The 85,304-nt window shown below is 55.6% G+C and carries 92 protein-coding genes, 2 pseudogenes and 1 other annotated feature; of the genes and pseudogenes, 45 read left to right on the top strand and 49 right to left on the bottom strand.

The annotated features are described in order from the left end of the window. Positions 1-312 precede the first annotated feature (312 nt). The 6 genes from hemP to ACOTZP_RS18115 all read left to right on the top strand — a co-directional run bounded on the left by hemP (position 313) and on the right by ACOTZP_RS18115 (position 6,203). A complete protein-coding gene (gene hemP, locus ACOTZP_RS18140) occupies positions 313-501 on the top strand; it encodes a hemin uptake protein HemP (RefSeq protein WP_022647850.1) in 189 nt (62 codons plus the stop codon). A gap of 76 nt (positions 502-577) precedes the next feature. Further along, a complete protein-coding gene (locus ACOTZP_RS18135; protein ID WP_271074616.1) occupies positions 578-2,560 on the top strand; it encodes a TonB-dependent hemoglobin/transferrin/lactoferrin family receptor in 1,983 nt (660 codons plus the stop codon). A gap of 35 nt (positions 2,561-2,595) precedes the next feature. Continuing rightward, complete coding sequence (gene chuS, locus ACOTZP_RS18130) at positions 2,596-3,624, top strand: hematinate-forming heme oxygenase ChuS (protein ID WP_038417025.1); 1,029 nt, start codon at positions 2,596-2,598, stop codon at positions 3,622-3,624. Continuing rightward, a complete protein-coding gene (locus ACOTZP_RS18125) occupies positions 3,621-4,439 on the top strand; it encodes a heme/hemin ABC transporter substrate-binding protein (protein WP_032624390.1) in 819 nt (272 codons plus the stop codon). Before chuS ends, ACOTZP_RS18125 begins: the two co-directional genes overlap by 4 nt. Then, positions 4,439-5,431 (top strand): FecCD family ABC transporter permease, encoded by a 993-nt coding sequence (locus ACOTZP_RS18120; RefSeq protein WP_023299913.1) that lies wholly within the window; start codon positions 4,439-4,441, stop codon positions 5,429-5,431. Before ACOTZP_RS18125 ends, ACOTZP_RS18120 begins: the two co-directional genes overlap by 1 nt. Next, positions 5,424-6,203 carry a heme ABC transporter ATP-binding protein gene (locus ACOTZP_RS18115; RefSeq protein WP_271074615.1) on the top strand — a complete coding sequence of 260 codons (780 nt, stop codon included), beginning with the start codon at positions 5,424-5,426 and terminating at the stop codon, positions 6,201-6,203. Before ACOTZP_RS18120 ends, ACOTZP_RS18115 begins: the two co-directional genes overlap by 8 nt. Here ACOTZP_RS18115 and selO read toward each other — a convergent pair. From selO to thrS, 14 genes are all read right to left on the bottom strand, one after another. Continuing rightward, the gene (selO, locus tag ACOTZP_RS18110; protein WP_271074614.1) at positions 6,200-7,642 is read right to left on the bottom strand and encodes a protein adenylyltransferase SelO; all 1,443 of its coding nucleotides are present in this window, start codon (positions 7,640-7,642) and stop codon (positions 6,200-6,202) included. The two genes, ACOTZP_RS18115 and selO, sit on opposite strands and share 4 nt — an antisense overlap. Before the next feature lie 61 nt (positions 7,643-7,703). Further along, a complete protein-coding gene (locus ACOTZP_RS18105) occupies positions 7,704-8,417 on the bottom strand; it encodes an EAL domain-containing protein (protein WP_421633762.1) in 714 nt (237 codons plus the stop codon). A gap of 292 nt (positions 8,418-8,709) precedes the next feature. Then, complete coding sequence (locus ACOTZP_RS18100; protein WP_015570730.1) at positions 8,710-9,174, bottom strand: NlpC/P60 family protein; 465 nt, start codon at positions 9,172-9,174, stop codon at positions 8,710-8,712. A 72-nt stretch (positions 9,175-9,246) separates the two neighbouring features. After that, on the bottom strand, positions 9,247-10,002 hold the full coding sequence (gene btuD / locus ACOTZP_RS18095; RefSeq protein ID WP_271074613.1) for a vitamin B12 ABC transporter ATP-binding protein BtuD: 756 nt from the start codon (positions 10,000-10,002) through the stop codon (positions 9,247-9,249). Beyond that, complete coding sequence (locus ACOTZP_RS18090; RefSeq protein ID WP_421633761.1) at positions 10,002-10,553, bottom strand: glutathione peroxidase; 552 nt, start codon at positions 10,551-10,553, stop codon at positions 10,002-10,004. The genes btuD and ACOTZP_RS18090 overlap by 1 nt, the downstream gene beginning before the upstream one ends. A 33-nt stretch (positions 10,554-10,586) precedes the next feature. Continuing rightward, complete coding sequence (gene btuC / locus ACOTZP_RS18085) at positions 10,587-11,567, bottom strand: vitamin B12 ABC transporter permease BtuC (protein ID WP_023305965.1); 981 nt, start codon at positions 11,565-11,567, stop codon at positions 10,587-10,589. Between the two features lie 103 nt (positions 11,568-11,670). After that, a complete protein-coding gene (gene ihfA, locus ACOTZP_RS18080) occupies positions 11,671-11,970 on the bottom strand; it encodes an integration host factor subunit alpha (protein ID WP_003857805.1) in 300 nt (99 codons plus the stop codon). A gap of 4 nt (positions 11,971-11,974) precedes the next feature. After that, positions 11,975-14,362 carry a phenylalanine--tRNA ligase subunit beta gene (gene pheT / locus ACOTZP_RS18075; RefSeq protein ID WP_271074612.1) on the bottom strand — a complete coding sequence of 796 codons (2,388 nt, stop codon included), beginning with the start codon at positions 14,360-14,362 and terminating at the stop codon, positions 11,975-11,977. Positions 14,363-14,377: 15 nt separating this feature from the next. After that, complete coding sequence (gene pheS, locus ACOTZP_RS18070) at positions 14,378-15,361, bottom strand: phenylalanine--tRNA ligase subunit alpha (protein ID WP_022647837.1); 984 nt, start codon at positions 15,359-15,361, stop codon at positions 14,378-14,380. A 62-nt stretch (positions 15,362-15,423) separates the two neighbouring features. Then, positions 15,424-15,548, bottom strand: a sequence feature (Phe leader region). Continuing rightward, positions 15,499-15,543 (bottom strand): pheST operon leader peptide PheM, encoded by a 45-nt coding sequence (gene pheM, locus ACOTZP_RS18065; protein WP_001386830.1) that lies wholly within the window; start codon positions 15,541-15,543, stop codon positions 15,499-15,501. (Overlaps the previous feature by 45 nt.) Positions 15,549-15,665: 117 nt before the next feature. After that, positions 15,666-16,022, bottom strand: a complete 357-nt coding sequence (gene rplT / locus ACOTZP_RS18060; RefSeq protein ID WP_000124850.1) for a 50S ribosomal protein L20 — start codon at positions 16,020-16,022, stop codon at positions 15,666-15,668. A gap of 50 nt (positions 16,023-16,072) precedes the next feature. Further along, complete coding sequence (rpmI, locus tag ACOTZP_RS18055) at positions 16,073-16,270, bottom strand: 50S ribosomal protein L35 (protein WP_001124225.1); 198 nt, start codon at positions 16,268-16,270, stop codon at positions 16,073-16,075. A gap of 97 nt (positions 16,271-16,367) precedes the next feature. Further along, on the bottom strand, positions 16,368-16,910 hold the full coding sequence (gene infC, locus ACOTZP_RS18050) for a translation initiation factor IF-3 (RefSeq protein WP_059443439.1): 543 nt from the start codon (positions 16,908-16,910) through the stop codon (positions 16,368-16,370). 3 nt (positions 16,911-16,913) lie between these two features. Further along, complete coding sequence (gene thrS, locus ACOTZP_RS18045) at positions 16,914-18,842, bottom strand: threonine--tRNA ligase (protein ID WP_006809077.1); 1,929 nt, start codon at positions 18,840-18,842, stop codon at positions 16,914-16,916. Between the two features lie 323 nt (positions 18,843-19,165). Here thrS and yncL (ACOTZP_RS18040) point away from each other — a divergent pair, with 323 nt between their 5' ends. Continuing rightward, positions 19,166-19,258, top strand: coding sequence for a stress response membrane protein YncL (gene yncL, locus ACOTZP_RS18040; RefSeq protein ID WP_071785204.1), 93 nt, complete (start codon positions 19,166-19,168; stop codon positions 19,256-19,258). A 98-nt stretch (positions 19,259-19,356) separates the two neighbouring features. Continuing rightward, positions 19,357-19,464, top strand: a complete 108-nt coding sequence (gene yniD / locus ACOTZP_RS18035; protein ID WP_003857815.1) for a small membrane protein YniD — start codon at positions 19,357-19,359, stop codon at positions 19,462-19,464. A gap of 149 nt (positions 19,465-19,613) precedes the next feature. Here yniD and ACOTZP_RS18030 read toward each other — a convergent pair whose 3' ends face one another. From ACOTZP_RS18030 to ACOTZP_RS18020, 3 genes are all read right to left on the bottom strand, one after another. Further along, the gene (locus tag ACOTZP_RS18030) at positions 19,614-19,847 is read right to left on the bottom strand and encodes a hypothetical protein (RefSeq protein WP_063854332.1); all 234 of its coding nucleotides are present in this window, start codon (positions 19,845-19,847) and stop codon (positions 19,614-19,616) included. A 264-nt stretch (positions 19,848-20,111) separates the two neighbouring features. Beyond that, positions 20,112-20,870, bottom strand: coding sequence for a DUF481 domain-containing protein (locus ACOTZP_RS18025; protein WP_022647833.1), 759 nt, complete (start codon positions 20,868-20,870; stop codon positions 20,112-20,114). Between the two features lie 5 nt (positions 20,871-20,875). Then, entirely contained in the window at positions 20,876-21,148 is a 273-nt protein-coding gene (locus ACOTZP_RS18020) for a hypothetical protein (RefSeq protein ID WP_022647832.1), read from the bottom strand. Between the two features lie 17 nt (positions 21,149-21,165). On the opposite strand from ACOTZP_RS18020, the gene pfkB reads away from it, so the two are divergent. The 3 genes from pfkB (at position 21,166) to ACOTZP_RS18005 (ending at position 23,446) form a co-directional block, all read left to right on the top strand. Further along, the gene (gene pfkB, locus ACOTZP_RS18015; RefSeq protein ID WP_022647831.1) at positions 21,166-22,098 is read left to right on the top strand and encodes a 6-phosphofructokinase II; all 933 of its coding nucleotides are present in this window, start codon (positions 21,166-21,168) and stop codon (positions 22,096-22,098) included. Between the two features lie 91 nt (positions 22,099-22,189). After that, positions 22,190-22,480: a type V toxin-antitoxin system endoribonuclease antitoxin GhoS gene (ghoS, locus tag ACOTZP_RS18010; protein ID WP_003857822.1), complete on the top strand. Its 291-nt coding sequence runs from the start codon at positions 22,190-22,192 to the stop codon at positions 22,478-22,480. A gap of 105 nt (positions 22,481-22,585) precedes the next feature. Next, positions 22,586-23,446, top strand: a complete 861-nt coding sequence (locus ACOTZP_RS18005; protein WP_271074611.1) for a fructosamine kinase family protein — start codon at positions 22,586-22,588, stop codon at positions 23,444-23,446. A gap of 32 nt (positions 23,447-23,478) precedes the next feature. On the opposite strand, the gene ACOTZP_RS18000 is transcribed toward ACOTZP_RS18005, so the two are convergent. Continuing rightward, positions 23,479-24,015: a YniB family protein gene (locus ACOTZP_RS18000; RefSeq protein WP_015570741.1), complete on the bottom strand. Its 537-nt coding sequence runs from the start codon at positions 24,013-24,015 to the stop codon at positions 23,479-23,481. 141 nt (positions 24,016-24,156) lie between these two features. On the opposite strand from ACOTZP_RS18000, the gene hxpB reads away from it, so the two are divergent. The 4 genes from hxpB (at position 24,157) to tcyP (ending at position 27,923) form a co-directional block, all read left to right on the top strand. Continuing rightward, entirely contained in the window at positions 24,157-24,828 is a 672-nt protein-coding gene (hxpB, locus tag ACOTZP_RS17995) for a hexitol phosphatase HxpB (protein WP_022647828.1), read from the top strand. Between the two features lie 128 nt (positions 24,829-24,956). Next, the gene (gene kduD / locus ACOTZP_RS17990; RefSeq protein ID WP_023299906.1) at positions 24,957-25,718 is read left to right on the top strand and encodes a 2-dehydro-3-deoxy-D-gluconate 5-dehydrogenase KduD; all 762 of its coding nucleotides are present in this window, start codon (positions 24,957-24,959) and stop codon (positions 25,716-25,718) included. A gap of 95 nt (positions 25,719-25,813) precedes the next feature. Further along, entirely contained in the window at positions 25,814-26,404 is a 591-nt protein-coding gene (locus tag ACOTZP_RS17985; protein ID WP_015570742.1) for a metal-dependent hydrolase, read from the top strand. Between the two features lie 127 nt (positions 26,405-26,531). After that, a complete protein-coding gene (tcyP, locus tag ACOTZP_RS17980; protein WP_022647826.1) occupies positions 26,532-27,923 on the top strand; it encodes a cystine/sulfocysteine:cation symporter in 1,392 nt (463 codons plus the stop codon). A gap of 48 nt (positions 27,924-27,971) precedes the next feature. Here tcyP and cedA read toward each other — a convergent pair whose 3' ends face one another. Beyond that, positions 27,972-28,211, bottom strand: coding sequence for a cell division activator CedA (gene cedA / locus ACOTZP_RS17975; RefSeq protein ID WP_022647825.1), 240 nt, complete (start codon positions 28,209-28,211; stop codon positions 27,972-27,974). 201 nt (positions 28,212-28,412) lie between these two features. Here cedA and katE point away from each other — a divergent pair, with 201 nt between their 5' ends. Next, complete coding sequence (gene katE, locus ACOTZP_RS17970; RefSeq protein ID WP_023299905.1) at positions 28,413-30,662, top strand: catalase HPII; 2,250 nt, start codon at positions 28,413-28,415, stop codon at positions 30,660-30,662. A gap of 92 nt (positions 30,663-30,754) precedes the next feature. Here the strand turns inward: katE and chbG are convergent, their stop codons facing one another. The 7 genes and pseudogenes from chbG to osmE form a co-directional block, all read right to left on the bottom strand. Then, positions 30,755-31,504 (bottom strand): chitin disaccharide deacetylase, encoded by a 750-nt coding sequence (gene chbG, locus ACOTZP_RS17965; RefSeq protein WP_058647213.1) that lies wholly within the window; start codon positions 31,502-31,504, stop codon positions 30,755-30,757. An 11-nt stretch (positions 31,505-31,515) separates the two neighbouring features. Then, positions 31,516-32,871 carry a 6-phospho-beta-glucosidase gene (locus ACOTZP_RS17960; RefSeq protein ID WP_022647822.1) on the bottom strand — a complete coding sequence of 452 codons (1,356 nt, stop codon included), beginning with the start codon at positions 32,869-32,871 and terminating at the stop codon, positions 31,516-31,518. A gap of 109 nt (positions 32,872-32,980) precedes the next feature. Then, positions 32,981-33,826, bottom strand: a complete 846-nt coding sequence (chbR, locus tag ACOTZP_RS17955; protein ID WP_255248587.1) for a transcriptional regulator ChbR — start codon at positions 33,824-33,826, stop codon at positions 32,981-32,983. Positions 33,827-33,828: 2 nt separating this feature from the next. Next, entirely contained in the window at positions 33,829-34,176 is a 348-nt protein-coding gene (chbA, locus tag ACOTZP_RS17950) for a PTS N,N'-diacetylchitobiose transporter subunit IIA (protein WP_421633760.1), read from the bottom strand. Positions 34,177-34,223: 47 nt separating this feature from the next. Further along, positions 34,224-35,582, bottom strand: a complete 1,359-nt coding sequence (gene chbC / locus ACOTZP_RS17945; protein WP_017384664.1) for a PTS N,N'-diacetylchitobiose transporter subunit IIC — start codon at positions 35,580-35,582, stop codon at positions 34,224-34,226. Between the two features lie 80 nt (positions 35,583-35,662). After that, positions 35,663-35,992, bottom strand: a pseudogene (locus ACOTZP_RS17940) (PTS sugar transporter subunit IIB); the annotation flags it as partial. A gap of 269 nt (positions 35,993-36,261) precedes the next feature. After that, positions 36,262-36,606 (bottom strand): osmotically-inducible lipoprotein OsmE, encoded by a 345-nt coding sequence (gene osmE, locus ACOTZP_RS17935; RefSeq protein WP_022647818.1) that lies wholly within the window; start codon positions 36,604-36,606, stop codon positions 36,262-36,264. A 231-nt stretch (positions 36,607-36,837) separates the two neighbouring features. Between osmE and nadE the strand changes: the two genes are divergently transcribed. Both nadE and cho read left to right on the top strand, forming a co-directional pair. Then, entirely contained in the window at positions 36,838-37,665 is an 828-nt protein-coding gene (nadE, locus tag ACOTZP_RS17930; RefSeq protein WP_022647817.1) for an ammonia-dependent NAD(+) synthetase, read from the top strand. A gap of 115 nt (positions 37,666-37,780) precedes the next feature. Next, positions 37,781-38,659 carry an excinuclease Cho gene (cho, locus tag ACOTZP_RS17925; RefSeq protein ID WP_032624399.1) on the top strand — a complete coding sequence of 293 codons (879 nt, stop codon included), beginning with the start codon at positions 37,781-37,783 and terminating at the stop codon, positions 38,657-38,659. On the opposite strand, the gene ves is transcribed toward cho, so the two are convergent. The 7 genes from ves to astC form a co-directional block, all read right to left on the bottom strand. Then, positions 38,637-39,194, bottom strand: coding sequence for an environmental stress-induced protein Ves (gene ves, locus ACOTZP_RS17920; protein WP_022647815.1), 558 nt, complete (start codon positions 39,192-39,194; stop codon positions 38,637-38,639). The two genes, cho and ves, sit on opposite strands and share 23 nt — an antisense overlap. A 167-nt stretch (positions 39,195-39,361) precedes the next feature. After that, complete coding sequence (gene spy, locus ACOTZP_RS17915) at positions 39,362-39,856, bottom strand: ATP-independent periplasmic protein-refolding chaperone Spy (RefSeq protein ID WP_022647814.1); 495 nt, start codon at positions 39,854-39,856, stop codon at positions 39,362-39,364. 337 nt (positions 39,857-40,193) lie between these two features. After that, a complete protein-coding gene (gene astE, locus ACOTZP_RS17910; protein WP_058647215.1) occupies positions 40,194-41,159 on the bottom strand; it encodes a succinylglutamate desuccinylase in 966 nt (321 codons plus the stop codon). Between the two features lie 9 nt (positions 41,160-41,168). Continuing rightward, positions 41,169-42,494 carry an N-succinylarginine dihydrolase gene (astB, locus tag ACOTZP_RS17905; RefSeq protein ID WP_180242937.1) on the bottom strand — a complete coding sequence of 442 codons (1,326 nt, stop codon included), beginning with the start codon at positions 42,492-42,494 and terminating at the stop codon, positions 41,169-41,171. Further along, a complete protein-coding gene (astD, locus tag ACOTZP_RS17900) occupies positions 42,481-43,968 on the bottom strand; it encodes a succinylglutamate-semialdehyde dehydrogenase (RefSeq protein WP_271074610.1) in 1,488 nt (495 codons plus the stop codon). Before astD ends, astB begins: the two co-directional genes overlap by 14 nt. Next, positions 43,965-44,999: an arginine N-succinyltransferase gene (gene astA / locus ACOTZP_RS17895; protein ID WP_022647810.1), complete on the bottom strand. Its 1,035-nt coding sequence runs from the start codon at positions 44,997-44,999 to the stop codon at positions 43,965-43,967. The genes astD and astA overlap by 4 nt, the downstream gene beginning before the upstream one ends. Then, complete coding sequence (astC, locus tag ACOTZP_RS17890) at positions 44,996-46,216, bottom strand: succinylornithine/acetylornithine transaminase (RefSeq protein WP_271074609.1); 1,221 nt, start codon at positions 46,214-46,216, stop codon at positions 44,996-44,998. Before astC ends, astA begins: the two co-directional genes overlap by 4 nt. 433 nt (positions 46,217-46,649) lie before the next feature. Between astC and xthA the strand changes: the two genes are divergently transcribed. The 6 genes from xthA (at position 46,650) to ACOTZP_RS17860 (ending at position 52,825) form a co-directional block, all read left to right on the top strand. Beyond that, positions 46,650-47,456, top strand: coding sequence for an exodeoxyribonuclease III (gene xthA / locus ACOTZP_RS17885; RefSeq protein WP_271074608.1), 807 nt, complete (start codon positions 46,650-46,652; stop codon positions 47,454-47,456). Positions 47,457-47,462: 6 nt separating this feature from the next. After that, on the top strand, positions 47,463-48,146 hold the full coding sequence (locus tag ACOTZP_RS17880; RefSeq protein WP_271074607.1) for a TVP38/TMEM64 family protein: 684 nt from the start codon (positions 47,463-47,465) through the stop codon (positions 48,144-48,146). A 6-nt stretch (positions 48,147-48,152) separates the two neighbouring features. Then, positions 48,153-49,322, top strand: coding sequence for an ABC transporter substrate-binding protein (locus ACOTZP_RS17875; RefSeq protein ID WP_410028704.1), 1,170 nt, complete (start codon positions 48,153-48,155; stop codon positions 49,320-49,322). Beyond that, on the top strand, positions 49,295-50,824 hold the full coding sequence (locus tag ACOTZP_RS17870) for a thiamine ABC transporter permease (RefSeq protein WP_165715762.1): 1,530 nt from the start codon (positions 49,295-49,297) through the stop codon (positions 50,822-50,824). The genes ACOTZP_RS17875 and ACOTZP_RS17870 overlap by 28 nt, the downstream gene beginning before the upstream one ends. Next, positions 50,824-51,444, top strand: coding sequence for an ATP-binding cassette domain-containing protein (locus ACOTZP_RS17865; RefSeq protein WP_108367701.1), 621 nt, complete (start codon positions 50,824-50,826; stop codon positions 51,442-51,444). Before ACOTZP_RS17870 ends, ACOTZP_RS17865 begins: the two co-directional genes overlap by 1 nt. Before the next feature lie 73 nt (positions 51,445-51,517). Then, complete coding sequence (locus ACOTZP_RS17860) at positions 51,518-52,825, top strand: sulfurtransferase (RefSeq protein WP_271074605.1); 1,308 nt, start codon at positions 51,518-51,520, stop codon at positions 52,823-52,825. On the opposite strand, the gene ACOTZP_RS17855 is transcribed toward ACOTZP_RS17860, so the two are convergent. Both ACOTZP_RS17855 and ACOTZP_RS17850 read right to left on the bottom strand, forming a co-directional pair. Continuing rightward, positions 52,822-53,439 (bottom strand): CDP-alcohol phosphatidyltransferase family protein, encoded by a 618-nt coding sequence (locus ACOTZP_RS17855; RefSeq protein WP_022647802.1) that lies wholly within the window; start codon positions 53,437-53,439, stop codon positions 52,822-52,824. The two genes, ACOTZP_RS17860 and ACOTZP_RS17855, sit on opposite strands and share 4 nt — an antisense overlap. Beyond that, entirely contained in the window at positions 53,429-54,001 is a 573-nt protein-coding gene (locus ACOTZP_RS17850; protein WP_063841193.1) for a carboxymuconolactone decarboxylase family protein, read from the bottom strand. Before ACOTZP_RS17850 ends, ACOTZP_RS17855 begins: the two co-directional genes overlap by 11 nt. Before the next feature lie 75 nt (positions 54,002-54,076). Between ACOTZP_RS17850 and ACOTZP_RS17845 the strand changes: the two genes are divergently transcribed. Next, on the top strand, positions 54,077-54,493 hold the full coding sequence (locus tag ACOTZP_RS17845; RefSeq protein ID WP_271074604.1) for a pyrimidine (deoxy)nucleoside triphosphate diphosphatase: 417 nt from the start codon (positions 54,077-54,079) through the stop codon (positions 54,491-54,493). Here the strand turns inward: ACOTZP_RS17845 and ACOTZP_RS17840 are convergent. Further along, positions 54,453-54,725, bottom strand: a complete 273-nt coding sequence (locus ACOTZP_RS17840) for a YnjH family protein (RefSeq protein WP_022647799.1) — start codon at positions 54,723-54,725, stop codon at positions 54,453-54,455. The two genes, ACOTZP_RS17845 and ACOTZP_RS17840, sit on opposite strands and share 41 nt — an antisense overlap. Before the next feature lie 225 nt (positions 54,726-54,950). Between ACOTZP_RS17840 and gdhA the strand changes: the two genes are divergently transcribed. Further along, on the top strand, positions 54,951-56,294 hold the full coding sequence (gene gdhA, locus ACOTZP_RS17835; protein WP_022647798.1) for an NADP-specific glutamate dehydrogenase: 1,344 nt from the start codon (positions 54,951-54,953) through the stop codon (positions 56,292-56,294). 114 nt (positions 56,295-56,408) lie between these two features. Here gdhA and ACOTZP_RS17830 read toward each other — a convergent pair whose 3' ends face one another. From ACOTZP_RS17830 to ACOTZP_RS17820, 3 genes are all read right to left on the bottom strand, one after another. Further along, on the bottom strand, positions 56,409-58,331 hold the full coding sequence (locus ACOTZP_RS17830; RefSeq protein WP_271074603.1) for a DNA topoisomerase III: 1,923 nt from the start codon (positions 58,329-58,331) through the stop codon (positions 56,409-56,411). A gap of 4 nt (positions 58,332-58,335) precedes the next feature. Continuing rightward, positions 58,336-59,379 (bottom strand): selenide, water dikinase SelD, encoded by a 1,044-nt coding sequence (gene selD, locus ACOTZP_RS17825; RefSeq protein ID WP_022647796.1) that lies wholly within the window; start codon positions 59,377-59,379, stop codon positions 58,336-58,338. Positions 59,380-59,495: 116 nt separating this feature from the next. Further along, entirely contained in the window at positions 59,496-60,047 is a 552-nt protein-coding gene (locus ACOTZP_RS17820; RefSeq protein WP_022647795.1) for an NAD(P)H nitroreductase, read from the bottom strand. 167 nt (positions 60,048-60,214) lie between these two features. Here ACOTZP_RS17820 and sppA point away from each other — a divergent pair, with 167 nt between their 5' ends. The 4 genes from sppA (at position 60,215) to ACOTZP_RS17800 (ending at position 65,268) form a co-directional block, all read left to right on the top strand. After that, the gene (gene sppA / locus ACOTZP_RS17815; RefSeq protein ID WP_271074602.1) at positions 60,215-62,071 is read left to right on the top strand and encodes a signal peptide peptidase SppA; all 1,857 of its coding nucleotides are present in this window, start codon (positions 60,215-60,217) and stop codon (positions 62,069-62,071) included. 62 nt (positions 62,072-62,133) lie between these two features. Continuing rightward, complete coding sequence (gene ansA / locus ACOTZP_RS17810) at positions 62,134-63,150, top strand: asparaginase (RefSeq protein WP_023305945.1); 1,017 nt, start codon at positions 62,134-62,136, stop codon at positions 63,148-63,150. A 9-nt stretch (positions 63,151-63,159) separates the two neighbouring features. Next, a complete protein-coding gene (gene pncA, locus ACOTZP_RS17805) occupies positions 63,160-63,801 on the top strand; it encodes a bifunctional nicotinamidase/pyrazinamidase (RefSeq protein ID WP_271074601.1) in 642 nt (213 codons plus the stop codon). 213 nt (positions 63,802-64,014) lie between these two features. Continuing rightward, positions 64,015-65,268 (top strand): glycoside hydrolase family 18 protein, encoded by a 1,254-nt coding sequence (locus ACOTZP_RS17800; RefSeq protein WP_271074599.1) that lies wholly within the window; start codon positions 64,015-64,017, stop codon positions 65,266-65,268. Between the two features lie 51 nt (positions 65,269-65,319). On the opposite strand, the gene ACOTZP_RS17795 is transcribed toward ACOTZP_RS17800, so the two are convergent. Both ACOTZP_RS17795 and msrB read right to left on the bottom strand, forming a co-directional pair. Continuing rightward, entirely contained in the window at positions 65,320-65,592 is a 273-nt protein-coding gene (locus ACOTZP_RS17795; protein WP_271074598.1) for a YeaC family protein, read from the bottom strand. A 41-nt stretch (positions 65,593-65,633) separates the two neighbouring features. Continuing rightward, entirely contained in the window at positions 65,634-66,047 is a 414-nt protein-coding gene (gene msrB, locus ACOTZP_RS17790) for a peptide-methionine (R)-S-oxide reductase MsrB (RefSeq protein ID WP_022647790.1), read from the bottom strand. Positions 66,048-66,388: 341 nt separating this feature from the next. On the opposite strand from msrB, the gene gapA reads away from it, so the two are divergent. Together gapA and ACOTZP_RS17780 are read left to right on the top strand one after the other, a co-directional pair. After that, the gene (gene gapA, locus ACOTZP_RS17785) at positions 66,389-67,384 is read left to right on the top strand and encodes a glyceraldehyde-3-phosphate dehydrogenase (RefSeq protein WP_271074597.1); all 996 of its coding nucleotides are present in this window, start codon (positions 66,389-66,391) and stop codon (positions 67,382-67,384) included. A gap of 74 nt (positions 67,385-67,458) precedes the next feature. Beyond that, positions 67,459-68,343: a D-hexose-6-phosphate mutarotase gene (locus ACOTZP_RS17780; protein ID WP_063137554.1), complete on the top strand. Its 885-nt coding sequence runs from the start codon at positions 67,459-67,461 to the stop codon at positions 68,341-68,343. A gap of 66 nt (positions 68,344-68,409) precedes the next feature. On the opposite strand, the gene ACOTZP_RS17775 is transcribed toward ACOTZP_RS17780, so the two are convergent. Further along, on the bottom strand, positions 68,410-69,156 hold the full coding sequence (locus ACOTZP_RS17775) for a MipA/OmpV family protein (protein ID WP_023299885.1): 747 nt from the start codon (positions 69,154-69,156) through the stop codon (positions 68,410-68,412). Positions 69,157-69,588: 432 nt separating this feature from the next. Here ACOTZP_RS17775 and yeaG point away from each other — a divergent pair, with 432 nt between their 5' ends. The 3 genes from yeaG to ACOTZP_RS17760 all read left to right on the top strand — a co-directional run bounded on the left by yeaG (position 69,589) and on the right by ACOTZP_RS17760 (position 73,496). Next, positions 69,589-71,523, top strand: a complete 1,935-nt coding sequence (gene yeaG / locus ACOTZP_RS17770) for a protein kinase YeaG (RefSeq protein WP_006809140.1) — start codon at positions 69,589-69,591, stop codon at positions 71,521-71,523. 89 nt (positions 71,524-71,612) lie between these two features. Next, positions 71,613-72,896 (top strand): YeaH/YhbH family protein, encoded by a 1,284-nt coding sequence (locus tag ACOTZP_RS17765; protein WP_271074596.1) that lies wholly within the window; start codon positions 71,613-71,615, stop codon positions 72,894-72,896. Between the two features lie 99 nt (positions 72,897-72,995). Beyond that, a complete protein-coding gene (locus ACOTZP_RS17760; protein ID WP_023299826.1) occupies positions 72,996-73,496 on the top strand; it encodes a YbaK/prolyl-tRNA synthetase associated domain-containing protein in 501 nt (166 codons plus the stop codon). 20 nt (positions 73,497-73,516) lie between these two features. Here the strand turns inward: ACOTZP_RS17760 and yoaI are convergent, their stop codons facing one another. Continuing rightward, positions 73,517-73,618, bottom strand: a complete 102-nt coding sequence (yoaI, locus tag ACOTZP_RS17755) for a small membrane protein YoaI (RefSeq protein ID WP_237764893.1) — start codon at positions 73,616-73,618, stop codon at positions 73,517-73,519. Between the two features lie 285 nt (positions 73,619-73,903). Between yoaI and ACOTZP_RS17750 the strand changes: the two genes are divergently transcribed. The 3 genes from ACOTZP_RS17750 to ACOTZP_RS17740 all read left to right on the top strand — a co-directional run bounded on the left by ACOTZP_RS17750 (position 73,904) and on the right by ACOTZP_RS17740 (position 77,840). Then, positions 73,904-75,235 (top strand): glycoside-pentoside-hexuronide (GPH):cation symporter, encoded by a 1,332-nt coding sequence (locus ACOTZP_RS17750; protein ID WP_023305891.1) that lies wholly within the window; start codon positions 73,904-73,906, stop codon positions 75,233-75,235. A gap of 15 nt (positions 75,236-75,250) precedes the next feature. Beyond that, a complete protein-coding gene (locus ACOTZP_RS17745; protein WP_271074595.1) occupies positions 75,251-77,287 on the top strand; it encodes a TIM-barrel domain-containing protein in 2,037 nt (678 codons plus the stop codon). Positions 77,288-77,393: 106 nt separating this feature from the next. After that, on the top strand, positions 77,394-77,840 hold the full coding sequence (locus tag ACOTZP_RS17740; protein WP_003857881.1) for a DUF441 domain-containing protein: 447 nt from the start codon (positions 77,394-77,396) through the stop codon (positions 77,838-77,840). Here ACOTZP_RS17740 and ACOTZP_RS17735 read toward each other — a convergent pair. Then, a complete protein-coding gene (locus ACOTZP_RS17735; protein WP_023305889.1) occupies positions 77,824-78,615 on the bottom strand; it encodes an AraC family transcriptional regulator in 792 nt (263 codons plus the stop codon). The two genes, ACOTZP_RS17740 and ACOTZP_RS17735, sit on opposite strands and share 17 nt — an antisense overlap. 99 nt (positions 78,616-78,714) lie before the next feature. Between ACOTZP_RS17735 and ACOTZP_RS17730 the strand changes: the two genes are divergently transcribed. Then, positions 78,715-79,902, top strand: coding sequence for a CynX/NimT family MFS transporter (locus ACOTZP_RS17730; protein ID WP_063152010.1), 1,188 nt, complete (start codon positions 78,715-78,717; stop codon positions 79,900-79,902). A gap of 31 nt (positions 79,903-79,933) precedes the next feature. On the opposite strand, the gene ACOTZP_RS17725 is transcribed toward ACOTZP_RS17730, so the two are convergent. Then, positions 79,934-80,641: a CTP synthase C-terminal region-related (seleno)protein gene (locus ACOTZP_RS17725; RefSeq protein ID WP_022647780.1), complete on the bottom strand. Its 708-nt coding sequence runs from the start codon at positions 80,639-80,641 to the stop codon at positions 79,934-79,936. 150 nt (positions 80,642-80,791) lie between these two features. Here ACOTZP_RS17725 and ACOTZP_RS17720 point away from each other — a divergent pair, with 150 nt between their 5' ends. Next, on the top strand, positions 80,792-81,136 hold the full coding sequence (locus ACOTZP_RS17720; RefSeq protein WP_022647779.1) for a DUF488 domain-containing protein: 345 nt from the start codon (positions 80,792-80,794) through the stop codon (positions 81,134-81,136). On the opposite strand, the gene ACOTZP_RS17715 is transcribed toward ACOTZP_RS17720, so the two are convergent. Both ACOTZP_RS17715 and ACOTZP_RS17710 read right to left on the bottom strand, forming a co-directional pair. Continuing rightward, a complete protein-coding gene (locus ACOTZP_RS17715) occupies positions 81,137-81,442 on the bottom strand; it encodes a hypothetical protein (protein ID WP_022647778.1) in 306 nt (101 codons plus the stop codon). Between the two features lie 80 nt (positions 81,443-81,522). Further along, a complete protein-coding gene (locus ACOTZP_RS17710) occupies positions 81,523-81,777 on the bottom strand; it encodes a DUF333 domain-containing protein (protein ID WP_022647777.1) in 255 nt (84 codons plus the stop codon). A 313-nt stretch (positions 81,778-82,090) separates the two neighbouring features. Here ACOTZP_RS17710 and ACOTZP_RS17705 point away from each other — a divergent pair, with 313 nt between their 5' ends. Genes ACOTZP_RS17705 through yoaJ form a run of 3 tightly spaced genes read left to right on the top strand, consistent with a single transcriptional unit; the run spans position 82,091 to position 83,338 of the window. Then, entirely contained in the window at positions 82,091-83,119 is a 1,029-nt protein-coding gene (locus tag ACOTZP_RS17705; protein WP_022647776.1) for a sensor domain-containing diguanylate cyclase, read from the top strand. A gap of 45 nt (positions 83,120-83,164) precedes the next feature. Beyond that, entirely contained in the window at positions 83,165-83,263 is a 99-nt protein-coding gene (locus ACOTZP_RS17700) for a YoaK family small membrane protein (RefSeq protein WP_015570793.1), read from the top strand. Next, positions 83,264-83,338: a protein YoaJ gene (gene yoaJ, locus ACOTZP_RS17695; RefSeq protein WP_071841870.1), complete on the top strand. Its 75-nt coding sequence runs from the start codon at positions 83,264-83,266 to the stop codon at positions 83,336-83,338. Positions 83,339-83,391: 53 nt separating this feature from the next. Here yoaJ and ACOTZP_RS17690 read toward each other — a convergent pair whose 3' ends face one another. Further along, positions 83,392-83,640 (bottom strand): GlsB/YeaQ/YmgE family stress response membrane protein, encoded by a 249-nt coding sequence (locus ACOTZP_RS17690; RefSeq protein WP_022647775.1) that lies wholly within the window; start codon positions 83,638-83,640, stop codon positions 83,392-83,394. A gap of 369 nt (positions 83,641-84,009) precedes the next feature. Here ACOTZP_RS17690 and yncL (ACOTZP_RS17685) point away from each other — a divergent pair, with 369 nt between their 5' ends. Next, positions 84,010-84,102 (top strand): stress response membrane protein YncL, encoded by a 93-nt coding sequence (gene yncL / locus ACOTZP_RS17685; protein WP_071524166.1) that lies wholly within the window; start codon positions 84,010-84,012, stop codon positions 84,100-84,102. 123 nt (positions 84,103-84,225) lie between these two features. Continuing rightward, a pseudogene (locus tag ACOTZP_RS17680) lies at positions 84,226-84,639 on the top strand (CSS-motif domain-containing protein); the annotation flags it as partial. A gap of 11 nt (positions 84,640-84,650) precedes the next feature. Here ACOTZP_RS17680 and ACOTZP_RS17675 read toward each other — a convergent pair. Beyond that, positions 84,651-85,304, bottom strand: a 654-nt coding sequence (locus ACOTZP_RS17675; RefSeq protein WP_421633759.1) for an IS3 family transposase, incomplete at its 5' end; no start/stop codon positions are given.

Below are 85,304 nucleotides of genomic sequence, written 5' to 3'. Positions count from 1 at the left end.
GCCACCCTGGCACGTTCACCGGTCATGTCGTTACAGAGTAGCAAGGAACATAAAGTGAACGGAATGACCACCACCGCCGTATGTTCCCCTCACCCTAACCCTCTCCCGGAGGGGCGAGGGGATTGCTCAGTGCTCGCATTAATTTGTGGGGAACCCTCAGCCCCATGGGAGAAGGTCGGGGTGAGGGCATCAGACCGCACCTCTCCCCCAAATTTGATCCCGTCACACAATTTTCATAAAAACGCTTGCCGTGAATTTGCAGTTTATTGATAATGATTATCATTGTTACATTGATTGTTATTTATAAACATTATGTCACCGACCGATAACAGCGCGGCAACGCCAGTAAAAACACACACAGCGCCGTCCCCCGCTCCCACCGATCGCCGAATCGACAGCAAAAGCCTGTTGGGTGAGGAGGGACGGGTCATTATCGAGCATGACGGCCAGCACTACCTGCTGCGCCAGACCAATGCCGGAAAACTGATCCTGACTAAATAATCCAGACAACACATTCGCCAGCCACCCAGGTGATCCCCAGGCAGCCAGCGCTTTTCAATTCTTATGGAGAGTTGCTATGCCACACCTGCAATCCGCGTCTTTACGCCCGTCTCTTCTGGCGCTGGCAATTGTCAGCACCCTGCCGGGCGTTGCGTTTGCCGCCACAGACGATATCACCGTTACCGCCACCGGCAACGCCCGCAGCGCCTTCGAAGCCCCCATGATGGTAAGCGTGATTGACGCCACCGCGCCGGAAAACCAGACCGCCAGCTCCGCCGCCGACCTGCTGCGCAAGGTGCCCGGCCTGACGCTGGACGGCACCGGGCGCACCAACGGTCAGGACGTTAACCTGCGCGGTTACGACCGACGTGGCGTGCTGGTGCTGGTGGATGGCGTACGCCAGGGCACCGATACCGGACACCTGAACAGCACGTTCCTCGATCCGGCGCTGATCAAACGTATCGAAGTGGTACGTGGCCCTTCCGCCTTGCTGTACGGCAGCGGCGCGCTGGGCGGCGTAATTTCATATGACACCGTCGACGCCAGCGATCTGCTGGACGCAGGTAAAAATAGCGGCTATCGCGTATTTGCTACCGGTGCAACAGGCGATCACAGCATCGGGATGGGCGCCAGCGCCTATGGCCGCACCGATACCCTGGACGGTGTGGTCTCCTGGTCCAGTCGCGATCGCGGCGACATTCGCCAGAGTGACGGCGCGAGGGCGCCAAACGACGAATCCATCAACAATATGCTGGCGAAAGGCAGCTGGAAAATTGATCCGGCTCAGACGCTGAGCGGCTCCCTGCGCTACTACAACAACGACGCGCAGGAGCCGAAAAATCCGCAGACCACGGATGCCAGCAGCAGTAACCCGATGACCGACCGTTCCACCATTCAGCGCGATGCTCAGCTTGGCTACCGCATAGCGCCCGCCGGAAACGACTGGCTGAACGCCGATGCGAAAATCTACTGGTCCGAAGCACGGATCAACGCCCAGAACATTGACGCCAGCGGCGAGTTCCGTAAGCAGACCACCAAAGGCGGCAAAGTGGAAAACCGCACCCGCCTGTTCAGCGACTCTTTTGCCTCGCACCTGCTGACCTACGGCGGGGAATACTATCGTCAGGAGCAACACCCTGGCGGCGCGACCACCGGCTTCCCGGACGCGAAGATCGACTTTAGCTCCGGCTGGTTGCAGGATGAGATCACCCTGCGCGACCTGCCGGTAACGCTTCTCGGCGGGACGCGTTACGACAACTACCGCGGCAGCAGCAGCGGTTACGACGACGTGGATGCGGATAAGTGGTCATCACGCGCCGGGTTAACCGTGAGTCCAGCCGACTGGCTGATGCTGTTCGGCTCTTACGCTCAGGCCTTCCGCGCGCCAACGATGGGCGAGATGTATAACGACTCGAAGCACTTCTCCATCGGCAGTTTCTACACCAACTACTGGGTGCCGAACCCGAACCTGCGTCCGGAAACTAACGAAACCCAGGAGTTCGGTTTTGGGCTGCGTTTTGACGATCTGCTACTCGCCAACGACGCGCTGGAGTTCAAAGCCAGCTACTTCGACACCAAAGCGAAAGATTACATCTCTACCACCGTCGATTTTGCGGCGGCCACCACCATGTCCTATAACGTACCAAATGCCAAAATCTGGGGCTGGGACATGATGGCGACCTACTCGACCAGCCTGTTCAACCTCGACGTGGCCTACAACCGCACGCGCGGGAAAGATACCGACACGGGTGAATATATCTCCAGCATCAACCCGGACACCGTCACCAGCAAGCTGGATATCCCGGTGGCGCAAAGCGGCTTCTCCGTGGGCTGGATCGGCACCTTCGTCGAACGTTCAACGCACATCAGCAGCAGCTACAGCGAGCAGCCTGGCTACGCAGTAAATGATTTCTACGTCAGTTATAAAGGCCAGCAGCAGTTCAAAGGCATCACCACCACCCTCGTGCTGGGGAACGCCTTCGACAAAGCCTACTGGTCACCGCAGGGCATCCCGCAGGATGGCCGCAACGGCAAGATATTCGTCAGTTATCAATGGTAATTCCCTTCGGGGCAACGATTCAGAAGGATAAGATTATGGGTCACTACACACGCTGGCTTGAGCTTAAAGAAGAACATCCGGGTAAGTACGCCCGTGATATCGCCGGATTAATGCACATCAGCGAAGCAGAGCTGGCATTTGCGCGCGTTGGACACGACGCCTGGCGGCTGCGCGGTGAAATCCGCGAGATTCTGGCAGCGCTGGAGTCCGTGGGGGAAACCAAATGCATCTGCCGTAACGAATACGCCGTTCACGAACAGGTTGGAGCGTTTACTCACCAGCACCTCGGCGGTCATGCCGGGCTGGTGCTGAATCCGCGCGCGCTGGATCTGCGTTTGTTCCTCAACCAGTGGGCGAGCGCGTTTCACATTAGCGAAACGACCTCCCGCGGCGAACGTCAGAGCATTCAGTTCTTCGATCATCAGGGCGACGCTTTACTGAAGGTCTACACCACGGATCACACCGACGTTGCCGCCTGGGGCGACGTCCTGACCCGTTTTATCATTGCCGATAACCCCGCTCTGGCGCTGAAGGCTGTCGAAGCCCCCGCGCATTCCGACGGTGCAGATGCAGGCTCGGTGGAGAAAGAGTGGCGCGCTATGACCGACGTGCATCAATTCTTTAGCTTATTGAAGCGCCATAACCTGAGCCGCCAGCAGGCGTTTCGTCTGGTGAGTGACGATCTGGCCTGTAAGGTGGATAACAGCGCGCTGGCACAACTGCTGGAGAGGGCGCAACAGGACGGAAACGAAATCATGATCTTCGTCGGCAACCGCGGTTGCGTGCAGATCTTCACCGGTGTGGTGGAAAAACTGACGCCCATGAAGGGCTGGCTGAACATCTTCAACCCAACCTTTACCCTTCATCTGCTGGAGGAGACTATCGCGGAGACGTGGGTTACGCGTAAGCCCACGGCAGACGGACACGTTACCAGCCTGGAGCTGTTTGCTGCGGATGGAACTCAGATCGCCCAGCTCTACGGGCAGCGTACCGAAGGCGAGCCGGAGCAGAGCCAGTGGCGCCGCCAGATTGACGCTCTGACGCCAGAAGGGCTGGCCGCATGAAAAACTGGTTTGCCCTGCTCTGCGCCCTGCCGCTGGTCGCCGTCGCCGCGCCGGAGAGAATTGTCGCCCTCGGCGGCGACGTGACGGAGATCGTCTACGCCCTCGGCGCGGAGTCTTCTCTGGTTGCGCGCGACAGTACCAGCCAGTGGCCGCAGGCGACAAACGCGCTGCCTGACGTGGGGTATCTCCGCCAGCTGAATGCGGAGGGAATTCTGTCCGTACGCCCGACGTTAGTGCTGGCAAGCGACCAGGCGCAACCCTCTCTGGCGCTGAAACAGGTTGAACAGAGCCACGTCCGGGTGGTTACCGTTCCCGGCACGCCTGACCTGCGCACGATTGACGAAAAAGTGCGGGTGATAGCCCAGGCGACGCATCATGAGGTGCAAGGGGAAACCCTGCGCAACTCGCTGCGTCAGGCGCTGGCGGCTCTGCCCTCAACACCGCTCAACAAGCGGGTGCTGTTTATCCTCAGCCACGGCGGAATGACCGCAATGGCGGCCGGGCAACAGACCGGCGCGGATGCGGCAATACGCGCCGCCGGGTTGCAGAACGCCATGCAGGGCTTTACCCGCTATCAGCCGCTCTCCCAGGAGGGGGTAATGGCCAGCCAGCCGGATCTGGTGGTGATTTCGCAGGACGGCCTTAACGCGCTGGGCGGCGAACAAAATCTGTGGAAACTGCCCGGTCTGGCGCAAACGCCAGCGGGACGAAGCAAGCAAGTGCTGGCTATTGATGACATGGCCCTGCTGGGCTTCAGCGTCCGCACGCCGAAAGCCATACAACAGCTGCGTGCCAGAGCGGAGCAACTGCCCTGATGTCCCGGCGCATCACGTTATCGTTATGGCTTCTGGCGGGGTTGCTTACCGTCATGACGTTCATGGCTACCGGTTTTGGGGCGTTACGCCTGCCGGTGAACGTGCTGTGGAGCGGCAGCGATGAGACGCTACGCCAGATCTGGCTCACCATCCGTCTGCCCCGCGTGCTGCTGGCGCTGGTGATTGGCGGGTCGCTGGCGCTCGCCGGCTGCGTCATGCAGGGGCTGTTCCGCAATCCGCTGGCCGACCCGGGTCTGCTCGGGATCAGCAGCGGTGCGGCGCTGGCCGTCGCCCTGTGGGTGGTGCTCCCGCTCTCGCTGCCCGCGCTGGTGATGCTTTATGCCCCGATGCTGGCGGCATTTTTTGGGGCGCTGGCAGCCACAGGCGTGATCTTCCTGCTCAGCAAGCAGCGTGACACCTCTCTGTCACGTCTGTTGCTGGTGGGTATCGCCATCAATGCCCTGTGCGGTGCGGCAGTGGGTGTGCTTTCGTGGGTCAGCAATGACGCCCAGTTGCGTCAGCTTTCACTCTGGGGAATGGGAAGTCTCGGTCAGGCGCAGTGGTCAACGCTGCTCGCCGTGATCTCGCTGATGGTGCCTGCCGCTCTGGCGATCTGGCGTTGTGCCAGCGCGTTAAATTTACTGCAACTGGGTGAAGAGGAAGCGCATTACCTCGGCGTGGACGTTGCCCTTGTACAGCGAATATTACTGTTATGCAGCGCTCTGCTGGTCGCTGCGGCTGTCGCCGTCAGCGGCGTGATTGGCTTTGTCGGACTTGTGGTGCCGCACCTGATGCGCATGTGGCTGGGCGCCGATCACCGGGCAACCCTCCCCGGCACGGTTCTCGCGGGCGCTTTTCTGCTGCTGGTGGCGGATACGGTAGCCCGCACTCTGGTCGCCCCGGCAGAAATGCCGGTCGGGTTGCTCACCAGCATCCTTGGCGCCCCCTGGTTCTTATGGCTCATTTTTCGTCGTGGAGAACAGCATGGCTGAACGTTATACGGCTGAAAATCTGACTTTTACCCGGTCTGGCCGCACGCTGACAGATAACGTTTCGCTGTCACTGTCGAAGGGAGAGCTGGTTACATTGATCGGTCCCAACGGCGCGGGGAAATCCACGCTGCTGCGACTGCTGACCGGCTACCTGAAACCCGACAGCGGCGGCTGTTCGCTGGCGGGGAAAGCGCTGGATGAATGGCACCCGGAGACGCTGTCCCGCTATCGGGCAGTGATGCGTCAGCATACTCAGCCTGGATTTGACTGGCTGGGGGAGGAGATCGTTGGAATGGGGCGTGCGCCCTGGTCGCGTCAACCTGAACCGTCGATTGTGCGTGAGGTGATGCAGCTGGCCGGTTGCCTGCCGCTGGCTGGCAGACGTTATCATTCCCTCTCGGGCGGCGAGCAGCAGCGCATCCAGCTCGCCCGCGCGCTGGCGCAGCTGTGGCGTGAGGGAACGCCGCGCGGCTGGCTGTTTCTCGACGAACCCACTTCAGCGCTGGATCTCTACCACCAGCAGCATTTGCTGCGCCTGTTGAAATCGCTGACCCGGCTGGGTCATCTTCACGTCTGCGTGGTGCTGCACGATCTTAATCTCGCCGCGTTATGGTCGGACCGGATCCTGCTGTTACACAACGGCAGGATTGTTTCTCAGGGCATACCGGAGACGGTATTGCAGGCCGACGCGCTGGCGCGCTGGTACGGTGCGCAGGTGCACGTCGGCAGACATCCGGCGCACGCCGCGCCGCAGGTTTTTCTCGCCCCTTAGCTTGAGCAGCTCACTTCCAGTCGCTTGCCCCAGTCCGGCGGGCGGCTGACATAGTCATCCTCCCGGTCAGCAAACGGCGTGCGCAGGGCGATATGCAGCCGATGCAGCTCGGCATAATCCCCCTGCTCTGCCTGCTCAATAGCCCGCTGCGCCAGCCAGTTGCGCAACACCATCGCCGGGTTAACCGCCTTCATCCGCGCCTGGCGGGTATCGTCATCAATCTGTTCCTGCTGTAAACGCGCCCGGTAAGCGGCAAACCAGTCATCAAACGCCTGTCGATCGATGAACTCGTCACGCAGCGGTGAAGCGGCGCTCTGCTGCGCAGTCTGGCTCAGCATACGGAAGGTTCGGGTATAGTCGCTGCCTTCACGCGCCATGATGGCAAACAGCCCATTCAGCAGCGCGTTATCGCCTTTTTCCTGCGTCATCAGCCCCAGCTTGTTGCGCATTAACACACCATATTCCCGCAGCAAAACCTCCTGATAGGTATCGAGCGCATCGTTCAGGGCATCGACGTCGATAAACGGCGACAGGCTTTGCGCAAGCCGCTGAAGGTTCCACAGCCCCACCGCAGGCTGGTTGTCGAAACGGTAACGCCCCTGATAGTCCGAATGGTTACAGATGTAACCCGGTTGATAGTCATCAAGGAAGCCGTACGGACCGTAGTCAAACGTCAGCCCTAACAGGGACATGTTGTCGGTATTCATCACCCCGTGGGCAAAGCCAACGGCCTGCCAGCGGGCAATCATTGAGGCGGTGCGCGCGACAATATCACGGAACCAGAGAACATAGCAGTCCGGTTCGTCTTGCAGGTGCGGCCAGTGACGTCGAAGGGCGTAGTCGGCAAGCTGGCGGACTTTATCCGGCTCGCGGCGATAGTAGAAGTGTTCAAAATGGCCGAAACGCAGATGGCTTTCCGCCACGCGGATCAGCATCGCCCCCTGCTCTATCGTCTCACGGGCCACCGGCGTGTCGCTGGTGACAATGGACAGCGCGCGTGAGGTGGGGATCCCCAGGGCATGCATCGCCTCGGAAGCCAGACTTTCACGAATGGTTGAACGCAGCACCGCGCGGCCATCCCCCATGCGTGAGTACGGTGTTAACCCTGCCCCTTTCAGGTGCCAGTCGAGCGTTTCGCCATTCGGCAGAACCTGTTCACCCAGCAGGATGCCGCGACCATCGCCGAGCTGTCCCGCCCAGACGCCAAACTGATGTCCGCTGTAGACCTGAGCCAGAGGCTTCATGCCCGGAAGCAGCGTTTCGCCGCCCCAGACACCGGCGCCCTTTTCTGGCTGAAAAAATGTCGAAGGGATGCCAAGCGAATCCGCTAATGCATCGTTATGCCAGATAAGACGCGCGTTCTGTAAAGGCGTGGGCTTAAGCGCGGTGTAAAAGCCGGGTAATTCATCGTGCCAGTGAGCAGTAAAAGACAGGTTCATAAGTCCTCCTGCTTTAAGTGTAGAGGGTTTCCCTTGACGTAAACACGGGCGAAGAAAGGGGTTATTGCTGAACGAGGGTCGTTACGCGTTCTGCCGGGACGGCAGGCCGCAGGGTTCCCTGCATTGCGCCAAAATTGAAGGGCAGCACGCGTTGTAAGATGCCGTGATCGTCAATTCCCGAGACCATGACCGACTGACAATGCGGCGCGATCTGCCAGAGGATGGCGCGCATAAATGGCTCGAAAGAGAGCGCCGAGACGCGCTGATGAATAAAGTTTTTATCCAGAATCACCCGTTTGAACAGACCATCATACACCGGTTTAAGGGATGCAGCCCCTGCACCAAAGTTAGCCAGCACTAAGGGGAAATGGATCGCCATTCTTGCAAGCGTAAGATCGTCTTTCCCGTTATTTAAACCTGGATAGTTCTCATTAACAGTAAACTCAAGAAACGGATAACGATCAAGGATTGAAACAGCGTTCTCATTAGTTAATAAAAACTCAACAATTGCAGGTGTAATATTGATCCATGCAATTAACTGATGCTGAATAAAAAATAGCTTACAGGTATCGAGTAATTGCAGTTTTTCCTGAAACAGCACTAATTCATCTTCCTGAGAAAGATGAGGGATAACCAGTTCAGTCGGGATTCGTACGTCCGTACCCACGCCAGTAAAGTTAACCAAAATCTCTAAACCTTTAAGCAAACCTGCACTATCACGCGCCGGAAGGAGTAAAAGTTCAGACTGGTAAGCATTATCTAGCGTAATAATCATCGCCCTTGTCCTGCATTAAAGATGAGAGAGAACATCCTGGAGCAATTGCAGGCACAATTCCACTGTCTTGATTTTAATAAGATTAATTTCATTCTTTCCGTATTAATTTTCAGATTTTTCCCTGAATCTAAAATAATCTTATCCTGGTTATTGAATAATAGCCAGTTTTAGATAAAACAGGCACATGCTGACAAAAATAAGTGGGCAAAAATTTTACTTTAATCCACCCGCAAGAAAAGCCTGACGTCTATTTTCACCGCCAGGCCCTCCGCACTGCATCTTTATGCAGCGGTTAAATACGCCTGGCCTGCCAGAAATTTTTACGCCAGTAAACATTATCGAGAGAGGAGCGCATCACGCCGCGGCTGGTCGAGGCATGAATGAACTGATTATCGGTGTCATAAATGCCGACATGAAGGCCGCTTTCACCGGAACCTGTTTTAAAAAAGACCAGATCGCCGGGCAGGAGCTCGTCTTTATCAATTTCAGTGCCGATTTTCGCCTGCATACGCGTTTCACGCGGAAGCTGTAGGTCAAATTTATCGCGGAAAGTCATCAGCACAAATCCCGAGCAATCCACCCCGCCCCGGCTCATCCCGCCGTAGCGATAAGGGGTGCCGCGCCAGTTGCTGAGCTGATCGTTCAGGCTGGCAATGACCGTAATGGAATCGGAAAGCCGTGGGTTAGGCGGAGGTGCACGATGGCTGCTGCATCCTGCAAGAAATAGCGCCGCAACAAGGAGAAACCAGAATCGCATTTCAGACGAATCCTCTGCTTTTTTTGTTCTTTCGGTAATTTAGCGTGCATCTATGCGGCTGTGCAAGAAAGGTTACTCCTGCGTCGTGGAAATGAGCATCTTGTGGCCTTCAATATCCAGCCTCCGGAACGACATGTGGTAAGCACTCGCAAGATTGGGGGCCGTCAGCACGCTGTCGCGCGTTCCGCTGGCAATCAGTTTGCCACGCGCCAGCAACCACACCCGATGCGCGTGGCGCAACGTATGGTTTAAATCATGGCTGCTCATCACAATGGCGATGCCCTTGCGACACAGCGCGCTGAGCAGAGTATCCAGCGCTGCCTGCTGGGCAACGTCCAGCCCGCTCATCGGCTCGTCCAGCAGCAGCAACCGCCCGTGAGGATTTCCCACCGGATGAACCTGAAGGATGACGGCGGCCAGACGCACGCGCTGCCATTCGCCACCGGAAAGCTGGCTGGCCTGTCGGGTGAGCTTATCGTCTAACCCGAGCGCCGCAGCAACGTCATGGAGCAATGCTACCTGATTTTTATCAGGCAGGTGCAGCGTCAGGTAGTGCCAGACGGGCATTGCAAAGGGCGGAATCTGCTGCTGAACCAGATAGCTTCGACGGGAGGCGAGTGTAGAGGGTAGCCAGTTGACGAGCGATTGCCCGAGAAAGGTAATCTCCCCTTCCCCGCGGGTCAGCCCCGCCATGCGCGCCAGCAGCGTGCTTTTTCCGGCGCCGTTAGGCCCAACCAGGTGAAGGATTTCACCTGCGTTGACTGCGGCGGTAACAGGCTCAAGACGTCCCTTCCCGGCAACGCCTGTGAGCTGCATCAGCAGCGTCATTATTTCGCCAGCGCCAGCTTGATTGATTCCATCACGATAGGATCTTCAGGCGTCATGTCAGGCGAGAAACGCTGCACGACCTGACCGTCACGGCCAATCAGGAATTTTTCGAAGTTCCACAGAATATCGTCCGGATAGAGCGGCGCGCGACCTTTGCTCGCCATACGCTCATAGAAACCACTCTCTTCAGGCGCAACGGCGGTCGGCGCCGCAGCCACCAGTTTGGCATACAGCGGATGACGATTTTCCCCGTTCACATCAATTTTGCTGAACATCGGGAACGTCACACCATAGGTTGTGCTGCAAAAGGTCTTAATCTCCTCTTCGCTGCCCGGCTCCTGGCCCAGGAACTGGTTGCACGGGAAGCCGAGTACGGTAAAGCCGTCTTTTTCCCAGGCTTTATGAATGTTTTCCAGCTGTTCATACTGCGGCGTAAGGCCACATTTCGATGCCACGTTCACGATGAGCAGTACCTCGCCCTTGTAGCCTTCCAGCGTGGTTTTCTCGCCGTCAATGGTAGTCACTTCGGTATTCAGAATATCAGACTGCATAGCATTCCCTCAGGTTGACTTACAGGTTGTGTTTTAACGTCCAGCCTTTAATAGTAGCCAGATAAAGACCGGTGCGCCCAGCGTTGCGGTCACCACGCCTATCGGCAACTCAGCGGCCGTCAGCGCAAGCCGGGCGATAATATCGGCAATCAGCAGCGTTGCCGCCCCGGCAACCGCCGAGGCAGGAAGCAGGGTTCGGTGGTCCGTAATACCGCACAGGCGCAGCATATGCGGGATCACCAGCCCAATAAAGCCAATCGCCCCCGCCAGCGCCACGCTTACGCCCACCATCCAGCCGATGGCGATAACCAGCACGTTGCGCCAGAAGCCAATCGGCATCCCGAGCTGGCGAGCAGACGTTTCGCCCAGCGCGAGAATATTAAGCGGCTGCGCCTGGAACGCCGTCCACAGGATGACCGGGATCAGGAGCACCATCAGCCACCCCTGACGCCAGTCAACGCCACCAAATCCCCCCATCATCCAGTACATTAACTGGCGCAGATCGAAAGAGGTGGAGAAGTAGACGGCCCATGTCATCAGCGCGCTACAGATGATCCCCAACGCTACCCCGGCAAGCAGCAGCCGGCTGGTGGATAAATGGCGACGAGCAAAGCGCAGAAGGATAAGGGTTATCAACAGCGCGCCAAGGATGGCGCTGAGGCTAATCCCCCAGGCGGAGAGCTCGCCTCCCCCCAGCATCACGGCGGCGATAAGCCCGACGCCTGCGCCATTCGACACCCCGAGAAGTCCGGGTTCCGCCAGAGGGTTTTCAAATAATGCCTGCATGATCGTGCCGCACAGCGCCAGCGCAGCGCCGACTAAAAGCACAGCCAGCGTCCGTGGCAGGCGGATCTGCCAGACAAAGAGCTGTCCCTCAGGCGTAAACCAGCTTTCCGGTCCCAGCCACCGATCGCCCGCACACAGGCTGACGGTGGTGGCGACAATCATCAGCACCCCGAGCAGACACAGGCGGCGGAGATCGGAGCGGTGCTGAAGACGGGCAAGATCAAGCATAGACGATAGGTTATCCGGTTGAGATATCATTGATTTTACGGCGGGTTTAGCAAATAGCGCAAAGAAAAAAGGCCGCGTGAGCGGCCTTTTTAGTTAGTTCATATTACTCTGCTTTGGGCGTTGCGTTTTCGACACGGCTTTTTAACTTCTGTCCGGGTCTGAAGGTCACCACGCGGCGGGCTGTAATGGGAATATCTTCCCCCGTCTTCGGGTTACGGCCCGGACGTTGGTTTTTGTCTCGCAAATCAAAATTGCCAAAGCCGGAGAGTTTAACCTGCTCACCATTTTCCAGAGCACGACGGATCTCTTCGAAAAACAGCTCTACCAGCTCTTTGGCATCCCGTTTGCTAAGCCCAAGCTTATCAAACAGATATTCTGACATTTCAGCTTTTGTAAGCGCCATAGGTTCAATCCCTCAATGATGCCTGGAATCGCTCTTTTAATGCCTCTACACATTTGGCGACGGTAGCGGCAATCTCCTCTTCTTCGAGTGTACGGCTGGTATCCTGAAGGATAAGGCTAATAGCGAGGCTCTTGAAACCTTCTGCTACGCCCTTGCCGCGGTACACGTCAAATAAGTTTACGCCAACTACCTGATTTACGCCAACTTTCTTACATTCGGCCAAAATATCTGCTGCGGGCACATTTTCAGCGACCACAACCGCGATATCACGGCGGTTTGCCGGGAAGCGTGAGACGTCCTTTGCCTGAGGAATGACGCGGTCTGCAACCGGGTTCCACTCCAGCTCGAATACGATGGTACGGCCATTCAGATCCAGCTTACGTTCCAGCTCCGGGTGAACAACCCCAATAAAACCAACACGTTTGCCGTCTAAATAGATCGCCGCACTCTGGCCCGGATGCAGGGCTGGAATCGCTTCTGCGCGGAATTCAATTTCGGATAATTTACCGGTCAGATCGAGAATCGCTTCCAGATCGCCCTTCATATCGTAGAAATCAACCGTCCCTTTTGCCAGGTCCCAGTGCTCTTCATAGCGGTTACCGCTGATGGCGCCGGCCAGCATGAGATCCTGACGGATGCCTAAATTGGCCTGAGTATCCGGTACAAAGCGCAAACCGCTTTCGAAAATACGCACGCGGTTCTGCTGACGGTTCTGGTTATAAACGATAGTACCCAGCAGTCCCGTCCACAGGGACAGACGCATCGCTGACATCTCGCTGGAGATCGGGCTTGGCAGGATCAGCGCTTCCTGACCCGGGTGGATCAGCTGTTGCAGCTTAGGATCAACGAAGCTGTAGGTGATCACTTCCTGGTAGCCTTTGTCGTTCAGCATGGTTTTCACACGCTTCAGTGACAGATCGGCTTCGCGATGGCTGCCCATCACCAGACCCGCCTGCACCGGCTCGTCAGGGATATTGTTGTAGCCGTACACGCGGGCCACTTCTTCCACCAGATCTTCTTCGATCTCCATGTCGAAACGCCAGGATGGCGCAACGGCTTTCCACTCATCCTGACCTTCAGTCACTTCGCAGCCCAGACGCGCCAGAATGTCGGTCACCTGCGCATCGGCAACGTGGTGACCAATCAAACGATCCAGCTTGCTGCGGCGCAGAGTAATGGTCGCACGCTTCGGCAGCGCCGCTTGGTTGGTCACATCGATAACCGGACCCGCTTCGCCGCCGCAGATGTCGATCAGCAGGCGAGTCGCACGCTCCATCGCTTTGTATTGCAGCGCAGGATCCACGCCACGCTCATAGCGGTGAGAAGCGTCAGTGTGCAGACCGTGACGGCGTGCGCGGCCGGTGATGGAGAGCGGGCTGAAGAACGCGCATTCCAGCAGGACGTTTTGCGTCTCGTCGTTAACGCCAGAGTGCTCGCCGCCGAAGATACCGCCCATCGCCAGCGCTTTGTTGTGATCGGCAATCACCAGGGTGTCGGCGTTCAGTTTCGCTTCGCTGCCGTCCAGCAGAACCAGGGTTTCGCCCTCTTTCGCCATGCGCACGACGATCCCACCTTCGATACGATCTTTATCAAAGGCGTGCATTGGCTGGCCCAGCTCCAGCAGAACATAGTTGGTGACGTCAACCACGGCGTCGATAGAACGGATACCGCAGCGACGCAGTTTCTCTTTCATCCACAGCGGGGTTGGCGCTTTAACGTTAATACCTTTCACCACACGACCGAGGTAGCGTGGGCAGGCCTCAGGCGCGTCTACCTGAATCGGCAGCACGTCACTGATGGCTGCCTCAACCGGAGCGATCTCCGGCTCGTTCAGTTCGGTCTGGTTCAGAACGGCCACGTCGCGGGCTACACCGATGATACCTAAGCAGTCGGCACGGTTTGGCGTCACGCCGATTTCGATGGTGTTGTCATCAAGCTTCAGGTATTCGCGGATATCGGTACCCACTGGTGCATCCTGCGGCAGCTCGATAATCCCGGAGTGATCGTCGGAAATGCCCAGCTCGGAGAAGGAGCACAGCATGCCTTCAGACGGCTCACCGCGCAGCTTAGCCGCTTTGATTTTGAAATCGCCCGGCAGTACCGCGCCGACGGTCGCCACGGCTACCTTCAGGCCCTGTCGGCAGTTTGGCGCACCGCAGACGATATCCAGCAGACGGTCACCGCCCACATTGACTTTTGTTACGCGCAGTTTGTCGGCGTTAGGGTGCTGGCCACACTCAACCACTTCACCTACCACGACGCCGGTAAAGGCGCCAGAAACAGGATCCACGCCATCAACTTCCAGACCCGCCATGGTGATCTGGTTAGAAAGCGCGTCGCTGTCCAGCGTGGTGTTAACCCATTCGCGTAACCACAGTTCACTGAATTTCATTGTTCTTTCCTGCCCTTATTTAAACTGTTTGAGGAAACGCAGATCGTTTTCGAAGAACGCACGTAAGTCGGTTACGCCGTAGCGCAGCATGGTAAGACGCTCCATGCCCATACCGAACGCAAAGCCGGAGTATACTTCCGGATCGATACCTACGTTGCGCAGTACGTTTGGATGCACCATGCCGCAGCCCAGCACTTCCAGCCATTTACCGTTTTTACCCATCACGTCAACTTCCGCAGAAGGTTCAGTGAACGGGAAGTAGGACGGACGGAAACGAACCTGCAAATCTTCCTCAAAGAAGTTATTCAGGAAATCGTGCAGTGTGCCTTTCAGGTTGGTGAAGCTGATGTTTTTATCAACAATCAGACCTTCCATCTGGTGGAACATTGGGGTGTGGGTCTGATCGTAGTCGTTACGGTATACGCGACCCGGCGCGATGATGCGGATCGGTGGAGCCTGCTCCTTCATGGTACGGATCTGAACGCCAGAAGTCTGAGTACGCAGCAGACGGGTGGCGTCAAACCAGAAAGTGTCGTGGTCAGCGCGTGCCGGATGATGGCCAGGAATGTTAAGGGCATCGAAGTTGTGGTAGTCATCTTCAATTTCCGGGCCAGTCGCCACGGTAAAGCCGAGCTCACCGAAGAAACTTTCAATACGATCGATAGTACGGGTAACCGGATGCAGACCGCCGTTTTCGATACGGCGACCCGGCAGAGAAACGTCAATCGTTTCTGCCGCCAGACGCGCATTCAGTACTGCACTTTCCAGCTCGGCTTTACGTGCGTTCAGCGCCTGTTGTACCTGCTCTTTGGCTTCGTTAATCACTGCACCTGCTGCCGGGCGCTCCTCTGCTGGCAGTTCACGCAGGGTAGTCATCTGAAGGGTCAGATGCCCTTTCTTGCCCAGATATTCGACGCGGACATTGTCTAACGCGGCAACATCTGAGGCCTGGTTAATGGCGGCCGTTGCACTGGCAACCAGCTCTGCGAGATGTGACATGGTTTTCCTCATTATGTCGGTGCAGACACCGAATTGTTGGACGTAATCTCTCAAATTCAGGCACAAAAAAAGCCTCCATCGGGAGGCTTATCTGGCGCTGTTTTTCGTTTCATCTTTCACGCGCTAGCCTCCTGAAGTCAGGTGCTAAAGTAAAAGAAGAAGCGGAAAATAGCAGCATTCATGCTTGCGTTACCTTGTAGGGTAAAAACCGTTAAGACCTTATTGAAAAGCCTGGACGGGTAAATGTCAATCTTCTGATAAGGCGATATGAAAAGAGGGAGCAAAGCCCCCTCTTTCAACTGGCTTATGCCAGTGCTGCTTTCGCTTTTTCGACCAGAGCGGTGAACGCTACTTTGTCGAATACTGCGATGTCAGCCAGGATCTTACGGTCGATTTCAACAGAGGCTTTTTTCAGGCCGTTGATGAATTTGCTGTAAGAAATACCGTTCTGACGTGCTGCTGCGTTGATACGCGCAATCCACAGTTGACGGAACTGACGCTTACGCTGACGACGGTCACGGTAAGCGTACTGACCTGCTTTGATAACAGCCTGGAAGGCAACGCGGTATACGCGTGAACGCGCACCGTAGTAGCCTTTAGCTTGTTTCAAAATTTTCTTGTGACGTGCACGTGCAATTACACCACGTTTTACGCGAGCCATGTGTGCTCTCCTGTATCTATTCTAAGTTAAAAAAGTTAAACGTTAACGACTTATGCGTACGGCAGGCACGCGATGACCAGGCCCAGATCGCCTTTAGAAACCATGGCTTTTGGACGCAGGTGACGTTTACGCTTGGTAGCTTTCTTAGTCAGAATGTGACGCAGGTTAGCGTGCTTGTGCTTAAAACCACCTTTACCGGTTTTTTTGAAGCGCTTAGCAGCACCGCGTACGGTCTTAATTTTTGGCATTTTAATAACTTCCACTTCGCATTGTTAAATAAACGAAACATAGGCGAACAAAACCTATGGGGCCCGAAGGCTCCACAGATTTTGCTGCTTGAAGGCCTTACTGTTTCTTCTTAGGAGCGAGCACCATGATCATCTGGCGGCCTTCGATCTTCGTTGGGAAGGATTCGACTACTGCCAGTTCACTCAGATCTTCACGGACGCGGTTAAGCACTTCCATACCAATCTGTTGGTGGGCCATCTCACGACCGCGGAAACGCAGCGTGATCTTGGCCTTATCGCCATCTTCCAGAAAGCGAATCAGGCTGCGGAGTTTTACCTGATAATCGCCATCGTCGGTACCAGGACGGAATTTGATTTCCTTAACCTGGATAACTTTTTGCTTCTTCTTCTGTTCCTTAGAAGATTTACTCTTTTCATAAAGGAACTTGCCGTAGTCCATAATACGACAAACTGGCGGTTCGGCGTTAGGGCTGATTTCAACTAAATCTACTCCAGCTTCTTCAGCTTTTTCGATCGCTTCTCTCAGACTCACAATCCCCAGTGGTTCACCTTCAAGATCTGTTAAGCGAACTTCCTGGGCGCGAATCTCGCCATTGATACGATTCGGACGTGCCGTTTGAACTCGTTTTCCGCCTTTAATACCTTATTCCTCCAGTTGTTGAAGACTGCGGCTGCGAATCTCTTGTTGCAGCTTCTCAATCACTTCACTTACGTCCAGGCTCCCCAGGTCTTTACCACGGCGGGTGCGAACGGCAACTTTGCCTGCTTCCACCTCTTTATCACCACAGACCAACATATACGGGACACGACGTAAAGTGTGCTCGCGGATTTTAAAGCCAATCTTCTCATTTCTCAAGTCTGCTTTTACGCGAATGCCCGCATTTTGTAGTTTCTGCGTCAATTCTTTAACGTAATCCGCCTGAGAATCGGTAATGTTCATCACAACTACCTGCACTGGCGCAAGCCAGGTTGGGAAGAAGCCCGCGAACTCTTCAGTCAGGATGCCGATGAAGCGCTCCAGTGAACCGAGAATCGCACGGTGAATCATAACCGGCACCTGACGCTCGTTGTCTTCGCCAACATAAGAGGCGCTTAAACGCTGCGGCAGGGAGAAGTCCAGCTGTACCGTTCCGCACTGCCATGCGCGATCGAGGCAGTCATACAGGGTAAATTCAATTTTTGGACCGTAGAATGCGCCCTCGCCCAGCTGGTATTCGAACGGAATACCGTTCTCTTCCAGCGCCACGGCGAGATCCGCCTCTGCGCGATCCCATGTCTCATCGCTACCGATACGTTTTTCCGGACGCGTTGAGAGTTTGACCACGATCTTCTCGAAGCCAAAGGTGCTGTACATATCGTAGACCATACGAATACAGGCGTTAACTTCATCACGTACCTGATCTTCAGTACAGAAGATATGCGCATCATCCTGAGTAAAGCCACGAACACGCATCAGACCGTGCAGCGCACCTGATGGCTCGTTACGGTGGCAGCTACCGAACTCCGCCATACGCAGCGGCAGATCGCGGTAGGATTTCAGACCCTGGTTGAAGATCTGAACGTGGCCCGGACAGTTCATTGGCTTGATGCAGTATTCACGGTTCTCAGACGAAGTGGTGAACATCGCATCTTTGTAGTTGTCCCAGTGGCCGGTTTTTTCCCACAGCACACGGTCCATCATGAACGGGCCTTTCACTTCCTGATACTGGTACTCTTTCAGCTTGGAGCGCACGAACGTTTCCAGTTCACGGAAGATTGTCCAGCCGTCGTTATGCCAGAACACCATCCCCGGCGCTTCTTCCTGCATATGATACAGGTCAAGCTGCTTACCGATTTTACGGTGGTCACGCTTAGCCGCCTCTTCCAGGCGTTGCAGGTACGCGTTCAGGGCTTTCTTATCGGCCCATGCGGTACCATAGATACGCTGCAACATTTTATTGTTGCTGTCGCCACGCCAGTAGGCGCCTGCGATTTTCATCAGTTTGAAGTGATGACAGAAGCGCATATTCGGCACGTGCGGTCCACGGCACATGTCGACATATTCTTCGTGATGGTACAAGCCAGGCTTGTCATCATGAGCGATGTTTTCATCAAGAATCGAGACTTTATAGCTCTCGCCGCGCTTCACGAAGGTTTCACGCGCTTCATGCCAGCTGACTTTCTTCTTGATGACGTCATAGTTCGTTTCGGCGAGCTCATGCATACGTTTTTCGAGCGCGTCGATATCTTCCTGTGTCAGTGTGTGGTCAAGGTCAACGTCGTAGTAGAAGCCGTTGTCGATAACCGGGCCGATCGCCATTTTGGTGTTGGGCCACAGCTGCTTAATAGCATGACCTAACAGGTGCGCACAGGAGTGACGAATGATCTCCAGACCTTCTTCGTCTTTCGCGGTGATGATCGCAAGCGTTGCATCGCTTTCAATCAGATCGGACGCGTCTACCAGTTCACCGTTTACGCGGCCTGCAATGGTTGCTTTTGCGAGTCCAGGACCGATATCCAGGGCAACATCCATTGGGCTTACAGCGTGGTCGAAATGGCGTTGGCTGCCATCAGGAAGAGTAATTACAGGCATTTTATATCCTTATTTGCAGTGATGCCCCACACATAAGAGCATATACAAAGAAAATAATCGTGATTAAACAGTAGATTACGAAACCATCTGACCAACAATCGTCAAATTGGTTCGTCATCATGCACCTGCCGATTCAGATAAATGCGGATTTACGGCAAGCAGCGTAATGGTAACACTATTAACAGGGCGAATGCACCTTCCCGCGACCGATTTGAACCGCTCATCCTTATGTCTGCGTTCATGAACTTTTGTTGACGGGGGCTCGCAATCCGAAAGTGCTGAGCTATTCTTGATCTGGTCCTTAAACATCGAAGGGGTATCACATGAATGTATCGAGCAGAACCGTTGTGATATTGAATCTACTTTCCGCTGCTGGTCTGGTATTGATACTGGCCGACAGATTCCACTGGTTTTGAGCCGAACCGCTGTTCTGGCATAACCTGTTGTCCCGGGTAAAGCGCTTTCTGGCGCAGACTTTGGTAGACTAAGGGTATCAACTGACAAGGATTGGGTTATGCCAACAAAAAGATTTGCCGTTAAGCACTGGAAAATGGTCGTGGTGTTAATCGCTATTTGCGGCGCGATGTTGCTGCTGCGTTGGGCCGCGATGATCTGGGGCTAATATTATGTCAGCGACAACGTGCCGTGAATTTACTGAATAAATCTTAACTATCTTTACGATAATTTATGGTCCAAAACCGGTACGTCATAATCCGGTTTTCGCCAGGCTGGGACAGCGTATATATTCCATCACATGTGGCAGTTGAAATATCAGGACCACTCACCCGCCACCAGCTTGTGTACATCAAATGCATCATTCATTGACTGGCCGGTAGACTGGGAGCCAGGGGCAATGTTGGAGCCTGCTTCAACATCAGAGGCTTTAGCGATCCCGACTGGGCTGTTAACGTCACTGGCAGGTTGCGTCATATTATCAGCAGCAAATACGCCAAATGAAAGTGCGGAAAGCACCATCGCTACTGTAGCGGTTTTGATTTTTTTCATAATTCTGTTCTCATACTTAATTAATGCAGAAATGCCTGAGGCGAGTTTTTTGCCTGTGCCGTAAGTGTAGATCTGGATCACACTTTTGCCTAGTCAAATTATTTATCAAATCGTGTCAAATAAACTGAATAAGGCCTGGTCGCCTAATTATGGAGAAATTATGAAGACGAAAGCATGCCTATTATTTCAAAACGCCGTTTAATATAAATAAGCACAGTTTCAAAAAATAAAAAACAGGCCGAGAATAGTCCCGGCCCGAAGAAATTACATTTTATAACCTAAAGAAATCGTGGTTCGGCGATCGGTATGTTCCGGCGCGGAATCAGGCGGTGATGAGTTCCAGGTTACGTTGTACGCCACCTTGAGTCCAAAGTGTTCGTTGATAGCCACGTTCAACGCACTTTCAGAATTCAGCGTTGTATCTTCAGCACCAAACACCGACACACCCTGGGTGAATTTCGCGTTGTCAGTCATTTGCCATGCGTAGGTGCCCGATGCATAACCCAGCGGCTGGGTTTCATCTTCGCCGTTGGTGTACTCGTCGTAACGGACACCCGGACCGAATTCAAAACGGAGGCTGTGCACCGGTCCATTCAGGAACTGACGACCATAACCCGCAGTCATGACATCGCGCTGGCGATAGCCGTTGTAGCGGTCAGTAAGCCAACTCGCCTGCCCAAACAGGTAGTCATAATCTGTCATGTTGTAACGGCTACGCCCACCTACCGCGTATTTCTCAGAGGAGCGTTCATCGTTAGCAGACGTGTTGCTGGCATTGCCCCACAGCGACCAGGCCGTGGTGTTGCCGTACCAGGTCAGGGTGCTGTCTGCGGTCATGGAGGAGCTTTTCGTGTTACCGGATTGCGCCAGATACCCGGCATTCACGTTACCTTCAAAGGGTTTTTTGGCAGTGGAGGGATCGTCCATGACAGTAAAAACGGTATCATCGGCGGTTGCATTCAGTGACGCAAATACGCCACCCGCCAGCATCAGTGCTGCGGGTACTGTCTTCAAAAGCTTCATTTATTTTAGGAGTCCGTACAACATAAAAAGAGACCGTCACGGTCTCGGAAACTTTCTTGCGGATCAATGACAAGGCGACCATAGAAAGGTAACAAATTATAAAAAGCCGCAAATAACATAGCAATAATTTCTTCTTTCATTTTTTGAATAAGAACGATCCCAAAACGCGATTTAATGTATATACCCGGCCAAGGTTTTTTGTCAGCATTCATTTTTAAAATCATACTGTTATTTACGTTGCCTTCCTGCCAAACGGTGCCAGGCTTAAAATAACCCATGATAAAAGGAGGTCATGATGGCTTCGATTTACACGCTGACACTCTCCCCTTCCCTCGACTCTGCGACCATGACGCCGCAAATCTATCCGGAAGGTAAGCTGCGCTGTAGCGCGCCGGTGTTTGAGCCGGGCGGCGGCGGCATTAACGTGGCGCGCGCCATTACCCATCTCGGCGGAAAAGCAACCGCCATCTTCCCCGCTGGCGGCGCCACAGGTGAGCATCTGGTTGCGTTGCTGGCAGATGAACAGGTTGCCGTAGATACCGTTGACGCCAGAGACTGGACCCGGCAAAACCTGCATGTCCATGTTGAATCCAGCGGCGAGCAATATCGTTTTGTGATGCCAGGGGCGAAGTTGAGCGATGATGAGTTTCGTCAACTGGAAGAGAAAGTGCTGACCATTGAAAGCGGCTCATTGCTGGTGATCAGCGGTAGCCTGCCGCCGGGCGTCAAAACAGAAAAGCTGACGGCACTGGTTCAGGCGGTGCTCCAGCGCGGCATCCGCTGCATTGTCGATAGCTCAGGCGATGCCCTGAAGGCGGCGTTAGAGCCCGGACAACTTGAACTTGTCAAACCTAACCAGAAAGAGCTCAGTGCGCTTGTCAATCGCGAGCTCAACCAGCCTGATGACGTGCGTACTGCCGCAGAAGAGCTGGTACGCACGGGCAAAGCGCATCGCGTTGTAGTCTCTCTCGGTCCTCAGGGTGCGCTGGCCGTCGACAAGACGGGCTGCGTGCAGGTTGTTCCACCGCCGATGAAAAGTCAGAGTACCGTGGGTGCCGGTGACAGTATGGTTGGCGCGATGGTGCTGAAGCTGGCGCAGGGCGCTTCGCTTCTGGAGATGGCACGCTATGGCGTCGCGGCAGGGAGCGCTGCCACCATCAATCAGGGAACCCGTCTGTGTTCGCTTGCGGATACCCAGAAAATTGTCGATTACCTGGCGAGAAGCTGAACGTGCTTCCCCTTCCCGTGGAGGGGGAAGTCGCCAAATATGGCTTATCGACTATGCTAAGAAAACTTTCAGGATAACAACGAGGTGAATTATGAGCAGTGGTGATATCACCCGCTACGTCGTAACCGTCAATATTCATGAAGCATCGCTGACCGAACTGAATGAACTCAACAACGCTTTCACGCGGGCGAATTTTCTGCTCACGCTGACGGACGATGAGGGCAATATTCACGATCTCGGCTCGCTGGCCTTTGGCCTGATAAGCCCGCTGAGTCAGGAGGAGGTGAAGGCGCTGGCCAGTAGCCTGGTGGAAAGCGTGACTGACAAAGCCACGGAAATTGATGTGGATAGCTGGGAAAACTGGCATAAAAAAGAACAATAAGTGCCCTGTACAAAATTAAACCGCTCAGTTGTGCGTTAGTTCCTGTTTTTTTATAGCCGTTTTGCGCTAACTTTATGATCTGGCAGACAACATGGGAGAGACATCATGTGGCAGGCTATCAGTCATCTTTTAAGTGAGCAGCTGGGTGAAGGTGAAATTGAACTGCGTAACGAACTGCCAGGCGGAGAGATCCATGCCGCATGGCATTTACGTTACGCCGGGCGCGATCTCTTCGTGAAATGTGATGAGCGCGAATTGCTCCCCATTTTTACGGCCGAAGCCGATCAGCTTGAGTTGTTATCGCGCAGTAAAACAGTCAACGTTCCACAGGTTTTAGCCGTTGGCAGCGATCGTGACTACAGCTTTCTGGTGATGAACTATCTTCCGGCGCGCCCTCTGGATGCGCACAACGCCTTTATTCTCGGCCAACAGATCGCCCGTTTGCACCAGTGGAGCGATCAACCTCAGTTTGGGCTCGATTTCGATAACGACCTCTCTACCACCCCACAGCCAAACGCGTGGCAACGCCGCTGGTCGACTTTTTTCGCCGAGCAGCGCATAGGCTGGCAGCTGGAGCTGGCCGCTGAAAAGGGACTAGCGTTCGGCAACATCGACGCGATTGTTGAACACATTCAGCAGCGTCTGGCTTCGCATCACCCACAGGCTTCCCTTCTGCACGGTGATTTATGGTCGAACAACTGCGCGCTTGGGCCTGATGGTCCCTATATATTTGACCCGGCCTGCTACTGGGGCGACAGAGAATGTGACCTCGCGATGCTGCCGTTGCACCCTGAACAGCCGCCGCAAATTTATGATGGCTATCAGTCTGTCTCGCCGTTACCTGCGGGTTTCCTTGAACGTCAGCCGGTTTATCAGCTGTACACCTTGCTAAACCGGGCGATTTTGTTTGGCGGGAGTCATCTGGTGAATGCCCAGCGAGCGCTGGATCGTATCCTGGCGGCATAGCGGGAGGGGGCGGCAATACGCCCCCTTTGACATTACAGGAAGCCGAGCAGCGTAAAGAAGAAATACCCGGCCACAATGATAATAACCGGCAGGATATAGAGCGGGAAAAACTGCACAAAAATGGTATGACGCGGAACGACAATGCGCGATTCGATCTGCTCGCGGCTCATCCCGTCAGGGCCTTTCGCCTTCTCAAGTATCAGCTGATCTTCCACCCCTTCGCGTAAAAAGCGGGTCTGGCGGCTCATGCGTGCGCCGGAGGCCTGCAACGCCATCGCGATAAAGATCAACGCATAGATTATCCAGAACCCGACATTCAGCTGGTGGTGAAAATCCGGGGTGGGCGAGTTGAACCAGAAGACGTTCAGGAATGGGGTGTTAAACCGCATCATCTCAATCATGACGTGGGCAAAATCAAGCATGACGGCATTAATGCCCGGCTGTTTTTCGCTGTGATCGTACATAAATTTAAGTACGGAGATCAGCGTTGAAATCAGGGCGGGAATGAAAATAACCCAACCAGCAATACGTTTTAAGACTGCGATGCGTCCAGCTTGTTGATACGTCATTAGTTCCTCTTCATAAAGACGCGTTATTTGTGCCTAAGTCTACCTGCTGTCGGTCATTTTCGCCCGATCTTTGAATGCAATATGCTAAATTGCTTGTGCTTAGCACCGTTCGTCTTACCCCCAAGATAAGGAGATGTTGTAATGTCGACACCGCGCCAGATACTTGCCGCTATTTTTGACATGGATGGATTGTTGATTGATTCCGAACCCCTGTGGGATCGGGCTGAACTGGACGTGATGGCCAGCCTCGGCGTCGATATCAGTCGTCGTAATGAGCTTCCCGATACCCTGGGGCTGCGCATCGATATGGTGGTTGACCTTTGGTATGCCCACCAGCCATGGGTTGGCCCGGATCGCGACGAAGTTACGGCGCGCATTATCAACCGTGCTATCTCCCTTGTAGAAGAGAATAAGCCTCTGTTACCGGGCGTACGCGACGCTATCGCCCTGTGCAAGGCGCAAGGGCTGAAAGTGGGGCTTGCCTCTGCCTCACCTCTGCATATGCTGGAAAAAGTGCTGACGATGTTCGGGCTGCGCGACAGCTTCGACGCGCTGGCCTCGGCCGAAAAGCTTCCTTACAGCAAGCCACATCCGCAGGTGTATATGGACTGCGCCGCGAAACTGGGGCTGGATCCGCTTACCTGTGTGGCGCTGGAAGATTCGGTTAACGGCATGGTGGCGTCCAAAGCCGCACGTATGCGCTCCATCGTTGTGCCGGCTGAAGAAGGCCGACACGATCCCCGCTTTGCCCTCGCGGATGTCAGGCTGACGTCTCTTGAAGAATTGACTGCCCGCCATCTGCGCGGAGAGTAACGCTCTTTCAGGCAGCTTCGGCTGCCTGTATCACAAAATCAAAACAACGTTTTACTTTATTTGCTTTTCTCATTCCAGACTCCTATCCTTACGTGCAGAATGACAATAACCTGACTTCTGAGGCGCGTATGATACTGGATGCTTTTACTCTGGCAGGAAAAGTGGCGATGGTGACCGGGTGCGATACCGGTCTGGGGCAAGGCATGGCCATTGCCCTCGCCCAGGCAGGATGCGATATCGTGGGGGTAAACCGCAAGGTTCCTGACGAAACGGCAGCGCGCGTCACGGCGCTGGGACGGCGCTTTATCGCAATTCGCGCCGATCTCGGCAAGCATGAGAGTATTCAGAGCGTCGTGGATACCGCCGTCACAGAGATGGGCCGCATCGATATTCTGGTTAATAATGCCGGCACCATTCGTCGGTGCGATGCGCTGGAATTTAGCGAGAAGGACTGGGACGAGGTCATCGATCTCAATCTGAAATCGGTCTTTTTCCTCTCTCAGGCAGTAGCGAAACAGTTTATCGTGCAGGGTCAGGGCGGCAAGATTATTAACATTGCCTCCATGCTCTCCTTCCAGGGCGGCATTCGGGTGCCGTCCTATACGGCTTCGAAAAGCGGCGTCCTCGGGCTCACCCGCCTGCTGGCAAACGAATGGGCGCCGCTAGGTATTAACGTGAACGCTATCGCGCCGGGTTATATGGCGACAAATAACACCCAACAACTTCGCGATGATGAGCAGCGCAGCCAGGCGATCCTCGACCGTATTCCGGCGGGCCGCTGGGGACTTCCGGAGGATTTACAGGGTCCGGTGGTGTTTCTGGCCTCGGCGGCGTCGGATTACGTTAACGGCCATACCCTTGCCGTAGACGGTGGCTGGCTGGCGCGCTAACCGCCGGTTTGTGACAAAGAGTTACACCGTCACCTCTTTCACACACTGTATAAAAACCCTATACTGTATGGATTGACAGTTTACCGGGTTTTATCATGACGGCGGAAGGCCACCTGCTTTTTTCACTTGCCTGTGCAGTGTTTGCTAAAAACGCTGAACTGACCCCTGTGCTGGCCCAGGGGGACTGGTGGCATATTGTCCCTTCTGCCGTGCTGACCTGCCTGCTGCCGGACATCGACCATCCAAAATCATTCCTTGGTCAGCGGCTGAAGTGGATTTCAAAACCCATCGCCAGAGCCTTTGGTCATCGCGGGTTTACCCACAGCCTGCTGGCCGTATTTGGCCTGCTTACACTCTTCTATTTGAAGGTTCCCGAGAGTTGGATAGTCCCGGCGGATGCCATTCAGGGCATGGTGCTCGGCTACTTAAGCCATATCCTCGCCGATATGCTGACGCCAGCGGGCGTTCCGCTGCTCTGGCCCTGCCGCTGGCGTTTCCGCCTGCCAATCCTCGTGCCGCAAAAAGGCAACCAGCTGGAGCGCGTTCTGTGCATGGCGCTGTTTGCCTATGCCGTCTGGATGCCGCAGACATTGCCCGAAAATGGTGCAGTGCGCTGGTCATCGCAGATGATCAACTCGCTGCAATTTCAGTTCAATCGTTTTATTAATCACCAGATTGAACATTAAACCGACAATATAATCACTTTTGTCATAAACCATTCCATATGGATATAAGCGCTACATCACACTTCTGATAACCTTGCGCCAACAGGTTCGGTAAAAACCGACCGTATAATAAATCAGGAGAACGGGGATGAATTTTCCACTCATCGCGAACATTGTTGTGTTCGTCGTATTGCTATTGCTTCTCGCCCAGGCTCGCCACAAACAGTGGAGCCTGGCGAAAAAGGTACTGGTTGGTCTTGTCATGGGCGTGGTGTTTGGCCTGGCCTTACACGCTATTTACGGCTCCGACAGCCCGGTACTGAAAGATTCCATTCAGTGGTTCAACATTGTCGGTAACGGCTATGTACAGCTGCTGCAAATGATCGTTATGCCGCTGGTATTCGCCTCAATTCTGAGCGCCGTAGCCCGCCTGCATAATGCTTCTCAACTGGGTAAAATCAGTTTCCTGACCATTGGCACCCTGCTCTTCACAACGCTGATTGCGGCGCTGGTGGGTGTGCTGGTTACCAATCTGTTTGGCCTGACTGCTGAAGGTCTGGTGCAGGGTAGCGCTGAAACCGCGCGTCTGACGGCGATTGAGACCAACTACGTGGGTAAAGTGGCCGATCTGACCGTTCCGCAGATGGTGCTCTCCTTCATTCCGAAAAACCCGTTTGCTGACCTGACCGGTGCAAGCCCAACCTCCATTATCAGCGTAGTGATCTTCGCTGCGTTCCTGGGCGTGGCTGCGCTGAAGCTGCTGAAGGACGATGCGCCGAAAGGCGAGCGGGTTCTGACTGCCATCGATACCCTGCAAAGCTGGGTAATGAAGCTGGTGCGTCTGGTCATGCAGCTGACGCCGTACGGTGTCCTGGCGCTGATGACCAAAGTCGTGGCAGGTTCTAACCTGCAAGACATCATCAAGCTTGGCAGCTTTGTGATTGCCTCGTACCTCGGTCTGGGCATCATGTTTGTTGTGCACGGCATCCTGCTGGCGGTGAACGGCGTTGGCCCGCTGAAATATTTCCGCAAAGTCTGGCCGGTGCTGACCTTCGCCTTCACCAGCCGTTCCAGCGCGGCATCGATTCCGCTGAACGTGGAAGCACAGACACGTCGTCTGGGCGTACCCGAGTCTATCGCCAGCTTCTCGGCCTCCTTTGGCGCCACCATCGGGCAGAACGGCTGTGCGGGTCTCTACCCGGCGATGCTGGCCGTGATGGTTGCCCCAACCGTGGGTATTAACCCGCTGGATCCGGTCTGGATTGCGACGCTGGTCGGTATCGTGACCATTAGCTCCGCCGGTGTTGCGGGCGTGGGCGGCGGCGCGACCTTCGCTGCGCTGATCGTTCTGCCTGCGCTGGGGCTGCCGGTAACGCTGGTTGCCCTGCTGATCTCTGTTGAACCACTGATCGATATGGGTCGTACCGCGTTGAACGTGAGTGGTTCAATGACCGCCGGTACCCTGACCAGCCAGTGGCTGAAGCAGACCGACAAAACGATTCTCGACAGTGAAGATGATGCCGAACTGGCACATCGTTAATAACTGCTGAAATAAAAAAACCGCCATCGGGCGGTTTTTTTATGGCTGTTATTCTTCAACCTCTTCATCCTGGCGGGTCTGCATTGCCCATCGCTGCGCCGATTCCGGCACCGTAAACGCAGGGGAGCGACGGAAGTGCTCGCCAATCAGCACGAAGGCAACGTATTTACCCCGCAGCATCCAGACATCGCGAAAACCATCCACCTTCAGGGCATGGTCTGGCGGCGCGGGCTCAACGCGGGGTACATAGCTAATAACCTGGCGGTTTTGTTGACGAAGAGGTTTCATAAGCGACGGGTTCACTAAAGCAAATTCTTAAAGCAGGAAATTTCTATCATAGCCGATTCTCCCCCCGCCCGTCGCGCCTGACGTATCGCAGATGGCTCCTTTCGCTAATCAATATCTGAAAACGCTTCGTTCGCCTGCTAATTCTTAACATTGTTCTATCCTTAATAGGGTTTTTAGGAATGAACAAAGGAGAAGCGTGCAATGTCGAACAATGATAAACCACATCAGTCACCCATTCATGGGACTGAAGAATCTCAACCGGGAATGGACTCACTTGCCCCAGCCGACGGCTCACACAAACCATCACCGGGTCCTTCCGCACCGGGTGAACAGCCTACCGCCCCGGGCAGCATGAAAGCCCCGGAAACGGAAAACGAAAAGCTGAAATCGCTCGATCCTCACCGCAAGGGCGGTGAAGGCCATGCGCTGACCACGAACCAGGGCGTTCGCATTGCCGATGATCAGAACTCCCTGCGCGCCGGAACGCGCGGCCCGACGCTGCTGGAAGATTTCATCCTGCGCGAAAAAATCACCCATTTCGACCATGAGCGTATCCCTGAGCGTATCGTCCACGCTCGCGGCTCCGCGGCGCACGGCTATTTCCAGCCGTACAAGAGCCTGAAGGAGATCACCAAAGCAGATTTCCTTTCCGATCCGAACAAAATCACACCGGTGTTTGTGCGTTTCTCTACCGTACAGGGCGGCGCGGGTTCGGCCGACACGGTGCGTGATATCCGCGGCTTCGCCACCAAATTCTATACCGAAGAGGGCATTTTCGACCTCGTCGGGAATAACACCCCGGTTTTCTTCATACAGGACGCGCATAAGTTCCCTGACTTTGTCCATGCGGTAAAACCAGAACCACACTGGGCCATACCGCAGGGACAAAGTGCGCATGACACATTCTGGGACTACGTCTCCCTGCAACCGGAAACCCTTCACAACGTGATGTGGGCGATGTCTGACCGGGGGATCCCGCGCAGCTATCGCACCATGGAAGGCTTTGGTATTCATACCTTCCGTCTGATTAACGCTGAAGGTAAAGCGACGTTTGTGCGTTTCCACTGGAAACCGGTCGCGGGGAAAGCGTCGCTGGTGTGGGATGAAGCGCAGAAGCTGACCGGACGCGATCCGGACTTCCACCGTCGCGAACTGTGGGAATCCATTGAAGCCGGTGATTTCCCGGAATACGAGCTGGGGTTACAGCTGATCCCGGAAGAAGACGAGTTCAAATTCGACTTCGACCTGCTCGACCCGACCAAGCTTATTCCTGAAGAGTTGGTGCCGGTTCAGCTGGTGGGTAAAATGGTGCTTAACCGCAACCCGGATAACTTCTTCGCGGAAAATGAGCAGGCAGCGTTCCACCCGGGCCATATTGTGCCGGGGCTGGACTTCACCAACGATCCGCTGCTGCAGGGTCGTCTGTTCTCTTACACCGATACGCAGATCAGCCGTCTTGGTGGACCTAACTTCCATGAGCTCCCAATCAACCGTCCGACCTGTCCGTACCATAACTTCCAGCGTGACGGGATGCATCGCCAGGATATCGATACCAACCCGGCGAACTACGAGCCGAACTCCATTAACGATAACTGGCCGCGTGAAACCCCGCCGGGGCCAAAACGTGGCGGATTCGAGTCGTATCAGGAGCGCGTGGACGGAACAAAAATTCGCGAGCGCAGCCCGTCATTCGGCGAATATTACGCTCAGCCTCGCCTGTTCTGGAACAGCCAGACCCCGATCGAACAGCAGCACATTATCGGCGGCTTCAGCTTCGAGCTGAGCAAAGTGGTGCGTACCTACATTCGCGAGCGCGTGGTCGACCATCTGGCGCATATTGATATCCAGCTTGCTCAGGGCGTGGCGAATAATCTCGGCATTACGCTGACTGACGAGCAATGCCATGCTGCACCGCCTAAAGACGTGAACGGGCTTAAGAAGGATCCGTCCCTGAGCCTGTACGCGGTACCTGGCGGGACGATCAAAGGCCGCGTAGTGGCTATCCTGCTGAACGATAAACCGCGCGCCAGCGACGTGCTGGGGATCATGAGGGCGCTCAAGACTCAGGGCGTACATGCCAAACTGCTTTACTCACGCATGGGTGAAGTGACGGCCGATGATGGCTCCGTCCTGCCGATTGCCGCGACCTTCGCCGGGGCACCGTCCCTGACGGTTGATGCGGTGATTATGCCGTGCGGCGACGTTGAGAGTCTGCTCGGTAACGGTGATGCCGCCTATTATCTGCTGGAAGCCTATAAGCACCTGAAGCCAATCGCCCTCGCAGGCGATGCGCGGAAGTTTAAATCGCTGCTGAAGGTACCGGATCAAGGGGAAGAAGGCATTGTCGAAGGTGATAACATTGACGATGCGTTTATGACCCGGCTGTTTGACCTGCTCGCCGCGCACCGCGTGTGGTCGCGCAGCAGCAAGATTGACCAGATACCGGCGTAAAAAAAACCGGGTGGCGCTACGCTTACCCGGCCTATATTTCGACTGATGTTGTAGGCCCGGTAAGGCGAAGCCGTCCCCGGGCTTTATTTTGCTCACAAATCCCTGAACGTCCCCAGACGATACCCACGCTCGGCAATCGCATACTTCAACGACGCCGACGTTAGCACGTCCAGTTCCGCCAGACGCGGCCAGCAGTAGGCGCTCTTACGTACGATGTTATCGACAAACGCCGGATGCGCCATTACCTCAAGCGAGCGCTCCCCTTTTGCGGCGGAGGCATCCAGCACCTTCAGGAACAGCGCTTCGTCGATATCGTCGCCATAAAATGCGCTGCTGAACCCCTCCGTTGACGTCACCGCAACGTCCGGCAGTCCGCGCACCTCCCGATCCACGCGCATCGCCACGCCTTTACGTTTGGCAAATTCTGCCACAAGCGGGAAAATCGCCGGGATCATATGCACATGATGATGACTGTCGATATGGGTGGGCTCGCGGCCAAACACATCCACAAAGCGGTTAAACTGGCAGTCCAGCTCGCGGACAATCTCATCAAGCGGCAAAGCGTCCTGCTCCGCCATTTCCCAAATCCATTTACCCAGTTGCCCGTCGCGCGTCAGCCCCGGCATCGGTGAAAGGGGCAACCCAAGCGTCAGCACAAAGTGCATGCCCACGCCCAGTTCGGGCAGCTCACGGCTTAACTGCGCCGCATGTTCCACCGCCTCACCGTTGATGAGCGCTGTTGTAGAGGTCACGACGCCCCGGCGACAGGCTTCGATAATGCCGTAGTTCTGCCCTTTTGACAGGCCGAAATCATCGGCATTGACGATCAGCAGGTTTTCCATCGCGCCTCCTCTTAACGGTGTGTGAGTTTCAGTTTCTCAACCGTTGCAGCAAAGTTTGGCAGCCATTTCTCATGCGCCAGGATCATCTCACTCGCGAGTTTTTCAGCGTCACGGTCAGAATGCACCAGCGGGCTCAGGTTCAGCGCCAGCAGCACGTCATTCAGCTCGCCGCTCAGGGCCGCATTGCTCGCCGCCACTTCAAAGCCTTTGATGGTGTGAATCAGGCCCATCACCTTATCGTCGAAGTGGGTAATGCGGGGATGCGGTTTTGCACCCTCGCGCCCAAGGATGCAGGTCATCTCCACGGCCCAGTCTGCCGGGATATTGTCGATGTGCCCATGATGCGGAACGTTCACATAGTGCTCGGCCTGCTTGTCATTGTAAATGGCGTTGATCACTTCACACGCGGCATCTGAATAGTATGCCCCACCGCGCTGCTCAAGCTCTTTCGGTTTGACGTTCAGGTTCGGATCTTTATACAAATCAAAAAGCTGCTTCTCTACTTTCTGCACAACCTGAGCGCGTGCGCCACCTTTGTAGTATTCGCCCATTTCAATCGCCAGCATCTCTTTCTGCTTGAAGTAGTAAAGCAGATACGAGCACGGCAGCAGATTCAGGGAGCGGATCAGCCCTTCGCTGAACGGCAGATCGAAGATGTTTTTCACCGAGGCCGCGGTCAGGCGACCAGAGGCAACGCCATCAAGCAGTTCCGCAAAGCGCGATTGCCCGTTCACAATCACATCTTTGATAAAGACCATGTGGTTCAGGCCGAACAGGTCAATGGACAATTCATCGTTATCGGTTAGCGCCAGCACATCGCGGATGAACATCTTCATGCCGATCGGAATATTGCAGACGCCGATAAAGCGTTTGAAACCGGTGTGACGATAGACTGCCTCGGTGACCATCCCGGCCGGGTTGGTAAAGTTAATCACCCACGCGTTCGGGCAGATCTCCTCCACGTCTTTAATGATGTCAAAAATGACCGGAATAGTACGCAGACCTTTAAACAGGCCACCTGCCCCGTTGGTTTCCTGGCCCAGATAACCGTGGCTCAGCGGAATACGCTCGTCCAGCTCACGCGCCTTCAGCTGGCCGACGCGCAGCTGGGTGGTCACGAAGTCAGCATCTTTCAGCGCCAGGCGGCGATCCAGCGTTTTATGCACGGTTAAAGGCACGCCCGCTTTTTCAACCATGCGTTTGCACAGTTCAAAAATAATATTTAGCTTCTCCTGACCTTCTTCAACATCCACCAGCCATAATTCGCTGACCGGTAATTCATGATAACGTTTCAGGAAACCTTCAAGTAATTCCGGGGTATAGCTGCTTCCGCCACCAATGGTTACGACTTTTAATTTCTTTTGCATAAACTCTCCCTTAGCTTATCAGGGTAATCGCCTGCAAGGTATAGCGTACTCTTCCCGCTATTTGGGCAAGCCATTACGTCAATATTCCTGGCGGATAAACCGCCGAAAGTTAATTAATTACCGTTAAATTTTTGCGGTAACTGTTCGGTGTGAATGAAGTCATTTTCTTAAAGGTTTTAATAAACAGGCTGGGGCTGCTGTAACCCGATTCGTAAGCGATATCGGTGACAGAGTAGTTAGTAATTTCCAGCTGTTTTTTGGCAAAATTGATGCGGATTTCATTAATAATTTGAACAGGCGTTTTACGGTAATAGCGCTGCGTGGCGCGCGTTAAATATTCCTGCGATTTACCCGACAGCGCCACCATGTTTTCCAGGGCGTTATCGCTGAACTGTCCTTTGTCGTGCATCAGCTCCACGGTACTGCGCAGCCACTGAGGAATATCATCCACCACCTGCTGTTCTTCACGGTGATGGCGAAGACGGTTCATGACGTAGAACGTCACGGTTTCAATAAATTCATCAAATTCATTGTCGCGGAAATTCAGCGAGGCGATAACCGTTTCAATCCAGGTCATAAACTCATTTTTAACGCGATACACCTGTGACGCCACAAAGCAGAACGGAACCAGCGGCAGATAGTGCTTCTCGAAGAAACGTCTGCTCACCCCTACGTTAAGAATGCGCGTCGCACCAAACTCATAAAAGCTCTGGTGATAGGACCCCATCGGCAGGAAGACGAAATCGCCACGCTCAAGCAGGACGCGCTTACCGTTAATCTCCTGATAGTAGCGGCCGGTCAGAACAATCGTGAACTCGTAGTAGTCATGCTGGTGCAGACCGCTGGCGCTCTCCGTTTTGTTGTAAATCACCACGTGAAAATTCTTGCCATTAAACAGCTGCTGCTCATGTGCGGTTTTGATTTCCATCGTGCTGACCTCCTGGTGCCTGTTCAGACTTACTGCATCTTCTCGTGAAGCTCGATGAGCTCCGCTACCATCTCGCGCGCCAGCATGGAGGTCATCAGGTGATCCTGCGCATGTACCAGCACCAGACTCACTTTCATCTTTCCTTCGCCCTGGTCGCTTTCGATGAGTTTCGTCTGCACCAGATGCGCTTCGTTTAACGCCGTACGGGACTGCTCCATCATGGTTTTCGCGGCAACAAAATCGCCCTGCTTAGCCTGCTTAAGCGCCGCATACGCCAGGCTTCGCGCCTGCCCGGAATTGATGATGAGCCCCTTCACCACCTCTTCCAGATCGTTCACTGCGGTTTCTTCGGCAACGATACTCTCTAAATCTAACATCTTTAAGCTCCTTTACGCTGGCGCGGGTTGCCCCGCGCCGTGCAATTTTAGAATTTCAGTGCGAGGGCGATATCCTCCTCGCTCTCTTCTTCATCGATAACCGTTGCAGCCTTGTTCGCAATCGCCACGAACGGCATGTAGAGCAGGGTTGCAATCCCGAGGTTGAATATCGCAAGCAGGAAGGCGGCCACGCTACCGTTGGTGTTGAAGAACGCGCCCAGACCAGCTGGCATCGTCCACGGCGCAATGTTGGTCACCGGCGGGATAATGCCCAGGTAGTATGCCGTCAGCGTAATCGCGGCCAGCAGCGGCTGAACCAGGATGAATGGAATGAACATCACCGGGTTCATGATAATTGGCAGACCAAACAGGATCGGCTCGTTAATCTGGAAGATGCCTGACGGCAGGGCCAGCTTCGCAACCTGACGATGGTCGGCGCGGCGAGAGACAATAAAGACCGCGATGATCAGACCCAGCGTCGCCCCGGTACCGCCCAGGAAGATATAGGAGTCAAGCATCGGCTTCGCCCACACATGGAAGGTTTTACCGGCCGCGAGCGCCGCATCGACGGAGCCGTACTGCTGGTAAAGCGCGACGTTTTCCAGTGCCCACGGGGTCATAATACCGCTGTCCAGCGCCGCCAGTGCCAGTGAACCATGCACGCCGAAGAACCACAGCAGGGAGGTAAAGATGACATACGCCCAACCGACCACGCTACCCATCGACGCCAGCGGCGTTGAGATAGAGTCCATAATGATCTGGTGGAAGTTAGTCCCCCAGTGAGAGAGCGCCCAGGCAATAATCCCCATGATGGAGAGAATAATGAAGCCCGGTATCAACGCGGAAAATGAACGAGAAACGGAGGCCGGAACGCTATCCGGCAAGCGGATAACCCAGTTGCGGCGAATGATAAAGGTGAACATTTCGGCCACCACCAGTCCGATAATAATACCGGAAATGATGTTTGCCCCACCCAGCCAGTTGGCGCCCACGGCGTAAGCGTCGCCCACGCTGTACGGCGTGACGGTCATAAACGCGGCAATGGACAGTAAGCCCGCCGCCAGCGGATCCACCTTACGCTCTTCCGCCAGGGCCATTCCAATAAAGAAAGGCGCCATTAGCGACATAATACCCAACGTACCGTTGTATACGTTGCCGCCAATGGCTTTTAAACCATTAAGGGTTTCAATAGTGGAAGCATCTAACCTAATTCCTAATGAATAAAAAAAGGAACCTTCTCCAAAGCTGAGAAAAACGTTGTTAATTAAAACGAACATTGCCCCGGCTAATGTCAACGGCATTAATTTAATAAAGCCGTTCTTAATGGCATTAACGTGAGGCTGCTTTCCTATTTTAACAGCAAAAGGAAGGAGTACCTTTTCAAGTGAAGCGATGACTTTACTCATAGGAAAATACCCTTAAATGCCGCAACGACCGTTACGGCGTATTGTGTGTGAAATAACTCTTTGACGGGAAAAATAAAAAATTAATTAGCAGCTTTTTTAATCGCCGCAACAGCAGCTTTTAATACACCTAAACCATCAATCTTGCCGTATAAAACGGAATCGATCACTTCGACCGGCTTATTAGGGAGCAAACGTTGAATTTCTGGCAGCATATAAGCGATTTGCGGCCCGAGTAAAATTACATCTGCTGTCTGGCCCTTTTCGCCCGCCAGCGTTTCCGGAAACGCCTCAATCACCACAGGGACTTCATATTTTTCGGCCTGCGCGCGCATTTTTGAAACCAGCAGCGAAGTGGACATGCCCGCAGAGCAGAACAAGTAGATATGTTTCTTTTCCATGATAATTTCCCTCTTATTGGACTGACCGCCGTCGCGCTATCAATCGACTCGCTATCCTGGCTGACGGGCAGTGTGCTGAACATTGTTTGTCGTTGAAGTGAGTATACGCAATGGTACAGGGAGGGGATAATTCTGGATAGACTCAAATTGTCTCTCATTGACCTGGCTTGTTGACTACCTTCACATTTCAGGCAAATATTTCGCGCTAAGAAATAAGATTTACGTATGCATAAAAAAACCGGCCATCAGGCCGGTTTGTTAACACTTTCAGGCAAGCGCGGTTACTGCGCCTTAGGTGCCTGTGGATCGGTGTCATATTCAGCGCAGGTCTGGTAGCCCGAATTGATCACGTGACCGGTATCATCCAGGGCGACAAAGTAGGTTTCTGCCTTACCATTACGTTGACCCAGAATATAGGTCTGGCAGGTGCCACGCGCGTGGATCATAGTGACTTCTGAAGAAGGTTTACCGGCAATGGCTGCAACCTGGGAACGCGTCATGCCTTTTTTGACGTCTTTTACCACTGGCTGTGTGAACTGATCTGTGGTGCGATCGTAAGCTGTACACCCAGCCAGCATAGTCAGTACCGCCGCTGCGCTTAAAATTCCTGCTACGTTCTTGTTCATATTCCGTCCTCTTGTTTATCAGCGTGTTAACTAAGCATGGGATAAAAATTACTATTGTTCAACTTTGCGAGTTACGCCAGACGAATTTCGGAAAATTCTAATAAAACAACGATAAGCTGCTAAATCGCTGTAAAACAGTACACTCAAAACTGTGATCCTTGTCGTTTCCCCGACAAAGGGTTAGTTTTAACAGATCACACTTTCTGTTTGGTTCTGCATAGGGAGGGCGTAATGGCTCTGCAACAAGAAATTATTCAGGCGCTGGGCGCGAAACCTGCGATTAATGCCAATGAAGAGATCCGTCGTAGCGTTGATTTTTTGAAAGCTTACCTGTCCGCACACCCTTTCCTGAAGACGCTGGTACTGGGTATCAGCGGCGGTCAGGACTCCACTCTGGCCGGTAAACTAAGCCAGATGGCCATCACCGAGCTTCGTGACGAGACCGGTGACACCGCACTGCAATTTATTGCCGTACGTCTGCCGTATGGCGTGCAGGCCGACGAGCAGGACTGTCAGGATGCGATCGCCTTTATTCAGCCGGACCGAGTTCTAACCGTGAATATTAAAGGTTCGGTGCTGGCAAGCGAGCAGGCCTTGCGTGAAGCCGGTATTGAACTGAGCGATTTTGTTCGTGGCAACGAGAAAGCCCGTGAGCGCATGAAAGCGCAGTACAGTATCGCAGGGATGACCAAAGGGGTCGTCGTCGGCACCGACCACGCCGCGGAAGCCATCACCGGTTTCTTCACCAAATACGGCGATGGCGGCACGGACATCAACCCCCTCTTCCGCCTGAACAAGCGTCAGGGTAAGCAACTGCTGGCGGCGTTGGGCTGCCCGGAGCACCTGTATAAGAAGGCGCCAACGGCAGACCTGGAAGACGATCGCCCTTCCCTGCCGGATGAAGCCGCGCTGGGTGTGACCTATGACAACATCGATGATTATCTGGAAGGCAAAACGCTCGACGAAGGTACCGCAAAAATTATTGAAGGCTGGTATCTGAAAACCGAGCACAAACGCCGTCCACCCATTACGGTGTTTGATGATTTCTGGAAAAAGTAAAAGCAAAACGGTAACTCAGTTTTGCAGGCCGGGTAAGGCGTAGCCGCCACCCGGCTCTTTTTTAACCACCAAACACCTGCTACACTGTATGCCTGAACAGTATATGGAGCAGTATGTGAGCAGGCGTCAATCCGCCCCGCGTCTTGAGTTTGAAGCGGCGGCTATCTACGAATATCCCGAGCATCTTCGCCCCTGGCTTGAGGCGCTGCCTAAACAGCCTGGCGTCTATTTCTTCCACGGCGACAGCGACACCATGCCGCTCTATATCGGCAAAAGCGTAAATATCCGCAGTCGGGTGATGTCGCACCTGCGTACGCCGGACGAAGCGTCGATGCTCAGACAGTCCCGGCGGATCACCTGGATCGAGACGGCAGGTGAACTGGGCGCGCTTCTGCTCGAAGCCCGGCTCATCAAGGAACAGCAGCCGCTGTTTAACAAACGCCTGCGCCGCAACCGCCAGCTGTGTTCCTTGCAGGTTAATGCGGGAAAACCGCAGGTCGTTTATGCCCGGGAAGTGGATTTTTCGCATGAACCGAATCTTTACGGTCTGTTTGCCAACAAACGTGCCGCACTGCAAACTCTGCAATCCCTTGCTGATGAATTACAGCTTTGTTACGGCCTGTTAGGACTGGAAGCGACTACCCGCGGTCGCGCCTGTTTCCGCTCCGCGTTGAAACGCTGCGCCGGGGCGTGCTGTGGAAAAGAGAGCGTTGAAGAACATCATGCCCGGTTTATGGCTGGCCTGGCCTCAATCAGCGTCAACTGCTGGCCGTGGGAAGGCGCGGTGGCGTTGAAAGAGACCCGCGATGCGATGACGCACTATCACGTCATCCGCAACTGGCTCTGGCTTGGCGCGGTTGAAAGTCTGGATGACGCTGCCGCCCTGCTGCGCACACCTGCCGGGTTCGATCAGGATGGCTACAAAATTCTCTGTAAGCCGCTGTTAACCGGTAAATATGAGATAGTCATGCTCAATGACCCGGCAGCCAGGTAATTTCACTGAACAGCAGCGACCCCTTCGTTTCCAGTAGACGGAGGGTATGGCTGCCCTCTTGCCAGCTGGCGCCCTGATCGGCGGTCAGTAATTTATCGCCCAGTTGCCAGGCGCCGCTTAATACGAACGCCACGCCACCGCGTGATGCGAAGGTAGTGAACGTCCGGGTAGCAACGCGCACCTTTGCCTGGCAGTGCTCCCGTCGGGTCATGACATTGAAATCCATCGACATCTGCCCCTCCGTGAGCACGGCTTTCACCGTCAAATCGCCCGCAAAGCCGTAAGGCTGATGGTGTTTCAGGGTATGGCAAAACGCCCTCCCCGCATCCAGCGTCACCTCGCCGCCTTCCAGCAGCGTAATCACCCGGTCAACGCCCGGAAACGCGGAGAATTCGCCGTTACTGGCGATGGAGGCGATGCTGGCCCGCCAGGAAAAATCCCGCGTCGCGGGAGGGAAACAGCAAATCTCACGCGTCTCGCCCGCGCCGTTACGCCAGAGACTGACGGGTATTTTACGGATATCAAAGAATTCCATGACCACTCCTGAAGGACGCACCGTGCGCCAGGGCATTTTCACAGACGTATTATCGGCAACGGTAAGGCCAGACCTTAGGCATGGGGCAAAAGAAAAACCGCCGGTCCTGTCCACAGCGTTTTCGCTTGTGTAGACAGGAGCCCGGCGGTCTTAAGAGAGTGAACCGATTATTCGGCTGGTGCAGGCATTTTACCTTCCGGCGCTGCACGTTCTGTCAGACGCTTCTCAAAATTGGCATTAAATTGCTTTTTCTGTTCCGGCGTCAGAATGTTGTAAATCTTGTTCTGGGTTTCCATGTGGGCCAGCATGCGCGCTTTATGCTGCTCGGCCATTTTGTCGATCTGCGCTTCTGCTTTTGCTTTGTCGAAGCTGTCGCTGGCAATGATGTCATGCATCGCGCGGCGCTCTTCCAGCGGAGGACGTTTCATCTGGTCACGCTGACTTTTCCTGATGTCGCGGATCTGCTGCTTCTGCGCATCGGTCAGGTTCAGATCTTTAAACATCATCATCTCATGATGCATACCCGGCTTGCCTTTATGATGCATCATCATTTTGCCTTCTGCCGGCGCGGCGGTAGTGGTCGCGGTATCGGCGGCGAACGCCATGCTGGTAGCGCCCAGAGCCAGGGTAGAGGCAACAAACAGTGCAGTTAATTTACGCATAATGTCTTTCCTTACTTTCAGTTATTCTTCGGCGCTATGCCGTGTTGACGAGATTAACTTTACGGGGTTTATCGTCAATTAGTCAGAGCAACGGTAAAACAATGAAAGTATAAAAAACACGTTTTCGCCAATTATGGAGAAATTAAGGAAAAAGCGTGGAGAGATGAAACAAAAATATTCAACAGGATGATTTTAAAGAGATTGTGGAGGAGTATAGCGAAGTGCCGTTTAATAATAAAGCAATTCTCCAGGAATATTCCGCAAACACTTCCAGAGCGCTTTTAACGTTAAGAAATTAATTCTTCGTTTCCCCTCCGGTCTGCGCGAGGGGAGACGATCAGGGCATTTTTTCCAGCATCAACCCGGCTCGTAAACCAAACGCGACTGACGGGTTAGGAAATAAAACATATTCCGTGGGGTTCTGTACCGCATAGCGCGTCTCACCATCTTCCGCCAGCAGGACGCCCTGGCGAAACGGCGTGAAGTTCAGCGTATGGGGCGCCATATGAAGCTGGAAAGCTTCACTTTGACGCGTGATCTGCTGTACGACCCGATAGCGCACGACGGGTTCCCGGGTGGGTTCCGGCGCAACCCCTGCGAGCAACGCCCGAAGCGCCTGATGCGTAGGGGCAAAACGCGTCAGGTCGTTTTGCCCGAACGGCAGCGCTTTTCCCAGCTCCAGCGTGCAGGACAGCGCGCCGAAATTCTCGCAGGTGAAGTGGGTAAACGTGCCGCCCGGCGTCTGGTGGAAAACCAGCGCTTCCAGTCCCGCGTCGCCAAGCCAGGTCAGAAACGCCTCATCCCACGGCTGATGGCGCTGCGGTAACACGCCAAAACGTACGTGGTACGAGGCGCGGATGGCGGTATGCAGATCGAGGTGCCAGCGCGTCTCCCCCGCCCCGGCAAAAAACGCCGTGACCACCTTCTCCAGCCATTGCGCACGTGTCGTTTCATCACTCTGTGGAAATTGCGCCCAGCGGGCACCAAACATTCGGTTGATGTCGCTCACGAGATACCGTTTGTTTTGCGCCAGCGCAGGCGGATTTCCCAGTACCACCAGCAGACGGCAGTGCAGCGTGATCTCTGCGCGATACAGCGCGCGCAGCAACAGATCGACAATCTCCACGGGCGCGGTTTCATTCCCGTGAATGCCGGTAGAAAGCAGCAGCGACAGGTTATATTGCCCCGTCGGCATCAGTTCAAGCACGCCCGGCCCCAGCCATCGCCAGTGGAACGAGGGGCCTTCCCCCTCGTGCCGCTCCGGTGTCTCTTCAGCCAGCGTCAGCGCCAGAAAGTTTTCCATATCGTCTCCTTAGCGCTGGAACGGATAAACCGATCCCAGTTGCAGGATGGTTGATAATGCATCCAGCGCCTCGCGGCCTTCGCGCAGCAGCTGCGGATCAACCAGATCGGCCTGAACCAGACGGTCACGATAGTAGCGGTCCACCCAGTCATTGAGGGTATTGAACAGCGTGTCGTTCATCATCACCGACGGATTCACGGCCTGCATTTCCTCCGGCGTTAACACCACGCGCAGTCGCAGGCACGCCGGTCCCCCGCCGTTGGCCATACTTTCCCGCAGATCAAACACGCGCAGTTCATCAATCGGGTTATCCGCCTGTACCAGTTCGCTGAGATAGCGCCAGACACCCTGATGGTTGCGGGACTCCTGCGGCAGCACCAGCATCATGCTGCCGTCATCCCGGCTCAGCAGCTGGCTGTTGAACAGATACGTTTCGACCGCATCCTGCACGCTTACCGCCTGCGTGGGCACCTGAATCGGCATAAATCCCGGTACGCGTTCGCGCAGCGTGGCCAGCAACTTTTCCTGATGGGCAAACGCCTGCTCGTGGCAGAACAGCACCTGACGGTTGGAAACGGCAATCACATCGTTATGAAACACGCCCTGGTCGATCACCTGCGGATTTTGCTGGGCAAAAATCACCTGAGTAGGATTAACCTGGTTCAGCCGTGCAACCGCCTGGCTTGCGGCTAAGGTTTGTCTCGCCGGATAACGAACCGGCGCGGCGTGGCCGCCCTCTTCCCGTCCATAGATAAACAGCTGCAAGCCTGGATCGCCGTAATCGCCACCCAGACGGTTGTGGTTTGCCGCCCCTTCGTCGCCAAACATCGCGACCTGCGGCAGCGCTGAATGCACCTCAAAATGCGCATCATGATTAAAAATGGCGCGCAGCACACGCCCGGTGGTCTCCGCTTCGCTGGCGCGGTGGAATTTGTTGTTCAGGTTAGCGACGGTCAGATGCACTTTGCCGTCCAGCGTATCCGCCGACGGCGCGACGGTGGCGGCATTCGCTACCCACATTGAAGAGGCTGAACTGGCCGCGGAAAGCAGCTGTGGGGACTGCGTACCGGCTTTTTCAACCACCTGTTCATCCGTACCGCTGAAGCCCAGCTGGCGCAGCACGGCCACGTTCGGCCGCTCCTGCGGCGGGATTACCGCCTGCGGGAAACCGGCATCGGACAGCGCCTTCATTTTCAATAGCCCCTGCCTGGCCGCCAGCTTCGGGTTCGAGACCTGGAAACGGTGCTTCGTCGAAGCTTCATTGCCGAACGACAGCCCGGCATAGTGGTGCGTCAGCCCCACCAGTCCGTCAAAGTTAACCTCACGCGCTTTCATGGGCGTCACCCTCTGTAAAATCCAGCCCCGGATTCAACGTCTCCGGCAGCGTCAGCGCCGGGGTTTCCAGGCTTGCCATCGGCCACGCGCAGTAATCGGCGGCATACCAGGCGCTGGCGCGATGGTTGCCCGATGCCCCTACGCCACCAAACGGCGCGGTGCTCGCCGCGCCGGTCAGCGGTTTGTTCCAGTTCACGATCCCGGCGCGCGCTTCCAGCAGCAGCTGGTCGAATTTCTCGCGATGCGGGGATATCAGGCCGCTCGACAGGCCGTAGCGGGTGTTGTTGGCCATCTCGATCGCCGATGCAAAATCGTCATAGCGCCAGACGCACAGCAGCGGGCCAAAGACCTCTTCATCCGGCACGTTGCTCGTCGCACTCATCTCAATAATCCCCGGCGTCAGCAGCGATGTGCCCGGCAGAACCAGCTTCGGCTCCAGCAGGGTTTTCGCCCCGCGCTGAACGTGCTCCTGCCACGCTTTCAGCACGTTCAGCGCCGCCTGCTCGGAGATCAGCCCGCCGATAAACGGCTGCGGCTCGGTATCCCATTTCGCGGGAACCAGACGCCCGCTCACCTCCACCAGACGCTTAAGAAACGCATCCCCCTGCGCGCCGCGTTTAACCAGCAGGCGGCGGGCGCAGGTGCAGCGCTGTCCGGCGGTAATGAATGCCGACTGAATGGTCAGGTGGACCGCAGCATCGATATCATCCGGATCTTCCACAATCAGCGGGTTGTTGCCACCCATCTCCAGCGCCAGAATTTTTTCCGGCTGCCCCGCCAGCTGACGATGCAGCTGATAACCCGTTCCGGCACTGCCGGTAAACAGCAGACCGTCAATGTCGCTCAGCGCACTCAGCGCCTGACCGGTTTCACGCCCGCCCTGCACCAGATTCAGCACGCCCGGTGGCAGCCCCGCCTGCTCCCAGAGTTTTACTACTGCTTCTCCGGTTAAGGGGGTTAACTCACTCGGCTTGAAGATGACGGTATTTCCCGCCAGCAGCGCAGGCACAATATGCCCGTTCGGCAGATGCCCGGGGAAGTTGTACGGGCCAAACACCGCCAACACCCCGTGCGGACGGTGGCGCAGCGTGGCGGCGCCGTCCGGCATCCCGGTATGCTGCTCACCGGTGCGGGCGTGGTACGCCTTCACCGATATACCGATTTTATTGATCATCGCCGTCACTTCGGTTGTTGCCTCCCAGCGCGGCTTGCTGGTTTCGCAGGCAATGATGCGGGTCAGCTCTGCTTTATTGGCCTCCAGCAGCGCAGCAAATTTCTCAACCAGCGCCTGGCGCTCGGAGAATGGCCGTTTCGCCCATGCCGGAAACGCGCGGCGTGCAGCCTGGCAGGCCTGCTCAACCTGCCCGGCGCTGGCGTCGCTCCCCGACCAGAGCACCTCCTGGCCGACCGGGTTAGTTTTTGTCCGCGCATCACCTTCGCCCGTTACCCAGTCACCGTTAATCCATAGAGTCATGCTGTTTTCTCCTCAGGGCAGAGCCGCACCAGGCGAACCGTGTCGCCAGCGTTACATTTCAGGGCATCCAGTTGCGCAGCCGTCAGTACCAGACGCTCGCATGTTGGGTTGGTTCGCACCAGCATGGCGCGGAAGTTGGCGTAATTCTCGTTCGAGACCAGACAGGCTGGCCACTCGCCCGGCGCGGGCTGGCCTTCTGAAACCTCAACCAGGCGGCTTTTACGGATGGCGCGAACGCGGTCAATATCGCATTCCAGCGTCGGGCCGCCGTCGAAGATGTCGACGTAGTTACGGTAGCGAAATCCCTCTTTCTCCAGCACTGCACGGGCCGGAGCGGTTTGCGGGTGAACTTCGCCGATCACCGCCTGCGCTTCCGGCGTTAAGAAATGGGTATAAATAGGATGCTTCGGCATTAACTCGGCGATAAACGCCTTCTGACCGGTACCGCACAGGTAATCCGCCCGGCTGAATTCCATGGAGAAGAAGCGTTCGCCCAGGCTCTCCCAGAACGGCGAGTAGCCCGTCTCATCAATTACGCCGCGCATCTCCGCGACCACTTTTTCGTTGAAGCGGTCGCGAAAGGCGGCCATAAACATGAAGCGCGATTTGGAGAGCAGATAACCGTTACCCTCTTTGCGCCAGTCCGGATCGAGAAACAGGGTGCAGAGTTCGCTGGCGCCGGTATGGTCATTACAGAGAAAGAGCGTCGGCAGCGCGTTGTAGACGTTCAGCTCTTTCGAGGCGTGGACCATCGTGCCGACGCGGTAGTTGTACCACGGATCGTTGAGCCCGACGGCCACTTCGATAGCGCAAATCCCCGCCACGGTTCCCGTGTCGGTCTCTTCCAGCACGAACACATAGCCCTGTTCGCTTTTTGGCAACGTCCCCTGCCAGGTTTGCAGGGCGCGCTCAATGCGCGCCGACAGCGTTTTTTCATCGGCAGGCAGCGAGGTCAGCCCGCCCCCTGTCTTACCGGCAAGCTGCATAAGCCCGGCGAGATCGCCGTGCGCAACGGGACGGATGACCATCATGGTGACACCCCGGACTTCACCTGTTCGCAGGCCAGCGCAAAACGATCTAACCCGGTTCTGACCTCTTCCTCACTGACGATCAGCGCAGGGGCAAACCGCACCACGTTAGCGCCGGCAATCAACACCATCACGCCCTGCTTTGCCGCTTCCTGTGAAATCAGCTTCGCTTTGCCAGCAAACTCAGGGGCAAGCTCACAACCTATCAACAGCCCCAGACCGCGGATCTCTTTGAACATGCCGGTCTGGTTATTGATGGCGGTAAGACGCTCAACAAACCACTGGTGACGCTGCTTCACGCCGCTAAGCACCTCAGGAGTGTTGATGATATCCAGCACCTGTCCGGCGACAGCGGTTGCCAGCGGGTTACCGCCGTAAGTGGTGCCATGGGTGCCCACGGTCATCACGCTGGCGAATGTATCGGTGGTCAGCATCGCCCCCACCGGGAAGCCGCCGCCGAGCGCTTTGGCTGTTGAAAGCACATCCGGGGTCACGCCATAGTGCATGTAGGCGTACAGCTCACCCGTGCGGCCCACGCCGGTCTGGACTTCGTCAAAAATCAGGACCGCGTTATGCCGATCGCACAGCTCGCGCAGCCCTTGCAGGAACGCTTTCTGGGCGGGCATGACGCCGCCTTCCCCCTGCATGGGCTCGACAATCACCGCACAGGTGGTGTCGTCAATCAGCTCGCTGGCAGAGTGTAAATCGTTATACGCCGCATGACGGATATCCGGCGGCAGCGGCGCAAAATCCTGAGAATATGAGGGCTGACCACCCGCACTGACGGTAAACAGCGTGCGGCCATGGAAGGCATTTTTAAAGGCTACGATGCCGCTCTTGTGCGGGCCGAATTTATCGTGCGCATATTTGCGCGCCAGCTTCAGCGCTGCTTCGTTCGCTTCCGCGCCGGAGTTACAGAAAAAGACTTTTTCTGCGAAAGTGGCGTCGATCAGCTTCTTCGCCAGACGTAACGCCGGTTCGTTGGTATAACCGTTGCCGGTATGCCAGAATTTCGCCGCCTGATCATTCAGCGCCTGCCGCAGCGCCGGGTTTGCATGCCCCAGCGCATTCACCGCAATCCCACCCGCAAAGTCGATATACTCTTTGCCCTGCTGATCCCACAGGCGAGAGCCCTCCCCACGTACCGGAATAAAAGCCGCCGGAGCGTATACCGGCATCATCCATTCATCAAAATTTTCACGCGTAACTGACAGAGACATAGCGACCTCATCTGGTAAATAAAAGGTTGTTTAAATGTTAAATAATTGAGTGTTTGCACTGTGAATGTAGATTGCAGCGTTCGTGCCAGCCAGCGATAAAAATGCATAAACGGATTTGGGTAACAGAATATCAATGAGTTACAATATGGAGTTATTCACTATTAATGCATAAATAGTGAATATTTTTACAGCAAGCGGCGCTTTGCCGCACGAAAACAAGAAAGAGTATGCACATGCCAAATATAATTCTGGAATTGTGATCGCTCGCGAAATTTATCGGTCCTTTACGCCCTGTTCGAGGGCAAAACGCGTCGAAATGGTGCAAATATTGCACCGTCGGCATTATCTGTCGCAGTAATTGGGCGAAGCGGATAACAGACGACGTAAATTCTGCTACCATCCTTGCACTATTCACCTTGCATTGGCAGCGACTATGAAATTTGTCTCTTTTAATATCAACGGCCTGCGTGCCCGCCCTCACCAGCTCGAAGCGATTATTGAGCAACATCAGCCAGATGTGATCGGCTTGCAGGAGACAAAAGTTCACGACGATATGTTCCCGCTCGAAGAGGTAGCGAAGCTGGGCTATAACGTTTTTTACCACGGTCAGAAAGGCCACTACGGCGTTGCGCTGCTGACCAAAGATACGCCGGTGTCGGTGCGTCGTGGCTTTCCGGGTGACGGTGAAGAAGCACAGCGTCGTCTCATCATGGCTGAGCTGCCTTCCCCGCTGGGTAACATCACAGTGATTAATGGTTACTTCCCGCAGGGTGAAAGCCGCGACCACCCGACCAAATTCCCGGCCAAAGCCAAATTTTATCAGGATCTGCAAAACTACCTTACGACCGAACTCAACAAAGATAATCCGGTGCTGATCATGGGGGATGTGAATATCAGCCCGACTGATCTGGACATTGGCATTGGCGAAGACAGCCGCAAGCGCTGGCTGCGCACCGGGAAATGTTCCTTCCTGCCGGAAGAGCGCGAGTGGATGCAGCGCTTGCTTGACTGGGGGCTGGTGGATACCTTCCGCACCGCTAACCCGGAGACGCAGGATCGCTTCTCGTGGTTTGACTACCGCTCTAAAGGCTTCGATGACAACCGGGGCCTGCGTATTGATCTGCTGCTGGCGAGCGCCCCCCTGGCCGAACGCTGCATCGAAACCGGTATCGACTATGATATTCGCAGCATGGAAAAACCGTCCGACCATGCGCCGGTATGGGCAACGTTCAAGCTGTAATCCTCAGTGAATATTAAAAAAATCAGTCTCCTGTGCGCCCTTCTGGGCGCATTTGTTTTAATCGTTGTTTTGCTTCCTCCGGGCATGCTCTCCCTCGACACGCTAAAAATACACCAGCAAACGTTGCTCGATCGTGTGGAGCAGGCGCCCCTTCAGAGCGCACTGATCTATTTTGCGGTTTACGTTCTCGTCTCTGCGCTGTCGATACCCGGGGCTGCGCTTCTGACGCTGCTCGGCGGGGCGATTTTCAGCCTGTGGGAGGCGACGCTGTTGGTGTCATTGGCCTCGACGCTCGGCGCCACGCTTGCCATGCTCGTCAGCCGTTATCTGCTGCGTGAATGGGTGCAACGGCGCTTTGCCGCACAGATGAACACGATCGATGTGGGGATGGTTCGCGATGGCGCGCGCTACCTTTTTGCCCTGCGCCTGATGCCGTTGTTTCCGTTCTTTCTGGTCAATTTGCTGATGGGGCTAACCCGTATCCAGGTGCGTCACTACTGGTGGGTCAGCCAGCTTGCGATGCTACCTGCCACCGTCATTTATCTGAACGCCGGACGCGAGCTGGGAAAACTCACCACGCTGCGCGATATTGTGTCGCCGGGACTGCTGTTCGCCTTTACACTATTAGGGTTATTACCGCTGGTCACTCGCTGGCTGTTTTCCCGTTACATCCCTTCGATTAAAAAGTGAGGCATTATGCGCCGGGTGCGTTTTTGCGCGTTTCTGACGAGTCTGCTGCTGGCAACCTCTGCCTTCGCCGCAGAAAGCTGGCAATCCATTCAGCAACAGGCCACCGGGCAGACCGTCTGGTTTAACGCCTGGGGCGGTGACGAGGCCGTTAACCGCTACCTCGACTGGGTGAGCGGCGAGATGAAAACGCACTATGCCATTAACCTGAAGATCGTTCATCTGGCCGATGCCGCCGATGCGGTGAAGCGGATCCAGACGGAACAGGCCGCAGGACGTAGCAGTAACGGGTCGGTGGATCTACTCTGGGTAAACGGGGAAAACTTCCGCACGCTGAAGGAGGCAAACCTGCTGCTCACCGGCTGGGCGCAAACCCTGCCCAACTGGCGTTACGTCGATACCCGTAAACCGGTCACGGAAGATTTTGCCATCCCGACCGATGGGGCGGAATCCCCATGGGGCGGCGCGCAGTTAACCTTCATCGCCCGTAAAGCGAGTATGCCGATGCCTCCGGCAGATCCCCACGCGCTGCTGGCTTACGCTCAGCAGCACCCTGGCAAGGTGAGCTATCCGCGACCGCCGGATTTTACCGGCACGGCGTTTCTTGAACAGCTTCTGCTGGCATTGACCGCACATCCGGAGGCGTTAAAAAACGCGCCGGACGGCACCTTTGCAGAGATCACCGCGCCGCTGTGGGACTATCTTGATACGCTGCATCCCCTGCTGTGGCGCGAAGGGAACGATTTTCCTCCGTCGCCTGCGCGCATGGATACGCTGCTGGCCAGCGGCAGCCTGAACCTGTCGCTCACCTTTAACCCCGCCCATGCGATGCAAAAGGTGGCGAGCGGTGAACTGCCTGCCGATAGCTACAGTTTCGGCTTTCTCAAAGGCATGATCGGCAACGTCCATTTTGTCGCTATCCCGGCAAATGCCAGTGCGAGCGCAGGGGCGAAAGTGGTGGCAAATTTCCTGCTGTCACCGCAGGCGCAAATCCGCAAAGCCGATCCTGCCGTCTGGGGTGACCCGAGCGTGCTGGATGGTGCCAAACTACCTGCGAAAGCGGCAAAACAGCTTCATGCCTTTACCCCTTCAGGCACGCCTGATGTACTTCCCGAACCGCACGCCGCCTGGGTTAACGCCCTGGAGCAGGAATGGCTTCGCCGCTACGGAACCCGCTAAGCGGGCTGGTATGGGCGGCAATGGCGGTCATCTATCTGCCACTGCTTCCCGCCAGCGGCATGCTGCTGGCCCCGGCGTTTTCTCTCAGTAACTGGGCGGCGCTGTTTGCCGACCCGCAGCTGCCGCAGGCGCTGGCCGCTACGCTGGTGTCAACCCTCATCGCGACGCTGGGTTCACTGTTTATCGCCCTGAGCCTGCTTGCGCTTCTCTGGCCGGGTGATGGCTGGCAGCGCCTGAGCACCCGTCTGCCGTGGCTGTTAGCCGTGCCGCACGTCGCCTTCGCCACCAGCGCGCTGCTGCTGTTTGCGGAAGGCGGTCAGTTTTACCGGATCTGTACGGTCTGTTCGCCGCAGCTTGACCGCTACGGTATCGGGCTTGGCCTGACGCTTGCGGTCAAAGAGAGCGCGTTCGTTCTGTGGGCAATCTACGCCGCGCTGCCTGAAAAGCGCCTCGCACAGCAGAAAATTGTCCTGCATACCTTCGGCTACGGACGAATGCAGGCGCTCAACTGGCTCGTCCTCCCGGCTATCGCCCCCGCGCTGGGCGCCGTGATGCTGGCGGTGCTCGCCTGGTCGCTTTCCGTGGTGGATGTGGCGATCGTGCTCGGGCCGGGCAACCCACCTACGCTGGCGGTGCTGGCCTGGCAGTGGCTTACCCAGGGCGATGCGCAGCAGCAGACAAAGGGAACGTTGCTGTGTCTGGTGTTGCTCCTGCTGCTGGCCGCACTTGCCGCGGTGGGATACAGCCTCTGGACGGCATGGCGGCGCGCCCAGCCTGACCCCTCCGGGGTACGTCGCGCTTCGCATACGGCGCTGCCCGCACGGACGCTGGGCGGGTTACTGCCGTTGTGCGGCGTGCTCTGTGCGCTGGTTCTGCTGATGCTGGCACGCCGGGACGACATCGGCCCCGTCAGCGACAGCCTTTCACTGGGACTGCTGTCCAGCCTGACAGCGCTGGCCATCCTCATGATCTGGCTTGAGTGGGGACCCCAGCGTGGCGCGGTGTGGATCTGGCTGCCGCTTGCCCTCCCGGCGCTGCCCCTCGTGTCCGGGCAGTATGCCGTGGCGCTGTGGCTGGGCATCGACGGCCAGTACGCTGCGGTGCTCTGGAGCCATATGCTCTGGGTTCTCCCGTGGATGCTCCTGGTGCTGCAACCGGCCTGGCGCAGGCTCGATCCCCGGCTTATCCTCACCGCCAGAACGCTGGGCTGGCGACAGGCGAAAATTTTCTGGTTAGTGAAATGTCCCCTGATGGTTCGTCCGGCCCTGCTGGCCTTTGCGACCGGCTTTTCCGTGAGCATGGCCCAGTACATGCCCACCCTCTGGCTGGGAGCGGGTCGTTTTACTACTCTGACGACGGAGGCGGTCGCCCTCAGCAGCGGCGGCAGCGTTCCGATCCTCGCCAGCCGGGCGCTGGGTCTGTTGCTGTTAACCAGCAGCGTATTTGCCCTTGCCGCGCTGCTCGCCCGGTTCGTGGGCCGTCACAGACAAGGATTACGTTAATGCTGAACGTGAAAAATCTCACCATTGCGCCACTCTTACGTGAGGTCAACTTCCGCGTCCCGGCAGGGGAGATTCTCACGCTGATGGGACCCTCCGGGAGCGGGAAATCGACCCTTTTCGCCTGGATGGTGGGGGCGCTATCCACTGATTTTAAGGCGCACGGCGAGCTGTGGCTGAACGATCGTCGCTGCGATATGCTCCCCGTGGAAACGCGCGGGATCGGCATTCTGTTTCAGGATGCCCTGCTGTTTGACGCCTTCAGCGTGGGGCAAAACCTGATGCTGGCGTTGCCGGCGCACATTGCCGGACGCGCGCGGCGCGACGCGGTAGAGCAGGCTCTTGAATCTGCCGGGCTGGCAAACCACTATGTCAGCGATCCGGCGACCCTTTCCGGCGGCGAGCGCGCCCGGGTCAGCCTGCTGCGCGCCCTTCTCGCCCAGCCGCAGGCATTGCTGCTTGACGAACCGTTCAGCCGACTGGATAAAACGCTCCGCGCCTCATTCCGGGCGTGGGTATTCGAAACCACTCGCCAGCGCAAGATCCCGATGGTGCTGGTCACGCATGATGAGGAAGATATCCCGCCCGGCGGAGAGGTGATTGAGATTTCTCGCTGGCAATAATGTGCTAACGCAATGTTTTTGGCTTCAGGAGAGACGACAATGCCATCCTCTTTTAATGACGTCAGGTTTTTCGATGAAACGTGTTTCTCAACTGACCGCGCTGGCTCTGATCTGCGGCCTCGCCTCACTCTCCTCCATGGCGGCTGATATGCCCCACTCCCTCACGCTGGACCAGCTCCAGGCGCAAAACGGCGCGGTAATTGATACGCGCGTCAGTGCGTTCTTTAACGGCTGGCCGCAGACGCTGCGCGGAACGTCCGGGCATGAACCCGCCGCGCTTAATCTCTCTGCAGGCTGGCTTGGGGCAATGAGCGATGAACAGCTCAGCGGCTGGGCAAAACAGCATCGGATTACGCCCGACATGCCGGTTGCGCTCTATGGCAATGATGATGACAACCAGACCGTCAAAACGCGGCTGGAAAAAGCGGGTTTTACCCACGTTTCCATCCTGAGCGATGCCCTGCAACAATCCGACCGTCTGCAACGTCTGGCGCATTTCGAACAGCTGGTTTATCCGCAGTGGATCCACCAGTTGCAGCAGGGCAAACCCGTTACCGCCGCACCAGCCGGAGAGTGGAAGGTGATCGAGGCTGGCTGGGGTGCGCCGAAGCTTTATCTCCTGAGCCATATTCCCGGCGCGGGCTATATCGACACCAATGAAGTGGAAAGCGAACCGCTGTGGAATAAGGTCTCTGACGAAGAGCTGAAAGCGATGCTGGCGAAGCACGGGATCCGTCACGATACCACCGTCATTCTGTACGGTCGCGACGTGTATGCCGCCGCGCGCGTGGCGCAGATCATGCTCTACGCGGGCGTGAAGGATGTGCGGATTCTGGATGGCGGCTGGAAGGCGTGGTCCGACGCCAGCCTGCCCGTTGAGCGCGGAACGCCTGCAAACGTGAAGCCAGCCCCTGATTTTGGCGCGCCGATCCCGGGCCAGCCCCGGCTGATGGTGGATATGGAGCAGGCCCGGGGAATGCTGCACCGTCAGGACGCGTCGCTGGTGAGCATTCGTTCCTGGCCAGAGTTTATCGGTGAAACCAGCGGCTACAGCTATATCAAGCCAAAAGGTGAAATTGCCGGTGCGCGTTGGGGCCATGCGGGCAACGACGCGACCCACATGGAAGATTTCCACAATCCGGATGGCACCATGCGCAGCGCCGATGATATTGCCGCCATGTGGAAGACGTGGAATATCCTGCCGGAGCAGCACGTTGCGTTCTACTGTGGTACCGGCTGGCGCGCGTCTGAAGCCTTTATGTACGCCCGCGCCATGGGCTGGCAAAACGTTGCCGTCTACGACGGCGGCTGGTACGAATGGAGCAGCCATCCGCAAAACCCGGTCTCCACCGGGGAGCGTGGACCGGAGAGCGCACGCTAGCGGGGGAGTGACTTCAGCGTCACGTAACCGCTCCAGATGCGCGTTGTGGTGGTCAGCCAGCACAACGCGCCAAACGCCCAGGCAAACAGCGTGAAGTGTGCCGGAAACAGGCAGCACAGCACAAACAGCGCGATGGTCTCCGTTCCTTCCGTTAATCCTCCAATGTAATAAAGCGACTTGTGCGCGTAGCCGGGGTTGTCGATATTATGCTTCCCCGCCAGCGCGGCAAAGGCCAGGAAACTGCTGCCCGTCCCCATAAACGCGAACAGCAGCCAGGCGGCGGCGATCGCATTGTCAGCCGGAGCGGCCAGCGCGAAGCCAAACGGTACCAGCGCGTAAAACAGGAAGTCGAGGGCGATATCAAGAAATCCTCCCGCGTCCGTCAGGCCACGGCGACGCGCCAGCGCACCGTCCAGACCATCCAGCAGCCGGTTCAGCACAATGGCGACCAGCGCCGCCAGATACCAGCCCAGCGCCAGAAACGGTAACGCCAGTACGCCAATCGCAAACCCGGCGAGCGTTAACCCATCAGGCGTAATAAACGGTTTATCCAGCGCGGCGGCCAGCTGATTTAACCCGGGCTTCAGCCGTGGATGCAGATGTTTATCCAGCATGCGGTTCACCTTTAAACGTGGCACACAGGCCCTGATCCGGGATATCCAGCGCGGCGTTAAAGCGGGCGGAAAGGTTCTGAAAGGCAATCAGAGCCGTCATTTCGGTGATAGTCTCTTCGCTAAAGTGGCGCTTCAGCTGGTTTTTGATATTTTCATCCACCTGAGGCGGCGTGGCGGTGACCGCTTCCGCATAGGCCAGCGCCGCGCGCTCCTCTTCGCTGAACAGGGTGGAATTTTGCCAGTCGTTGACGGCCTGCACTTTATCCAGCGCCCCGCTCCGCTCGGCCAGACGCAGGCTGTTGGCATCAATACAAAATGCGCAGTGGCAGATCTGCGAGACCCGCGTCATTAGTAACGAACGCAGAACCGGCGTCAAACGCGCCTTGCGCCGCTCCAGATAGCCGACAAATAGCGCTACCAGCCAGAAAAGACGCGGCATACGCCCCCACCAGCGCGTGGGGTTCAGCACCGCGCCGAAGTGTTTTTTCTGCATGGCAGCAATGGGCTTGAGGCTGACGGGAAGGGTTTCCATGGGCGCAACCCAGGCGGCTGTCTCTTTCACCTGATTCTCCTGATGACTGGACTCTTTGGCAGGGCACGATAATATGTCGTTTTTCGCTATTAATTATTGACGAACATGCTGAAAACACTCGATGTTGTTGCGGCCATCCTCGAACAAGAGGGCAAGATCTTGCTGGCGCAGCGTCCCGAACATGCCGATCAGCCAGGAATGTGGGAATTTGCGGGCGGAAAGGTTGAAGCCGGTGAGACCCAGCAGGAAGCGCTGATCCGCGAACTACGCGAAGAGCTCGGCATTGAAGCCGTGCCCGCGCGGTATGTGGCAAGCCACCAGCGGGAAGTGTCGCAGCGGCTGATCCACCTCCACGCCTGGCACGTGCCGGAATTTAGCGGCGAGCTGAAGGCGCACTACCACTCGGCGCTGGTGTGGTGCACGCCAGAAGACGCGTTCACGTATGATTTAGCCCCGGCGGATATACCGCTCCTGGAAGCGTTTATTCTTTTACGCGACGCCAGACCAGCGGGTTTGTACTGAGGGTGCGCTCATCACGCTGGCACTGCAACAGCACGCCATCCGCCCTGACCACTGCGCCTTCGGAATAGTTTTGATCCTGATAGATACAGCACTGATTACACGGCTGCGCACGCTGGCCGCCAGCGCTAAAAACCTCTGGCGGTACGTTAACTTCGACATCCGGGCGAATACGATCAGCCTGTGCCCCGGCGGACACCATCAAACATAACGCGGCCATTGCGAAACGGTTCATAGACTTAATTTCCTTTGCATCGTTTATATCTATAACGGTAGATCCTGACGGGATCTTTAATTTATCTCGTCATCGCTTTTGGTTATGACGCGCGGCTTGTCATTAATTTCCCTTTCGGCCTAAATTTCTGCTTGCCTCTCAAAGCGGTGCGGGTGGTATAGTCAAAAAAACGACACAAAACATCTCCGCCACACGCTTAAATTATTATAAGAGGTTCTTATATCTATGGATCAGACACGCTCTCTGGAAAGCTTTCTTGCCCATGTTCAGCAGCGCGACCCGCACCAAAGCGAGTTTGCCCAGGCCGTTCGTGAAGTCATGACCACCCTGTGGCCCTTCCTTGAGGAAAATCCGCGCTACCGCCAGATGGCGCTGCTTGAACGTCTGGTGGAGCCGGAGCGCGTCATCCAGTTCCGCGTGGCGTGGGTGGACGATCGCAATCAGGTACAGGTCAACCGCGCGTGGCGCGTGCAGTTTAACTCCGCCATTGGGCCGTTTAAGGGCGGGATGCGCTTCCATCCCTCGGTGAACCTGTCGATTCTGAAATTCCTCGGCTTCGAGCAGACCTTTAAAAATGCGCTCACTACCCTGCCGATGGGCGGCGGTAAAGGCGGGAGTGATTTCGATCCGAAAGGCAAGAGCGAAGGCGAAGTGATGCGCTTCTGCCAGGCGCTGGTCACTGAGCTCTATCGCCACCTTGGGCCGGACACCGACGTTCCTGCCGGGGATATCGGCGTGGGTGGTCGTGAAGTGGGCTTTATGGCCGGGATGATGAAAAAGCTCTCCAACAACAGCGCCTGCGTCTTTACCGGCAAAGGTCTGTCGTTTGGCGGCAGCCTGATTCGTCCGGAAGCGACGGGTTACGGTCTGGTCTATTTCACTGAAGCGATGCTTAAGCGTCACGGGCTGAGCTTCGAGGGGATGCGCGTGGCGGTCTCCGGCTCCGGCAACGTGGCGCAGTACGCTATCGAGAAAGCGATGGAGTTTGGCGCGCGCGTAGTGACCGCCTCCGACTCCAGCGGCACCGTGGTGGATGAAGCTGGCTTCACAGCAGAAAAACTGGCGCGTCTGTGCGAAATCAAAGCCAGCCGTGACGGCCGCGTGGCGGATTATGCCCGAGAGTTTGGCCTGACCTATCTGGAAGGTAAACAGCCGTGGGGTGTGCCGGTGGATATCGCCCTGCCGTGCGCGACGCAAAACGAGCTGGACGTGGATGCCGCCCGGACGCTGATTAGCAATGGCGTGAAGGCGGTAGCGGAAGGGGCAAATATGCCCACCACCATTGAAGCGACCGATTTGTTCCTGGACGCGGGCGTACTCTTTGCGCCAGGCAAGGCGGCGAACGCGGGCGGGGTGGCAACATCCGGTCTGGAAATGGCACAAAACGCCGCGAGAATGGGCTGGAAGGCGGAGAAAGTGGATGCCCGTCTGCACCACATTATGCTTGATATTCACCATGCCTGCGTGGAGTACGGCGGTGAGGCTTCACAGACCAACTACGTGCGCGGCGCCAACATCGCCGGGTTCGTGAAGGTGGCCGATGCGATGATCGGGCAGGGTGTGATTTAGTTTCGCTGCATTCTCGCCCTTGCAGGCCCGGTAAGCGTTAGCGCCACCGGGCTTTTTTCAGGCCGCAGAGCTGCTTTTTGCCGGGTGGCGGCTTCGCCTTACCCGGCCTACGGTTTAAGCGGTGGTATTTTTGGCTGCGCTTTTTTTCTTTTTGAACGGTTTCTTCGCCCCGCCACCCGGGGCAACCATCCCCCGGAATCGCTTCACTGGCGTGCTGCGCGCCTGATCAATCAGCTGATAAAGCGTCCCCACCAGCGGCTGCATAAAGTCCCGGTAACGGCACTGCTTTTCGCTGATCTGCGTCAGCACCGACTCCCAGTGCGCGGTCATGTCCGGTCTGGCGGCCAGCTCTGGCAAGGAGTGAATCAGTGCCCGGCCCGGCTCTGTCGAATGGATATAGCGCCCTTTTTTCTCGAGAAAACCACGCTTAAACAGCAACTCGATAATCCCCGCGCGGGTTGCTTCCGTACCCAGACCGTCGGTGGCGCGGAGGATCTTCTTCAGATCTTTATCCTGCACAAAACGGGCGATCCCGGTCATGGCCGAAAGCAGCGTCGCATCGGTGAAGTGGCGCGGCGGCTGGGTCTGACGTTCAACCACTTCGCCTTTTTCGCACAGCAGTTCATCGCCTTTGGCTACGACCGGCAGCGGCGTGCCGTCGTTCTCTTCGTCACGCTCTTTGTTGCCGAGCAGCGTGCGCCAGCCCGCTTCCGCGAGGAAACGCGCTTTGGCGATAAATTTGCCTTTGGCAATTTCCAGCTCAATAACGCACTTGCGGAAAACCGCGTCCGGGCAGAACTGCATCAGATACTGACGCGCGATCAGGTTATAGACCTTTGCTTCGTTGTCAGTCAGGTTGACGTTGCTGGTGCGCGCCGTCGGGATTATCGCGTGGTGGGCATCGACTTTTTTATCGTCCCAGCAGCGGTTATGGGTATCCGGGTTTACCGCCGGTTGCGGCAACAGATCCGGCGCATGGACACCAATGGCATTCATTACCGAGTGGCGTCCGGCGAAGTGTTCCTCCGGCAGATAGCGGCTGTCCGAACGCGGATAGGTGATCAGCTTGTGGGTTTCATAGAGCTTCTGGCAGATATCGAGCACGTTCTGCGCGCTCAGGCCAAACTTTTTCGCGGCCTCGATCTGCAACGCCGAAAGGGAGAACGGCAGTGGTGCAGGCTCTGATTCCCGTTTGTCGTTGTAGCTGGTAACGATCGCGGGCTGGCCGGTAATGCGGTTAACCACGTGCTCCGCCAGCGGACGATGCAGCAGCCGTCCCTCTTCGTCCTGATATGACTCACAGGCATCGCTCGGCTGCCAGACGGCGGTAAAGCGTTCGTCTTTCGGCGTGACGATATGCGCTTTGACTTCGAAGAAGTCTTTGGCGACGAAATTTTCGATCTCTTCGTCGCGACGCACCACCAGCCCCAGCACCGGGGTTTGAACACGCCCAACAGAGAGTACGCCCTGATAGCCCGCATTGCGTCCCAGGATGGTGTAGGCGCGGGTCATGTTGATCCCGTACAGCCAGTCGGCACGCGCACGCGCCAGCGCGGAGACACAAAGGGGAATAAATTCGCTGTTGGCGCGCAGGCGCGAAATCGCGCGCTCCACCGCCTGCGGGTTGAGGTCGTTAATTAAACAGCGCTGCACCTGCTGGCGCTTTTCCGGTGCCAGCTCCAGGTAGTCGAGCACTTCGTCGACAAGCAGTTGCCCTTCCCTGTCCGGGTCACCCGCGTGGACCACTTCCGTCGCCTCATGCAGGAAACGCTTAATGACGTTGAGCTGTTTGGTGACGGAAGGACGCGGTTGCAGACGCCACTTTTCAGGCACGATCGGCAGATCGTTGAGGTTCCAGCGGGCGTAGCGGCTGTCGTAGACATCCGGCTGCGCCTGTTCAAGCAGGTGACCGATACACCAGGTGACCACCTGCCCGTTACCGCATTCGATAAAGCCATCACCTTTGCGATGCGGCTTGGGCAGCACGTCGGCGATGGCTCGCGCCAGACTCGGCTTTTCGGCAATAAACAACCGCATCGAATTAACGGATCTCAATCATCGGGCGGCCACCGCGGGCGGTCACCAGCTCGCCAATGGCCGTCAGGGTGATGCCAAACTCGGCCGCCGTTGCCTGAACGTCAGCTTCTGCTTCCGGCGTCACCGCCAGCAGCAGGCCGCCAGAGGTTTGCGGATCGCACAGCAGATTGCGCCACGCTTCCGGCATTTCGCCCATTAAATGGCCGTAGCTGGCGAAGTTGCGCTGCGTCCCGCCCGGAACGGCGCCCTGAGCAATGTACTCTTCCACGCCCGGCAGCTTCGGCACATCCTGATACCAGACCTGCGCCTGCACGCCCGCGCCCTGACAGACTTCAGAGAGGTGTCCCAGCAGACCAAAGCCGGTCACGTCGGTCATGGCCTTCACGCCGTCGATACTGGCGAATGCCGCACCGGCAAGGTTCATCTGGCACATCACTTCCGTTGCCAGACCAATATGCTCGGGCTTCAGCAGGGATTTTTTCTCGGCGGTTGTCAGTACGCCAATGCCCAGCGGCTTGGTGAGGAACAGCTTGCAGCCCGCCTGCGCGGTGCTGTTGCGCTTCACGCGTTCGGTCGGCACCACGCCGGTGACGGCCAGGCCGAAGATCGGCTCCGGCGCATCGATAGAGTGACCACCGGCCAGGGCAATACCCGCCTGCTGGCAGGCAAAGCGTCCGCCTTCGATGACATCGCGGGCAATCTCCGGCGGGAGGGTGTTAATCGGCCAGCCCAGAATGGCGATCGCCATAATCGGCTTACCGCCCATCGCGAAGATATCGCTGATGGCGTTGGTGGCCGCAATGCGTCCGAAGTCGAACGGGTTGTCGACAATCGGCATAAAGAAGTCAGTGGTGCTGATAATGCTGGTGCCGTTACCTAAGTCATAAACCGCTGCATCGTCACGCGTTTCGTTACCGACAAGCAGGTTCGGGTCGACAAACTTCGCCTGTTCACTGTGCAGGATGGTCTCCAGCACTTTCGGGGAAATTTTACAACCGCAACCGGCTCCGTGGCTGTATTGCGTTAAACGAATGGTTTGCTCGCTCATGGACGTCTCCTGTCATCTCAATCGCGCTATGGTAGCGCTCATTCCATAAAGAGGTAAGTATGACTGTCTGAATTCTGCGGCGGATGCTCAGAATCCAGACAGTTTAGCGCGTGTAATTAAAAACGGCTGACGAAAGGCGTGGTGTCCGGCACGCTAATGGTGCTGGAGGCTTTAAGCTGCGGGGTGCCGAGATAGAGGAAGCCGACAATTTTATCGTGTTCACCGCAGGAGAAGCCTTCCCGCACGGCGGCGCTCCCGGTCAGCGGCCCGGTACGCCAGATGCCGTTAAAGCCCTGCGCGACGGCGGCCATCTGCATTGCCATTACCGCGCAACCGGCAGACATCTCCTGCTCCCAGACCGGCACTTTATGGTCGGCCTGGCATTTTGCGACTACCGCGATGATCATCGGCGCACGGAAAGGCGCGTTGCGGGCTTTATCAATCCCCTTCTCATCCTGGCCTGCGGCAACCGCCCCCTGCTCCAGCAGCTGGCTGAAGCGGTCTCGCCCTTCGCCTTCAATAATAAAGAAGTGCCACGGCTGCAATGTGCCATGGTCCGGCGCACGCATTCCGGCACGCAGAATGTTTTCCAGCTGCTCGCCGACGGGGGCCGGGTCGGCCAGGCGGGAAGCGCTACGACGGTTAACAAGCAGTTCAAGTGCGTCCATTGGTTAACTCCTTTCGTGAAATTTACTCACAAAATTAACACGACAGCAGAATTTGTTACAGCGTGGCAGGCGATTCCTGCTGACAAGTGGCGGTTGGGTCATTACGATAACCGCACATTACCGTCCTGTGGCGACGGAAACAGTCCTTTTCTGGTTAGGGAGAATACATGCGAACCCTTTGGCGAATCTTTGCCGGTTTCTTTAAATGGACGTGGCGACTGCTCAACTTCGTCCGCAACCTGGTGATGAATATCTTCTTCATCTTCCTGATCCTGGTATGCGCAGGTATCTGGATGCATCTCAGCAGCGCCAGCCATGCGCAGAATTCGACGCGCGGCGCACTACTCCTCGATATCACAGGGGTAATTGTTGATAAGCCATCGACCAGCAATCGTCTGGGCGTGATTGGCCGCCAGCTGTTCGGCGCGACTTCAGACCGCCTGCAGGAAAACTCCCTGTTTGATATCGTCGACACGATCCGTCAGGCCAAAGACGATCGCAACATTACCGGTATCGTGCTGGATCTGAAAGATTTTGCCGGAGCCGATCAGCCTTCGATGCAGTACATCGGGAAAGCGCTGCGGGAATTCCGCGACAGCGGTAAACCGGTCATTGCCGTCGGCGACAGCTACACCCAGGGGCAATATTATCTGGCGAGCTTTGCTAACAAAATCTGGCTCTCTCCGCAGGGCACGGTCGATCTGCATGGCTTCGCCACAAATGGTCTGTACTACAAATCGCTGCTCGACAAGCTGAAGGTCACTACCCACGTCTTCCGCGTCGGGACCTATAAATCTGCCGTGGAGCCGTTTATCCGTGATGATATGTCCCCTGCCGCCCGTGAAGCGGACAGCCGCTGGATTGGCGAGCTGTGGCAGAACTATCTCGGCACCATTGCCGCTAACCGTCAAATGACCGCTGAGCAGGTCTTCCCGGGCGCGCGCGGTGTGCTGGAGGGCCTGCGCAAAGTGGACGGCGATACAGCAAAATACGCGCTTGATAACAAACTGGTCGATCGGCTGGGTTCCAGTGCTGAAATCGAAAAAGCGCTGACCAAACAGTTCGGCTGGAGTAAAGAGGACAAGAACTACAGCGCCATCAGCATGTATGACTACGCCGCGAAAAAGCCGGATGACAGCGGTGACAGCATCGCCGTGGTGTTTGCTAACGGGGCCATTATGGACGGTGAAGAAACGCCGGGGAACGTCGGCGGGGACACCACCGCGTCGCAGATCCGCGATGCGCGTCTGGATCCGAAAGTGAAGGCGATTGTCCTGCGGGTGAACAGCCCTGGCGGCAGTGTCAGCGCCTCCGAGGTGATCCGTGCTGAGCTGGCCGCCGCGCGTGCCGCGGGCAAGCCGGTCGTGGTCTCGATGGGGGGCATGGCGGCTTCAGGGGGGTACTGGATCTCGACGCCAGCCAACTACATTGTGGCTAACCCAAGCACGCTGACCGGCTCGATTGGCATCTTCGGCGTGATCAACACCGTAGAGAACAGCCTGGATTATCTCGGCGTTCATACCGACGGCGTTTCCACCTCGCCGCTGGCGGATGTGTCCGTGACTAAATCTCTGCCGCCTGAGGTGTCCGAGATGATGCAGCTCAGCATTGAGAGTGGCTATAAGCGCTTCATCACGCTGGTGGCGGATTCCCGTAAAAAAACGCCAGACCAGATTGACCAGATCGCGCAGGGCCACGTCTGGACCGGCCAGGATGCGAAGAGCAACGGTCTGGTAGACAGCCTGGGTGACTTCGACGATGCCGTGAAGAAAGCGGCGGAACTGGCGAAGCTCAAGCAGTGGCACGTTGACTATTATCAGGACGAACCGACGTTCTTCGATATGGTCATGGACAGCATGTCCGGCTCCGTCCGCGCCATGCTACCGGAAGCGCTTCAGGCGTATCTGCCGGCGCCGGTGGCGACGGCGGCTAAAGCCATGAAAGCGGAGAGCGATAAGCTCGCGACTTTCAACGATCCGCAAAGCCGTTACGCGTTTTGCCTGACCTGTGCGAACGTGCGTTAAAAACCGTCCCCTCTTCCCGTGAAGAGGGGATTTTTTCTTTTGAAGAACAAGAACTCATTACCATGCAGAAGAAATCAATTTATGTCGCCTATACCGGCGGTACCATCGGTATGCAGCGCTCAGAAAATGGCTATATCCCGGTTTCTGGCCACTTGCAGCGCCAGCTGGCGCTGATGCCTGAATTCCACCGTCCGGAAATGCCGGACTTTACCATCCACGAATATGAGCCGCTGATGGACTCCTCCGACATGACGCCGGAAGACTGGCAGCATATTGCGGACGATATTAAAGCCCATTACGACCAGTACGACGGCTTCGTGATCCTGCACGGCACCGACACCATGGCGTTCACCGCCTCGGCGCTCTCCTTCATGCTGGAGAACCTGGGCAAGCCCGTCATCGTGACCGGTTCGCAGATCCCGCTGGCGGAACTGCGTTCAGACGGGCAGATCAACCTGCTTAACTCCCTGTACGTGGCCGCTAATTACCCGATCAACGAGGTAACGCTGTTCTTCAACAACCGACTGTACCGCGGGAACCGTACCACTAAAGCGCACGCTGACGGCTTTGACGCGTTTGCCTCACCTAACCTGCAACCGCTGCTGGAAGCGGGGATCCATATCCGTCGTCTGGGCACGCCGCCCGCGCCAAATACTGCAGGCGAGCTGATCGTTCACCCGATCACCCCGCAGCCGATTGGCGTGGTGACGATTTATCCGGGTATTTCCGCCGACGTGGTGCGCAACTTCCTGCGCCAGCCGGTGAAGGCGCTGATCCTGCGCTCCTATGGCGTGGGTAACGCCCCGCAGAACGGTGAGTTCCTGAAAGAGTTGCAGGAGGCGAGCGATCGCGGGATTGTGGTGGTGAACCTCACTCAGTGTATGTCCGGTAAGGTCAATATGGGCGGCTACGCCACCGGCAACGCCCTGGCGCACGCTGGCGTGATCAGTGGTTTCGATATGACCGTTGAGGCAACGCTGACTAAACTTCACTATTTACTGAGTCAGGATCTGGATATTGATTCCATTCGCCGCGCCATGATGCAAAACCTGCGCGGTGAACTGACGCCGGACGAATAAGGAGTTCCCATGAAGCAACGCGCCCTGTTACTGGTTGATTTGCAAAATGATTTCTGTGCGGGCGGTGCGCTGGCCGTCGCGGAAGGCGACAGCACCGTAGACGTCGCGAATTCGTTGATTGAGTGGTGTAAGGCTCGTGGTGAAGCGGTGGTGGCGAGTCAGGACTGGCATCCGGCAAACCACGGCAGCTTTGCCAGCCAGCACAACGTTGAGCCTTACAGCCAGGGCGAACTGGACGGACTGGCGCAAACCTTCTGGCCCGATCACTGCGTGCAGCAGACGGAAGGCGCTAAGCTGCATCCGCTGCTGAACCAGAAGGCCATCGACGCGGTGTTCCACAAAGGTGAAAACCCAACCATCGACAGCTACAGCGCATTCTTCGATAACGGTCACCGCCAGAAGACGGCGCTTGACGCATGGTTTCGCCATCATGAGATCACCGAGCTGATTGTGCTGGGCCTGGCGACGGATTACTGCGTGAAGTTCACCGTGCTGGATGCGCTCCAGCTGGGCTATACCGTGAATGTCATTACCGACGGCTGTCGCGGGGTGAATATTCAGCCGCATGACAGCGCCCAGGCGTTTATGGATATGGCCGCAGAAGGCGCAACGCTGTATACGCTGGCTGACTGGATGGAGACGCAGGCGTAAGCTTTTTTAGCCGTGTGGCGGCTTCGCCTTACCCGGCGGTTTTGTAGGCCGGGTAAGCATCAGCGCCACCCGGCAAAACCCCCTCCCCGATCTCCCATAAAGTGAACTCCCTCGCATCACAAGCGAAGCGGCGATGGTATTCTCTTCAGGCTGTTTTTTCGCCACGCCTTTTCTGTGGCGTGGTTATTTTTATTCAGTCAAAGAGGAACTTATATGAAACGTTTGCCCTTGCTGGCAGCATTACCCTTGCTTTGCGCGTCACTGGCTTCCGCCGCGCCCCTGATGTCCGTGGGCTACTTCAATGGCGGTGGCGATGTTACCGCCGGACCGGGTGGCGATATCAATAAACTCGATGTCCGCCAGATCACACACCTCAACTACTCGTTTGGTCTGGTCTATAACAACGAGAAAGACGAGACCAACCCTGCACTGAAAGATCCGGCAAAACTGCATCAAATCTGGTTATCACCCAAGGTGGCATCCGACCTGGCGTTACTTCCTCAGCTTCGTAAACAAAACCCGAATTTAAAAGTGCTGCTTTCCGTTGGCGGCTGGGGCGCACGTGGTTTTTCTGGCGCAGCGGCTACCAAAGAGAGCCGCGCGGTGTTTATTCGCTCCGCGCAGCAGATCGTCAGTCAATACGGCCTGGACGGGATCGATCTCGACTGGGAGTTCCCGGTCAACGGCGCGTGGGGACTGGTCGAGAGCACCCCAGCCGACAGGGATAATTTCACCGCGCTGTTAAAAGAGATGCGTGACGCGTTTGGTAAGAAAAAACTGGTCACGATTGCGGTGGGCGCAAATGCAGAAAGTCCGAAAAGCTGGGTGGATGTGAAGGCCATTGCCCCCCTGCTTGATTACATCAACCTGATGACCTACGACATGGCGTACGGGACGCAGTATTTTAACGCGAATCTGTATGACTCCAGCGCCTGGCCAACGGTGGCTGCCGCAGACAAATACAGCGTTGATTTTGTGGTGAATAACTATCTGGCCGCCGGCCTTAAGCCGCAGCAAATGAACCTCGGAATCGGTTTTTACGGTCGTGTACCGAAGCGCGCCGTTGAACCGGGTATCGACTGGAGTAAACCGGACGCGCAAAACAATCCGGTCACCCAGCCCTACTTCGGGCCGCAGGAACTGGGCCTGTTCAAATCGCTTGGCTATGACCTGACCAAAGATACCTACGTGAAATACAACGATATCGTCCGTAAACTGCTAAACGATCCGCAGAAACGCTTTACCGAGCACTGGGACGAACAGGCGAAGGTGCCGTGGCTGTCGGTAAAATCCGCCGACGGGAACGCGCTGTTTGCGATCTCCTATGAGAACCCGCGTTCCGTGGCGATTAAAGCCGATTATATCAAGGAGAAAGGTCTCGCCGGGGCGATGTTCTGGGAGTATGGCGCGGATGACAACAACCAGTTAGCGAAGCAGCTGGCGGAGTCGCTTGGGATCCCGCACTAAGGTGTAGTGTGCCGGGTGGCGGCTTCGCCTTACCCGGCCTACATGGGAGATTTATTTGAAGGTTGCAATCGGCTTCGGCGTGATGCCGAAGTCTTCTTTCAGTTCGCGCTTACTTTTCATCACCATCTGACCGTTAGTGTCGATGGTCATGTGCTGGGCGTTGATATTGTGACGCGCCTGCCACAGCATCACCAGCTGCAAGCTGTTCTCTTTTTGCTCAGATGTGAGCGCCACACCGTCCGGCCATTTTCCCAGCTCAACGGCCGTCACCAGGCGCTGATAAACCTCCGGGGTCATGCCTGCAATCATGTCATCAATATTCACGATCTCTCCCTTTCAAAGGAATAATTTGCTGAATCGTTTTTTCAACCCTTGGTCTGGTCGCCGTTTTCGTCATCGGTAAAGCTCATCGAAGCCGAATTTACGCAGAAACGCTCCCCCGTCGGCTGCGGGCCATCCGGGAAGACATGCCCGAGATGGGCGTCGCAATTCCCACAACGAATTTCGGTGCGCACCATGCCGTGCGAGGAGTCCGTCAGATAGCGGATCGCATCATCGCTGACAGGCTCGTAAAAGCTTGGCCAGCCGCAGCCAGAATCGTACTTAGTCTGGGAGTTAAACAGCGGTGCATCACACACCAGGCAATGGTAGACGCCTTCCCGTTTATTGTGCAGCAAACGCCCGGTAAACGGCGGTTCCGTGCCGTGATTTTGCGTTACGTAAAACTGCATCTCTGTAAGGTTTTTTTTCAAATCGTCGGGGTTATGTTGGTTCGACATATGCTTACATCTCGCTGTTGAAACAGACATCTTTTAACCCAGATTCTAACAAAACATTAACACCCGCGCGTGCACTTTTGATCTAAACTTATGTGTCGCGAAAAGGCGGTCAGGCAATTGTGATCAATTTCACATTTTAATCCTGCGAGGCCTTTAAAATTCCGGGCGCAGCCCCCATGTGGTTGCTAGCTCAAAGGGAAAGTGAGGCGAGTCAGTCGCACAAACGTTAGTCACAGGATTGATTTGTCGCAATGATTGACACGATTCCGCTTGACGCTGCGTAAGGTTTTTGTAATTTTACAGGCAACCTTTTATTCACTAACAAATAGCTGGTGGAATATATGACTATCAAAGTAGGTATCAACGGTTTTGGCCGTATCGGCCGTATTGTTTTCCGTGCTGCTCAGAAACGTTCTGACATCGAAATCGTTGGTATCAACGATCTCCTGGACGCTGAATACATGGCGTACATGCTGAAGTACGACTCAACTCACGGTCGTTTCGACGGCACCGTTGAAGTGAAAGACGGCCACCTGGTTGTTAACGGCAAAACCATCCGCGTTACTGCTGAGAAAGACCCAGCTAACCTGAAATGGAACGAAATCGGTGTTGACGTTGTAGCTGAAGCTACCGGTATCTTCCTGACCGACGAAACTGCACGTAAACACATCACTGCGGGTGCGAAGAAAGTTGTTCTGACTGGTCCTTCCAAAGACAACACCCCAATGTTCGTTCGCGGTGCAAACTTCGAAACTTACGCTGGCCAGGACATCGTTTCCAACGCATCCTGCACCACCAACTGCCTGGCACCGCTGGCTAAAGTTATCAACGACAACTTCGGCATCATCGAAGGTCTGATGACTACCGTTCACGCTACCACCGCTACTCAGAAAACCGTTGATGGCCCGTCTCACAAAGACTGGCGCGGCGGCCGTGGCGCGGCTCAGAACATCATCCCATCTTCTACCGGTGCTGCTAAAGCAGTAGGTAAAGTACTGCCAGAACTGAATGGCAAACTGACTGGTATGGCGTTCCGCGTTCCAACTCCTAACGTATCCGTTGTTGACCTGACCGTTCGTCTGGAAAAAGCTGCTTCTTACGAAGAAATTAAGAAAGCAATCAAAGCTGCTTCCGAAGGCCCAATGAAAGGCGTTCTGGGTTACACCGAAGACGACGTTGTTTCTACCGATTTCAACGGCGAAGTGTGCACTTCCATGTTCGATGCTAAAGCAGGTATCGCACTGAACGACAACTTCGTGAAACTGGTTTCCTGGTACGACAACGAAACTGGCTACTCTAACAAAGTACTGGACCTGATCGCTCACATCTCCAAATAAGTTGAGATGAGTGCTTGATCCTAAAAGGCGACTTCGGTCGCCTTTTTTATTGTTTTTAGACAGAGGATTGCTTAATGATTAATAAAATTTTTGCACTTCCGGTAGTCGAACAACTTACCCCTGTGCTCTCCCGCCGTCAGATTGACGGCGCCGATATCATCGTCGTCGATCATCCGCGCGTTAAAGCCTCCGTAGCGCTCAATGGCGCCCACCTGCTCTCCTGGAAACCAGAAGGCGAAGAAGAAGGCCTGTGGCTGAGCGAGGCCACCTCGTTCAAAAAAGGGGCGGCGATCCGTGGCGGCGTACCGATCTGCTGGCCATGGTTTGGTCCGTCAGCGCAGCAGGGATTGCCGTCTCACGGTTTCGCCCGTAACCAGCAGTGGACGCTGAAAGCCCACAACGAAGATGATAACGGTGCGGTGTTGACCTTTGAACTTCAGGCAAATGATGAAACGCGCGCCCTGTGGCCACATGAATTCACCCTCTATGCCCGCTTCAAGCTGGGTAAAACCTGCGAGATTGAACTGGAAGCGCACGGCGTATTCGAAACAACGTCCGCCCTGCACACCTATTTCAACGTAGGCGACATTCAGGCCGTTAAGGTGAGCGGACTTGGCGATACCTTTATCGACAAAGTGGACAACGCGAAAGAAGGCAGGCTGGACGACGGCGTTCAGAGCTTCCCGGACCGTACCGACCGCGTGTATCTGCACCCGGAAGCCTGTAGCGTCATCCACGACAGCGCGTTGAACCGCGGCATTGACGTGGTTCACCACCACCATAGCAACGTGGTGGGCTGGAACCCGGGCCCTGCCCTTTCCGTCAGCATGGCAGATATCCCGGATGACGGTTACAAGACCTTCGTGTGTGTGGAAACCGCGTGCGTGACCGCCCCGCAGAAAACCAGCGAAGAAAAACCGTCCCGCTTAGGCCAGACGATCAAGATTGTGAAGCGCTAATATTTATCAGGCACCATAAAAAACAAACGGGGCGCAAGCGCCCCGTTTTAATACATCACGTTCTGGTCAGAACTTGTAGGTCACACCCACGGAGAAGATGCCGGACCAGGACTTGTCGACCATCGGACTGTCCTTCACTTCGTCGCTCAGACGGGTATAACGGCCAGTACCGTACACGTTCCAGTCACCGAGGAAGTTATACGAGGCGGTGAGTTCCAGGTACGGATCCCAGCCATCATCAGCGCTGTAGCTCTTCAGACCACTGCGGCGAGACTCAGCCTTAGACACGCCATAGTAGTAGTCATTGTAATTCTCGCTGCTGTACTGCACACCGATACCCGGCGTCAGGGTCACCGCGCCGTTGGTATAGCGATAAAGCCACGCCAGATCCCAGATGAAGCCATTGCTGTTGTCCAGGGTATCGCCCGCCAGCGCCGTGCGCAGGAAGCCATACTGGGTGTTATGCACATATGAAAGCCCCGCCATCAGCGAGCTTCTGCGCTTGTCCAGCTGACGAAGCGCATTGCTGTCGCTGTCGCCTGGTTTAAAGTACGTTGGGTCGTAATAGGCCATGATGGAGAGCTTATCGGCCGTATCGTTCCACAGATAGTAGCCGCCGCCCAATCCACGGAACCAGAAGTTATCGCCTTCATAGGTGACAACGGGGACAGGATAAACGTCGCGGTCATACTGCTTGTACGGGCTGTTGATCACGCCAGCACCCGCGCCAACAGTCCACTGGCTCTCAGCCTGTACGGTGCTCGCTGCGGTAGCGGCAAGGATGCCCAATGCCAGAAGTTTGAGTTTGGTCACAATCCATTCTTTCCTGTAGTCAAATAATCAGCGGGTGAAGTGTAACCGCCATTCCCGTACATCCCAAAATTTTTTGCGCGCGAATCCATTTGATTAACCCGTTATTTTTCATTTTTCAGATGACATCCCGCTTTCATTTATGTGACCGATAAATGAAAAACCCCCTTTTCGCTTATAATCGCAGTGGAAATTTTTGGATGAGTTATTGATATGTCATTGAAAGTAGATTTTATCCGTATGCAAGTTTTGCAATTGCCATCTACGCTTTAATTTAAGAAGAGGTTTTGCTGAACACCCTGCGGTTCATAGCCTTCGACCTGGCACACAGGTTGCTGCTCTGGCAGTGAGGTGCGAAAGATTCTCTTCCGGGAGCCTCCACTACTCATACGAACGGCTCTTATCCTGTGCTAAAAAACGAAAGGACGGCATGCCATGAATATATTCGATCACTATCGCCAGCGCTACGAAGCTGCCAAGGACGAAGAGTTCACACTGCAGGAGTTTCTTACCATTTGTCGGCAAGATCGCAGTGCCTATGCCAATGCGGCAGAACGGCTATTGATGGCTATCGGTGAGCCAAACATGGTTGATACTGCCCTGGAGCCACGGCTTTCCCGTCTTTTTTCGAATCGGGTAGTCGCCCGATACCCGGCGTTTGAAGAGTTCTATGGTATGGAAGATGCCATTGAGCAGATCGTCTCCTACCTGAAGCATGCCGCTCAGGGGCTGGAAGAGAAGAAACAGATCCTTTACCTGCTGGGTCCCGTCGGCGGGGGTAAATCCTCCCTGGCTGAACGGCTGAAAGCGCTGATGCAGCGCGTGCCGATCTATGTGCTGAGCGCCAACGGCGAGCGCAGCCCGGTCAATGACCATCCGCTGTGCCTGTTTAATCCGCAAGAGGATGCGCAAATTCTGGAAAAAGAGTTTGGCATTCCGCATCGCTATCTCGGTACGATCATGTCGCCGTGGGCGGCAAAACGCCTGCACGAGTTTGGTGGGGACATCACCAAATTCCGCGTCGTGAAAGTGTGGCCGTCTATCCTCGAGCAGATCGCCATTGCTAAAACTGAACCCGGTGACGAGAACAACCAGGACATCTCGGCGCTGGTGGGTAAAGTCGACATCCGTAAGCTGGAACATCACGCGCAAAACGACCCGGATGCCTATGGCTATTCCGGTGCGCTGTGCCGCGCCAACCAGGGGATTATGGAATTCGTCGAGATGTTTAAAGCACCGATCAAAGTGCTGCATCCGCTGCTGACCGCCACCCAGGAGGGGAACTACAACGGGACGGAAGGTATTTCCGCCCTGCCGTTTAACGGGATTATCCTCGCCCACTCGAACGAATCTGAATGGGTGACCTTCCGTAACAACAAAAACAATGAGGCGTTCCTTGACCGCGTGTACATCGTCAAAGTGCCTTATTGCCTGCGGATCTCCGAGGAGATCAAGATTTACGAAAAACTGCTCAACCACAGTGAGCTGGTCCATGCCCCTTGCGCACCGGGAACGCTGGAAACGCTGTCGCGCTTCTCGATTCTGTCGCGCCTGAAAGAGCCGGAAAACTCCAGCATTTACTCCAAAATGCGCGTGTATGACGGCGAAAGCCTGAAGGATACCGACCCGAAAGCCAAATCGTACCAGGAATACCGCGATTACGCCGGGGTCGACGAAGGGATGAACGGTTTGTCGACGCGTTTCGCGTTTAAGATCCTCTCCCGCGTCTTTAACTTCGACCACGCGGAGGTGGCCGCCAACCCGGTTCATCTGTTCTACGTGCTGGAACAGCAAATTGAACGTGAACAGTTCCCACAGGAGCAGGCTGAACGCTACCTGGAGTTCCTGAAAGGCTACCTGATCCCGAAATACGCCGAGTTTATCGGCAAAGAGATCCAGACCGCCTACCTGGAATCCTATTCCGAATACGGCCAGAACATTTTCGATCGGTACGTCACCTACGCTGACTTCTGGATCCAGGATCAGGAGTACCGCGACCCGGATACCGGCCAGCTGTTTGACCGTGAATCCCTGAACGCAGAGCTGGAAAAAATTGAGAAACCGGCCGGGATCAGCAACCCGAAAGACTTCCGAAACGAGATTGTGAACTTCGTGCTGCGCGCCAGAGCGCATAACAACGGCCGTAATCCAAACTGGACCAGCTACGAAAAACTGCGCACGGTTATAGAGAAGAAAATGTTCTCTAACACGGAAGAGCTGTTGCCGGTTATCTCGTTCAACGCCAAAACCTCAACCGACGAGCAGAAAAAGCACGACGATTTTGTCGACCGTATGATGGAAAAAGGCTATACGCGCAAACAGGTCCGCCTGCTTTGTGAATGGTATCTGCGCGTGCGTAAATCGTCTTAAAACAAGTGCCCGGTAACGCGCTTACCGGGCCAACAAAATGTCCGGCACTTACGGACGCTGCAAGTTGGCAAATGCAGTACGGGGGATATATGACCTGGTTTATTGACCGGCGTCTTAACGGCAAAAACAAGAGCACGGTGAATCGCCAGCGCTTCTTGCGCCGTTATAAAGCGCAAATTAAACAGTCGATCTCCGAGGCCATCAACAAACGCTCGGTGACCGACGTCGACAGCGGCGAATCCGTCTCCATTCCCAACGATGACATCAGCGAACCGATGTTTCATCAGGGGCGTGGCGGTCTTCGCCATCGCGTGCACCCAGGTAATGACCACTTCGTCCAGAATGACAGAATCGAGCGGCCACAAGGCGGAGGCGGCGGTTCTGGCAGCGGTCAGGGACAGGCCAGCCAGGACGGTGAAGGCCAGGATGAGTTCGTCTTTCAGATTTCAAAAGACGAATATCTCGACCTGCTGTTTGAGGATCTGGCCCTGCCGAATCTGAGAAAGAATCAGCACCGTCAGCTCAACGAATACAAAACCCATCGCGCGGGTTATACCGCAAACGGGGTGCCCGCCAACATCAGCGTGGTGCGTTCACTGCAAAACTCGCTGGCGCGACGCACGGCGATGACGGCAGGCAAACGGCGCGAACTGCGCGAGCTGGAAACCAGCCTGAAAGTGGTGGAAAACACCGAACCGGCGCAACTACTGGAAGAGGAGCGCCTGCGAAAAGAGATCGCCGAACTGCGGGCGAAGATCGACCGGGTACCGTTTATCGACACGTTCGACCTGCGCTACAAGAACTACGAAAAATGTCCGGAGCCTTCCAGCCAGGCGGTGATGTTCTGCCTGATGGACGTGTCAGGTTCAATGGATCAGGCCACCAAGGATATGGCTAAGCGTTTTTATATTCTGCTCTATCTGTTCCTGAGCAGAACGTATAAGAACGTGGAGGTGGTCTACATCCGCCATCACACTCAGGCGAAGGAGGTGGATGAGCATGAGTTTTTCTACTCGCAGGAGACCGGTGGCACCATCGTGTCGAGCGCCCTGAAGCTGATGGATGAGGTGGTAAAGGAGCGCTACGACCCGGCGCAGTGGAACATCTACGCCGCCCAGGCATCGGATGGCGATAACTGGGCGGATGACTCGCCCCTGTGTCATGAAATTCTGGCGAAGAAGATCCTGCCGGTGGTGCGCTACTACAGTTACATTGAAATTACCCGTCGCGCCCACCAGACGCTGTGGCGTGAGTATGAGCATCTGCAAGCGATGTTCGATAACTTTGCGATGCAGCACATTCGTGACCAGGATGACATCTATCCGGTCTTCCGGGAACTGTTCCAGAAACAGTCTTCCACCAGCAATGCATGAATCAACAGCCAGCGCTCCCGCTGGCTGTTTTCTTTCAGCCCTCTCCCTCCCGTGCTAATGTAGCAAGCTACGTATTGGCTAATCACAAGTGAAATCGTTATGTCTGATGACGTGACCGGGACGACAACCCATCAGCAGCTAATCAGCTTATTAACCGAGCAGGAGGCGCACTTTCGTGTGGTGGCGCATGAGGCCGTAGGGAAATGCGAAGCGGTCAGTGAAATTCGCGGGACCGATCTCCGCCAGGGAGCAAAAGCGCTGGTCTGTAAGGTAAAAGGCAACGGCGTTAAGAAACATATTCTGGCAATCCTCGCCGCCGATCGGCAGGCCGATCTGAGCCTGCTGGCCAGCCATTTCGGAGGGCTTAAGGCATCTCTCGCCAGTCCGGCCGAAGTGGATGCGCTTACCGGCTGCGTTTTCGGCGCCATTCCCCCCTTCAGCTTTCACCCGGATCTGACGCTGGTCGCCGATCCGCTGCTGTTTGAGCGCTTTGACGAGATCGCCTTTAACGCCGGTCTGCTGGAAAAATCGGTGATTATGGATACCCAGGACTATCTGCGTATCGCCCGTCCTGAACTGGTGTCGTTCCGTAAACAATAAATACAGAGGCTGGCTAACGGTCAGCCGTTTTCCAGCAGCAGCACAGAAGTAATCAAAATAATCGCGATGATAAAAAACGATGAGGAGATAATCAGCGTTTCGACAAACATAGGATCGTTCATGATGCCCTCTGCCTTGCCCATTTCCCTTTTTTTTACTCCCGCAAAATGACAGTTAAATGACAATGACGCGTCCGCGAAATGACAATTTTTCGCTGAAACGATTCGCTGTTAACTCCCCTCCCCCGTATAAAGTCACTGTTTAAATACTTTATTTGTTACCGGTATCACGAAAAGAAATTTACGTAACCCCGATGCCAGATCTCGCAATTGTTAACCTTTTCATGATGGTTAACCTTGTTTACGGAGCACCTCATAAATAAACCTTACACTGGCAAGGTGAATACAATGACCGAGATAATTACCCGTAAAGAAAAAATCAGTTATGGGTTAGGCGATATGGCGAGCCATATTGGGCTGGATAACGTCATTATTTTTCTGACGTTTTACTATACGGACGTGGTGGGGTTACCTGCCGCATTCGTGGGCACTATGTTTCTTCTGGCGAGAACCGCCGATGCCATAATTGATCCGGCGATGGGCTATATCGCAGACAGGACGCGTACCCGCTGGGGAAAATTCCGCCCCTGGATGCTGTGGCTGGCGCTGCCCTTTGGCGCAAGCTGTCTGCTGACCTACGCCGTGCCGGCGTCGCTCGACCTGCACGGTAAAATGATTTTCGCCACCGTCAGCTATACCCTGATGATGCTGATGTATACCGCAATCAATATTCCCTATTGCTCCATGGGCGCGGTAATTACGCCCGACAACGATGCGCGAATTTCCCTTCAGTCTTATCGCTTTTTCCTTGCCACGCTGGGTGGCGCGTTGTCGACATTCTTTATGATGCCGCTGGCAGAGTTTTTAGGCGGCGACGATAAATTACTGGGCTACCGCTGGGCGATGGCCATTATGGCGACCGTCGCGGTGATCATGTTCTGGATCTGCTTCGCCAATACGCGTGAACGTATTAAGGCTCCCGCCACCCACAATAATTATCTTGCGGAACTACGGGATTTATTACGAAACGACCAATGGCGAGTTGTCGCCGTCCTGGTATTAACCAATATTGGTTTTGGCGTTATTCGCCTTGGCGCAATGATGTATTTCGTCACTTATTATCTCGGTAGCGCAAGCTATTTTATGTGGATGCTCGGGGCGCATATTCTCGGGAAAGCCGCAGGCAGCGCGCTGGCCAAACGTCTGACGCAGAACGTCAGCAAAGTGCAGATGTTTGGATATTGTTCCGTACTGGCGGGGGTACTCAGCATCGCCCTGTTCTTTGCGCCTAAGTCGGTGCTTATTCTGGTGCCCATGACGTTTATCGTCTCCACTCTTTACCAGGCCACCACCACGCTAATGTGGGTGATGATGGCGGATGTCGCCGATTACGGCGAATGGAAACAGGGCAAACGCATGGACGGCGTGATCTTCTCCACCTTCCTCGCCGTACTCAAGCTGGGGATGGCGATCAGCGGCGCGATTGTTGGCTGGACGCTGGGCTTAAGCGGCTATGTTGCCAATGCCCCGGAACAAACTACCACGGCCATGTACTGCATCATCGCCCTCTTCACCGTCGTACCTGGCATCTTGTCGCTCTGCGCGTTTGCCACGCTGCGCTGGTACAAGCTCGACGACAGCACAATGCAATCCATCCATCTCGCCAAACACCCTGTTTAGAAGGACGCATTATCCATGAGTGAGCTGATTCAACATTCCAACTGTATCGAATGGCGTTTTGAACGCCAGATCCTGCGCATCGAACCCTGGGGAGAAAACAGTCTTCGCGTCAGGGCCACCTGCTCCCCGGCATTTGATGACGCCTTACAGGCACTGTTACCCGCCGCCCCTTGCCAGGCCGAGATTGTCGCCGAAGCGGAAAGCCTGACGCTGCGCAACGGCAATATTACCGCGACCCTGAACCTTAAAGGTCAGCTGGCTTTCTACAATCAGCGCGGCGAACTGCTGCTGGAGGAGATGTGGCGCCAGCGTTCAACGGTGGGTATCGGTGCCAGCGAGAAGAGTCAGGATAAATATGTCAGCGCCCTGAAGCTGGATGGCCGCGAATTTAAACCGCTGATGGGCGGCAAATATCAGCTCACCGTCCGGTTTGAATCGCGTCCGGATGAACGCATCTATGGCATGGGTCAGTATCAACAGCCGTGGCTGGATCTGAAAGGCTGTACGCTGGAGCTGGCTCAGCGCAACTCCCAGGCCAGCGTGCCCTTTATGCAGTCCAGCCTTGGCTATGGCCTGCTGTGGAACAACCCGGCGATTGGTGAAGCCAGCTTTGCAAAAAATCAGATGGAATGGCGCGCCCGCGTCACAGGAGAGATGGACTACTGGATCACCGCCGCTGACACGGTGGCGGATATCACCCGCCAGTACGTGAAAGCCACCGGTACTCCGCCCCCCGCCCCGGCGTTTATCAGCGGGCTGTGGCAGTGCAAATTGCGATACCGCACCCAGCAGGAGGTGCTGGAGGTTGCGCGGGAGTATCACCGCCGTAATCTGCCGCTGTCGGTGATGGTCATCGACTTTTTCCACTGGCCGAATCAGGGCACCTGGTGCTTCGACCCCGTAGACTGGCCCGATCCTGAAGGCATGGTCGACGAGCTGCGCGAAATGGGTATTGCGCTGATGGTGTCGGTGTGGCCAACGGTAGAGGCGCGCAGCCCCCTCTACCCGCTGATGAAAGCCAAAGGCTGGCTTGTCAGCAGTGAGCGCGGCGTGCAGGTCAACCTCGATTTTATGGGCAATACCACCTTCTTTGATGCGACCCATCCTGAGGCGCGGAAATTCGTCTGGGATACGGTGAAGAAAAATTACTACGACATGGGCATTAAGCTGTTCTGGCTGGACGAAGCGGAGCCGGAATACCGCGCCTATGATTTTGACAACTATCGCTACCACGCCGGTCCGGTACTGGAAGTGGGCAATCGCTACCCGCGTGACTTTGCGCAGGGCTTTTACGATGGGCTCCAGGCAAACGGCGAAACCGACATTGTTAACCTGGTACGCTGCGCCTGGGCTGGCAGCCAACGCTTCGGCGTGCTGGCGTGGTCGGGTGATGTCCACTCCTCGTTCCATGCTTTTCGCAATCAACTCGCCGCAGGACTGAATATGGGGCTGGCGGGGATCCCATGGTGGACGACCGATATCGGCGGCTTCCAGGGAGGGAACGTTAACGACCCGGCATTCCATGAATTGCTGATCCGTTGGTTCCAGTGGGCGGTGTTTACACCGGTACTGCGCATGCACGGCTATCGCGAACCGCAGATCCAACCTCCGGAGCGCTACCGTGACGGTATTCCTCAGTGTAACAGCGGTTCGCCTAATGAGCTGTGGAGTTACGGAGAAGAGAATTACGCCATCATGCAGCACTGGCTTACCGTGCGCGAAACCCTGCGCCCGTATATTGACGCGTTGTACCGGCAGGCTCATCTGCACGGAGACCCGCTCATGCGTCCGCTGTTCTGGCACTATCCGAAGGATAAGCAGAGCTGGGCGTGTGAAGATCAGTATCTGTTTGGTGAAGATCTTCTGGTGGCGCCGGTTATGCAGGCCGGTCAGCGTGAGCGCGATGTCTGGCTGCCGACGGGCAATAGCTGGATCGCCCTCAACGGTGAGCGCTACGCCGGTGGGGAGCATATCCGGGTGCCTGCGGCGCTGGAAACCATCCCGGTGTTTATCCGCGAAGGGAGTCCGCTTATCCAGCAACTGGTGGACTGACGTCAGGCAAGTGCCCAAAGATAGACAATTTTTTCAGTAAAGCCTGCCTGCCGTCGCGTTTGAGCGTAAAGTAAGCAGGCTTACTATTTTTGGCAAGGATCCCGTCATGTTCGACCCTACACTACTCATACTTCTGGCCCTGGCTGCTCTGGGTTTTGTCAGCCACAATACCACCGTCGCGATTTCCATTCTGGTCCTGATCATCGTTCGCGTCACACCGTTGAACACCTTCTTCCCGTGGATAGAAAAACAGGGGCTTACCATCGGGATCATTATTTTGACCATCGGTGTGATGGCCCCGATTGCCAGCGGAACGCTACCGGCCTCAACGCTGCTGCACTCCTTTGTGAACTGGAAATCGCTGGTGGCGATTGCAGTGGGCGTTTTTGTCTCATGGCTTGGCGGGCGCGGCGTGACGCTGATGAGCAGCCAGCCTTCTCTGGTGGCCGGGCTGCTGGTGGGCACCGTGTTAGGCGTGGCGCTATTTCGTGGCGTGCCGGTTGGCCCGCTGATTGCTGCCGGACTGGTTTCGCTGTTTATCGGGAAGTCGTAGTCAGGCTGGCGATATAGCGGGCGGGCGTCTGTCCCAGTCCTTTCTTGAACATGGTGATAAAGGCGGTGGTGGAGTCATACCCCAGCGCCTGCGCCGCCTGCTGGACCGACTTTCCGCCGATCAAAAACTGCAATGCGACAATCAGCTGGAGCTGGTGTCGCCAGCGGCGAAAGCTTAAGCCGGTCTCTTTCACCACCAGTCGCGCCAGATTGCGCTCGCTCATGGCAAAGTGGCTGGCCCACTGCGCCAGCGTCTGCCAGGCGGCAGGTTCGTTTGCCATGGTCTCACTCATCAGACGAATTTTCGGATGCGGAGATACCGGCAGCTGGAGATGCTCCTGCGGTTGCAGGGGCAGTTCATCAAACAGGACGTCAACCAGCCTTCCGGTAGCGGGAAGAGGCAGTTCCTCCTGTGACCTGTCCGCGAGCGCCAGCACCAGCTCCCGCACCAGGGGCGATATTTTCAACGTACAGGTACGCGTCGGTAATTCGAGCGCACCGGGTTCAATAAACAGCAGGCAGAGCTGCGCGCCGGGCGTCGCCTTGTTGCTGTGCGGCGTTTGACCCGGTATCCACACCGCATACTGGGGCGGCACCATCAGCATCGCGTTCTCTACTTCACAGGTGATCGCTCCTCCCAGCGCCATAATCAGCTGCCCTTTGCGGTGCTGATGCAGCGGAATGTACTGTTCTTGTGCCACCACGCGGATGCGGAAGGCCACCGCCGCGTCGTGCTGGCTATCGGGATCGTAGCCGTCGAGTCCCAGTCCATACATAAAGTTGTCCGATATTAGCGATAAACTGTCATTTTAGCCTGATTTCAACCACGACTTAAATCGGTATGGTATGCGCTCGCCTGAACGTAAGAGACAATAATGACTACTGCTATTCATCCTTCCGGGAAACAGGGCGCGCTGCTGGTTGCAGGCATCCTGATGATCGCCACGACGCTGCGCGTCACCTTTACCGGGGTCGCCCCCCTGCTCGACACCATCCGACAGGACTATGGCTTAAGCACGGCGCAAACCGGCCTGCTCACAACGCTGCCTCTGCTGGCCTTCGCCTTTATCTCTCCCCTTGCCGCAGGCGTCGCCCGGCGCCTGGGCATGGAGCGCAGCCTTTTTATCGCTCTGCTGCTGATTTGCATCGGGATTGGCGTACGTTCGCTGCCGTCGGCCTCGCTGCTGTTTATCGGTACGGCGATCGTGGGCTGTGGGATTGCGCTGGGCAATGTCCTGTTACCCGGATTAATCAAACGTGATTTTCCGGGCCAGGTCGCAAAACTGACGGGGGCTTATTCGCTGACGATGGGGGCCGCCGCTGCCGCAGGGTCGGCGCTGATCGTCCCGCTGTCGCTGGGGAATGCTGGCTGGCACGGGGCGCTGTTGATGCTGATGTTCTTCCCGCTGGTGGCGCTGCTGCTGTGGTTACCGCAATGGCGCCAGAGGCCGGCCGCCACCCTGACCGGCGCGGGCGCGTTGCACAATCGGGCAATCTGGCGCTCCGCACTCGCCTGGCAGGTGACGCTTTTTCTGGGCATTAACTCGCTGATTTACTACGTCATTATCGGCTGGTTACCCGCGATTTTACTTAGCCACGGCTACAGCGAAACGCAGGCTGGCTCCATGCACGGACTTCTCCAGCTGGCAACCGCTGTTCCCGGTCTCGCCATTCCGCTGATCCTGCACCGTCTTAACGATCAGCGTGGCATAGCCGGGCTTGTCGCTCTGATGTGCGCCGTCAGTGCGGCCGGGTTCTGGTTCGCGCCGGGGCTGGCCGTCGTCTGGACGCTGGTGTTTGGCTTTGGATCCGGCGCCACCATGATCCTCGGCCTGACGTTTATCGGACTGCGGGCCAGCTCGGCCCATCAGGCCGCCGCGCTCTCCGGCATGGCACAGTCGATTGGCTATCTGCTGGCGGCCTGTGGCCCACCGCTGATGGGGAAAATTCACGATACCGCCGGAGACTGGCGCATTCCGCTGCTGGCCTGCGCGCTGGCTGCGGTAGTGATGGCCCTGTGCGGCATGCTGGCCGGGCGTGACCGGGAGATCACACCCCGCTGACATTCAAGGCAGACCTGACGGTCTGCTTTTTTTATCCCTGCGCCGCCCGCAGCATGGCCTGCACCAGCACGACCGGGCGCCCTTGAAGCGCAGCCCGCTCATGCTGGAACAGGGTGATGACAAAGAAAGGATGGGTCAGCAGCTCTGCCGCGCGGATCTCGCCCTGCTCGTCCCAGCCCGTTACGCGCATGTCGCCCCGCTCAAGCTGGCTGGCAAACTCAGACGAGACGCCGTAATTGCAGTGATAACCTTCCTGAATTTCCGGCTTGCCGTACGCTTTGGCAATCAGCGTGTTGTTCCGCAGCTCAATCGCGTCGGTTTTTTCCACCAGCGAGCAGGCCAGCGGCGCAATCACCATCCTCCCCTCGGTATCGGTTTCGGCATGGCCTGCATCGTGCCAACCCAGCACATTACGGGCATACTCAATCAGCGCATGCTGGAACCCGCCGCAGGTGCCGAGAAAAGGGATGCTGTTTTCACGCGCGTAACGCGCGGCAATAAACGCCGCCTCGGTGTTTTTATACGGGCTTGCCGGTACCAGCCAGATGGCATCGTACCCGACCAGGTCTTCGGGGTTGGTCAGCTCAGGCGTGGCGAGCCAGTCATAATCAGCGGTGAGATCCAGAACCGCAGCGGCGTCGTCAATCGCCAGCGGGATCGCCTGGTGCGCAATAACATCGGGATTGTAATCACCAACCAGCGCAATGCGCAGCGTCGTTTTAACCGGGGAGAGTTCCATGAGAGATTCCTTATGCCGGAGGATTTTCAGATAACATAAGGAACCTCAGACTACCGATCTTTTGCAATTATCACAATACCTTAAATTGGGTGGTTAAACGCCGGGTGCTATAGTGTTCTTGCCGAACGTCGAACGGTAGGAGGAAAACGGATGATTCAATGTAAGCGCGTCTATGAGCAGGCAACGTCAGACGATGGTTACCGGGTGCTGGTAGACAGACTCTGGCCGCGAGGGATAAAAAAGACCGACCTCGCCTGTGATGAGTGGTGTAAAGCGCTAACGCCGTCCAGCGAACTGCGGAAAGCCTTTCACAGTGAAACGATCGATTTCACCGCGTTCAGTGAAGCCTATCGTAAAGAGCTGGCGCAGCAGCAGGATGAAGGCAAACGCCTGGCGGCCCTCGCCCGACAGCAGACCGTGACGCTACTCTATGGGGCGAAAAATACGGAGCAGAATCACGCGCGGGTACTGGCGGACTGGCTGCGTGAACTGTGATTAACCGATTGCCAGCTCATCCACGTTGTGTGGCATCTCGTCGGGAGTAAGCGGCATCAAATGTTCCGGGCGAACAAACGCAAAACCGTGCTGATTATCAAAGGCGTAAACATCACCGGTGACCAGCCACAGCGCACGCGCTGATGTATCAGGTAATTGCGTCATGACGCCGTTAACCGGGTTCACAAAACGCTGGCCCGGCTGACAAAGGCCAAACAGCTCCACGGATTTACCGATATTTCGACGGCCCGCCGTCGTACGCGCACCCACAATTATCGCCATGCTGCCCGGTTTTAACTGAAACATACTTCTTCTCGCAAACGTACCGCCAGAAACTGGCTAAGAATAATCCTAAAGAGAAGTGTATCGCAGTTTTATTGCCGTTGTCATCTGGTCGGTTGCGGATGATCGCGGCGGTAGAGATCCCATTCATCGATCACTTCCCCGCCTGGCAATTTGCACTCGGTACGTACACCCTGCGGGCTTTGAACAGGGATTTGCTCTCCCCCTTTCTCCAGACAGTACACTGACGCCGGATTTGCCATACCAATAGCGTGCGGCGGTTGAGGCGCATCGGGAGGAGGTGTCTTTGTTGAGCATGCGGCCAGCGGTAAAACCAGCGCCAGGAGAAGATATTTCATTATCATGATCCTTCAGGGTGTTGAAAACGTCAGAGTAACGGGTCATCGCCGTTTTCTCCATGATTTCTCCATTAAACCTGCACGATTCATCCCTATAGTGGTGTCTGTTCTCACTCTGACCAGAGAACATCATTCCGTAATCAAGATGTTTTGCCCCGATCTCAACATCGGGGCTTTTTTTTAGCCTCTCCTTCATCCGCTTTCAGAAGAATCTATAAAATTAATCCAGTTCATGTTTTACTATGACCGGAGTCTATATTTTCAGCATAACATGCAGATACAGAGGTCTTCTGCATGGGAGTCAACCTGCCTCATGTCAGATATCATTCTTGCCCGTGTTTCAGAAACCCTCTCCACCGAGCAATCTCTCGACAGTCTGGTGCGTCAGCTACTGGAAATGCTGGAAATTGTGACGGATATGGAATCAACCTACCTGACCAAAATCGATATCAACGCGCGTTTGCAGCACATTTTATATGCCCGTAACAGCAAGCAAATGCAGATCCCGGAAGGGTTCAGCGTGCCCTGGGACGAAACGCTCTGTAAGCGCGCCATGGATAGCGACACCTTGTTCAGTAACGAGGTGCCCGACCGCTGGCCGGAGTGTGAAGCGGCAAAAGCACTGGGTATTACAACCTATATGAGCGTGCCGGTTCACCTGGCTGACGGTTCTCTGTACGGCACGCTTTGCGCTGCCAGCACCGCACAGAAACAGTTCAGCGAGCGTGGCGAGCAGGTGATCAGGCTCTTTGCCGGGTTAATTGGTCAGTACATTCAGAAAGAGTCGCTTGTGCTTCAGCTTCGTGAAGCAAATGCGGCGCTCATTGCCCACTCTTACACCGACGCCCTTACCGGCCTGCCGAACCGTCGCGCCATTTTTGAAAACCTTACCACCCTGTTCTCACTGGCGCGCCATCTTAACCGCAACGTCATGATTGCCTTTATTGACCTCGATGATTTCAAGCGAATCAATGATCAGTACGGTCATGAAGCGGGCGATCGGTTCCTCGTTCAGGTCGGCAATCGACTGACTCACCAGCAAACGCAGGACGAAATTATCGGCCGGCTCGGCGGCGATGAATTTCTGGTTGCCAGCCTGAGTCACAGCGATGATGGCGACGCCAGCACAGAGGTCAACGCTATCAAAACCCGCCTCAACGGCCGTATCGCGGGTGAATATGGGTTAGGTAATGTCACTATTCTCTATCCCGGTGCAAGCTATGGCGTCGTTATTGTTGATCCTCACTGCACAGATGAAGATAGTGCCCTGCGCACCGCAGACCTCGCGATGTATCAGGATAAAAAAGGAAAAAACAAAACAGGCTTTGTCGCGTTAGATTAAAACCGTACACTCTACGGCCTTATACAAACTCAAACAGGTGATGGCATGAGAATAGGGATCCTCTTTCCGGTGGTTATTTTTATCACGGCAGTCGTGTTTTTAGGCTGGTTTTTCCTTGGCGGTTACGCCGCGCCGGGGGCATAAATGAGAAAAACGACCCTCATCATGCTGATTGTCGCCATCGTGGCCGTCGCCGGTACGCAGTTTGGCTGGTGGTAACGCCCAAAGTAAAAAGGCTGCCCTCAGGCAGCCTTTTTTAACACAGGTCAGATTTAGCTTTTGATTTTTCTGTAGATAAACAGAACAACCAGCGCGCCAATCACCGCGACGACAAAGCTGCCGAAGTTGAAGCCATCAACTCTGCCAAAGCCGAACAGGGTACTGATCCAGCCACCGACGACTGCACCTACAATCCCCAGAACGATCGTGACGATGAAACCGCCGCCATCTTTGCCCGGCATAATCCACTTCGCCAGGATCCCCGCAATCAGCCCAAAGATAATCCAGGATAAAATTCCCATAGCTTTCCTCTCTGTATGGTTTTTGTCATTAAATCAACGACACAGAAAAGGATAGCACAGGATCTGAGAAAGGAAATTTGTGATAAGAATCACACGGTTCGTTTGAGTAAAATCTGAGCAATAAAAATTGCCGTTCCACACTCATCGTGGGGTTGCATCTTTTACTGAGAAAGATTATCTTTCTCATTACTGAATAGTTGAGCAAATCACTCAGGTATTCAGTACGACATTGCTCACATTGCTTCCAGTATTTCTTGCCCACTTTTAGTGGGCTTTTTTTTGCCTCACCCCACCAAAATCTGGCGTTTTTTCCCAGGAGGTGAACCGCTATTCTCTGTGGCTACTGAACAGCAAAGTGAATCTGATAACATGAACGTATCGAGCAAGTTCGTCATCTGCCTTAATCTTGTTTCTGCCAGTACGCTACTGTTACTGCTCTCGACACGGTTTGAGTGGTTCTGAGATGTAATGAGTCGGCATGGTGGCTTCCCTTTCAATCACGTGCGGGCTCAACGCGCATACTTGTAGCTTTAATGACCTGTGTTAAGATCCCTGCACCTCAGGACGTGGCGGGACAGCAGGAAAATGAAGAAGGCCATTGCCGTTGCTATCATCTCAACCCTAATGGTCGTCCTGTCGCTGTATGCGGTTAACGCCATTATCGTTGAGCAGCAAAAGAACCGGCAGAGGGAGATCTCCCACACGCTCTTAAGCTATTCCGAAGAGTTAACACAAAATATCGCCAGTACGCTTAAAAATACCACCGTGCAGGGATGCGATAGCGCCAGTCTGAACGTCTACCGAAAATTAAAGATGCGTAGTCTCTATTTCGCCGATGTGGGGTTTATTGAAAAGGGGAAAATCACCTGCACCGCGTTTTGGGGCAAGCTGGCAAATCCCATCGCCCTTCCCCCTGAGCTGCATAAAACCCAGAACGGATTCAGTCTGGCGCAGTTTTCGCAGAGAGATTTCTTTATCGGTAATGCGACAATTTATAACCAATGTAGTGGTCAACTAAAACTGGCCACGGCTTTAGATTTTTTCCAGTATCGGTTTTCCGATTCGTTTGGCGGTAACCCACCGTTATAGTCATGCGGCCTGAGCGAGCTGTAATACCCGACGATATAGTCTGTGATCGCATGAGCAGCTTCGCTAAAGTTTATATAGCCTGTCACTGGCACCCACTCGTTTTTCAGACTTCTGAAGAAGCGTTCCATCGGGCTGTTATCCCAGCAGTTTCCGCGTCGGCTCATACTTTGCCTGATCCGGTAACGCCACAATAACTGCCGGAACTGCCTGCTTGTGTAGTGGCTACCCTGATCACTGTGGAACATCACTCCTGCTGTTTTACCTCGGGTTTCCCACGCCATTTCCAGCGCTTTGATGGTTAGCTTGCTGTCCGGTGAGAATGACATTGCCCAGCCTACCGGTTTCCTGGCGAACAGATCGAGAACAACGGCGAGGTAAGCCCATCGCCTGCCTGTCCAGATATACGTCACATCGCCGCACCACACCTGATTAGGCTCTGTCACTGCGAACTGTCGCTCAAGGCGATTTGGGATAGAGATGTGTTCATGGCCACTACGTTTATATCGGTGGGTCGGCTGCTGACAACTCACCAGACCCAGTTCTTTCATGATCCTTCCGGCAAGCCAGCGTCCCAT

Source organism: Enterobacter cloacae complex sp. SYL001, assembly GCF_049237025.1.
In the GTDB taxonomy this organism is placed as follows: Bacteria; Pseudomonadota; Gammaproteobacteria; order Enterobacterales; family Enterobacteriaceae; genus Enterobacter; species Enterobacter intestinihominis.
The sequence above is the reverse complement of the archived record's forward strand: the minus strand, read 5'-3'. Positions and strand labels throughout refer to the sequence as shown.

Coding starts and splice junctions, on each gene's coding strand:
- hemP (WP_022647850.1), top strand. CDS start 313: ATGTCACCGACCGATAACAGCGCGGCAACGCCAGTAAAAACACACACA.
- ACOTZP_RS18135 (WP_271074616.1), top strand. CDS start 578: ATGCCACACCTGCAATCCGCGTCTTTACGCCCGTCTCTTCTGGCGCTG.
- chuS (WP_038417025.1), top strand. CDS start 2,596: ATGGGTCACTACACACGCTGGCTTGAGCTTAAAGAAGAACATCCGGGT.
- ACOTZP_RS18125 (WP_032624390.1), top strand. CDS start 3,621: ATGAAAAACTGGTTTGCCCTGCTCTGCGCCCTGCCGCTGGTCGCCGTC.
- ACOTZP_RS18120 (WP_023299913.1), top strand. CDS start 4,439: ATGTCCCGGCGCATCACGTTATCGTTATGGCTTCTGGCGGGGTTGCTT.
- ACOTZP_RS18115 (WP_271074615.1), top strand. CDS start 5,424: ATGGCTGAACGTTATACGGCTGAAAATCTGACTTTTACCCGGTCTGGC.
- selO (WP_271074614.1), bottom strand. CDS start 7,642: ATGAACCTGTCTTTTACTGCTCACTGGCACGATGAATTACCCGGCTTT.
- ACOTZP_RS18105 (WP_421633762.1), bottom strand. CDS start 8,417: ATGATTATTACGCTAGATAATGCTTACCAGTCTGAACTTTTACTCCTT.
- ACOTZP_RS18100 (WP_015570730.1), bottom strand. CDS start 9,174: ATGCGATTCTGGTTTCTCCTTGTTGCGGCGCTATTTCTTGCAGGATGC.
- btuD (WP_271074613.1), bottom strand. CDS start 10,002: ATGACGCTGCTGATGCAGCTCACAGGCGTTGCCGGGAAGGGACGTCTT.
- ACOTZP_RS18090 (WP_421633761.1), bottom strand. CDS start 10,553: ATGCAGTCTGATATTCTGAATACCGAAGTGACTACCATTGACGGCGAG.
- btuC (WP_023305965.1), bottom strand. CDS start 11,567: ATGCTTGATCTTGCCCGTCTTCAGCACCGCTCCGATCTCCGCCGCCTG.
- ihfA (WP_003857805.1), bottom strand. CDS start 11,970: ATGGCGCTTACAAAAGCTGAAATGTCAGAATATCTGTTTGATAAGCTT.
- pheT (WP_271074612.1), bottom strand. CDS start 14,362: ATGAAATTCAGTGAACTGTGGTTACGCGAATGGGTTAACACCACGCTG.
- pheS (WP_022647837.1), bottom strand. CDS start 15,361: ATGTCACATCTCGCAGAGCTGGTTGCCAGTGCAACGGCCGCCATTAAC.
- rplT (WP_000124850.1), bottom strand. CDS start 16,022: ATGGCTCGCGTAAAACGTGGTGTAATTGCACGTGCACGTCACAAGAAA.
- rpmI (WP_001124225.1), bottom strand. CDS start 16,270: ATGCCAAAAATTAAGACCGTACGCGGTGCTGCTAAGCGCTTCAAAAAA.
- thrS (WP_006809077.1), bottom strand. CDS start 18,842: ATGCCTGTAATTACTCTTCCTGATGGCAGCCAACGCCATTTCGACCAC.
- yncL (WP_071785204.1), top strand. CDS start 19,166: ATGAATGTATCGAGCAGAACCGTTGTGATATTGAATCTACTTTCCGCT.
- yniD (WP_003857815.1), top strand. CDS start 19,357: ATGCCAACAAAAAGATTTGCCGTTAAGCACTGGAAAATGGTCGTGGTG.
- ACOTZP_RS18030 (WP_063854332.1), bottom strand. CDS start 19,847: ATGAAAAAAATCAAAACCGCTACAGTAGCGATGGTGCTTTCCGCACTT.
- ACOTZP_RS18025 (WP_022647833.1), bottom strand. CDS start 20,870: ATGAAGCTTTTGAAGACAGTACCCGCAGCACTGATGCTGGCGGGTGGC.
- ACOTZP_RS18020 (WP_022647832.1), bottom strand. CDS start 21,148: ATGGGTTATTTTAAGCCTGGCACCGTTTGGCAGGAAGGCAACGTAAAT.
- pfkB (WP_022647831.1), top strand. CDS start 21,166: ATGGCTTCGATTTACACGCTGACACTCTCCCCTTCCCTCGACTCTGCG.
- ghoS (WP_003857822.1), top strand. CDS start 22,190: ATGAGCAGTGGTGATATCACCCGCTACGTCGTAACCGTCAATATTCAT.
- ACOTZP_RS18005 (WP_271074611.1), top strand. CDS start 22,586: ATGTGGCAGGCTATCAGTCATCTTTTAAGTGAGCAGCTGGGTGAAGGT.
- ACOTZP_RS18000 (WP_015570741.1), bottom strand. CDS start 24,015: ATGACGTATCAACAAGCTGGACGCATCGCAGTCTTAAAACGTATTGCT.
- hxpB (WP_022647828.1), top strand. CDS start 24,157: ATGTCGACACCGCGCCAGATACTTGCCGCTATTTTTGACATGGATGGA.
- kduD (WP_023299906.1), top strand. CDS start 24,957: ATGATACTGGATGCTTTTACTCTGGCAGGAAAAGTGGCGATGGTGACC.
- ACOTZP_RS17985 (WP_015570742.1), top strand. CDS start 25,814: ATGACGGCGGAAGGCCACCTGCTTTTTTCACTTGCCTGTGCAGTGTTT.
- tcyP (WP_022647826.1), top strand. CDS start 26,532: ATGAATTTTCCACTCATCGCGAACATTGTTGTGTTCGTCGTATTGCTA.
- cedA (WP_022647825.1), bottom strand. CDS start 28,211: ATGAAACCTCTTCGTCAACAAAACCGCCAGGTTATTAGCTATGTACCC.
- katE (WP_023299905.1), top strand. CDS start 28,413: ATGTCGAACAATGATAAACCACATCAGTCACCCATTCATGGGACTGAA.
- chbG (WP_058647213.1), bottom strand. CDS start 31,504: ATGGAAAACCTGCTGATCGTCAATGCCGATGATTTCGGCCTGTCAAAA.
- ACOTZP_RS17960 (WP_022647822.1), bottom strand. CDS start 32,871: ATGCAAAAGAAATTAAAAGTCGTAACCATTGGTGGCGGAAGCAGCTAT.
- chbA (WP_421633760.1), bottom strand. CDS start 34,176: ATGTTAGATTTAGAGAGTATCGTTGCCGAAGAAACCGCAGTGAACGAT.
- chbC (WP_017384664.1), bottom strand. CDS start 35,582: ATGAGTAAAGTCATCGCTTCACTTGAAAAGGTACTCCTTCCTTTTGCT.
- osmE (WP_022647818.1), bottom strand. CDS start 36,606: ATGAACAAGAACGTAGCAGGAATTTTAAGCGCAGCGGCGGTACTGACT.
- nadE (WP_022647817.1), top strand. CDS start 36,838: ATGGCTCTGCAACAAGAAATTATTCAGGCGCTGGGCGCGAAACCTGCG.
- ves (WP_022647815.1), bottom strand. CDS start 39,194: ATGGAATTCTTTGATATCCGTAAAATACCCGTCAGTCTCTGGCGTAAC.
- spy (WP_022647814.1), bottom strand. CDS start 39,856: ATGCGTAAATTAACTGCACTGTTTGTTGCCTCTACCCTGGCTCTGGGC.
- astE (WP_058647215.1), bottom strand. CDS start 41,159: ATGGAAAACTTTCTGGCGCTGACGCTGGCTGAAGAGACACCGGAGCGG.
- astB (WP_180242937.1), bottom strand. CDS start 42,494: ATGAAAGCGCGTGAGGTTAACTTTGACGGACTGGTGGGGCTGACGCAC.
- astD (WP_271074610.1), bottom strand. CDS start 43,968: ATGACTCTATGGATTAACGGTGACTGGGTAACGGGCGAAGGTGATGCG.
- astA (WP_022647810.1), bottom strand. CDS start 44,999: ATGATGGTCATCCGTCCCGTTGCGCACGGCGATCTCGCCGGGCTTATG.
- astC (WP_271074609.1), bottom strand. CDS start 46,216: ATGTCTCTGTCAGTTACGCGTGAAAATTTTGATGAATGGATGATGCCG.
- xthA (WP_271074608.1), top strand. CDS start 46,650: ATGAAATTTGTCTCTTTTAATATCAACGGCCTGCGTGCCCGCCCTCAC.
- ACOTZP_RS17875 (WP_410028704.1), top strand. CDS start 48,153: ATGCGCCGGGTGCGTTTTTGCGCGTTTCTGACGAGTCTGCTGCTGGCA.
- ACOTZP_RS17870 (WP_165715762.1), top strand. CDS start 49,295: ATGGCTTCGCCGCTACGGAACCCGCTAAGCGGGCTGGTATGGGCGGCA.
- ACOTZP_RS17865 (WP_108367701.1), top strand. CDS start 50,824: ATGCTGAACGTGAAAAATCTCACCATTGCGCCACTCTTACGTGAGGTC.
- ACOTZP_RS17860 (WP_271074605.1), top strand. CDS start 51,518: ATGAAACGTGTTTCTCAACTGACCGCGCTGGCTCTGATCTGCGGCCTC.
- ACOTZP_RS17855 (WP_022647802.1), bottom strand. CDS start 53,439: ATGCTGGATAAACATCTGCATCCACGGCTGAAGCCCGGGTTAAATCAG.
- ACOTZP_RS17845 (WP_271074604.1), top strand. CDS start 54,077: ATGCTGAAAACACTCGATGTTGTTGCGGCCATCCTCGAACAAGAGGGC.
- ACOTZP_RS17840 (WP_022647799.1), bottom strand. CDS start 54,725: ATGAACCGTTTCGCAATGGCCGCGTTATGTTTGATGGTGTCCGCCGGG.
- gdhA (WP_022647798.1), top strand. CDS start 54,951: ATGGATCAGACACGCTCTCTGGAAAGCTTTCTTGCCCATGTTCAGCAG.
- ACOTZP_RS17830 (WP_271074603.1), bottom strand. CDS start 58,331: ATGCGGTTGTTTATTGCCGAAAAGCCGAGTCTGGCGCGAGCCATCGCC.
- selD (WP_022647796.1), bottom strand. CDS start 59,379: ATGAGCGAGCAAACCATTCGTTTAACGCAATACAGCCACGGAGCCGGT.
- ACOTZP_RS17820 (WP_022647795.1), bottom strand. CDS start 60,047: ATGGACGCACTTGAACTGCTTGTTAACCGTCGTAGCGCTTCCCGCCTG.
- sppA (WP_271074602.1), top strand. CDS start 60,215: ATGCGAACCCTTTGGCGAATCTTTGCCGGTTTCTTTAAATGGACGTGG.
- ansA (WP_023305945.1), top strand. CDS start 62,134: ATGCAGAAGAAATCAATTTATGTCGCCTATACCGGCGGTACCATCGGT.
- pncA (WP_271074601.1), top strand. CDS start 63,160: ATGAAGCAACGCGCCCTGTTACTGGTTGATTTGCAAAATGATTTCTGT.
- ACOTZP_RS17800 (WP_271074599.1), top strand. CDS start 64,015: ATGAAACGTTTGCCCTTGCTGGCAGCATTACCCTTGCTTTGCGCGTCA.
- msrB (WP_022647790.1), bottom strand. CDS start 66,047: ATGTCGAACCAACATAACCCCGACGATTTGAAAAAAAACCTTACAGAG.
- gapA (WP_271074597.1), top strand. CDS start 66,389: ATGACTATCAAAGTAGGTATCAACGGTTTTGGCCGTATCGGCCGTATT.
- ACOTZP_RS17780 (WP_063137554.1), top strand. CDS start 67,459: ATGATTAATAAAATTTTTGCACTTCCGGTAGTCGAACAACTTACCCCT.
- yeaG (WP_006809140.1), top strand. CDS start 69,589: ATGAATATATTCGATCACTATCGCCAGCGCTACGAAGCTGCCAAGGAC.
- ACOTZP_RS17765 (WP_271074596.1), top strand. CDS start 71,613: ATGACCTGGTTTATTGACCGGCGTCTTAACGGCAAAAACAAGAGCACG.
- ACOTZP_RS17760 (WP_023299826.1), top strand. CDS start 72,996: ATGTCTGATGACGTGACCGGGACGACAACCCATCAGCAGCTAATCAGC.
- yoaI (WP_237764893.1), bottom strand. CDS start 73,618: ATGAACGATCCTATGTTTGTCGAAACGCTGATTATCTCCTCATCGTTT.
- ACOTZP_RS17750 (WP_023305891.1), top strand. CDS start 73,904: ATGACCGAGATAATTACCCGTAAAGAAAAAATCAGTTATGGGTTAGGC.
- ACOTZP_RS17745 (WP_271074595.1), top strand. CDS start 75,251: ATGAGTGAGCTGATTCAACATTCCAACTGTATCGAATGGCGTTTTGAA.
- ACOTZP_RS17740 (WP_003857881.1), top strand. CDS start 77,394: ATGTTCGACCCTACACTACTCATACTTCTGGCCCTGGCTGCTCTGGGT.
- ACOTZP_RS17735 (WP_023305889.1), bottom strand. CDS start 78,615: ATGTATGGACTGGGACTCGACGGCTACGATCCCGATAGCCAGCACGAC.
- ACOTZP_RS17730 (WP_063152010.1), top strand. CDS start 78,715: ATGACTACTGCTATTCATCCTTCCGGGAAACAGGGCGCGCTGCTGGTT.
- ACOTZP_RS17725 (WP_022647780.1), bottom strand. CDS start 80,641: ATGGAACTCTCCCCGGTTAAAACGACGCTGCGCATTGCGCTGGTTGGT.
- ACOTZP_RS17720 (WP_022647779.1), top strand. CDS start 80,792: ATGATTCAATGTAAGCGCGTCTATGAGCAGGCAACGTCAGACGATGGT.
- ACOTZP_RS17715 (WP_022647778.1), bottom strand. CDS start 81,442: ATGTTTCAGTTAAAACCGGGCAGCATGGCGATAATTGTGGGTGCGCGT.
- ACOTZP_RS17710 (WP_022647777.1), bottom strand. CDS start 81,777: ATGAAATATCTTCTCCTGGCGCTGGTTTTACCGCTGGCCGCATGCTCA.
- ACOTZP_RS17705 (WP_022647776.1), top strand. CDS start 82,091: ATGTCAGATATCATTCTTGCCCGTGTTTCAGAAACCCTCTCCACCGAG.
- ACOTZP_RS17700 (WP_015570793.1), top strand. CDS start 83,165: ATGAGAATAGGGATCCTCTTTCCGGTGGTTATTTTTATCACGGCAGTC.
- ACOTZP_RS17690 (WP_022647775.1), bottom strand. CDS start 83,640: ATGGGAATTTTATCCTGGATTATCTTTGGGCTGATTGCGGGGATCCTG.
- yncL (WP_071524166.1), top strand. CDS start 84,010: ATGAACGTATCGAGCAAGTTCGTCATCTGCCTTAATCTTGTTTCTGCC.